Here is a 112595-nt window from a genome sequence, read left to right as displayed (position 1 = left end):
TTGCCGGAATACACCGGATCAATCAATAAGCCTTCGGTCCGAGCCATCAGGCGCACGGCTTCCTGCATGGCTGAGGTTGGCAGGCCGTAACCATCGCCTAGCTGACTGCCATCCACCACGATCTCGCTGGCCTGCACCGAGCCGCCACCCAGCAGTGCCAGTGCGTCCTGGGTCAGTTGCAATGTTCGGGCGGCGCAGGTGTCACGGTCTGCCAGCACCGAGTACGACTTGACCGTCGCTGCGCCTCGCCCCAGTAGCTGGAAACCGGCGGCTAGACCGGCGTGGGTGCCAGCGCTGCCGTTAGGCACGATCACCTTCTTGAACGCTACGCCCAGTAGCGCCTCCTGCTGAACGATCTCCGCCGCGCAACGGGTATAACCCAGAGCTCCCAGCGGGGTCGATCCGCCGGTTGGAATGACTAGCACCTTGCGTCCCGATTCCCGTAGCTGTGTCGCGCGAATCTGCGCCATGTCCAGAGAGTCGCTGCCGCCAGCGAGCACTTGGATCTGCGCGCCGAACAACTGGTCCAGCAGCACGTTGCCATTGAGTTCGTAGTCGACTTCGGGTTTCGGCACTGAGCGGGTCAGAATCAGTTCGCAGGCCAGGTCCAGGCGCGCGCACACCGCAGCGGTCAGTCGGGCATGGTTGGATTGCAATCCACCGATGGTGATGACGGTGTCGACCCCGGCCTTGAGCGCGGCGCCGAGATGGAATTCCAGCTTGCGCAGTTTGTTGCCACCACCGCCAATCAGCATATGATCGTCACGCTTGAGGTAAATCCCGACACCTTCAATACCGAGCACTCGCTCAAGGCGTTCGGCGCGCTGAATGGGCGTCGGACCCTGCAACAGATCTGCACGTGCAAAATGCTCCATTGCCTTTTCCAATACGGATTGCATCACTACGACCTCGTTGGTCACTGTTATATAAAGTGACTCTAGGGGCAAAGTCCCCGGCAATAAACCCATCGGCGGTTCGGACTTATAGAACTTTAAGTTTGTAATAAGCAAAATACAGCGGTTATCCGTTTTCTTTTCTCAAGGGCAGTGCGGTTTTATAGCGGACCTGCTTCAACGACAGACTGGAACGAATTTTTTCTACTTCCTGCATAGGCGACAGTCGCTCGATTATGAAATGCTCCAACGCCTGCATGTCTGCCATCACCACGCGAATCAAATAGTCGGCATCACCGGTCATCAGATAGCACTCCATTACCTCGTCGCATTCGCAGATCTTGCGCTCGAAATTCTGCAAAGACTGCCGGCCTTGCTGCTTGAGGCTGATGGAGATGAAAACATTCAAACGCAGACCCAGTGCCTCGGGCGCCAGCAGTGCCACGTACTCGCGAATGCAACCGGATGCCTCCAGCGCCTTGACCCGAGCCAGGCACGGGGAGGGCGAGAGATGAACCCGCTTGGCCAGCTCCACATTTGACAGGCTGCTGTCCGTTTGCAGCTCTCTAAGGATCTTCAGGTCAATACTGTCGAAGTTCATTGTGCTTCTACTTTTAGTATAGAAAGTGTTTTATGCCGCCAATGATCGAAGTTGGTCTGTATAACGGTCAAAAAAGCTGCGGGTCTCGGCATAGACTATTAAAAAAGCGAGGAGGTGCCAATGAGCCGTTTCGATTCCAGTCATCCCGATACAACCCCTGCCCCCCTGACTCAGAATGATCTCGATGAGCTGCGCGAATGGCGTGAAGCCCTGGAGTCGCTGGTGGCCACCCGCGGCCCCGAGCATGCGCGCCGGTTGCTCGACCAATTGGCTGAGGCGGCCCGTGATCCGGCCGTTGGTTGGCAGCCGAGCCGAGGCACGTCTTATGTCAACAGCATCCCTCTGACGCAGCAACCACTGTTCCCCGGTGATCTCGCCACGGAAGAACGCCTTGCTTCGATCATGCGCTGGAATGCTTTGGTCATGGTAGTCCGGGCTAACCGGGCCTATGGCGAACTCGGCGGCCATATCGCCAGTTACACCAGCGCGGCGGATCTGTTCGAGGTCGGCTTTAACCATTTTTTCCGGGCGCGTAACGACGTCTTTGACGGTGATCTGGTGTTCTTCCAGCCGCATTCGGCACCGGGCATCTATGCTCGCGCCTTCCTCGAAGGGCGATTGAGCGAAACCGATCTCGAGCACTATCGCCAGGAAATCACCGCGCGAAAAACCGGTGCCCAAGGGCTGTCGAGCTATCCGCACCCATGGTTGATGCCGGACTTCTGGCAGTTCCCCACCGGTTCGATGGGCATCGGCCCGATCAGCTCGATTTTCCAGGCGCGCTTCATGCGCTATTTGCAGCACCGTGGCCTGCAAGACACAACTGACCGGCACGTCTGGGGGGTGTTCGGCGATGGCGAGATGGACGAGCCGGAAAGCATGTCGGCGCTGACCCTGGCCGCCCGCGAAGGACTGGATAATCTGACGTGGGTGGTCAACTGTAACTTGCAGCGGCTTGACGGTCCGGTGCGCGGCAACGGGCGGATCATCGACGAACTGGAAGCGTTGTTCAGCGGTGCCGGATGGAACGTGATCAAAGTGGTCTGGGGTTCGGACTGGGACGCGCTGCTGGCCAAGGACGAGGATGGCGCGCTGGTGCGCACCTTGTCGCAGACCGTCGACGGTCAATTCCAGACTTTCGCCGCCAAGGATGGCGCCTATAACCGCGAGCATTTCTTCGGCCAAAGCGCATCACTGGCGCGGCTGGCCCACGGCTTGAGCGATGAGCAGATCGACCGCCTCAAACGTGGCGGCCACGACATTATCAAAATCTACGCCGCCTACCTTGCAGCCAGCCTGAAAGAGGGCAAGCCGACGGTGATCCTTGCCCAGACCAAAAAGGGTTTCGGTATGGGCGAAGCCGGGCAGGGCAAGATGACCACGCATCAGCAGAAGAAGCTCGACCGCGAAGCGTTGATCGCTTTCCGCAATCGCTTTCAGTTGCCGCTGTCGGATGAGCAGGTCGAGTCGTTGAGCTTTTTCAAACCGGCTGACGACAGCCTCGAAATGCGCTACCTGCATCAGCGGCGTCAGTCTCTTGGTGGTTACATGCCGGTGCGCAACCGCACGGCCGCCACGGTGCCGGTGCCTCCGATTGCAAGCTATGCCAGCTTCGCCACTCAGGCCGAGGGCAAGGAAATGTCCACCACCATGGCCTTCGTGCGGATGCTCAGCAACCTGCTGAAGGACAAGCAATTGGGCCCGCGCATTGTGCCGATTGTCGCCGACGAAGCACGCACCTTTGGTATGGCCAACCTGTTCAAGCAGATCGGCATCTACTCCAGCGTCGGCCAGCGTTACGAGCCCGAAGACATCGGCTCGATCCTCAGCTACCGCGAAGCCACCGACGGGCAAATTCTCGAAGAAGGCATTAGCGAAGCCAGCGCCATCAGTTCCTGGGTTGCCGCCGCCACCAGCTATTCGGCCCACGGCCTGCGTATGTTGCCGTTCTACATCTACTATTCGATGTTCGGCTTCCAGCGGGTCGGCGACCTGATCTGGGCCGCTGCTGACCAACGCTCCCGTGGCTTCCTGCTGGGCGCCACGGCTGGGCGTACCACTCTCGGCGGTGAAGGCTTGCAGCATCAGGACGGCACCAGTCACCTGATCGCCGCCACTGTACCCAACTGTCGCGCCTACGATCCGGCGTTCGCCGGCGAGTTCGCGGTGATTCTCGACCACGGCATGCGCCAGATGCTCGAACAGGAAGTCGACGAGTTCTACTACGTGACCCTGATGAATGAAAACTACCCGCAACCGACCCTGTCTGAAGGGGTTGAGCAGGCGATCATTCGCGGCATGTACTGCTTCGTTAAGCAGCAACCGGCTACTCCGAAAGGCAAGGTGCGCTTGCTCGGCTCGGGCACTATCCTGCGCGAAGCCCTGGCCGCCGCCGAGTTGCTGGCCAACGATTGGCAGATTGCGAGCGAGGTGTGGAGCGTCACCAGTTTCAGCGAACTGGCTCGCGATGCGCGGGAGGTCGAGCGCTGGAACCGGTTGCATCCGCAAGCCGACGTCCGCGCCAGCTATCTTGGCGAATGCCTGCCCAGCGGCGCGCCGGTGGTGGCAGTGTCTGACTACGTGCGCGCGTTGCCGCAACTGATCGGCTCGTACCTTCAATCACGCTATACCGTACTCGGCACCGATGGGTTTGGGCGAAGCGATACCCGTGCGGCCCTGCGCGACTTTTTCGAAGTCGATCGCCATCACATTGTGTTGGCAGCCCTCGCTACCCTTGCCGACGAAGGCACGATTGATCGACAACTATGCGCCGAGGCGATCAAGCGCTATGGCCTGGACAGTGACAGCCAGGCCTCGTGGACCTGCTGACATGTACCTGCTTTTTTCGGCATCGCATCCTGCCCGATGATGTTTGCCACCGGGTCAGACAAGTCATGCAGGCGTACGCCCAGCCGGATATAGTCGAGCCCGACATTTTTAAGGTATCGACATGAGTAAACTCAGGCAAATGGAAGTGTTTATCGCCGTGGTGGAGGCGGGCAGCTTTGCCGATGCCGCGCATCAGGTCGGCATGTCGGCTGTGATGGTCGGGCGGCATATCCAGAGCCTGGAAAAAACCCTCAACACCAAACTGATCCAGCGCACCACCCGTCGCCAATCCATCACCGGGGAAGGGCGGTTGTTCTATCAAGAAGCCAAGCTGGCGATGGAACAGGTCAAGTACGCATTCAACCGGGTTGAGGCCTCCAGCTTCGAACCCGGCGGACTGCTGCGCATCACCGCGCCCATGACTCTGGGCGTGACGTTGGTGGGGCCGTTGGTGGCCGAGTTCATGCAGCGCTACCCGGCTGTGCAGGTGGAGCTGATCCTGAGGAATGAAGTGTTCGACCTGCCCTCTCGCAGTGGGGGAACGAGTTTATGTACGAACCCGGCGAAGTCGGCTCAGTGATGGTCGACGCAAGGGACCGTAAGCCAATACAGAAACTGGAGTTGGTTTCAGTAGATGGACGCAATCTCACGCCAGAAGATATCGCTACCAAGCTGGGCGTTCCACACTGAGTTTTCCGTGACTTCACGAGTCGCTCTGACTAGCGGAGTGATCTCTTCATAACCGCTCCTCAGCGTTGGCGGAGCTTAGTGGAAACGCGACCCAGGTCGGACCGACTCGCCGTCCTGTCTGAAGGACCCGCGTAACCCCTCGATGACCTGATTGATCGTGGGTCCTTGAGTTGCCGGTGGCTCCGGGTTCTCGCCAAATTCACGCCAGATGAACAGCGTCAGTTCCGCTCCATCAGTCAGCGACTGCGCGTTCTCGTTTGTTGCGAAGGTTTCCAGAATTCTGTATCTCCCATCCTTCCAGAACAGCTCTTCGACCCAGTGGTACACCGGAATGAAGTGAAAGTGGATGGGGTAGCCAGGGTCATGCCCGAATCGACTGATGTAGAGCCACTTCGGCTTTAACTGCGACTCAATGGTCTTCTGAATGGTGGCGAGCAGGCCACCCAGTTCTGCCAGTGCACCGTCGGATAGTTCAGCCAGCGAGTTGACGTGAGTCCTCGCTCCCAGCATCAGGTAGCCGGGGAGGGCAGACGACAGGTGATGATTGAGTATCCAGTGAGCGGTTTCATGGATGATGAAGTGTGGTGCCAATTCCATGCGCGGGTGTCCATGATCGATCGGTCATACAGACTATCAAGGCATCACAGCATCGTCAGTTTTTGGTCGTTCTCTGCCGTTCGCGCGACTCGCCTGCCCCTCGTGTGCGTCGTCATGCAAGTGCAGCAGGTGGTCGCTATCGCTGGTCGGATCAGCTCCTGGTGGTTTCTGGAAGCTTGGCGATCACCTTGATCTCGAACTCGAAGCCATAGAGCCACGTTACGCCGACGGCGGTTAACGTCGGGTGCGGCGAGTGTCCCCAGAATTCCGGGACAACCTTCCAGATCGTTTCGAACTTCGATTCGGGATCGACGATGAAGATGGTTATGTCAATCACGTCGTCGAATGTGCAGCCGGCCGCTACCAGGATCGCGTTCAGATTGTTGAACGCGAGCCGGACCTGTGCCTCCAGGTCGGGCTCGGGCGAGCCGTCTTCGTTGCTACCGACTTGCCCCGAAACGAACAAAAAACCATTGGAGCGGATCGCCGGCGAATAGCGATTGCGCTCATAAAGCGCCTGGCGTCCAGGCGGAAAAACCACATCACGCTTTGTCATATCTTGCCTCCATCAATGGGTCAAAACCGACCCTGAACTAACGATGGAAGGACTTTAAGGACTTGTGCTTGCCCGATAAACGAGCAACTGTAGCTATCACTGTTTGTAAAATCCAAACAATCCGATAGCTATCCGGGGCAGAAATGGACCGTTTCGATGCGATGCAGGCATTTGCTCGGGTGGTGGAAGTTGGCAGCTTCACCAAGGCGGCCGAAACCTTGCATATGAGCAAGACCAGCGTGACGCAACTGGTGCAGCAGTTGGAGGCACGGTTGCGCGTCAAATTGCTCAACCGCACGACGCGCAAGGTCAACGTAACTGCCGACGGCGCTGTCTATTACGAACGCGTGGTGCGGCTGCTGGCCGACCTGGACGATGCCGAGACTAGCCTGTCCAGTGCATCAGCGCTGCCCAGGGGCCGGTTGCGAGTGGATGTGCCCAGCCCGCTGGCCAGCCTGATTCTAGTGCCGGCATTACCTGCGTTTCACGCTCGATACCCCGATATCCAGATCGACATGGGCGTAAGTGATCGTATCGTGGATCTGATCGGTGAGAATGTGGATTGTGTCGTGCGCGGCGGCGAGCTGACCGATCAGTCGCTAATGGCACGGCGGGTCGGCGACCTCCAGCTTGGCGTTTATGCGGCGCCGAGCTACCTGGAACGCGTCGGTACGCCCTCGCATCCGCGAGAGCTGGAAGATTCCCATCATCGTATCGTCGGCTTCCTGTGGGCGCGCACCGGCAAGGCCCTGCCGTACGCCATGCGCCGCGAAGGCGAGAGTGTGCAGATCCAGGGTCGCTACGTGTTATCGGTCGACGATGGCAATGCCTATATCGCGGCTGGTCTGGCCGGCCTGGGAGTTCTTTGGCTTCCAGACTACATGTCCAAGGCCCACCTGGCTCGTGGCGAGTTGGTGCCCCTGTTCGAGGACTGGCGACTCGATCCGATGCCGATATACGTGGCATTTCCGCCGAACCGGCATATCAGCATCAAGGTGCGCGTGTTCATCGATTGGGTCGCTGACCTGATGGCACAACATGCGCCTGTCACACCCCTCTATGGTCGAGCTGAGACAACTGCTCATCACCGTTTTAGATAGGCTTGCGTAGCTTCTTCCATCAACGCTCTACCATCGATCAAGCTCAGGCCGGCGAAGTCTACTAACGCGGCGATGTAACCATCCGCAAAGCCCTTCTCATACAACCGATCGTCTTCATCGAGTTCTTCAATCATGGCGTCTATCAGCACGCGGGTGGCGAGTTTAAGCCTCTGCGTGTCCATTCTGATCCACCTCCGATCTACCTTTTCGAGCCGCGCTCGTTTCCACCTATTTTAGTGAGCGAGCTGGAAAAATATTGAGCCTTTTATCGGGGATCAATACCATAGCTGCGCACCACCACCTGCCCTCACACGGTCAGTATGCAAGTGTGAGGGCGAAATCCCTATTGCTGTTCTTGCGCGCTCACTCGGGCCGGCGCAGCCCTATTCGATGAGCTATGATTTTTGGCCGAACTCATGGAGCAGGTTACTAAAATGAAGACGTTCGGTAGGCGATTGAACGAGGAACGCACGGCTCTAGGCCTCTCCCAGCAAGAATTCGGCGCTCTGGGAGGTGTTTTGGCAAACGCCCAAAGCAAGTACGAGAAGGGCTCTCGGTTTCCCAGGGCCGACTACTTGACGGCCATCGCAATCGGGGGCGTTGACGTTCTCTACCTTTTGACGGGGAAGAAGTCCCGGTTTAAAGAAGATCTGTCCGATGAAGAAACCCAAGTCATCGAGAATTACCGCCGCCTTAACCAAGGCGATCGGAATGCCATTGCACGGCTTGTGTCATCGCTTGCTGGGTTCACGGCACCGGGCAACAGTGACTCCTGAGACTGTAGTACTACAGGCCTCACTTTCAGGACGGGCAAGAATCATTCGGGTGTTTGTCCCCAGGGCTGCCGAAAGGCGGTCCAACATTTCTGCTTCAACCTTGCCTTCATTGCAGCCTTCACCAAGGACGGCGCAGCTTGCTGTGTTGTCGCCTTCAGCGCTGCGGTAGACCGCCACTATACTGCCTGGCCCAGCGCCAGTATGTCCGCAAAGTGTCAGGCCACTATCCACCTCACCAATCATCAGGCCGAGGCCATAACCGGGAGAGGTCCAAGGCCGCCCGGGGATTGGTCCACCAAGGGTGATCGCCGTTTGCATCTCCCGCAGCAGCAAAGGGGGAAGGAGGTGCCCAGCCAGCAGCCGGTCCAGGAACAGGGTCGCTTCTGCAAGCGGACCTACCAGCAAACCGTGATAGACCCAGCCTGGGTCGTATGTTGACGCCGCTCCGAGACACACGTCAGCCAAATCCTCTCGCGTCCTTGCGAGGCGAACATGTGCCAAGCCGAGGGGCGCAAACACGCGTTGAATCAGCGCTTCCTCAAGAGCCAGACCCGTCACACGTTCAAGAAGCCTCGCCACGAACATGTAACCTACGTTGGAGTATTGCCAGTTGGCTCCAGGTTCATAGCGCAACCTGGAGGCATCGAGACGCTGCATCATTTCATCTGCTGACCAGGGGGCCTCACCATGGGTAACTGCAGCATGGTATTCAGCAAGCTCCCCGTAGTCCGCTAGCCCGGCCTCATGCCTCAGTAGTTGGCGCAAAGTGAATGGGCCTTCGAGAACAGTGTCGTCAAGTCCGATCAAACCGTCGCGCACCAATGACAGGGACGCAGCAGATAGCACCGTCTTGGTAAAGCTCCACCAGGGAACCACCACGTCGGGTCGCTCAGGCGTCAGCATATTACCGTTCGATACAAGGGAATAAAGCATTGTTTGACTGCTCTGGATTGAGGGGCAGACCGAGCGCTGAAGGCCTGCCTTTGCTCATTTTATAAAGGTAGATACTCTGTCAAGCCTTCTCTTCACAAGCCAGCGGCAGATTTTGCTGCTGCTATTCCTGCAGTGAGCTCACCCCCTTTCCTTCGCCAGGATCAATGAAGTAATGGCACCGGCCCACCCGGCCCACCCGGCGCCCAAAGCTGATACTTCGATACTGCAGTCATAAGCGTCTCCACCTCGAGGCGCAGACGTTCGACCTCATCGACAGACTTCACGCCTTTCGCTTCGTTATATCGCCGCAATGCCTGCAGAGCCGTAACCGTCTGGCAAATACACCTTCCTAGCCTCATCGCCAGACGTAGCCAAGGTGTCACCGGGAGAAGCGATTGTAGTGGTCAAGATTGAGCGGTTGGTAGGGGGTTAAAAGCCAATACGTCCGGGTTGAATCAGGAACTATATGAAGCGTGACGGCAGTCGCCGGATAAGCGTTTGAACTGGCTTATTCGGCTATGAGTTGGTGATCGGTGATTGCCTGATCGCGAAGCAGCGCCATAATCTAGCGTGTTTACACTCATAGGGAATTGTCATGCCCATCCGCCCTTTTACCTTGGCCGTCACCGATACTCAGCTGAGCGACCTTCATCAGCGGCTACGCAATTCACGTTTACCCGACGCCTTAAAGCCAGACAGCTGGGAGGATGGTACCAATTCGGCTTTTCTTCAGCGTCTCCTTGAACATTGGTGCAACCACTTTGATTGGCGAGATCAAGAGCGGCGGATCAATCAGTTGCCGCAGTTCATGACTGAGGTCAATGGCCAAGCCATTCATTTCCTGCACCAGCGCGGGAAGGGGCACAAACCCATGCCTCTGGTTATCACCCACGGCTGGCCAGGTTCATTCCTGGAAATGGAACAGTTGCTCCCGCTACTCACTGACCCTGCTGCCCACGGTGGCGATGCCGCTGACGCATTTGATGTGGTGGTGCCGTCTCTTCCAGGCTACGGCTGCTCGCCTGCACCGACCCAGGCCGGGATTAGCTCAAGACAGATTGCGGCCCTCTGGAAAGCGCTCATGGGGCAGCTGGGGTACGGCCGTTTTGGCGCCCAAGGAGGGGATATCGGCGCTGGAGTTTCAATGTGGCTCGCCCGTGATCACCAACCCCAAATTATCGGCGCTCATCTCAATTACATTCCAGGGAGCTATCGGCCGCCCCTAGGTGCCGACCAAGATGCTTTGAGCGAGAAAGAACAGGATTTCCTGGGTCGGAGCAGCCACTTTGCAGCCACTGAAGGGGCCTACGCTGCGTTGCAGAGCACGAAACCTCAGACACTTGCTTTCGCATTGGCGGACTCGCCACTAGGGCTTGCAGCGTGGATAGTCGAAAAGTTTCATGCGTGGGTTGATCATCCCGACGATCTGGAACAGGTATTGTCGTTCGACACGCTTCTAACCGATATTGCCCTGTACTGGTTTAGCGGGAACGTGCAGGCAAGCTTACGGCTATATAAGGAAAATCGGCAAAACCCACTGACGTTCAAGCCAGGGGAGCGGGTCGACCCGCCATTAGGCGTAACACTATTTCCTAAAGAGCTGCCTATGCCTCCGCGTAGTTGGGTCGCACGTGTATTCGACGTGCACCGCTGGGAGCATGCCGCCCATGGAGGTCATTTCGCAGCGCTGGAGCAACCTCAGATCCTGGCCGAGGAAGTCAGAGCATTCTTCAGGCCTTTGCGGGGATAGCGGGCTTTTAATACACCTTGCATAGTTATAAGGGCGCTTATCTGTGCGGCAGCAGTTCGGCAATTTCACTCGCCCGCTGCGTCGGCAGTCGCGTCAGCACATCTTTGAGATAGGCATACGGATCATGCCCATTCATGCGCGCCGACTGGATCAAGCTCATGATTGCTGCTGCCCGTTTGCCGCAGCGTAACGAGCCAGCGAACAGCCAGTTCGAGCGTCCAAGCGGCCACGGCCGGATCTGGTTTTCGACTGTGTTGTTATCTATGGGCACAGCGCCGTCCTCGATATATCGAGTCAGTGCCGTCCAGCGCTTGAGGCTGTAATCCAGAGATTTGGCGATAGCCGATCCTTCGGGCACAAGATCGCGCTGGGCCAGCATCCAGGTGTGCAGTGCGTTGAGAATGGGCGCCGCTTTTTCCTGGCGTATTTGCCAGCGATCTTCATCGCTCATATCCCGCGCTTGCCGTTCGACTTGGCCGGATTCAAAGAGGTCGGCGGGATGATCGGCACGCTGGTGTCGATGTCGTTTCTGTTCGCCATTGCGCTGATGAACCTGGTTATCCTGCATTCAGTCATTCGGGCTTTTCGCCTAGTTCGAAAGGGCGAGCCCTACGTCGAGGAAAACTTCGACCTGTTGATGGCCAATCGCGGATTCATGGCGCGGATCTTCCGTCCCCTGTTTCGGCTGATCACCAAAAGCTGGCACATGTACCCGCTCGGTGTGCTATTCGGCCTGGGGTTCGACACGGCGACAGAAGTCGGACTGTTGGGGATTTCCGCCGCCAGTGCGGCACAGGGCATGCCCATCTGGTCGATTCTGGTGTTCCCGGTGCTGTTCACCGCAGGCATGACGCTCATCGACACCACCGACAACATCCTGATGCTGGGCGCCTATTGCTGGGCCTTCGTCAAGCCGATCCGTAAACTGTATTACAACATCACCATCACCGCAGTCTCGGTGCTGGTGGCGCTGATCGTCGGCAGCATCGAAGGGCTTGGCTTGCTCGCCGACAAGTTTGGTTTCACCGGCGTGTTCTGGGACACGGTTGGCAACCTGAACGATAATTTTGGAATGATGGGTTACATCATTGTTGGCGTCTTCATTCTGAGTTGGCTGATCTCGGCGGCCATCTACAAATGGAAACGTTTCGAGCATATCGAAATTCAAACGTGATCTCTCAGTTTATGACGGTGCGGCTCACGTCGTTGGCGCCCTGAGTCTGCGTATGCTTATGAAGGGCTCCCTGCATGCTCCGGCGACTTTAGCTGGCAAAGTTCCAGGCAATGCTGTTGCATGGGAATCCAACGACGGAACACAAAATAAAGTTCACTTGAGAGTATGTGAATGGGCCGATTTCTGTCTGCCACAACTGGCCGAAATCGACCCATTCGACTTCCTCGATAACGGGCGTTTGCGACCTGAGTTATCAGGTCATATGCGGCCTTCCTGAGCGTTGGTTGAACGGTGAGCCAGTTGAGTCAGGTCATGGGATTATCACCGTTTCTCCTTGTGGGGAATAAATGGGTTACTCACAGTGGGCGACTTTCTGTGGCGGCCACGTGCACGTAGCAAGCGACGCCAACCGAGGACGACTCCAGTGACGCTGATGGCCAGGCCACCGAGGCTGAAAGCGATGATCAGCACCTCACGCCATGACGAGCGCTCCAACAGCGGCAACCAATCCCAGCTGTGCAGCAGGTTGAACAGCCAGCGACTGGCGCGACCGCGTTGGTCGAGTTGCTCGATCAGTGTGCCGCTATAAGGGTCGATGTGAACCCAAGTTCCAGCCGGGTCGTCGAAGCGAACGCGTAGCATCGGTAATCGCTTAATTTTGTTGCCGTACATGCTCTGCTCGGCGCGGGCGTAGTAGTAAAAGTCATAGGCAGTCAGCCATTGGAGTTCTACGTGCGCACCTGGAAACATCGCTTGCGCTGCTCGTTCCAGGGCAATTGAAGGCAGTCGGGCCTGTGGCTCGGCGTCGCCGCCGGTGAGCATTATCCGACTGTTGCCGACACCGTCGTAAGCCACCAGATAACCTTTGCCACCGATGACCTTCCATTCCAGCTCACGTGGCTGTATGCCGGCCTGGTCGAAATGCTTGATCGTCTCTGCAATCGGCAACGCCAACCCATCAGCGTGCAACTCTGCTCCGTAATAGGCGGCCGGTGGCAACACCGACTGGTTATCCAGCAGATGCCAGGGGCGCATCGACATCAGGCCACTGAAGATCCAGGCGATTAATACGAAGCCGAACAGCAGCCCGCCGATATGGTGCCAGCGGGCGAAGCGACCGGGGTAGGGCGAGCGCGAGCCGCTGCGATAGGGTTTGGCGAAGCGCCAGCGCAACAAGCCAACTACCTGGCCAAGTATTGCCAGTACAGTGCCAGCCAGCGACAGGTAGATGACGATGTCTGCCCAGGCTGACGCAACAGTTCTGCGCCGACAGCTGCGGCAGACGTGCAAGGTGTTCCGCAGGCGTCAGCTTTGGATAGCCGACATACAGCATTACTACACCGGACACGAACCACAGCGCCATAAACAGACACAGCGCAATGCCCAACCAGCGGTGCCAGAGGTACAGATAGCGTTTCATTGCTGTTCCTCGCTTAGAAGCGCGTATCCACTGCTACTTCAAAGGTTCGGGGTGCGCCCTGGTAATACATCGTGCCATAGGCCTGCTTGGCATAGATTTCATCAGTCAGGTTGCGCACGCGAGCGGTAACCGCCGTGTTCTTGTCCACTTTGAAGCGGGCGAAAGCGCCGTACAGCGAGTAAGACGGTGCTTTCAGGGTGTTGGCGTTGTTTGCGTAGACCGAGGCCACATAACGCGCGTCCATCCCGACGTGCCACGATGGCAGGATTTCGTAGGTCAGCCAGAAGTTGCCGACATGGTCGGGTACGTTGGTCGGCGTGTTGCCCTTACGAGATACGGCCTGGCCCCCGACGTTCTCGCTGAAGTCGTCGTACTGCGCATCGACGTAAGCGAAGTTGCCTTCGGCCATCAGCTTGCGCGTGACTTGCAGTTTGCCGGCTAGTTCGATGCCTTTTGAGGTTTGCTGGCCGGCCTGGATGGTGTTGTTGATGTTATTGGGGTCGGTGACCGAGAAATCCTTGCGCACGATCTGGTAAACGGCGAGCGTCGCCGAGCCACGACCATCGAGGAAGTCGAACTTGCTGCCGACCTCCATCTGCTCGCCGGTGGTCAGGTCGGCGTTCTGCGCCTGGGAAAAGGTCGCCGAGGCCAGTGAGCCTGCCGGTGGATCGGCCGCAGTACTGTATTGCACGTAGACGTTGGCGGCTGGAGTCAAGGCGTAGACCAAACCGATGCGACCGGTGACGGGTTCCCAGGTACGCTCGAAGAAGGCCGGACTGGTGGGCGTGACCGCGCCGTAGTTGGTCACTTCCATATGCAAGTGGTCGTAGCGCAGGCCCGTCAGCAATGCGAGTCGATCAGTCAATTCAAGGCGGTTTTCGAGGAACCCGGCCAAGGTGGTGACTTCATGCTTGCGTACTTTCTGTAACCCGCCATTGACGCCGGGGATATCGTAGAAACTGCCTGGATCGAAGTTGTCCGGGTCAATCGTGTCGTAGGGGGAGGTCGAGAACTTGCCGTTGGGGTGCAGCTTTTGCTGGTTGACCGAGTAGTCGAAACCGGCGGACCACTGGCTGGTCAGCCCGAACAAGGTATTGTCGTGGCGTAGCTCGAAGCGGTTGCCGTCGACCTGTTGATCATGCCGTTGCAGGTAGGCCGAGTAGCGGCTCACCAGGCTATTGTCGGCGTTGTAGCGATAGTTCTCCAGGTTACGGTAGTCGCGCTGGGCGTCGTAGTGATACAGGGTATTTTGCAGGCTGGTGCTGTCATTGACCTGATAGTCGATGATCGAGCGCACCCAGCGCACGCGCTGTTCGTAACGGCCATCCTCGACGTTGTAATTCTCGAAGCGCCGGCTTTTGTCGATCTTCATGGTATCGCCGACCGGGTTCAGAATCGGCGAACCCCAGTAGGGGCTGTCCTCTTTGTCTTCCTGGTATTCAAGGGCCAGGGTGTGGCTGAGCTGTGGCGTCAGATCGCTGAGGATAGAGAATGCAGTGCTCACTGACTCGCGCTCGTTGCGGTCCATGTAACCATTGCTGCCCGTACGGCTGACATCCAGACGAGCAAAATGGTGCGGGTCAGGGCCAGGACTCAGGGCATGGTTGACCCCAAGGGCCAATTCGGAGGTGTCGTAGCTGCCATAACGAACGCGGCCTTCTACTGCCTGCTCTTCGCGGCTGGCCAACTTGGTGATGTAGTTGATCGAACCGCCCACCGCCCCAGCGCCATAGAGGAAGGTGGACGGCCCGCCGATCAGCTCCACGCGGTCATAGATCCAGGCATCCACCGGGCGTGTGGCGCTGCTGTAGCTCATGCCAATGCCGTTATACAGCTGGGTGATCTGGTTGCTGGTGAAGCCGCGGTAGGCCACGAAACCGCCATAGCCAGGGTTGGCCGAGGCGTTGATCCCAGTCATGGAGTTGATGACGTCCTGGGTGTCTTTGGCGCCGCGCTCTTCAATGATCGCACGGTCGGCGACACTCACCGAGGCGGGTGTTTCGCGGGCGGTCAGACCAAGGCGTGAACCGGTTTTGATCGGTTGATCGAGGATCAGGCCCGAGGGCTGTTCCTGGCGGGCGGAGATAGTAGTGCTCGGCAGGTTGAGGGCATTGTCATCGGCCCAGGCCAGATTGCAGGCACCGATCATCAGCACCAACGAAGTGTTTCTTGTATTCATCGACAGCTTCCACGCAAAAATGTGAGGGCCGCACCTGAAAGTCCCTGCGGCTGCGCAAATGCGCAGGCAGGCAACGTCAGGCCGAGAGAGTCACTGCGAGTGAAGCGTCGGGGGAAGCGCGGGGGTTGAGAGCAGGCCACACATAGCGGGGTGGCGGCTGCGCCAGGCTGCGTACGATGATGGGGTTTACGGTGTCGCCCGGCACATAGTCCAGCGCCCAGGCCAAGGTATTGATGGCTACCGCCACGGCAAAGGAGGAGCACATGGGACAGGACAGCTGCGTCGCCAGGTGTGGCGCAGGATCATCTGAATCGCTGGCATCTATGTAGGGGCCATGCTCGCTACTGACAGAGCAAAAACCGCCGTTCAGCCCGGCTAAGCTTAGAGCGCTCATCTGCCCGTGATGAATTCCGCAGGCGAACAGACTGAACAGGACGCTGGCGTACAGCACCCATGCAATCGGCGATCGGTCATTGCGGGCTACTTTCATGGGCGGCGACTCTAGCACTGAATTTCTTCCAGGGAACAGATGTTGCAAGTGACCGATTGTCGCAGCGCATTAATTTGTTAAGCAGGGAAACGAGCAGCCGCAGCGGGCCTGAGTAAACAGGCCCCGAACATCATCAACACAATAGAAAAATTCAGAAGTCGGCAGAGAACTATTGCGTTGTGCATGAACTCAGTTGCCTACCTTGAAGGTGTATTGACCTTCGCTTTTGTGGGTGTCTACCGAGAGGGCATGCCATTTGACCTGGTACTGGCCAGCGGCAAGCGGCTTGCCCGGTGTGACGATAAGGATTTTCTTGTCGCTTGGATCGGTCGCAATACTTTTGACCGGGACTGCTGCGCCATCGGTTGTGATGTCGACCTTGGTGAATTTTTCTTCGACCCCCTCCGAGAACATCAGTCGCAGCTCTTTGGGCGCCGTGACAGTGCTATCGGCGGCCGGTGTTGAGCTGGTCAGGTTTGCGTGAGCGAAAACGGACGTGGCAGCGGCCATGCAGGCAAGCAAAGCGGCGGTCGTCAGGATTTTTTTTTGCGAGATGTGCAGACATTGGTCGGTTCCTTTAGTGGATAGAGGCACGACTAAACCAGCATAGATCTAATTTTGGTGACGGGTCTTATGTAGTTTTGTTGATCTGGCATCAGAAACGCAGGGCAATGCCTATGGACAGCTCATGACCACCGCTAAGTTGTAGGGCTCGCGCAGGGCCAGGCAGTAAAGTGGAACTGTCACGAATGTCCACTTCTGACCGATTTGCCTGTCGCGACCGGTGGAAAACGACCCAAACCGGTCATTCGTGACGGGCAGAAAACGGCCAAAATCTTCCCGTCACAACAGACCGGAAATGGCCCAAAGCTCTCATCGTAAATCCACAAAAGGAGGGCATGGTTTTCGCTGTTTTCAGCGTCGCGCAGACAGCTGTTGCGGCGCCAAAAATGCATCGTGGAAATAGTTACGAAACGCCTGCATCGCCGGGCTGAATTCGCGCTCGCGATGCCACGCCAGTCCGACACTCATCGGCGTCACCTTGTCGGTGACTGTCAGGGTTTCGATGCGTTTTCCTTCCAGTGACCAGGGGCGGTGCACCAAGTCCGAGAGGATTGCCACGCCGCTGCCATTGGCGACCATGCTGCGCACCGCTTCGACTGAACTGGTGCGCACCCGCACGTTTGGCTGCTGTCGCGCGTGTTCCCAGTAGCGCATGGCACTTTGTTCGGCTTCGTCGACGGTCAGCAGAATGTAAGGTTCCTTCGCAACGTCGGCGAGGCTGACTGCCGAACGCTCGCACAGGGGATGGCGGCTGGGCAGCCATAACCGGCGCTCGGAGTTGAAGAGAATCTCCGAGACGATGTCCGGGTGGGTGAGGTTCGCGGTGAGCACCACTGCCATGTCGAATCGACCTTCCAGCAGACCCTGCTCGATGGCCGTCCGTTCTTGTTCGTGGACTTCGATGGCCACGTCCGGATGCCAGTGTTCAAGCCGTTGCAGGTGGTGCGGCAGGAAGTAACCGATAACCGTGTAGCTCGCCGCCAAGCGCAATACACCACTGGCGCGGATGTCCGGCAACGGGCTGTTCAACGCGTCATCGACGCTGCGCAAAATCACGTAGGCCCGATTCAAAAAGTGCCGCCCGGCGTCGGTCAGGCTCATGCCCTGGGCCGAGCGCTGGAACAACAGCGTGCCGAGGATGCTTTCCAGTTCCTTGATCGCCGTGGTCACCGCCGACTGGGAAATATTCAAATGAATCGCGGCTTGAGAGATTTGCCCGATCTCGGCGGTGGCGACGAAATAACGGACTTGGCGCAGGGTCAGGGACATGAGCACTCCGGGTGACGAGGTATCTGTTTTTCAGAAGATACCCAATCTGATAATAGATCTTCCCAAGGGGTTAACAGGAATCTAACTTGGCCTGCATGAAGTCACAAGCGTCGGGAGCAAGCGTCATGCAGGCAGTAGATTTCAACTCGGACATGGGCGAAGGCTTCGGCCCATGGACCATCGGCGATGGCGTCGACAATGAACTGATGGGCTTCATCAGCTCGGCCAATATCGCCACCGGTTTTCATGCCGGCGACCCCAGCACCATGCGCCGCACGGTCGAGCAGGCCAAGCGCCTGGGCGTGGCCATCGGCGCGCATCCGGGGTTTCGCGATCTGGTCGGTTTCGGCCGCCGGCACATCAACGCGCCGGCCCAGGAACTGGTCGACGACATGCTGTACCAGTTGGGCGCCCTGCGTGAACTCGCTCGGGTTCAAGGCGTGGCGCTGCAACACATCAAGCCCCACGGCGCGCTCTACATGCACCTGGCCCGAGACGAGGAAGCCGCCCGTTTGCTGGTGGAAAACCTGCAACGCTTGGAGCCTGAGTTGCTGCTGTATTGCATGCCCGATTCAGTGATCTGGCGCGTCGCCAAGGAGCTTGGCCAACCGGTCATCCGCGAGTTCTACGCCGACCGCGAATACGACCTCACGGGCTCCATCGTCTTCACCCGCAACGTCCGTGCCTACGATCCGGCCCAGGTGGCCGCGCGGGTGCTGCGTGCCTGTCAGGAAGGCGTGGTGCGCACGGTCGAGGGTGAAGACCTGGCGATTGAATTCGATTCCATCTGTTTGCACAGCGACACGCCGGGCGCCCTGACGTTGGTCGAAGCCACGCGCAGTGCGCTCGACAACGCCGGAATCAAGGTTCGCGCACCGCGCTAAATCAGGACGAAACACCTGGCACACAGACGCCAGGGTTTGAACACCGATTCATTTTTGCCTGCCTTTCTACAACTATTCCAAGAGGAACAGACATGGCCGAACACACTGTAATCACCCCGTTGCCCGGGACCTTCTACCGCAAAGCCACGCCCGAATCGGCGAACTTCGTCGAGGTGGGCGCGCAGGTCAGTGCCGACACGGTGATTGGCCTGATCGAGGTCATGAAGCAGTTTTCCGAACTGACCGCCGGGACGGCCGGTCGCCTCAGCGCATTCCTGGTAGAAGACGGCGATCCGGTGGAACCGGGTCAGGTCGTCGCAACACTCGACGACGAGTGAGGGCGCGATAATGACTCAAGGCATTCGTAAATTATTGATCGCCAATCGTGGCGAGATCGGGGTGCGGATTATCCGCGCTGCCAAAGCGCTGGGGATTCCCACCGTTGCGGCGTGCAGCGAGGCAGACGTCGATTCCCAGGCCGCGCGCATGGCCGATGAAGTCCACGTTCTCGGCCCGGCCCGTGCCGACAAAAGTTACCTGAACGTCGAGGCCTTGCTCGGCGCCTTGAAAGCCACGGGCGCCAACGCAGTGCATCCCGGTTACGGCTTTCTGTCGGAGAACGCCGATTTCGCCGAAGCAGTGGTGGCTGCCGGCGCCATTTTCGTCGGCCCGAGCGCGGAGACGATCCGGCGCATGGGCGATAAAGCCGAGGCGCGGCGCACGGCGCAAGCCGCTGGCGTGCCGGCGGTGCCGGGTTCGCCGGGTGAACTGTTCGACGTTGAATCGGCGCTCAAGGCTGCCGAATCCGTTGGCTTCCCGCTGTTGATCAAAGCTTCGGCCGGTGGCGGCGGGCGCGGTATTCGGCTGGCGGAAAACGCCGAGCAACTGAGCGAAGAATTCCCCCGTTCCCAGCGCGAAGCCCAGGCGGCGTTTGGCAATGGCGCGGTGTACCTGGAGCGGTTTATCAGCCGGGCCCGGCATATTGAAGTGCAGGTGCTGGGCGACGGTCAGCACGCCGTGCATTTGTTTGAGCGCGAGTGTTCGCTGCAACGGCGCCGGCAGAAAATCTTCGAAGAAGCGCCGTCGCCAGTCCTCAGCCAGCAGCAACGGGAAACGCTGTGCGCCAGCGCCGTGCGCCTGACCGAATCCCTGGGCTACAAGGGCGCCGGCACCCTGGAATACCTGTATGACGATGCTACCGGTGAGTTCTTCTTTATCGAGATGAACACGCGGATTCAGGTGGAGCACCCGGTCAGCGAACTGATCACGGGCATCGACCTGGTCCAGGCCATGTTGCGCATCGCTGGCGGCGAGCCGCTGGGCTTCAAGCAAAGCGACATCCGACTCAACGGCGCCGCCCTGCAAATGCGCCTGAACGCTGAAGACCCGGCGCGGGATTTCTTCCCGAGTCCAGGCCTGGTCGAGGAACTGATCTGGCCGAACGGCGAGGGCATTCGCGTCGATACGCATCTGTATCAAGGCTACCGCGTGCCGCCGTACTATGACTCGCTGCTGGCCAAACTGATTGTTCACGGTGCGGATCGCGCCGAAGCCCTGGCCCGAGCGCGAATGGCGGTGGCGCACACCACACTCACCGGCATGGCCAACACCTTGGCGTTGCACGGTGAATTGCTGGAACAACCGTGGCTGCACAGCGCCGACTTTCACACCGGCACCCTGGAAACCTGGCTGGCCGAGCGCCGCAGCGGAGGTGAAGCATGAGTACTCCCATCCGCTACAGCTTTGGCGCCGATGAGCATTTGTTTGCCGAAGTCAGCGACAGCATGTCCCTGGACGCGTTCTTCAAAGGCCTGGCCGTCACCCGCGCCGTGGAACGGCTGGCGCTGGATGGCGTGCTCGATATCTGCCTGGCTAACGCGTCATTCCAGATTCGTTTCGACCCGGATCGCATCGCCCCTCACACCCTGCTCGAAGCGGTAAAAATCGCCGAGGCCGGGGCCGTCGCCGAGCGCACGTTGCACACGCGGATCATCGAGATTCCGGTGCTCTACAACGACCCCTGGACCCACGAAACCCTGATGCGTTTTCGCGACCGCCATCAAGACCCGAGCGCCACGGACCTGGAATACGCCGCACGAATCAACGGTCTGGCCGACGTCGATGCATTCATCGCGGCCCACAGTGGCGCGCCGTGGTTTGTCTCGATGGTCGGCTTCGTTGCCGGGTTGCCATTCATGTTCCAGATGGTCGAGCGCGAGCGTCAGTTGCAGGTGCCCAAGTACCTGCGCCCGCGCACCGACACACCGAAATTGACCCTTGGTCACGGCGGTTGCTTTGGTTGCATTTACTCAGTGCGCGGCGCCGGCGGTTATCAGATGTTTGGCGTCACGCCCGCGCCGATCTACGACCCGCAACAGAACCTCGCGTACCTGAAAGAACACATGGTGTTTTTCCGTCCAGGCGACATCGTGCAGTTCAAACCGATGGACCGTGAAGCCTACGACCACGCGGTGGCCGAAGTGGAAGCCGGTTGCTTTGATCTGCGGATTCGGCCGGTGGAGTTTTCGCTGGACGCGTTCCTCGCCGATCCCGTTGGCTATCCCAAGTCGTTGCAGGAGGTGTTGGCATGATCAAGGTCCTCAAACCCGGCCTCGCCACTTCGGTACAAGACCTGGGCCGCGAAGGGTATTACCACTTGGGCATTCCGCCGTCCGGCGCGCTTGATCAATACGCCTTGAGCGCGGCCAATCAATTGGTCGGCAACCCGGCAGGTTTGGCGGCGCTGGAATGCACGCTGCTCGGGCCTGAGTTGGAGTTTCAGCAGGATGCATTGGTGGCGGTCAGCGGCGCGCACATGACGCCACGGGTCGATGGCGTGGAAATGCACCACGACACCGCGTTCACTGTGAAGGCCGGGCAAGTGCTGCGCTTTGACTTTCCCAAGGCTGGTGCCCGCGCTTATGTGGCGGTGGCCGGCGGCATTGATGTGCCGGTGGTGCTCGGCAGTCGCTCCACCTATGCGCTGGGCGCGCTCGGCGGTTTTCAGGGGCGACGCCTGATTGCAGGCGACGAATTGCCGGTGGGCATCGCCAGTGGCAAGAGCCGCGCCGGGGCCAGTTTGCCCATGGCGTTACGGCAATCATTGGGTGGCGAAATCACCCTGCGGGTGGTGCCCGGTTTGTACTACCACCGCTTGACCGAATCGGCGGCGAAGAGCTTTTTCGCCGAGCCGTGGACGGTCGGTTCGGAAGCCGACCGCATCGGCTATCGCTTCAAGGGCGGCAGCGCGCTGAGCTTTCAGCCCCGGGAGCAGCCGTTCGGCGCCGGCTCCGATCCGTCGAACATCGTCGACAGTTGCTACCCGATCGGCTCGATCCAGGTGCCCGCCGGGCTCGAACCCATCGTGCTGCACCGTGATGCGGTGTCCGGTGGCGGCTACGCGATGATTGGCACGGTGATCAGCGCCGACCTCGATTTGATCGGCCAGATGCAACCCAACCAGAAGGCCCGCTTTGTCGCGGTAACCCTCGAAGAGGCGCTGGAAGCGCGACGTTCCTATAAGAAAAAACTCAGCTGCCTGAGCAAGCTGTTCCCTTCCTGATTCTGCCCGCCGTCTAGCGCGGGCCATGCCAAACGGTACGCCAACGCCGCACTTCGGTGCGGTGACGGCTGCCCGCGCTTCAACCTTTGACTGGTTTTGGAGTTCACGCATATGGCTGCTTTATCGCAATCGAGTCAAACCGGGCAAGACCCGGCGCATCATCCTGTTCCCACCGAAGCGCGCATGGGTCGACTGTCCCTGACCATGGCCTGGTGGGCGGTGTGCAGTGCTATGTTTTACATCGTGGTGGGTGCTTCATTGGCGTTGTCGTTCGGTGCGCGCAATGCGCTGATCGGCATGGTCCTGTCGGTGATCAGTTATGGACTGGTCAACAGCGTGCTCAGCCGCTTTGCGATTCGCAGCGGTTTGTCGGTGGCGTTGTTTTCACGGCTGTTGTTCGGCAGCACCGGGGCGTGCCTGGCGACGTTGATTTTCTTCTCGACCGCGATCTATTACGCGGTGTTCGAAGGTTCGGTGATCGCCGTCGCGCTCAATCACCTGTACCCGGAACTGGTCTATCCGCTGGCGGCATTGGCGGTGGTGCTCTACAGCGTGCCGATGATCCTGGGCAGCGTGCAGCACTGGCTGGACAAGCTCAACGGCGTGTTGCTGCCGGTGTACCTCGGTGGTTTGCTGGTGGCGGTGGGGCTATCGATCAGCCGTTATGGCTACCAGCCGCAATGGCTGGATTTCGGCCCGGCAACGCCTAGTGCATTCGGCTGGTGGGATTGTTTTGTCGCCTACATGGGCGTCTGGGTGTTGATGCTGTTCACCTTCGACTATGCGCGTTTCGGCAAGCCTGAAGACGCCGAGTACCACGGTCGCTGGAACTTCGGCATGCCGTTCTACGCGGTGACGTTTCTGCTCAACGGCGCGGCGGGCATTTACCTGGTCAGCAGCATTCCCCACGAAGGCGCGCTGAACGAAGTCTCGGTGGTGATGGCGATTTTGCAGTTGATGGGCCTGTGGGGATTGCTGTTTGTCTGGGCCACGCAAACCCGGATCAACACCGCCAACTATTACTTGGCGACCCTGAACATGCAGGCGTTCTTTGGTCGATTTGGCCTTCGCGGTTCGTACCTGATGTGGGCAGTGGCGGTGGGGGTGATCGTCTACGGCTTGATGCTCGCGGACGTGTTTGCCTACATCCTCAAGGCGTTGGCCTATCAGGGGATTTTCGTGGTGGCCTGGGTGGGTGTGGCGTTGGCGCAGATTGTCTACGGACGCAGTGACGTGGCAGCGCTCGAACGGGTGGTCGCGTTTAACCCGGTGGGCTTGACGGCCTGGTTTGGCGCCACCGCATTGGGTCTTGCGTTGATGTTTTCCGGCGGCGGCCTGAGCAGCTTTTCCGCGCCATCTACCGTGATAGTTGCATTTGCCTTGCAAGCAGGCTTATCCCATCGAAGCCGGTTGCGGTTACGGTTGGCAGAGTAGAGTTTTGCAGTCACTCATCCCGTACCCGCCTGCTCTAACAAGGTAGAGCGGGCAATGGGAAGCTCATTACGAATTCGCTGATGGGTTTCCAGTGACTGCTTCTGGCCGATTCTGTTGAAAAAGTCGGATTTTCAGCTCGCCTGAACTCAGGCACGATCACCGCCAGAGAGCCTACTCACCACATTGAGTGGTTTCTCAGCTCTTCGTTGACCTTTGCTGCTCGGTATTGGGTTAGTTTGAGGTTTTTTGCTTAGTGCAGGCGCACCTATCCCGTGACCGGTGGCCCTTGAGATGTAAATTTGGCCAGCCGTCGCAGGTTCTGCACCGTGGCGGCCAGCGTGAACTCATCGGTCGCGCCACTCATGCCCCGTAGTCGCAAGCGATCCAATTTCAGGATGCGCTTGAGGTGGGCAAACAACATTTCGACCTTTTTACGTTCGTGGCGAGAGCGCTGATACGCCGGCGTTGCTGCAATGCGCCGAGCCACATCACGAGCGGCTTCATGGACGCTGCGAGCGATCTTGCGAAACGCAGTGTTCGGGCAGCACTTGGCTTTCATCGGACACGCTACGCAGTCGGTCTGCCTGGATCGGAAGATGATGGTATTGGCTTTGGTGACGTGCGAACGCTCGTTCTTGAAGGCTCGCCATTCGCTGCGCAATGGGTTGCCGGCCGGGCAGCGGTATTCCTCAGCCTCTTCATTCCAGTGGAAATCGTTGCTCGAGAAACTGTCGTTCTTGCGCTCGGTTTTGTCCCACACCGGCACATGCGGCTCGATGTCTTTTTCCTCCACCATCCAGGCCAGCATCGGCGCGGTACCATAAGCGGTATCGCCGATGAGGCGCTCCGGTTTGATGTCGAACTGCGCTTCGACGCGATCGATCATCGTCTTGGTGCTCTCGACCTCGGCCGTGCGATGAGCCGGTGTTGGCTCCACATCCATGATCACGCCGTGCTTGGTATCGATCAGATAATTCGTGGAGTAAGCGAAGAATGCTGGGCCGCCTGGAGCAGCTGTCCAGCGGGCCTGAGGATCAGTCAGTGATAAACGCTTCGGCAGCGTTTCGGCCAAAGCCTCTTCATCAAGTGCTGCAAGGTATTCACGTACAGCGCGGGTACTCAGGGACGGATCGCTCCAGTTGACCTGTTCATCACCCGGTACGCCGCGCTGCCGACTCGCATCCGCTTTGATGATGCTGGCGTCCACGGCAAATCCTTCGCCTTTGACCAGGCCTGCGTCCATGCAGCGACGCAGCACTTCATTGAACAACCAGCGAAACAGATCACTGTCCCGAAAACGGCCGTGTCGATTTTTGGAAAACGTCGAGTGATTGGGTACTTCATCTTCAAGGCTCAACCGGCAAAACCAGCGATATGCCAGGTTCAAATGGGCCTCTTCGCACAACCGCCGCTCTGAGCGAATGCCATAGCAATAGCCCACGATCAGCATGCGGATCATCAGTTCAGGATCAATCGACGGACGCCCAATCGGGCTGTAGAAATCGGCGAGGTAATGGCGCAGATCGCTCAGATCGAGACATTGATCAATGCTGCGCAGAAGGTGATTGGCTGGGATGTGATCTTCAAGGTTGAACGAATAAAACAGTCGCTCCTGCCCACTCGATAACTGTCCCATCATGCTGTGTGATCCCCCGCCGGCCAATGAAGCGATTTTGCCGCAGGCCAGACAGGGGAGCTACTTTTTCAACAGAATCGGCCGAAAGTCGCCTGTCAGACACACATCTGTGCCGAGCTGCTTGCAAATTAGGTGGTGCGTGGAGGCGAAGAATCAGGATTGGGAGATGCATTGCGCTTCGGCTTCAGGACTATCGCGCCATCAATCACCTCGATTGTCAGCTCGTCACCAAGGACTAAGCCCAAGCTCGAGAGTAGTTCTGGTGGCAAGTCGACGATCACGTCGCCACTTCCATCTGCCGTGTCTTGGCACCTGGCTGTCCAGCTTTGGGTTTCGTTCATGATCCGACTCATGATGCATCATTGGAGATGCCTCATTGTGCCCGCGATCTGTTACGACGGTTGGATGAACTCATTAATCGCTTCTGGCCGATTGCAGTCCGTAACACTCACTCTGGCGACATGAGGACGGCTAAGGTTAGCTTCATGAATTCCTCATTCTTGTCGATCGTATCGAGGGCACCACGCACATTATCGGCAACGTCGCCTGCTCCTCGTTGCTCAACCCAGTTAGATAGTTCGAGGATGGCCGCTTCAAGGGCGAGCTGATTTTCGTTGATCTTGAACAGCAGTGAAGGGAGTGTGCTGCCGGACTTGGTCGATTTCCGGGTGGATATCTGGATCGCCATGCACCATGACCTGCGGCGAGTACGACGCATCGCGCTGGTGTTCGATGCATTGGCGCTATCACTGTCGCGCTTTCTAGCGGATGTCTGATTAAAGATAAATGTGTAGTTCTATCGGAGGATGACTATCCGTTTCATGAGACCAGCACAAAATCTCATGAACGAAAGGAAGGGCATACAGCTGAAAAAATTGTCTAAAGAGTCACAATAATTCAGCTTTGTTTCGGAGTAGATCGATAAAAAGTTTTAGCTCCCGACTGATGTGCTCGCCCTTGCGCAGTAGCAATCCGAACGGCGCCAGTTGCACGTCCAGCGCCACCGGCAATGCCACCACCAGGCCCATTTTCAGGTAGTCGCGCAACGCGGTTTCCGACAGCACCATGATCGCGTCGGTCAGCTGAATCAGTTGCTGCATGGAATACACCGAGCTGCATTCAATGATGTCGGCCGGCAGCGGCAAGGCCAGGCGTTGCAAGGCCTGATCGAGGCCAATCCGTGCCGGGCTGGTTTCCGGTTGCAGGATCCACGGCCAGCCACTGACCAGTTCCGACAGTTCGAGCGTTTCGCGCCGGGCCAGGGGGTGACCGGCGTGAACCACCACCAACAGGCGTTCGTTGCCCAATTGCTCGAACGCGTAATGCTCGCTGTCGGTGGCGGCATTGCGCCGGGCGATGGCGAGGTCGATGCGGCCCTGCTCCAGCAACTGGATCACCTGGTCGCTGGTGTCGCCCATGATGCGAATGCGCAGTTGCGGGTTGAGCGCTTTGATTTCGGCAATCGAATCCATGACCAGATCAGGCGCGGCGCCCATGATGGTGCCGATGGAGAGATAGCCATACCCGCCCTGCTGCCGCGCGATCAAGTCTTCGGCGCAGCGATCGAGGCCGCTGATGGCGGACTCGGCAAAACGGATCAGCTCCTGGCCCAGCGCCGTCGGCCGCATGCCACGCGGCAGGCGCTCGAACAGGTCGCAGCCGAACATGTCTTCGATCTCATGCAACATGCGGGTGGCGGCCGGTTGCGACATGTTCAGGCTTTGCGAGGCGCGGTGCAGGTTCTGGCTGGTGCTCAGCGCCACCAGCATGTGCAAATGCTTGTAGCGCAGGCGATTGAGCAGGCTGCGGGAGAGGATCGGCGTGGTCATGGCGGGCCTTTTTTATCGATACCCTGAAGGTATCAGTTGTTAGCTAGATTCGATTTGTAACGCATCGATCAGCGGCCGTACAGTCCTTCCCATAAGAACAAATGTCCTAACAAAGGAACACTGCGATGAAGACTCTACCCGCGCCCCTGCTCGCCAAGATTTCCTGGCGACTGCTGCCCTTCCTGCTGCTGATGTACATCATGGCCTTTCTCGACCGCGCCAACGTCGGGTTCGCCAAGCAAGCCTTCCAAGCTGACACCAACATCAGCGACGCCGCGTTCGCCTTCGGCGCCGGGGTGTTCTTCGTCGGTTACGCGCTGCTCGAAGTCCCGAGCAATCTGATCCTGCACCGCGTCGGCGCCCGTCTGTGGATGTGCCGGATCATGGTCACCTGGGGCCTGGTCTCCGCCGCCATGGTCTTCGCCCACAACGAAACCACTTTCTACGTCCTGCGCTTTTTGCTGGGCGTGGCCGAAGCCGGTTTCTTCCCCGGGGTCATCCTCTACCTCACCTACTGGTTCCCCAGCGCCGCTCGCGGCAAAGCCATGGGCTTCTTTTACTTCGGCGCGCCGCTGGCGTTCATTTTCGGCAGCCCATTGTCCGGCCTACTGCTGGAAATGGATGGCTTTGCCGGTTTCCACGGCTGGCAGTGGCTGTTTGCGGTGGAAGGCTTGATGGCGACGGTGGTGGGCGTCTGGGCCTATTGGTACCTGGACAATCGCCCGGCCGACGCAAAGTGGCTGACCGTTGAAGAACGCCAGCAAGTGCAAGGCATCATCGATCAAGAAGACAGCCACAAACAGAATCACGGCCGCAGCCTGCTCAACGTTATCTGCCAGCCTTCGGTGCTGTACTTGTGCCTGATCTATCTGCTGATCCAGGCCAGCGTCTATGGCGTGGTGTTCTATCTGCCGACTCAGGTGGGCGGGTTGCTGGGCACCAAGGTCGGGCTGATGGTCGGGCTGGTCACGGCGATCCCGTGGATCTGCGCGCTGGTGGCTGCTTATTTGATTCCCGGCTACAGCGACCGCACTGGCGAACGTCGCCGCACCGCATGCCTGACCTTGCTGATGGCCGCGGCCGGGATCGCCTGCTCGGTGACCTTCAGCAGTCCGTTCCTCGGCATCGTCGCCCTGTGCTTCGCCGCGTCCGGCTTCATTGCCGTGCAACCGGTGTTCTGGACCTTCCCTTCCAGCTACCTGGCCGGCAGCGCTGCGGCGGCCGGGATTGCCCTGATCAATTCGTTCGGCGCCCTCGGCGGCTTTATCGCTCCGGTGCTGAAAAACTGGGCCGAAGGCGCCTTCCATTCCCCGGCCGCCGGTTTGTACGTGCTCGCCGCGACCACTGTCATTGCCGCGTTTCTGGTCCTGGGCATCCGCTCGCCCGTCCAGAAGTCTTCAAACAAACCGGCCACCGTTTAACCTGAGGAGTCACACCATGGGCATTCCAACCATCAAACACGTCCGCGCTTTCACGTTGCGCGGCGGCGGCGCGGATTATCACGATCAGGCGGACGGCCACTGGATCGACGATCACATTGCCACGCCAATGAGCAAATACCCCGAATACCGCCAGAGCCGCCGCACCTTCGGCATCAACGTGCTCGGCACGCTGGTGGTGGAGATCGAAGCCAGCGACGGCACCGTCGGTTTTGCCGTGACCACCGGTGGCGAGCCTGCCGCGTACATCGTCGAGAAACACCTGGCGCGCTTCCTTGAAGGCGCACGGGTGACCGACATCGAGAAAATCTGGGATCAGATGTACCAATCGACCCTGTATTACGGGCGCAAAGGGATCGTCATCAACACGATCTCCGGCGTTGACCTGGCGCTCTGGGACTTGCTCGGCAAGATCCGCAAAGAGCCGGTGCATCAACTGCTCGGCGGTGCGGTGCGCGACGAGTTGCAGTTCTACGCCACCGGCGCCCGTCCGGACCTGGCGCAGAAAATGGGTTTCATCGGCGGCAAGATGCCGTTGCACCACGGCCCCGCCGAAGGTGAAGAAGGCCTGCGCAAAAACCTCGAAGAACTGGCGACCATGCGCGGACGGGTCGGCCCGGACTTCTGGCTGATGCTCGATTGCTGGATGAGCCTGGACCTCAATTACGCGACCAAACTGGCGGTCGGCGCCCACGAATATGGGTTGAAGTGGATCGAAGAAGCGCTTCCGCCGGACGATTACTGGGGCTACGCCACCCTGCGCAACAACGTGCCCAAAGGCATGCTGGTGACCACCGGCGAACACGAAGCGACCCGTTGGGGTTTCCGCATGCTGCTGGAGATGGGCTGCTGCGACATCATCCAGCCGGATGTCGGCTGGTGCGGCGGGATCACCGAACTGGTGAAGATTTCCGCCTTGGCCGACGCCCACAACGCGCTGGTCATTCCCCACGGGTCTTCGGTGTACAGCTATCACTTCGTCGCCACCCGACATAACAGCCCGTTCGCCGAGTTCCTGATGATGTCGCCCAAAGCCGACGAAGTGGTGCCGATGTTCCATCCGCAATTGCTCGGCGAACCCGTACCGGTGAACGGCCGCATGCGCCTGTCGGCCCTCGACCAGCCAGGCTTCGGCGTGACCCTTAACCCGGAATGCCAACTGCATCGGCCGTACAACCGCTGAGAAAGGACCCCGTCATGAACATGCCGAAAAACGCTTTCAAAGCGGCGCTGAACAACAGCGCCACCCAATACGGAATCTGGGCCGGATTCGCCACCGGCTACGCCGCCGAGATCGTCGCCACCACCGGTTACGACTGGATGCTGATCGACGGTGAACATGCACCGAACACCGTGCCCGGCGTGTTGGCACAATTGCAGGCTGTCGCCCCCTACGCCACCGCGCCGGTGGTGCGTGCGGTGACGGGTGACGCCAACCTGATCAAGCAACTGCTGGATATCGGCGCGCAGACGCTGATGATCCCGATGGTCGAAACCGCCGAACAAGCCGCCGCGCTGGTGCGCGCCATGCGTTACCCGCCGCACGGCATTCGCGGCGTCGGCGGCGGCCTGACCCGCGCCACTCGCTGGGACAGTGTGCCGGATTACCTGACCACCGCCCATGAGCAGTTGTGCCTGATCGTGCAGGTGGAATCGCGGATTGGCGTGGAAAACGTCGAGGCGATTGCCGCCGTCGAAGGCGTGGATGCGGTGTTTATCGGCCCGGCGGATTTGTCCATCGGCCTCGGCCATGCCGGCAACCCTGGTCATCCCGAGGTTCAGCAAAGCATTCAGCACGCGGTGAAAGCCACGCTCGCGGCCGGCAAGGCTTGCGGCATCCTCGCACCGAACGAAGAAGACACGCGGCGCTATCAGAGTTGGGGCTGTCAGTTCATTGCGGTGGCCATCGATATCAGCCTGTTGCGTCAGAGCGCCACGGCCACCCTCGCGCGCTATCGGACACCGGCCACCGCTCAAACGCCGTCGCGCACCTACTGATTCTGGAGTCGTCTCATGTCGTCCACGCCTGTTTACGAAAACTTCATCAACGGCCAGTTTGTGGCCAGCGCTGCCCACCTCGATGTGATCAACCCGGCCACCGGCGCCGCGCTGTCGAAGGTCCCGGCTTCGACGGCCGAAGACGTCGATCACGCCCTCGCCGCCGCTCGCGCCGCGCAGAAGGACTGGTCGCGCAAACCGGCGATCGAACGCGCTGGGCACCTGCGCCGGATCGCCGCCAAGCTGCGGGAAAACGTCGCCCACCTGGCGCGCACCATTACGATGGAGCAAGGCAAGGTCAGCGGCCTGGCGGAAGTCGAAGTCAATTTCACCGCTGACTACCTCGACTACATGGCCGAGTGGGCCCGACGCATCGAGGGCGAGATCATCACCAGTGATCGCCAGAACGAAAACATCTTCCTGTTCCGCAAACCGCTGGGCGTGGTGGCCGGGATTCTGCCGTGGAATTTTCCGTTCTTCCTGATCGCCCGCAAGATGGCGCCAGCACTGCTGACCGGCAACACCATCGTGATCAAGCCCAGCGAAGAAACCCCGAACAACTGCTTCGAATTCGCCCGGCTGGTGGCCGAAACCGATCTGCCGGCCGGGGTGTTCAACGTGGTCTGTGGCGATGGCCGAGTCGGTGCGGCACTGAGTGCGCACAAAGGCGTGGACATGATCAGCTTCACCGGCAGCGTCGACACCGGCTCGCGGATCATGGCCGCTGCGGCGCCGAACATCACCAAGCTCAATCTGGAACTGGGTGGCAAGGCGCCGGCCATCGTGCTGGCAGATGCGGACCTGGAGCTGGCGGTGAAAGCCATCCGCGACTCGCGCATCATCAACAGCGGTCAGGTGTGCAATTGCGCCGAGCGGGTGTACGTGGAGCGCAAGGTCGCCGACCAGTTTATCGAGCGCATCGCCGCGGCCATGAGCGCGACCCGTTACGGCGACCCGATCGCTCAACCGGATGTGGAAATGGGCCCGTTGATCAACCGTCAGGGGCTGGACAGCGTCAACCGTAAAGTCCGCACGGCGTTGAGCCAGGGCGCGAGTCTGATCAGTGGCGGGCACATCGCTGATCTGCCCAATGGCTTCCACTTCCAGCCGACCGTGCTGGCCGGGTGTCGCGCGGAGATGGAGATCATGCGCGAAGAGATTTTCGGCCCGGTGCTGCCGATCCAGATCGTCGATGACCTCGACGAAGCCATTGCCCTGGCCAACGACTGCGACTATGGCCTGACCTCGTCGATCTACACCCGCGACCTGAGCAAAACCATGCAGGCGATGCGCGAGCTGGATTTCGGTGAGACCTACGTCAATCGGGAGAACTTCGAAGCCATGCAAGGCTTCCATGCCGGCGTGCGTAAATCCGGCATCGGCGGCGCGGACGGCAAGCATGGGCTGTATGAATACACCCATACCCATGCTGTGTACCTACAAAGCTAAAAGCCTGGGGCAGTACCTGCACCCGTGTGTGGGTATCCTCCCAAACTCCGAAACGCGAGCGGTCGTAGTTCTTCTGACCGCTGGCGTCATTGGTGGCGGCCGCGATGGCTCGACGACTTTTATCAGCAGTAATCCATCCGGATTCACTTTGGATGGACAAACCAAGCGGCAGGAAGACACATTAAATTCAAAGCCGTCAATAATCGCGACCGCAACTTCACTCAGGGCAAGGTGAAGGCACGCAAGCAGCAGATCGAGCAGGGCATTGTTCGATATCTGGCGGCGATGGATTCGGCGGATAGGGCAACGCCCGAAGTGGCCCAGGCCAAAACAGAGCGGCTTAAGCTCAGTTGGTCCGTGTCGCCGCACCTCAACCGATGACGCTGGCAGTGTCGCGGCAGGGATGGGCCATTCCCGGCTCAAAAAGAATTTTAATGTCAGTGATAATTGGCTTATTTTTCAATGGCTCTACCTTACGTATCACAAGGTCCTTTTTGATAATTAAATATTCCGTGCTACTCAGCTTGTTGATTTTTTCGTCAGTTGATAAGAAGTATGTTTTTTGGGAGGTTATAACTGTCTGCTCACCACGGCCTCTCGGTTCTTTTATTTCTTTAGTCTTTTCAATAACGATATACGTCTCTTTTGATTTGCAGGTGGCTTTGAAACGGTTGGTCTCGATAGCAGCTGTCATTTTTGTCTTCGTATTTTGGATGGGCTTGAGTGATGTCTCATTGACATTACAGGCGCCGCATTTGCCGTATGCATACTGCAATCCCCAGCATCTATTCAGATTCCTCACATCATTAGGTGCTCCAGTTCCTATTGGGTTTGCGTTGTCGGCAGACCTCTCCTCACTGACTCCCCCTTTTTAGGGAGAACTCCGGATGGTTAAGCAAAGGGCACCTTCGACATGAGGCTCTGCGCTGAAGTCGAGCATGGAAATGAAGCTGTCCATCAGCGGTGATTCGTTGTGGGTATTCCAGCTCATGTACAGCCCGATGGCGGGGTTGGGCGACTCTTTCACCGGGAAGATTCTGCGAAACAGGACCTTGTCGCGCATGATCGAGTTGGCGATGGATTCGGGCACCAGGGCCACGCCGAAGCCGCAGGCCACCAGGCCAATCAAGGTGTGGATCTGCGCGGCTTCCTGTACCACCTTCGGGTAAAAACCGGCGGCTTCGCACAAGGCAATGAGCTGGCTGTGATAACCGGTGCCCAGGGCTTCGGGTGTGAACACGAAGTCTTCGCCGGCGAAATCCCGCAGGTCGATTTTCCCGGCCTGTGCTTTTGGATGATGGGTGGGGAGTGCCATGACGATTTCTTCGTCGAGTAACAAGCGCGATTCGATGTTGTCCGCCGAAATGGGCAGTTTGCGCATGAAGGCGATATCTGCGTCTCCAGACAGAATCGCCTTGGCCTGGCTGGAAGATGGCATTTCCTTGATGATCAGCTGGACCTTGGGAAAGGTTTCGCGAAACTGCCTGAGGGTGTTGAGCAACGATTCGTAGTAAGCAATGGACACCGCAGTGACCGTGAGTTTGCCGGCGATGCCTTCGGACACTTGGCGGGCGTGTTCCACCCCCAGTTCCAGTTCCTTGAGTGTGCTGTAGGCCGCGTCCAGAAAGGCACTGCCGGCGGGTGTCAGTTTTACCCCGCGCTTATTACGCGTGAACAGACTGAAACCCAATTTGTCTTCCAGGCGATTGATGGCCTGACTCAGAGGCGGCTGGGCCATGTGCAGGCGAATCGCGGCTTTGTGAAAATGCAATTCTTCAGCCACGGCGATGAACTGCCTGAGCAGTCGGGTTTCGATCATTCTTCCGTTCCTTCATTTGAATTGATCAGTACTGCGAGGTGGGTCTGGCGTCATCCCTCCGGGAACATCGGTGAGCACAAGATGCTGTCATTGTCGTCCCGGGTAGAAACCGTGCAGGCCCGCATACGAGACTCGACCCCCGGGGTTAAGTTCACGAGTGGGGGTTTCCGGGCTTGCTCCAGACATTGATTTGATATGAGCCAGGTATCAACTTCGCCCCTCATTAGTATTAAACAAGCCAGTTGTTCATTGTTAAGGTGAGGTGGCAATCAAGAGGGGAAAGCAATGAACTTTACAGGAAAGACTGCGATTGTAACCGGCGCTGGTCGAGGTCTGGGTTTCATCTACGCACGGGAATTGGCAAGGCTGGGCGCCAATGTCGTAATCAGTGATATCGGTGCGGACAATATCGGCGATGGTGCGGATACATCCATTGCCCTCGATGCCGCCCGGACGCTTCAGTCCGAGGGTTACAGCGTTATCGGCCACCACGGTGACCTGGCTGGCGAGCACGGTTGTCGGCAACTGATCGAGACGGCCATCGAGGCATTCGGGCAACTCGATATCGTGATTCACAACGCCGGTTGGGTCGGTTATCAATCGATTGAAGAGGCCGAGTTGTCATTTGTCGAGCGCGCGGTGGATATCAATATCCATACGCCCATCTGGCTGTGCAAGCATGCCTGGAAACACCTCAGGCAATCTGCGGCTGCGCGCGTGGTGCTGACCTCTTCGGATCGGGCGATGTATCAACAATATGCTCAGCCAGGCCTGGTGGCTTATGCGGCCGGCAAGATGGCGCAACTGGGCATCATGAACGCGCTGAGCATGGAAGGCGCGACCGATGGCATCCTGGTCAATGCGGTATCGCCCGTCGCCAAAACCAGAATGTGGGGCGTGACCGGGGAACCGGACAATCTGAAGCCTGAGTGGGTGGCGCCCGGTGTGATTTTCCTGGCTTCGGAACTGTGTCAGGACACCGGCTACATTCTGCGAGCCAGCAATGGCCAATTCACTGCTACACGGTTTGCCGAGAACAAGGGCGTCGACTATCCCGTCGACCTGGCGCGGGTCAGGGCATCCAGCGCCGAGCAAATTGCTCAATTGTGGGACCACATCAAGGAGTGTTGATATGCCTGCTCAGGAAGAGCTGCGTCTTTTTTCACCGTGTCAGTCTGATCTGGGCGAAAGCCCGGTTTGGGACGAAACCTGCAACGCGCTGTTGTTCGTGGACATTTCAGGAGGACAGATCAACGTCCTGGACGAACAGGCCAACCTTGCGCGGCTTTACGAGTCGCCATCACGGATTGGTGCGTTGGCATTGACCAATGCCGGTAACCTGATTTTTACCCAGAATGCCTGCGTCGCCATTCTCAATCGCACCAGCCTGCGCGTGAGCCATAAATCGAAACTGGCCATTACGCTCTCGTCCTTTCGTTTCAATGACGGTGCTTGCGACCCCCAGGGGCGCTTTATCACCGGATTGATGGACGAAGCCCACAGCAAAAATACCGGCAAACTGTATCGATATGATGCCGGGCTGAACGCCTCGGTGATGCTGGACCATATTTGCCTGCCCAATGGCCTGGTGTGGTCGATCGACGGCAGCGAACTGTTTTTTGTCGATTCGGTAGCGCGCACTATTTATCGCGCCCGCTATCCGGCCGCTGGCAAATACCTGGAGCAGGTATCGGTGTTTGCCCATACACCGCCGGACCTCGGCCGCCCGGATGGGTTGGCGATGGACGCGGAAGGGGGCATCTGGGTGTGCCAGTTCAATGGCGGCTGTCTGCTCAGGTACGATCGTCACGGCGAACTGACCCAGACCCTTGAGATGCCGGTCCCGCGTCCCACCAGTTGCTGCTTCGGCGGGGCGGACATGCGCACGCTATTCATCACCAGCGCCAAATTCGGTATGTCGCCTGCCGAGCAAGCGGACCTCCCCGAATCCGGAAATATCTACTGTATCCGACAGCCGATCCCCGGCGTTCCCCGGCATCGGTTCAAGGAGCTTTGAGGCCTTTAAGACTCAGGGCCCTGAGTGGGCGGTCTGGACCAGGAAATATGCGGTCAGCTTCATGATTTCTACTGAATCGCGCCCACCATCGCGCAGTATTCCGAGGAGCTTTGATCTTTGATGGCCACCGCCCCTCCAAAGTCGAGCTGTCGCCAGTCTTGGCTTTGGGGCGAAAGCTGCCGAGGTGAGGAGGAGTCCATCCCATTGCTTTTGGCCGAAAGCAGCCAGACAGCGTGCCCACCGTCTGTTCCCGCACGCGGCACCCGTTTACCTGGTCTGTCGAGGATCATTCCGGAGTCATCAACACTGCAAGCGTCAGCTTGATGAACTCCTCGTTCTTGTCGATGGTGCCCAGGGCGCCGCACACGTTGTCGGCGATATCGGCTGAGCCGGGCGCCTCAACCCGGTTCGACAGCTCCATGATGGCGGCTTCAATGGCGAACTGGTTCTTGTTGGTGGGATAGCCAGCCGCCTATGTCGATAACCTCAATCGGAAAGTTGCTTCGTTCTCCAGCGCATCAAATCGACTTTGCAGGAACTTAAAATATCTCCAGAGCCCGAGCCCCCCATCACGGAGTCACCTTCCCATTGACACTGTGCATCCTTGAACTTCTCGAAAGCCTTCTGAGAGGCGAGCAGCGAGGTAAGGGCTTTGGCCGTCGCACTCGAATCGATTTCCTTTGTCTGAGCTTCCAATTTTTTGTAGGCGATATTCATTTGTGACGTGACTTCGCGAGTCTTACCCTCAAGGCAAGGCTGCAACGCTGTCCGGGGCTGATCGCCAATGGTGTTGTAGCATTCGTTCAATGCTCCAGCATGAGCATCGCTGGTCACTGCAATTTTTGCTGCGGTGGTAGTAGGCGTAACTGCCGTATTGATCGCGCCATTTGTGATTGGATTCACATCAGGTTCCGCGGGTGCTTGAGCGAATGCAGTACCCATGGCAAATGAAGTCGCTACAGCGACCACAGAAATGAGTTTTCTCATTTTTATCTGTCCTTTGGAAGGCGTTTTTCGAGGGAAATAAACAACTTTGGATGCTAGGGCGATTGTGTACTACGTACGCAGGACTATGCTTGGTGAGGTCTAATAGCGCTCACAGTCCAAGACCTGTTTGACTGCATCCTGGGCAAGCTGTTCAATGCCGCTAAGAATGTGGTTGGTGCTGATCTCTGTGTCGTCTCATACCCTGTTAAAAGACGGTGAGATAAGCCTATGCCTTCGAAGCTGAATGTCTGCTTCTGGGCCGATTTCTGCCTGTCGCGACCGGCTTAAAACGACCCAAAGCGGACAGTTATGCAGGGCATCTATCGGTATGCGTCCAGGCAAGGCGTATCGTTTGATCCGCTCTGCCTCTCCCGGATAATCCTCAAAAAACGGAATATCTACATGGATGTTCGAATGGCGCTTGAAATCGAGACCGACCCCATAAGCTCATCGATAAATGGGGCCTTCTGTACCAGGTATTCACCTATGCCGCCGGTGTTGCTTGCTTCCAGTTCAAGTTTCAAGTCTTGATACCGCTGGCGAATCACAGGGTCGCCCCTGAGCAGATCACGAAAGCGGAGCATTCTTTCGATTTGACCGTGGCCGGTGATACAAACGTGGGCCTTATGTGTTCGCACACCATCAACATCGCGACGATAAAAATGGTGTCCTGGCGACAGATCGCTTCCCCGTGCGTACCCTAGTCCACGCATGACATTGTCTCGGGAGGATTCGTTTCGATGCTCCGCAACCTCGACTAGGAGGTCGATCTCTGGCTTGGCTGCGAGCTCGGGCACGCCGGTGCTTCCGACATGATGGATGGCAACAAGCTCAGTGCCAAACGCCTTCGCGATCCGCTCTTTGGCGCTAAGGAATAGCGCGGGCCATCTACTGTCATAGGGGGAAATCTTGCTAGTTAGCGCCATGGTGCTTCTTCCTAGTATCCGCAGGCTTGGCAATATGGAAACTCTAAGACTGTGCGTGCGCGCTCCACACGCTGCCAATCAGCATCCATGCGAGGCCGGGATGTTAGCGCTTCCAATGCGGAGCAGCTACTGGAGTTGGGAGACCAGGGACTTGGCCGCTTATGGCCGATTGCTGCACATCGCGAAAGGCAGCAATCGATCCAAATTCGCCGGTGGACCGCTGCTACCTGTTGAGCCGTGTGCGCCCTCAGATCAGCCAACGAAACCAGGGGCGGCTCATCTACCTAAAAGCATGGCCACTAGAGATTTGCATCATCACCCGCAGCTCCCCCAATAACCCCGTGGCCAGATTCGCCGTAGGCGGCTAGGGAAACTCTGAAAAAGACTTCCATCTCTGGTGAAATACCCATCTCACACGAATCGAACGGTTGAGCCCCGATGAAACAGATGTCCTTCGCCGATGCCGAGTATGCCGGTAAACGTAAGCAGACCCGCCGCGAGCGCTTCCTGATCGAGATGGATCAAGTCGTGCCCTGGAAGGGTTTGATTGCCTTGATCGAACCGCATTATCCGAAGGGTGAAGGTGGTCGTCCGGCGTATCCGTTGCTGGCCATGTTGCGGGTTCATCTGATGCAGAACTGGTTCGGCTACAGCGATCCGGCGATGGAAGAATCGCTGTATGAAACGACGATCCTGCGCCAGTTTGCAGGGCTGCATCTGGATCGAATTCCTGACGAAACCACGATTCTCAACTTCCGCCGCTTGCTGGAGAAACATGAGCTGGCGGGTGGGATTTTGCAGGTTATCAACGGTTATCTGGGTGACCGTGGATTGATGTTGCGTCACGGAACGATCGTGGATGCGACGATCATTCATGCACCCAGCTCAACCAAGAATAAAGACAAGAAACGCGACCCCGAGATGCATCAGACCAAGAAAGGAAATCAGTACTATTTTGGAATGAAATCCCACATTGGCGTTGATGCGGATTCGGGCTTGGTTCATAGCGTTGTCGGTACTCCCGCCAACGTGGCGGACGTGACACAAGTGGATCAATTGCTTCACGGAGAAGAAGTTCACGTCTGTGGCGATGCCGGTTACACCGGGGTGCAGAAACGCCCAGAACATCAGGATCGCAAGATGATTTGGTCGATTTCTGCCCGGCCCAGTTCGTACAAAGAGCATGGCAAAGACACGGTGATCGGTAGCGTGCTACGCGGGATTGAGTATGCGAAAGCGCAAGTCAGAGCCAAGGTTGAGCATCCGTTTCGAGTGATCAAGCGCCAGTTTGGCTATACGAAAGTGCGCTTTCGTGGTCTGGCGAAAAACATCGCTCAGCAGACGACGTTGTTCGCCTTGTCGAACCTGTGGATGGTGCGAAAACGATTGTTGAATGCAGGAGAGGTGCGCCTGTAATGCGGGCTAATCGCCCTGAAACAGCGCGATTAGAGGAAAAATCATGAATTAAAGAGTGGAAAGGTCCGATTTTCGACCGAATCAGCGTTTTTTGAACCTCTCACAGAGAGGGCATCAAAAATCGGTGGGTACTTCAGACCTTCCCTAGGGCGTGACGGTGCCGAAATCAAAGTTAAAAAATGGAACGTTGCGCCCAGGCAGCGTTATTGGTTAAAACTCGTAGGTAAATCATTGGAGGGTAATGACTTGACGATCCCGCTCCGGGTGAGTCAGATAGTCGATGGCGAAGAGCGCGAGAAAGGAGTGTGCTGCTTAGTGCCAACAGAGGAATTTGAGAAGTTTAAGCCGTTTTCTACCGTCGAGGTTATTTTTAAAGTCACCTATAACGGCAGTAGTGACGAGGGTGACGCGACCGAGTTCCCTAAGCTGGTGCTTATAGTCTACAAAAATGCTGTTGATATTGCCTGGTTCCCTACCCATCATCGGTATGGTTGGGAGTCAGGAAAAACGATAGTGGAGGGTGATATCAGCTATACAGTGGACGAATGGGGCAACAGTGCATTGCGTTATTTCAGGTCGCCGGGAGTTCCCTCTAAGAAACTTTCCCCTGAGACCATTCTAAAAAAAGATCTCCGGAATCTTGTGGTGGGCCTGCATTACGAGTTTAGAGTTAATGTGCGAAAAGTAACCGATGATTTGGAGTCGCCTCGTATTTCTTTCGAAACAAGCGCCGGTGATGTGCGGGAAGCAGCAGTATTTGATAGCTTGAATTGGGTGGCCGCTAAACTTAATTTCCGTGCAACACAACCTGAAATCCAAATCCGTATCGTCAGTCATCGAGACTCGGCTAATTTTGATGTTGATAATCTAGCGTTGTTCCTGGAAGACTAAATCGACTCTCTCGCTTGAAAATGCAACGGCCCACCAGAAGGCGGGCCGTTGTTTAAGCAAAATCGCGGATTGATCAGTCCTGACGGCTGGTCACTTCCAGCAGGTGATAACCGAACTGGGTCTTGACCGGGCCTTGCACGGTGTTGATCGGTGCGCTGAAGACCACGGCGTCGAATTCCTTGACCATCTGGCCTGGACCGAAGGAACCGAGATCGCCACCCTGACGGCTGGACGGGCAGGTGGAGTTGGCTTTGGCGACTTCAGCAAAGTCGGCGCCGGCTTCGATCTGGGCTTTCAGTTCGTTGCACTTGTCTTCAGTGGCAACCAGGATGTGGCGGGCAGTGGCTTTGGCCATGGGAAATACTCCATTCAACTTGCATTAAAGTGCTGAGCCTACCGGATTCTGTGGGCTATTTCTCGGCAAAGTTCCCTGACAGTGCCTGCTTTCGATGCGCCCTGATCACGGCAGCGGTCGGCACGGCATCACAATCCAAGGTTTTTCAGGCGTTCGGCATGCTGGACATAGAGTTCGACCGGGTCAATCTCATTGCGCGCCCGGCCGGCCGGTTGATTAATGGTTTCCATATGGTTCAACGGGTAGTCGGAGCGGATGACCGTGCCCAGGTGTGAGCTGTAGCGGCCGACCAGGCCGTCGTTGGCTTCAGGTTCGGTATTGAAGTGCTCGGAAAAAGCCCGGCATAGGCCGTGAAGCGGATCGAGCAGGTTCGGCCCTTTACCGAGAAGGTTGCCGGTGAGGATCCCGCTCCAGGAGAAATAGCGCACACCGTTGACCAGTTCCTTGCCGCTGGCGCCCCAGGTTTGCGGCAGGCCTTGCGGGTATTTGGTGTTGAAGGCGGCTACGCCTTCGGTGGTCAGGGCGGTGAGTGCTGCTATCGCATTATGGGGGGGCTGCGGGGTGCTACTGAGCAAGCTCAGGAACTTGGCAAACAAGGTTATCAAGGACGCGGCCACAAACTCTGGCAGACGACCGGGAGTCAATGCCTTGCGCAGGTAGTCGGCGAGTTCGGAGCCATGATTGGGGCCGCTGACCGAGGTCACCGATGCGACCTGTTTCGGTTGTTTCGCGGCCGCATAACGTGCGGCCAGCGCACCCTGGCTATGGCCGACCAGATTGACTTTGGTGGCACCTGTTTCGAGCAGCAGCCGATCGATTTGCGCGAGCAACTGTTCGCCGCGCAGTTCGTTGCTGTTAACCGCGGACAGGTAAGGTACGAATACTCTTGCGCCAGCGTGTCGCAGGGCAGGCTTGATGCTATGGAAGACTTCGAGCTTGCCTATGCGCTCAAAGCCAAACAGTCCGTGGACCAGAAGGATGGGGTATTGAGTCTCTGCATTCCGTTGCATGTTCGTTCCTTTCTTCAGTGAAGGGGGGTGGATCTCCCCCTCACTCTAGTGCAGACGGATAGGATCAATGGGTGGGAAAAAGCCGCTGTGTTCTGGAGAAAATGGAATAGAAATGGTCAGGTTATTCTCCACGCAACTGCCGGGCTGCCTGGCGCAAGAGCTGCTCGGTGGAATCCCAGCCCAGGCAACCATCAGTGACGGATACGCCGTAATCCAGGCTATTGCCCAGCGGCTGGCAGCCTTCGAACAGGTGACTCTCAAGCATCATGCCGATCAGCGAATGGTCGCCTTGCAAGCGTTGCTCGAGCACATCGGCGAACACCGCAGGCTGACGTAACGGGTCTTTGCCGCTGTTGGCGTGGCTGCAATCCACCATGATCCGCGTCGGGATCGCCAGTTTTCTCAGGTCGTTGTGCACCTGGCTGACGCTTTGCCGGTCGTAGTTCGGCCCGCGATGGCCGCCGCGCAACACCAGATGGGTGTCCGGGTTGCCCGCCGTCTGGATGATCGCCGGATGCCCCTGGGTGTCGACACCGAAATGCCGATGGGGATGAGCCGCCGAGCGCATGGCGTCGCAGGCGATGGCGACGCCGCCATCGGTGCCGTTCTTGAAACCGACCGGCATGTTCAGACCGCTGGCCATTTCCCGGTGGATCTGCGACTCGGTGGTGCGCGCGCCGATGGCGACCCAGCTCAGCAGGTCATCGAAGTAGCCCGCGGCCATGGGCTGTAGCAATTCGGTGGCAATCGGCAACCCCAGGCGCAGCATTTCGCGCATCAGCTCGCGGGACAAGGTCAAGCCGCCGGCCATGTCATCGCTGCCATCGAGCTGCGGATCGTAGGCCAGGCCTTTCCAGCCGATGGTGGTACGGGGTTTTTCGACGTAGGCGCGCATCACCAGCAGCATTTGATCGCTGACCTCGGTCGCCAGGCGCGCGAGGTTGCTGGCGTACTCGAGTGCCGATTGCGGGTCATGGATAGAGCAGGGGCCGACGATGACCAGCAGACGGGAGTCTTCACCGTTGAGGATCGCGCGCACCGCTTGACGATGGGTGGCGACTTGCTGGGTCAGGGCCGTGGTGAGCGGCAATTGCTGCTTGAGCGCCAGTGAGCCGGGCAGACGCAGGGTCAGCGCTTCATTGGCAGAGGTCAGACTGGACAGCGGCAGAGCAGAGACGGACGAGTTCATATTCGGGCTTCCTGGGCTGGCGGCGGGTTCGTTCCCGCGCGCTCGGCCCTACTGGGGTGTTCGACAATTGGCCGGATTGGCTACGTGTGAGTGCTTGCCACCAGTGGGTGACCGATCGGAGGCGGCAGGCTGTCCCGAACGGCGGCTGGTAAATCGCCAGGTGGTGCAAGTGTCGTAGCGGTAATAAGTGGCGTAGGTCATGGGGTAATTCCTCGATTCGTTGTGTAGTGACGCTGAAAATCTGTGGGGTTGAAAAATAGGGCGCTGAAAAATAGGGCGTAAAAAACAAAACCCCCGATCGGGAAGCCGACCGGGGGTTGAGAATTCTCAAGTGGCGACCCGTAGAAGTGGGCGCCGTGTGGGTATCAGGCGCGCCAGTGGCTAAACCAATACCCAAAATAAAAGCTGACCGGAGCACAGGCCTTGCTCACTCGCGCAGCCGCAACCGAGCGCAGGGCGCTGGCGGTATTACGAGGCAGTGAGAGGATTGGCAACATGCTGTTTCTCCGATGAATGCGCCGAGCTTACTAGAGGCGGGTGCCGGGGTTCAATCAGAAATTGCTATCGGCGCCTGGGGCGATTGCTATGACTTAAGTGGCCCACTGCTTTATGCCACACTTGCTGCACTTCAAGACGATCTGTTACCAGGGACGCAACATGACCATATTGACCGTCGCCGCCGCTCAATCGATCTCCATTGCCGGTGATCTTCAAGCCAATATCAAACGGCACTGGCGCTTCATCGAGATCGCCGCCGAGCAGGGTGTGCAGCTGCTGGTGTTTCCCGAGTTATCGCTGACTGGCTATGAACGCAGCCTGGCCGCCGAATTGGCGATCATCCCGGATGACCCGGTTCTGCAGCCGCTGCGCGACCTTGCCCGGGAGCTCCGGGTGACCACGGTCGTTGGCATGCCGATCAAATTGTCCGGCGAATCTGATGTACTGATCGGCGCACTGGTGCTGGCCGCCGATGGCTCACTGGCGGTCTACAGCAAACAGCATCTGCATCCGGGCGAGGAGGAGGCGTTTGCTCCAGGTTCGGGTGGCTCGATGCTGACCATCGGCAATGCCCAGGTCGCCCTGGCGGTCTGCGCGGATTTTTCCCATGCCAGTCATGCCCGGCAAGCAGCTGATTCAGGTGCGGACCTTTATGCGGCGGGCGTGTTGATCACCGAGAACGGTTATGCCGCAGATACCGCCTTGTTGCAGGGCTACGCTGGCGAGCATTCGATGCCGGTGTTGATGGCTAATCACGGCGGTGCGACCGGGGGCTGGGAGTCGGCAGGGCGCAGTGCTGTCTGGGCGCCGGACGGCGAACTGATTATCGCCATGGCGGGTGTCGGCGATGCGCTGGTGATCGCTCGCCGCGACGCTGCTGGCTGGAGTGGCCAGGTCGTGGCTGTCGAGCAAAACCGCGAGGAGTAGTGATGGTCTTTGAACTACGTCCGGCCTCGTCAGCAGACCTGCGCTTCGCCCGGGAGCTGACCCACGAAGCGATGTTGCGCTATTACATTCGCTACGACTTGCGCTGGCACGACGAAGCTTTTGATGTGGCGTGGGCCGGTCGCCAGAACTGGCTTATTTGCCGGGGCGAATCAGTGCTGGGTTTTCTCAGCCTGAGTCGCGATGAGCAGGCTTTGTATATCCGCGAACTGCATGTGATCGAGGCCAGTCGTGGCCAGGGAGCTGGAAGCTGGGCGATCGAGCAGACGTTTTCGATGGCCAGCAAAGAGCGGCGACCTGCGCTGCGGCTTACCGTATTCAAAGGCAATCCGGCACAGCAGCTCTATGAGCGGATGGGCTTGCTGGTGGTTGGCGACGACGATTGCTTTCTGCGGATGGAGCGACTGTGCGGTACTGAGCCAAAGCCATTGAGGTAGAGCGGTTGATGTCCGCTATACTGATAAGACCTTGTGGTATCGGGCAGGACAGCATTTCGAGTAAATCGAGTACTACTAGCGCATACTGATACTTCAAGCCTGACCCTGCTCCTGACCCTGCTGCCCTGTGTCCGCCAGGATGACACCATCTTTCATGCCCAACAGGACCGCCACCTTGTGGGCCTCCCCACGCCGTCCCTTCTTTCGCCCAGCGAGCACTTGATAAGTGGTAGCCGGATCAACGCCGTGCTCGCGAGCAAATTGTTGAACGGATTTTCCTTGATGTTCCAGCCAAGCCTTGGCTTGTGCGGCAGTGCGAATACCGGGCATAGTTCAAAACCGTTCAAAAGTGTTCAATGGACAGCAGGTGTGGCACCTCAAGGGGTGCAATTAAATAGGATCATACATCCAAATGAGTGGAATCGGTTCGCGCTTAAGGCAGGAAAGAGAGCGACTTGGTTTGTCGCAGAAAATTTTTGGCGAAATCGGAGGCGTTGAAGCTAACGCGCAAGGCAAATATGAAAATGGCGGACGCGCGCCTAAGGCAGACTATTTGTCCAGAGTGGCAGAGCGTGGCGTGGATGTCTTGTTTGTATTGACGGGGAACCGGACCCCGACGCTGATCGAGAATCTCAGCCAGGTGGAAGAAACGGTACTGGGTTGTTATCGGGCGCTGTTCAAGGAGGATCAGGATGCGATTCGCCGATTGACCACCACCCTGGCAGAGTTTTCCGTTGCCCACGGTTTGAAGCGCAAGACTGAGCCAGCCGACTCCTGATCGATCAGACCAAGTCGTTTACGCCTGTCATTTGGCAGACGCGCGTTGTGCATGGGTACGTTTTATATAACGCGGCAGCTAGGTCTGCCCGCCGGTTTTTGCTAAGGTGTCCGGCAACCCATATGACCATATCGCGAGGTGTCTGCTTGATTAGGGTGCTAGTGGTCGACGATCATGATCTGGTTCGTACAGGCATTACACGAATGCTGTCTGATATAGATGGATTGCAAGTGGTCGGCCAGGCCGAGTCGGGGGAGGAATCCTTGATCAAGGCCCGGGAATTGAAGCCCGATGTGGTACTGATGGACGTCAAGATGCCCGGAATCGGCGGTCTTGAAGCTACGCGCAAAATGCTGCGCAGTCACCCGGAAATCAAGGTTGTCGCTGTTACGGTATGTGAAGAGGATCCGTTCCCCACGCGGCTGTTGCAGGCGGGTGCCGCAGGTTATCTGACCAAAGGTGCGGCCTTGGCGGAAATGGTTCAGGCCATTCGCCTGGTGTTTGCAGGGCAGCGCTACATCAGCCCGCAAATTGCCCAGCAACTGGCGATCAAGTCTTTTCAACCGACCAGTGATACGCCGTTCGATGCCCTGTCGGAGCGGGAAATCCAGATTGCGTTGATGATTGTCGGCTGTCAGAAAGTCCAGATTATTTCCGACAAGCTGTGCCTGTCGCCGAAAACCGTGAATACCTACCGTTACCGCATTTTCGAGAAGCTCTCGATCAGCAGCGATGTCGAGTTGACGTTGTTGGCGGTCCGCCACGGCATGGTTGATGCCAGTCTCTGAAAATGACCGACCTGTTTGATCCAAGTGCATTTCTCTCCACCTGCAGTGGGCACCCTGGCGTGTATCGCATGTTCGACCGCGATGCGCGCCTGCTCTACGTCGGTAAAGCCAAAAACCTGAAAAAACGCCTGGCGAGTTATTTTCGCAAGACTGGCCTCGCGCCGAAAACCGCCGCGCTGGTCGGGCATATCGCGCAGGTCGAAACGACGATCACCGCCAATGAAACCGAGGCGTTGTTGCTTGAGCAGACGCTGATCAAGGAGTGGCGTCCGCCCTACAACATCCTGCTGCGCGACGATAAATCCTATCCCTATGTTTTTCTCTCGGATAGCGAGTTCCCGCGCTTGAGCATCCATCGCGGGGCGAAAAAGCAGAAGGGCAAGTACTTCGGACCTTATCCGAGTGCGGGGGCGATTCGCGAGAGCCTGAGCCTGCTGCAGAAGACCTTCCTGGTCCGCCAGTGCGAAGACAGTTACTTCAAGAACCGCACGCGGCCCTGCCTGCAATACCAGATCAAGCGCTGCAAGGCGCCCTGTGTCGGGCTGGTCGAACCTCAAGTCTATGCCGAGGACGTACGCCATTCGGTGATGTTCCTCGAAGGCCGCAGCAATGCCCTGACTGACGAATTGTCCAGCGGCATGGAGCAGGCCGCGAGCACCCTTGATTTCGAGCGCGCCGCCGAACTGCGTGACCAGATCTCCCTGCTGCGTCGGGTTCAGGACCAGCAGAGCATGGAAGGCGGTACCGGCGATGTCGATGTGGTCGCGGCGTTCATCAACCCTGGCGGTGCCTGCGTGCACCTGATCAGCGTGCGAGGCGGGCGGGTACTGGGCAGCAAGAACTTCTTTCCGCAAGTCGGTATTGAAGAGGAGGTGGCCGAGGTCATGGCGGCATTCCTCGGTCAGTACTACATCAGCAGCCCCGAACGGGACTTGCCGAGCGAATTGATCGTCAACGTCGTCCATGAAGACTTCCCGGTGATCATCGCCGCTATTGAAGAGTTGCGTGGCCGCGAGCTGAGCATCAGCCATAGGGTTCGTGGAACCCGCGCTCGCTGGCAGCAACTGGCGGTGACCAATGCCGAGCAGGCGCTGGGTGCGCGTTTAGCCAACCGCCAGCATGTTGCCGCGCGGTTCGAGGCGCTGGCTGAAGTGCTGAACCTGGATGAGCCGCCACAACGCCTCGAGTGTTATGACATCAGCCACTCCAGTGGCGAGGCGACGGTGGCCTCCTGCGTGGTCTTTGGTCCTGAGGGTCCGATCAAGTCCGACTATCGTCGCTACAACATCGAAGGCGTGACCCCGGGCGATGACTACGCGGCGATGCATCAGGCCCTGACTCGACGGTTCAGCAAACTCAAGGACGGCGAGGGCAAGCTGCCGGATATTCTTCTGGTGGACGGCGGTAAAGGCCAGCTGTCCATGGCCCGTGACGTGCTCAATGAACTGGCGGTGCCTGACCTGATTTTGCTCGGTGTCGCCAAGGGGGCCACGCGCAAGGCCGGGTTCGAAACCCTTTACCTGAATGACGCTGCCCATGAATTCACCCTGCGCGGCGACTCCCCGGCCCTGCATTTGATCCAGCAGATACGCGATGAGGCACACCGATTCGCCATTACCGGGCACCGCGCGCGACGCGGCAAAACCCGGCGTACCTCAACGCTGGAAGGGGTCGCAGGAGTTGGCCCGAAACGCCGCCGCGAACTGCTCAAACATTTTGGTGGATTGCAGGAGCTGTCTCGTGCCAGCATTGAAGAAATCGCCAAAGCACCGGGGATCAGTAAAAAGCTCGCGGAGTTGATTTATGCAAACCTGCACAGCGAGTAGAATGCCCGACTCACCTCGTAGCCAGTTGTGCCGATGAATATCCCTAATCTGATCACCGTCTTACGCGTCCTGCTCATTCCGATCTTCATTCTGTTGTTTTACCTGCCCTACCACTGGAGCTACATGGCGGCCAGTTCAGTCTTTGCGTTCGCTGCTGCCACCGATTGGCTGGACGGTTACCTGGCTCGCCGGCTGGAACAAAGCACACCGTTCGGGGCCTTCCTCGACCCGGTGGCCGACAAGCTGATGGTGGCAGTGGCGCTGGTGCTGCTGGTGCAAGAACATGCCAACTTGTGGCTGACACTACCGGCAGCCGTGATCATCGGCCGCGAAATCGTGGTCTCCGCCTTGCGCGAGTGGATGGCGGAAATCGGCGCCCGTGCGCATGTTGCGGTCTCGAACATGGGCAAATGGAAAACCGCCGCGCAGATGTTGGCGCTGGTTATTCTGCTGGCCAACCCCTCGGACTTCAGCTTCTGGGTCCTGGTGGGTTACGCACTGCTGATGTTCGCGGCAGGGCTGACGTTGTGGTCGATGCTGCAATATTTGCGAGCAGCCTGGCCGCACCTGAAGCCCGATCAGGAAAAGAAATAAACTTTTTTGAATCAAGGGGTTGACTGGGCATCTGGAATCTATAGAATGGCGCTCAGTTACCAAGACGCGGGAATAGCTCAGTTGGTAGAGCACGACCTTGCCAAGGTCGGGGTCGCGAGTTCGAGTCTCGTTTCCCGCTCCAAATATAGATTTACAGAGTTCCATTGAATTCGGTAAATCGTTGAAATAAGGACCTTCGGGTCCTTTTTTCGTTCCGGTGGGAACCACACCCTTGCTGGAAATCGTGAATGCAAATTTCGTTCGGTACAGTAGCAACTTCCCACCGGCGAACATCCCGACGGTGCTGGTCAGTAACGAGCAGGCCCCCATTGGGCTCAACCAATCGCCTACTCACCACTTCCACGTCAACATGCTGATCATCCAGCTTGTTGGGAAAGCGCCACTGAGAGTCTCCCGTCAGGGTCTTCAGCTCTTGCGAAGGGGGGAGGAAGATATCTTCGGCATCCAAGTATTCCTTGCGGCGATCAAGGCATGAAGCAACCCGCCTAATCGTCAGCTTACGGCTGACCGGGAGCCCCTGGTCGGCACGGAACCGAATCTGCGACTCGCCTCATCTAGACTGCTTCGCGCAATGCATTGGCAACAAGAGAAAACGCCAGAGAGGGTTGCCGACGGCTGGGGTAATACAAATAGTATCCAGAGAACGGTGGGCACCAGTCGTCCAGTACACGCATCAGCCTGCCTTCCTGAAGGTGTGGTTCGAATTCCTCCTCGGGCAGGTACGCAATTCCCAGTCCCGCCAATGCCGCATCCACTATGTGGACAGACGTGTTGAAAGTGAGCTGGCCGTTTACGCGCACGTTCAACTGTTTACCACGCCGCTCAAAGTCCCATACATAAAGCCCGCCTGATGTCTGCATGCGCTGGTTGATACAGCTATGGCCCATCAAGTCACGCGGGGTTTTGGGAATGGCACGGGTGGCAAAATACGCCGCAGAGGCGACGACAGCCATCCGTAGTGGGGGCCCTATGGATACCGCAATCATGTCTTTATCGATGGTGTCACCCAGACGCACGCCCGCATCAAAACGATCAGCCACGATGTCCCTAAATCCGTAATTGACGTCGAACTCGACCTTGATATCCGGATACTCATGTAACAACGAAGTGAGCTTGGGCAGCAACGTTGTCCGCAGAACATGATCGCCACATGTGATTCGTACTGTGCCGGCAGGCTTATCGCGCATTTCCGTCAGTACATCCAGTTCCGCTTCGATTTCATCGAAGCGATGGCCGATCGCGTGCATCAGGCGCTCGCCAGCTACCGTCGGCGAGACGCTGCGCGTGGTGCGTGTCAGTAACCTGATCTGGAGGCGCGCTTCCAGACCGCTGATTGCCTGACTTAGCGCAGATTGGGTAACACCCAACACTGCGGCGGCGCGTGTGAAGCTGCCTTCGCGCGCCACTGTCACGAAGGACAGCAGATCGTTGAGGTTCCTTCTGACCATTATGCAACGCCTTTTCATCCAATTTATTAGCTGTGCTTATATACCTATTAAGTATTCATTAGCTAGTCGTGTGGGTGTTTGTTCGTCACCATTGCAGCCATGAATATGAATGAAGGTGAGGCCCCAATGGGCACTGTTTTCCCCAAAAACGAGGCACCCGCTTACTGGAGCGGTGTCTTTGCAATGACGCTTTGCGTCTTCGCTCTGATCGCGTCGGAGTTCATGCCCGTCAGCCTGCTGACGCCGATGGCCGTCGATCTTCACGTCACCGAAGGGCTGGCAGGGCAAGGCATCGCGATCTCCGGGGCATTCGCGGTAATGACCAGCCTGTCGATCTCGTGGCTTGCCGGAACCATCAACCGCAAGACGCTATTGCTGGCGCTAACCGGGTTGATGGCCGTCTCCGGTGTGGTTGTCGGGCTGGCGCCAAACTATCTGACGTACATGATCGGCCGTGCTCTCATCGGTGTGGTCATTGGAGGTTTTTGGTCCATGTCCGCTGCGACGGCCATGCGGCTGGTACCTGCCAACCAGGTGCCCAAGGCTTTGGCCATCTTCAACGGTGGTAATGCGTTGGCTACCGTGATTGCCGCACCGCTGGGCAGCTATCTGGGTTCGGTGATTGGCTGGCGCGGCGCCTTCTTCTGCCTGGTGCCGGTCGCGGCGCTTGCTCTCTCCTGGCTATGGATCAGCCTGCCGGCCATGAAGGTGGATGAGCGCACGGCGGGTTCCGGCAATGTCTTCAAGCTGTTCCAGAACCCGTCCGTGGCGCTGGGCATGGCCGGCTGCGGCGCCTTCTTCATGGGGCAGTTCGCTTTGTTCACCTATCTGCGGCCTTTCCTCGAAACAGTGACGCAGGTTGACGTATCCACGCTGTCGCTGATCTTGCTCGTGATCGGCGTAGCAGGCTTCATCGGCACCATGATTATCGGCCCACTCCTTAGGCGCGGCCTGTTCCGGACACTGGTAACCATTCCGATACTGATGGCCGTGATCGCCTTGACACTGATCCCCTTTGGAACCTCGGCCGTTACCGTTGCAGCGCTGCTCGGCTTTTGGGGACTGATGGCTACCGCGGCCCCAGTGGGCTGGTGGAGTTGGGTCGCACAAGCCATACCAAAGAATGCCGAGGCCGGTGGCGGCTTGATGGTGGCCGTGATTCAGCTGGCCATTGCCCTAGGCTCCACCGTTGGCGGCCTGCTGTTCGATAGCCGCGGCTACCAGAGCACTTTCGTGGCGAGCGCAGCCGTGCTGCTGCTTGCGGCATTTATGACTGTTCTGACATCACGCTCGAAAACACCCCAGACCGCTTAAGCCACGCAAAGAGCAAGGAGACGGGCCATGACCATGAGCAGCCTCAGCGCCCCTACCGGTGGCCTGCGTACCTTCACCATGGCAATCGACCATCGCCGAGTCCAAAGCAAAAGAGGCCTGCATCGGCTGGGCTTGCTGCTTGGGATGCTCGTGCTCGGCAGTTGTGAAGCCGGCCAGCATCCTGCACCGGGCCTACACGCTGTAGCTGCTACGGATGCCGCACCGGCATCCATGAAACGGGAGAAATCACGCATGTGGATGACCGTCGGCGAACATCGCTTCGCCATCACCTTGATAGACAACGCAGCCGCTCGTGCGTTGGTCACGCTGCTGCCGCTGACGCTGGACATGAACGATCTCAACAGCAATGAGAAATACGCCAGTCTTCCTGAAGCCCTGCCTGCCAATGCGAGCGCACCAGGAACGATCCGCAATGGCGATCTCATGCTGTATGGCACGGACACCCTGGTCGTCTTCTATTTGAAATTCGACTCGTCGTACACCTACACGCGCCTTGGTCGCGTGAACGACCCCGCCGGTTTAGCTCAGGCGCTAGGTCGGCGGGGTGTGCAAGTCGTGTTCTCCAAAGACTAGTTTCTACGCATGAATAGAGGTTCCAATGAAAAAAGTCATTCTTCTTTTAACTCTTCTTGTCAGTTCACTCTCAGCAATAGGAGCAGATATGTCCAACGGCGCTGATAATTTTTATACGAGCGAAAAAGTGACCGTGCAGAAGGTCAATTTCAAAAACCAATATCAAATGAACGTGGCAGGGAATCTTTTCATTCCCAAAAACCTGGACGGCAAAGCGAAGAGTCCCGCTATCGTTGTTGGCCACCCAATGGGGGCGGTCAAGGAGCAGAGCGCGAACCTCTATGCCACGAAAATGGCGGAACAAGGGTTCGTGACACTGTCCCTGGATCTTTCGTTTTGGGGCGAAAGCGAGGGGCGGCCTCGCAATGCGGTCTCGCCGGATATCTATGCCGAGGACTTTAGTGCGGCGGTAGATTTTCTGGGTACCCAGCCTTTCATCGACAGAGAGCGGATTGGAGCAATCGGGATTTGTGGCAGCGGCAGCTTCGTTATCAGTGCGGCCAAGATCGACCCACGCATGAAAGCCATCGCAACGGTCAGCATGTACGACATGGGCGCAGCTAATCGCAATGGATTGAAGCATTCCCAGACGCTTGAGCAACGCAAGAGCATCGTTGCGCAAGCAGTGCAGCAACGCTATGTGGAGTTCGCTGGCGGTGAAACCCGCTACACCAGCGGTACAGTGCACCAGTTGGATGAGAACACTCATCCCATTCAGCGTGAGTTCTATGACTTCTACCGCACACCGCGAGGCGAGTACACGCCCTCCAACTCGTCTAAGGAGCTGACGACGCACCCGACTCTGACTAGCAACATCAAGTTCATGAACTTCTACCCGTTCAATGACATTGAGACGATTTCACCTCGTCCGATGTTGTTCATTGCAGGCGCAGATGCACACTCAAGGGAGTTCAGCGAAGAAGCATACAAGCTCGCCGGTCAACCCAAGGAGCTTGTCATCGTTCCCGGTGCCGGCCATGTCGACCTCTACGACCGTGTCAATCTCATTCCTTTTGGCAAGCTGACAACCTTCTTTCAGAGCAATCTGAAGTAAACCGATAGATCGGATGTCCCTCGTAAATGAGCCTCACATCGGTGAGGCTTTTCGCGAGAACCGGATAGTCACTCCTGCGGCGCAAATGTCTTCGTTTTTTGCCGCGTGATAGATGAAGGCATCGTTATTGAAACGCGCGTCCGCTTTGGCTCAGATGTCATTGGTTTGGGCACATAGGCGGTGATGTCTGCATCGCGACAAGCCAGGATTTATTCGCTTTTGAAGTAACCTCCAGTCTCAGACCGATGCGTGAGGAGGGACATTGCAATATTAGGTCTACGGGCGATTACTCGATAATCCCATTCAATTTGCAATACTCCTTCCAGTCCATTTCTACCATTTCTGCGACTTCTCGATGGAACTCCAGGGTCAGGTATTTCAGTTCTTCGGTAGACTCTGAAATCAGTGTAAGCGTTAGCTCCCACACCTCTATACCCAGGCGCATAGCCTCTTGCTCAAAGGCCGACTCAATGCACAATTTTTTTTCGTCCTGACTTAGTCCCTGGACAGCGTCATTGAGCGATGAGTCGCCGTTGAAGAAGCTGCCAGTGACAACTGGCCGGAATCGACCCGAAGCAAACGCTCGGCGATATCTACGAAACCATGAGGGATTCTGTAGGAAAGAATCCCTGCATCATGGTCGCTCCCGTACGGCGCAGGTCATGAGGTGTCCAGTCACCGTGCTGGCCGTCGGCAAGGACCAGGTTATCGTCGTGACGACGTTTTGAGAGGGCCTTGCGGTTTTTGAATCGGGCCTGGCGGTCACCCACCTGTTTGCTCACCACTTTCACATCAACATGCCCATCATCTAGCTTGCGCACTCTGGCCATGCAGTGATGTGCCAATCAATGCGTCACTTCAAGCCGAGTGGTCGATCCAGCGACATTGCACCTCCACCACGGGCGACGATGAGCAGTAGCAAGCCCGCCCAGGAAAGGTGCGTTGGCCAGGCGTCAGGGTAGATAAAAACCTGGATTACAAAAGTCATACCCAGTAACGCAAATGCTGATAGTCGTGAGAACAGGCCCAGCACAAGAAGCAGTGGAAACAAATGCTCACTGTAGGTAGCGAGATGCGCGGCCAGTTCCGGAGAGATAAATGGCAGTGAGTATTCTGTGCGGAACAGTTCATAGGTACTGGGTGTGATCGTCAGATAGTCACTGACTTTGGTGCGTCCTGACATAAAGAAAATGGCCGCGATGGATAGGCGAGCAACCAGCACCAATAGCGAGTCACCAATCATTAAGCCAAGTCGGTCTGCAATGCGGTTCCAAATACCACGCAAGGATTTGTCGGCTGTGGACGAAGTATTTCGTATCACGTCCATGATGTGCTCCGTTGGTTAAGTTGGTATTAAGTCTTCAGGAAGAGCGATGGATGTTTACAGCGCCGAACGCGTTGGCACTGAACAAGCGGGCAATGAGGTCTGCCAGATCCAAATCAGGCTGAACCTCAAGGGTTTTTTCTGCGGCCAGTTCAAGCGGCAGCTGTGCCGCGCAGGCGTCTAGAAACGTGCAATCCGCAGCACTGGCGGCCTCCCAATAAACCCGGCCTTGCTTGCGCGTCAGAAGCGCTCCTTCGCCGCACCAGTCGAGTTCGTCAGGCATGTCCCGCTGTTCGCGATTTAAGCGCCAGATGGTGCAGGCCGGGTAGTCTGGGAACCAGGCCCAACGGGAAGCAGCCCTCGGTGTGAGCCGGCTACGGGCCAAGTCCTTTTGGGACAGGCTCGCAAATGCGCTCGGATCAATGTCGGGCTCATCTTTAGCGCAATGGACTTCTGTCCAGAGCAGATCCAGGCGGGCGACGTCGCCCAGATAAGACATTTCTCGCGCATGCTCAAAAGCGTCGAGAAAATCCGGGAAATCAGCGCCGTAGTGCAGCAATCGGGAATCCGTCGGTGGCGACTGCCGGGCATAGATCGCTGCGGCGGACTTGAGCCACTCTGTACCGACCAAGCGCTCTATGGTGGGAAAGTTCGCGAGTAATGCGTCCGTCGCGCCTTTCAATACAGTATTGCGGTACACCAAAAAACCGGGCTGCTCGATTAGAGCGGTCATTCCAGTTGAATCTCGCCCATATAACGCATCGACGAATGCATCCTGAAAGCTTTCAAGTGATGTGTTCATATCGTCACTTCCGATGGTCGCTTCTTACCGACGTTCAACAGAATCTGTGCTCTGTCTCGTTCAGCCAGCAAGACGTCGAATCCTGGGATATGGTCGTCGCGCTCGATCAAGGTCGGGCGCATGCCGATCCGGTCTATAACGCGTTGATACAGCAACCAGACGTTGTCAGCGATGGGGGCATCGTGAGTGTCTATCAGCAACCGCGTATCTCCGGGATCCACTGCGTGACCTGCCAAATGGATTTCCACAATTGCCTTGGCCGGGAAGGCATCCAGATACGTTGCCGCATCGAAACCCAGGTTATGCGCGCTAATGTGCACGTTATTGACATCCAGCAGCAACCCACAGCCAGTTCTCACACTCAGTTCGGTCAAAAAGTCGAGTTCGCTGAATTCATGACCCTCCAGGCGTAGGTAATGGGTGGGATTTTCAATGGCAATAGGACGTCCTAACGCGTCTTGTGTACGTTGGATATTGCTTACGATGCGCTGCAATGCCTCGACTGTACGAGGGAATGGCAGTAGGTCAGGATGATACTGACCACGCCATGCTGACCAGGCCAGGTGTTCGGAAATCAATGCAGGCTGCACGTGATCGACCAGTGCTTTCAGGCGCTTGAGATGGTTTTCGTCCGGCGGACAATCGGCAGCAAGTGAAAGTGAAACGCCGTGCAGCGACAGCGGGTGTTGGCTTCCAATTGCCTCCAGCCATGCCAGACGGGGGCCACCACCTACCATGTAGTTTTCCGGATGAACTTCGAACCAGAGACCCTCAGCCGTGCAGTCAAGCGCATCTGAGTAATGATTCGGTTTCAGGCCGAGTCCGGCCCCCATCTGGCGTTCAGTTTTCATGGTTGATGTGCCCCCGTGGTATTACGATTACTTAGGTGCGAGAGTGCCCATGCCTTTTGGAGTCTTGATGGAGGTACAAGTACCCGCAGGAACGTTTTTCCAGGCATTAGGCTGGTAGTCCATTTTGGCGGTGCCTGCACAGGTGGTACCTGCACCCGCCTTGCAATCGTTCTGGCCGGCCAGGGCAACTCCGTAACATTTCTCCATGGCGCCTGCTGCGGCAGGAGTTTCTGCGGCCATAGCACCTGCAGCGAATGTAGAGAAGGCAACAGCGAGGGCGGCAAGTTTGAGATTGTTCATGGTTTTGTCTCCAGATGAGGGGGGTTGGTCGTCGCATCAGCGCTTGAGCACTGTGCTTGCGATCCAAAAGGTAGTTCGATGGTTTTTCATATACGGTTACAGCGACCGTAAAATATTTCTCAGACTTGCAAAGTCGATCCGCTTGTTACCTTATGGCGGTAACCGCATGTAAGATCCGCTGCCTGTCACTGACGCGGGCTTCATGCAGGAGCGAGATATTTTTGCCTTTCGTGTAACCAGAGCGAACGATGGAACGAACTACACATAACGACGTGTTGCGCAGCAGAGAGCTCCACCTTCAGGCTCTGTTTCTCGCAGGTCTGGACGGAGACGAACAGGCTTATCGAACGTTTTTATCGGAGTTAAGTGGTCATCTTCGCGGTTTTTTACGCTCGAGACTTCTGCAGCAACCTGGTGAAATCGAGGATTTGCTGCAAGAGGTTTTGCTGGCCGTTCATAATGCACGCCAGACTTATCGGACAGATCAACCGCTGACGGCGTGGGTTTTTGCCATTGCGCGCTACAAGCTCAGCGACTTTTTCCGAGGGAGGTCACGTCACGACGTGTTCAACGATTCCCTCGACGATGCGGCAGAGCTATTTGCCGAGCCACATCTTGAACCTGCACAGGCCAGTCGCGACCTCAGCAGGTTGCTTGAGCAGCTACCTGAACGTCAGCGTCTACCTATCGTGCACGTGAAACTAGAAGGACTGTCTGTTACTGAAACCGCTCGGGTGACGGGGCTATCCGAGTCTGCGGTCAAGATAGGCATACACCGTGGACTTAAAGCACTGGCGTTAAGAGTTAGAGGTGCACGATGAATACTGATGATTTTATTTCCATGCTTGCGTCGGGCGTGGCCCCGGTTGACCGCAGAACGCTCGCTAAGCGATTCAGCGGCGCGGTGCTGGCCGGCCTATTGGGCGCCACTTTGCTCGTTATGGTAATAATGGGCGTTCGACCAGATCTGGATCAGGTCATGGCAACACCGATCTTCTGGGCGAAAATTGCCTTTCCGTTTTGCCTGATGATTGGTGCGCTGAGCATGGTGATGCGGCTGGCTAGGCCGGGCATGGCTCCCGGCCCCGGGAAGCTGCTAATCGTCGCCGTAGTCGCAACGGTGTGGGTCGGCACCATCGTTGTTCTCATGATCGCCGCACCTGACGTCCGCGTCGCGATCATCCTGGGCAAAACATGGCAAGTATGCGCCATCAATATAACTTTGCTGTCGATTCCAGGATTCATTGCTGTGTTCTGGGCATTAAGCGGTCTTGCACCAACTCGCCTGAAGCTGGCGGGTGCCTGTGGCGGACTACTCGCCGGTGCAATGGCGACGATTGCGTACTGCCTGCACTGCCCTGAGATGGAAGTGCCATTTTGGGGAATATGGTACTCGTTGGGTATGCTGGTGCCGACTATGGTAGGTGCGATAATCGGACAGCTCTGCCTGCGTTGGTAGGCAGTCAAGAAAAATGTTCCTTCTGCAAATCATCCCGTACCAATTGAAATTTCTGGTACTTGGACAACCCAGCCGGGCCGTCGTAGGTCATGCTTTGTAATTTGCGCGGAGGGTACTGAACGTAGGTTTTCATCAGATTTTCTATCGCCGCGCTGATGGGAACCAGAGTCCATCAGCGGTACTGCGGTCCGACAAGCCAAAGCTCGTGCCAAGCACTACACCCTCCCTGACTACGACGGCCTCGCTCTTTTCGTTAAGGCGAAAGGTGCCAAGAGCTGACACTTCCGCTTTTCCTGGTCGGATAGGCAACCCCATATTTTTCTTGGTACCTATCCTGAAATTGGAGACAGCACTGCTACGGTGCTTGCGACTGCGATAAGGCTCAGTTTCATACGATTTTTCCTTGAATTGTGGTGGGTTCAACAGCGATGCGTCGGCGGCGCATCAAGCGGTAAGCTGCCGGAATGACGAACAAGGACAACAAGGGCGCGGTGATCATGCCGCCGACCATGGGCGCGGCGATGCGGCTCATCACTTCGCTACCGGTGCCGCTGCCCAAGAGGATGGGTAAGAGGCCTGCAATGATGACGGCCACCGTCATGGCCTTGGGTCTAACCCGCTGCACCGCGCCTTCGCGAATAGAGGCGATCAGCCCGCGCTCAGTACTGTCGCCGGCCTCTTCACGTTCGGCCCAGGCGTTCTTCAGGTACAGCAGCATGATCACGCCAAACTCGGCAGACACACCGGCCAGGGCGATAAAACCGACTCCGGTTGCCACCGATAAATTGAACCCCAGCAGATAGAGGAACCACGCCCCGCCAGTCAGGGCGAACGGCAGGGTAGCCATGATCAGCAAAGCCTCGTCGAAGCGAGCAAAGGTCAGGTAAAGCAGCACGAAAATGATCAGCAGAGTGGCCGGCACCACCAGCTTGAGTCGCGCGTTGGCCCGTTCGAGAAACTCGAACTGCCCCGAGTAACTCAGGCTCATGCCCGGCTGCAACTTGACTTGCTCACTGACGACCCGGCGCAGGTCGGCGACCACTGAGGCAATATCCCGGCCTCGCACGTCGATGTACACCCAGCCGGAAGGCCGTGCGTTCTCGCTCTTGAGCATGGGAGGGCCGTCGCTAACCTTGATCTTTGCCACGGTGCCGAGGGTGATCTGACTGCCCAAAGGGGTGTAGATCGGCAGCTGCTCCAAGGCGCCGAGCGAGTCACGCCACTCACGGGGATAACGCACGTTGATCGGGAAGCGTGCGAGCCCTTCAATAGTCTCCCCGACGTTTTCACCGCCAATAGCGCCGGCCACGATTGACTGCACATCGGCGATGTTCAGCCCGTAGCGGGCAGCAGCCTTACGGTCGATATCCACATCAATGTAACGGCCACCCGTTAATCGTTCAGCCAGAGCCGAACTGACCCCGGGCACGTTTTTGGCTACGCGCTCGACCGCCTGAGTCGCCGTGTCGATTTCCGTCAAGTTTGTGCCGGCAATTTTCACTCCGATCGGACTCTTGATCCCGGTGGCGAGCATGTCGATGCGGTTGCGGATCGGTGGTATCCAGATATTGGTCAGGCCAGGGACGCGTACCACTCGATCCAGCTCTTCCACCAGTTTTTCCTGGGTCATACCAGGACGCCACTGCTCGCTTGGTTTGAACTGGATCGTGGTCTCGAACATCTCCAGTGGCGCCGGGTCGGTGGCGGTTTCGGCGCGGCCCGCTTTACCGAAGACGTGTTCGACTTCGGGAATCGTCTTGATCAGGCGGTCGGTCTGTTGCAGCAGATGCGCCGCTTTCTGCGCCGACAAGCCCGGCAGAGCCGAAGGCATATAGAGCAGATCGCCCTCGTCCAGGGCTGGGAGGAACTCGCCACCCAAGCGGGATATCGGCCATAACGCGCTGAGAAAGACCAACAGCGCGATCAGCAGAGTAACTTTGGGGCGACGTAACACCGCATCCAGGGCTGGCTGATAGATCCTGATCAACCAGCGGTTCAGAGGGTTCTGTTCCTCTTTGGGGATCCGTCCACGAATCCAGTAGCCCATCAGCACCGGCACCAGGGTTACCGACAGTCCGGCCGCCGCAGCCATGGCATAGGTCTTGGTGAAGGCCAATGGACCAAACAGCCGTCCTTCTTGAGCTTCCAGGGTGAACACCGGAATAAACGACAGGGTGATGATCAGCAGGCAGAAGAATAGCGCAGGTCCCACCTCGGCTGCCGCTTCGGTTACCACCTGCCAGTGACGTTCGCCCTTCAACTCTTCCCCTGGATGGACCATATGCCAGGCCTCAACCTTCTTGTGGGCGTTCTCGATCATTACCACGGCGGCGTCGACCATGGCGCCGATGGCGATAGCGATCCCGCCCAACGACATGATGTTGGCGTTGATCCCTTGGTAACGCATAACGATGAAGGCAATCAGCACCCCCACCGGTAAGGAAATAATCGCCACCAGGGATGAACGCAGATGCCAGAGGAATACTCCACAGACCAACGCGACGACGATGAACTCCTCGAGCAGCTTGTAGCTGAGGTTTTCCACTGCGCGATCGATCAGTTTGCTGCGGTCATAGGTGGTGACGATTTCTACCCCGGCCGGCAGGCTGTTTTTCAGGTCGTCAAGTTTGGCTTTGACGGCGGCAATGGTTTCGCGAGCATTCTTGCCACTGCGCAGAATCACCACGCCGCCGACGGTCTCGCCTTCGCCGTCGAGTTCCGTGATGCCGCGGCGCATCTCCGGGCCCAACTGGATAGTCGCCACGTCGCCGAGGGACACCGGGACCCCGCCGGCACCGAGCTTGAGCGGAATCGAACGAAAGTCATTCAGCGTCTTCAGGTAACCGGAGGCGCGCACCATGAACTCGGTCTCCGCCATCTCCAGCACGGCGCCACCGGTTTCCTGATTGGCCTTGCCAATAGCCTCGGTCACCTCAGCCTGAGTGATACCGAGGCTGGCCAGTTTCAGTGGATCGAGCTGCACTTGATACTGCTTGACCATGCCGCCCACGGTGGCCACTTCTGCAACGTTGGGCAGAGTCTTGAGTTCGAACTTGAGGAACCAGTCCTGCAAGGCGCGCAGTTGCGCCAGGTCGTGTCCGCCACTGCGGTCCACCAGTGCGTACTGATAGATCCAGCCCACTCCCGTGGCGTCTGGCCCCAAGGACGGTTTGGCGGAAGCCGGCAGGCGGCTTTGGACCTGACTCAAATACTCCAGCACCCGCGAGCGAGCCCAATACAAATCGGTACCGTCTTCGAACAGCACATACACGAAGCTGTCGCCGAAAAAGGAATAACCGCGCACGGTCTTGGCCCCCGGCACCGAGAGCATGGTGGTGGCCAATGGGTAGGTCACCTGGTTCTCAACGATCTGCGGCGCTTGTCCCGGGTAAGGGGTACGGATGATCACCTGAACATCAGAGAGATCCGGAAGTGCATCGATCGGCGTGCTCTGAACCGACCAGACGCCCCAGACCGTGACGAAGATCGTCGCCAGCAACACCAGGAAGCGGTTGGCGACTGACCAGCGAATCAGGGCTGCGATCATGGCTGGCCCCCGGTTTTTTCCAGGCGTTCAACGCGCAACCCATCATCGGTTTGGCTCACCGAGACCCGAACCTTGTCCCCCGCCTTGAGCCCTTGCATGAGAGCAGGGTCAGCCAATGGGAAGGTCATGGTCATGCCAGGCATGCCCAGCGTCTTGAACGGCCCATGGGCGAGGGTCACGTCATTGCTATTGATTTCGACAACCTGCCCATCGGCCTCGTGAAAGGCTGCGGCTGCGGCGGGAGGTGGTATTTCCAGGGTTTTCGCAACAATGCCCTTGAGACTGGCCTCAGAGTCGAGCAGGAACTGTCCAGAGCTGACCACCTGCTGGCCTTCTTCCAGCCCCTTCAACACCACCGTCTTGCCATCGTTTTCCTGCCCGAGTTGCACTTCTACGGGGCGGTAGCGACCGGCGTCTTCGGCGAGCATCACCAGGACGCGTCGGCCGGTGCGAATGATGGCCTCGCTTGGCACCCACAGCACGCTTTGTTCGGTCGAACGATTGAGGTGCACCTGAGCCGTCATACCCGGCCTGAGCCGCCCATCAGGGTTGGGCAGTTCGACCCGCACACGCACAGTTCGGCTGTCGGGATTGGTTTCGGGCAGAATCGCGCTGACCGTGCCCTTGAGCACTGTTCCCGGGAAGGCGGGCAGACGTGCTTCGACCGCTTGCCCGACGATGATCGATCCAGTCTCCGACTCTGGAACGGCCACTGCCAGCCACACGCTGCTCAAGCCATTGACTCGAGCCAGCGTTTGGCCGGCCGCCACGGTCATACCCGTACGTACATCCAACGTTTGCAGCACACCGCCAATGGGGCTGGTGAGCGTCAGGACCGGCTGGCTCTTGCCGCTTCGCTCCACTAGAGCGATCAGCGTTGCTGGCATCCCGGTCAAGCGCAAGCGTTGACGTGCTGCCGCCAGCAAGTCGGCATCGCCACTGCGTTTGAGTGCGAGAAACTCTTCCTGAGCAGCGGCCCACTCCGGAACCAGGATATCGGCCAAAGGCGCATTGGCTTTGAGCACATCGCCTGGAGCACGGGCATACACTCGCTCCACAAAGCCGGCAGTACGCGATTGAATCACCGCGACATCCCGCTCGTTGAATGCCAGCACACCGACCACGTCCAGGCTGGAAGCAAGCACGCCGCGAGTGACGGTGGCCAGTCGCAAGCCGAGATTCTGGGTCAGGCTTGGGTCGATACTGATGGCCGCACTGTCTGGCGCAGCATCAGCGTATCGGGGCACCAACTCCATATCCATGAAGGGCGATTGGCCTGGTTTATCGAACTTCTGCTGCGGGGACATCGGGTCGTACCAATACAGTACTTTGCGTTCGTCTTGGGTTTTAGGGGCCGGTTCGGTGGTGGTCTCAGGCATTGCACTCATGCGCTGCTGAGCGAACCAGTAACCACCGGCAGCGCCCAGGGCAATCGAGAGGCCTGTCAGCAAAGCCCCTTTCCAGATTCGAGTGCTCATTGATTGGCGTCCCCATAAGCGAAATACAGGCGAGCACTGGTGAGGGCTCGCTGTTCTTCGAAGTCGACCTGTTTGAGGCGGGTCTCGATGAGTTCACGTCGGGCAGCGATGACAGCCGCCAAGTCGCTTTTACCGGCGCGGTAGCTGGCCATGGTCAGCCCGACTTTTTCCTTGGCCAGGGGTAACAGGCTGTCCTGGCTGCGGTGCACGGCACGGTTCAGACGCTCGTATTCGGCCAGATCGTCCTCCAGTTGCTGGGTATGTTCACGTACGAGCGCTTCGCGCTCGGCCTCCAACTGATTCAGTTCGGCATGCTTGGCGGCGATCTTCGGGTTTTGTCGGGAGTCGGGGAACAGTGGCAGGTCGAACGTGAACTGCACGCTGACCATGTCGCCGAACTGACGGCCGCGGCGCTGGTAATCAAGCTCCCAACTCCAGTCGGACTGCTTTTGCGCCTTGGCTTCACGGACCTTGGCCTGTGCTTCGCGAGTCATTGGCGCGAATGCCGCCAGTGCGGGGTGATGTTGCAGCTTATGGGAGTAACCCGAGGCGTCGATGGGCCATTCGGGCAAGCTGCCGACGGGCTGGTCATTGGCGGCCGGACCTATCCAGCGTCTGAGAGCCGCTCTGGCTTGTGCCCGCAAGCGGATCAGATCGTCCTGTTGTTCCGCCAACTGAGCCGCTTCCTGTTTCGGCGTTACCGCATCGGCAGGCTGAGCACGACCACCGGCGATCTGCGCCCGAACGGTATCGGCCAACAGACGGTTCTCCCGGTAAAAATCCTGAAACAGCGCCTCTTTACGCTCGACGGAGTAGCTGCTGATCCAGGCCAATGCCGTGGCCTGGCGAACGTTTAGACGCTCCACGCGGCTTTCGGCCGCGGCGCGATCTACGGATGCCTCGGCAACTTCGATGCGCGCCCTACGCTTGTCACGGTTGGGCACCTCCTGCATGACGCCGATCATCTGCATGGTCATGAAGTCCTGCTCGAGGCGCCAGCGGTCCGGACCGCCGATGGGATAGTTTTGGACGCCCAGCAGGAGCTTCGGGTCGGGTAGTTCGCCGGCTGGAATGGCGGCGCTGCTGGCGGCTTGCAGTTTGGCTGCTTGGGCGGTCAGCGATGGTGCATTGGTTTCGGCCAACCGCAAGGCTTCGTCGAGTGTCAGCGGCGCAGCAAGGCTTGGCAATGCCAGCACGCTTGCCGCCAGGGCAGCCACGAGGGGCCAACCGGTGCAGTAGCACTTGGGATTCATGCTCACGATTCCTGTGATGATCCACTGCGCGCCTCTTGGACTCGCGCGCAGATATGCCATCCCGCGCCAGGGCGGGATGAGGCTCGGTGTGGTACAGGAATCAAACCCGAGGCGGTCGCCAAACCCCGGAGGGGGCCTGAGTAGGGAGGAGGGCGCTGACGATTGTCAGCATCTGCGGGCTGGACAAACGGGTGACAGGTTTCCCCAACGACACTTGAAGCAGACTGGCGCTCCTGCATTCCTGGCCGGGTTTGCAGGGTTTGCCATGATCGGCGGAGCTGCTCATGTCAAGGCAGCAGTCCTGGTTCATATCATCCATCATGGTCATGCCGGTCGTTTGCATCGGGCAAGGTTCTGTCGGTGACTGAATGCCCGCCATCCCGCTCAGGGGAAGCGCCAGGCTGATCAGTAAAATGAGGCAATGCCGCAGATAGCGTTTCATGCAGGGAGTCTAGTCGCTGGTAACGAGCTATACCATTACGAATCTGTCAGGTAGAACCCGGCAGGATAGCCTCTGCAGATCCACTCTTTGGCTAATCGTTCGCGCAGATGGCTAATGACGATCAGATGGACTCAGTTCACCGGTGAACTTTACGCAAATTTTACGGGCAACCATGTTCAGTCAATTGATACTGTGCGGCGCTCATCAGCCAGGCGTTTTTTATGTCAATTGCAGTACTGCGGCTTATCGGATTTATCCTGGGTATTTTTTTGATCACGTTGGCCGTGAGCATGGTGATTCCCATGTTTACCCTGGTGGTTTATGACCGCAGTGATGATCTGTCGGCGTTTCTCTGGTCGAGCCTGATCACCTTCGTCTGTGGGCTGGCGCTGATTATTCGCGGGCGTCCAGAGGTTGCCCAACTTCGTCCACGAGATATGTACCTGTTGACCACGGCCAGTTGGGTTATCGTCTGCGTCTTTGCGGCTTTGCCGATGGTGCTCATCCATCACATCAGCTACACCGATGCGTTTTTTGAAACGATGTCCGGCATCACCACCACCGGTTCGACGATCTTGACGGGGCTGGATACCGCGTCTCCAGGATTACTGATTTGGCGCTCGATGCTGCACTGGCTCGGAGGAATTGGTTTTATCGGCATGGCCGTGGCGATTTTGCCTTTGTTGCGAGTCGGCGGCATGCGTTTGTTTCAGACTGAATCTTCAGACTGGTCAGAGAAAGTGACACCACGCTCTCACGTCGCGGCGAAATATATTCTGGTGCTCTACCTCGGGCTGACCGGGGTGTCCACTCTGGCGCTGTGGGTAGCGGGCATGACCCCTTTCGAAGCGATCAATCATGCGATGTCATTAGTTTCAACGGGCGGCTTTTCGACCTCGGATGCGTCCCTGGCGCACTGGCCTCAACCGGCTATTCATTGGGTGGCTGTTGTCATCATGATTCTCGGCAGCCTGCCTTTCACCTTGTATGTCGCCACACTACGGGGTAACAAACGTGTGTTATTAAAAGACCATCAGGTGCGAGGGTTCATCGGGTTTCTGGTGATTACCTGGCTGCTAATTGGTACGTGGTTATGCTTTCACAGTGATTACAGCTGGTGGGAAGCGTTTCGTATCGTGGCAGTCAATGTGACCTCGGTGGTCACCACCACGGGTGTCGCCCTTGGGGATTACACCTTATGGGGCAGTTTTGCCGTTCTACTGTTTTTCTATTTGACCTTCGTCGGCGGCTGCTCTGGGTCTACGGCGGGAGGGCTTAAAATATTCCGCTTTCAGGTTGCCTCTTCATTGCTGATGGGCAGCCTGAAACAACTGATTCATCCTCGTGCGGTGATTCGGAAAAAATACAACGGCCATCCCATTGACGAAGACATCACGCGCTCGCTATTGACCTTTTCATTTTTTTTCACCATCACCATCGGTGGCATTGCCCTGGGGTTGGCGCTGATCGGTCTTGATTGGACGACTGCTTTAAGCGGTGCTGCCACCGCAGTATGCAACGTGGGTCCCGGACTGGGCACGATCATTGGTCCTGCGGGCAACTTCTCGACCTTGCCGGATGCAGCAAAATGGTTGCTGACGGTCGGCATGCTCTTGGGAAGGCTGGAAATTTTGACCGTGCTGGTGCTGCTCACACCAGTCTTTTGGAGGTACTAATTGGGTTGGTAGGAGCGCGTTTTTTCGATGCCCGCGAAACACCTGGTATCGTATCCCGCTTGTTGAGCTGATAGCTCAATGTGATCTCGCCGCAACAGAACCACTGGACGCAGCAAATACACTTGCGGGCGACAGCCAAGGAAACTGGAATATGTCCCGGACGATAGCGACACGTAGCATCCCCCGTACGGTCTGGGCGTTAGGGTTCGTCAGCCTGTTCATGGACTTGTCTTCAGAAATGGTTCATAGCCTGCTGCCAATGTATTTGGTGGGTTCTCTAGGCGTCAGCATGATCACACTGGGGCTGATCGAGGGTATTGCGGAGGCGACGGCCCTGATCGTTAAAGTGTTTTCAGGCGCCATCAGCGATTATTTCGGACGACGCAAAAGCCTGCTGTTGCTCGGCTACGGACTGGCTGCACTCACCAAGCCGCTCTTTCCGCTGGCCCACTCCGCAGAAATGGTGTTCACCGCACGCTTTCTGGATCGGATTGGCAAAGGTATTCGCGGCGCTCCACGTGATGCCCTGGTCGCTGATGTATCGCCACCGGAGATCCGTGGCGCTTGCTTCGGCTTACGTCAATCCATGGATACGATAGGAGCCTTCCTCGGGCCAGCAGTAGCCATCGGCCTGATGTATGCCTTCAGTGAAAACATTCCACTAGTGTTATGGATCGCGGTGATACCGGCATTGGTCGCCGTCAGCCTGATTTTCGTTGGCGTCGATGAGCCCGAACATGAGCAGTCAGCTCAGCGCTTTCGTTCACCCATACGGCTACAACTGGTCTACAGCTTTTCGCCGGCTTATTGGTGGGTGGTGATAATCGGCGCATTGTTCACCTTGGCACGTTTTAGCGAGGCCTTTCTGGTCTTGCGCGCTCAGCAAACAGGACTGTCTGCAACCTGGGTGCCTATAGTGATGGTGGTGATGGCCTTGTTCTACACGCTCTCGGCCTACCCTGTGGGGAAGCTCTCTGACCGTGTAAGCCGCACTAGTCTTCTCGGGGTCGGGTTGATATTGCTGATCTTGTCCGATCTGGTTCTAGCCAGCGCCGAGTCCGTCTCAATGTTGGTGCTTGGCGTCGCCCTATGGGGACTTCATATGGGATTCAGTCAGGGGTTACTGGCTGCCCTTGTCGCTGACACGACACCAGCAGAATTAAAAGGAACCGCTTTCGGGATTTTCAATTTGGTGAGTGGTGTATCCATGTTGCTGGCAAGCGGGATTGCGGGGTTACTTTGGCAAACTTATGGTTCAGCAATGACATTTTATGCCGGAGCAATTTTTTCTGCGGTAGCGCTCATACTGCTAATAGCACAACGTAGTAAGAGCACACGTCGCTTGCATGATCACGGACCACGCAAAAATTATGGAAAGTTTGAAAACTAGTTTGCCGGGTACTCGGCAATCACTTGGTCGGTACCTGCTTTGCTCAGGCCGATGACCTGATAAGCATCCTGCTTCCCATCGACCTCCATACCAGGCGAGCCTGCCGGCATGCCCGGCACAGCAATCCCGATAAGGTCGTCGCGCTTGCTCAAAGCAACTATTTGCTCGGCAGGCACGTGACCTTCAACAAATTTTCCGTTGATCACCGCGGTGTGGCATGACGAGAGACGCGGAACAACACCCAGGTCCTGCTTGATCGCGCTCATGTTGGTTTCTACATGATCAACGACGGTGAAGCCGTTAGCTTCAAGGTGCTGCATCCACTTTTTGCAGCATCCACAGTTAGCGTCACGATGGACATCGATTGTCAGCGGTTCTGCTGCATGACCGGCGGAACTGATAAACAGAGCCGCGAATGCAGCGAGGCGAAGTGCCCGACCAGGACGAAGATAGTTATTTCGCATGGGTATGTTCCGTCCCATCAGCATGGGTATGAGTTTTTGGCTGAGTGGCCGGAGTTGCAGAAGCGTCATGTGAAGCTTCGGCACCCTGAGGATGGGCGTGTTTGGTACTTTCATCCTGAGAAGGCGCTGCGGCCTCCCCATGGGCATGGGCGCTGTTTCTCTCGCCATGATGGTCGCCTACTTCGGCTACCTCTTCGGCTGCACCTGCATAATGATGTCCAGAGGCAGCCCCTTTTTGACCCTCATGCTGACCTTCATGGTTATGCATTTTGCTCTCGCCGCCACCGTGTTGATGACCACCACTGCTGACTGCTAGAGCGGTGTATTGCTCTGCATTCAGGGTGGGAAGCTGCTTAAGAAAAGCGACCATTCCCCAGATGTAGGGATCAGCCATGCTTTTACCCCAGGCGGGCATGCCTGTGGATTTGATTCCATGCTTGATGATCCAGAACGCTGCGGCAGGGTTTCCATCAACGCCCAGTTTTGAAAGATTTGGAGGTGCAGGGTAAAGGCTATTACTTAACTCGGTTCCTGCGAGTCCCGGAGCAAGGTGGCAGCCAATGCACATTGAGTTGTAGTTACCAGCACCTGCACGAATGAGCGTTTCATCGCTCAGGTCGGGAACTTCAATATCGCGTGAGCGCACTGCTATCGAGCGATCCCGAGCAGTGGACAGAAGTGAGTAAACGGGTTCGGAATGCGGATCATCCGCCGCCAATACCCCATCAAAATGAGAATCGCACTGGGGGCCAGAAACTGGCCGATCTCGAGTGTTTCGTGTTGGTGGTCAGGAGTGGATCTACTGAGCATCTGGATTTGGGTTCGTTTTTTGCGGCCGTGAGGTGATTGATATAACCCCCCCTGGGGGATACGATGCCCAGCCTAATTCATTGAGGGCAGAGGCTCAAGTCATGAGTGAGCACAAGCACGAACACAGCCACCCGCATACTCACCAAAGCCACGAGGCGATCATCAAGCGCCTCAAGCGTGCGGACGGTCATCTGCGCAGCATCATCACCATGATCGAAGAGGGTCGTGAGTGCGTGGACATTGCTCAGCAGTTGCACGCGGTGGAGAAAGCGCTGTGTCAGGCCAAGCGAACGCTCATCCAGGATCACATCGATCACTGCCTGGAAGACACCGTCTCAGCGTTGAGTGGTGGCGAGCGAGCACCTCTGGAAGCGTTTAAACAAATCACCAAGTACCTCTAGGTCTGACATGCCCAATTTTGCTGAACTCTTGCAACAGGGTGGGTCTCAAGCCTGGTTGTACTTTCCAAGCGCCATTTTGCTCGGCGCATTGCATGGGCTGGAACCTGGCCATTCAAAAACCATGATGGCAGCCTTTATCGTGGCGATTCGTGGCTCGGTGAAACAGGCTGTCCTGTTAGGCTTGGCCGCTACGCTCTCACACACCTTGGTGGTGTGGTTGGTCGCCATCGGTGGCATGTACCTGGGTAAAGGTCTGGACGCGGAAACTACCGAACCTTACTTCCAGCTCGCATCCTCCGCTCTGATCATTGTGATCGCACTCTGGATGCTGTGGCGTACTTGGCGCGGCGAGCAGATGTTCAAGTTCGAGCAAGGGGGTGATCACCAGCACGGGGAGCATGACCATGGTCACCATGATGAAACTCATCGCATCGATACCGGCCATGGCCGTATTGAACTGTCGATCTTTGAAGAAGGCATGCCTCCACACTGGCGCCTGAAAGCCTTGAGCGGACATGCCTGGCCCGCTTCAGACGTTCGTCTGATCACTACCCGTCCAGACGGCAGCACTCAAGCGTTCTCATTTGTCGAGCGTGAAGGTTTCCTGGAATCGACCGTCAACATCCCTGAACCTCATGAGTTTAATACTCGCTTGAGCCTGGGACATGCTGGTCACTCCCATGATTACGACCTGGAGTATCAGGAGCATGATCATGGGCACGCGCATTCCGAGCTGGAAGGTTTGGAGCTGTCACTTGAGGGTTATCAGGATGCGCATGAGCGTGCGCATACCAACGACATTCGTAAGCGCTTTACCAACCGAGAGGTCACTACGGGGCAGATCATCGTGTTCGGGTTGACCGGCGGCCTGATTCCTTGCCCTGCAGCCATTACCGTCCTATTGCTCTGCCTTCAGGTTAAAGAAGTCGCATTGGGTGGCATGCTCGTCCTGTGCTTCAGCATTGGCTTGGCGATCACCTTGGTTACCATCGGTGCCGCTGCGGCCATCGGTGCAAGGCAAGCCTCCAATCGCTGGCCTTGGCTGGGCGCTGTTGTCCGCCGCGCACCTTACCTTTCCAGCCTGTTGATCATCGGTGTCGGCCTCTACGTGGGCATTCATGGCTGGATCGGCTTGAACGCTTAGGACGATGCTTGGGTGTTTGAACTCTCCCACTATTGGCAGCCGCCATCATTGGGAACGCACTCGGCTCTGCGCTGAACCAGCATTTCATGGTCGTCTGCGATAGTTAGTCAACTCGTGTTCTCTAGCGCAGCAGATGCACCGCCAAACCCAAGAGCGCACAGGCCATCAGCACCTGAATGACGCCCCGCTTGAAGCGGAACAAGGCAATCGCCGCTGCTATGGCGACTAGTGCAGAGGGCCAATCGAGACTGCCGCTGAAGCCGTTCGGCCAAAGCACGTGGTAGCCGAAGAAACATGCCAGATTGAGGATCACCCCCACTACCGCCGCGGTAATCGCGGTAAGTGGCGCAGTGAACTTGAGTTCGTTGTGGGTCGACTCCACCAGTGGACCACCCGCGAGGATGAACAGGAACGATGGCAGGAAGGTGAACCACGTCACCAGGGAGGCTGCGACAGCTCCAGCCAGAAACACATGATCGGCACCGAACACTTGCGAGACATAGGCCCCGACAAAGCCGACGAAGGCCACCACCATGATCAGTGGCCCTGGTGTGGTTTCCCTCAGCGCCAGGCCATCGATCATCTGGTTTGGAGTCAGCCAGCCATAGTGACCGACCGCGCCCTGGTAGACATATGGGAGCACGGCGTAGGCTCCGCCAAAGGTCAGCAATGCTGCCTTGGTAAAGAACCAACCCATCTGGGTCAAGGTGCCTTCCCAGCCAAAGAGGGCGGTCAGAATTCCCATCGGTAACGCCCATAACACGGCGCCAATGAGTGCGAGCAGCATCAGTTTCCGCCAACTGAAGCGGGCATGCTCTGGGGACGGGGTGTCGTCATCGATCAAGGCCGGGCCGAAGGATTTTTTGGCGGCGCTGTGGCCTCCGGTTCTGAATTTCTCTGGCGCCAAGCGCCCACCGACATAACCGATTAACGCCGCTGCCAGTACGATCAGCGGGAACGGGACATTGAACGCGAAGATCGCGGTGAACGAAGCGGCCGCTATCATCCACAACCAATTATTCTTCAAAGCCCGTGAGCCGATCCGATGAGCCGCCTGCACAACAATGGCCGTTACGGCGGGTTTGATCCCGTAGAAGAACCCTGCCACCACGGGGACTTCGCCGAAGGCGATATACAGCCAGGACAGTGCAATCAGGATGAACAGTGAGGGCAGCACAAACAGTGCTCCAGCGATCACACCTCCCCAGGTTCGATGCATCAGCCAGCCGATGTAGGTCGCCAATTGCTGAGCCTCGGGCCCAGGCAGCAACATGCAGTAGTTGAGAGCATGCAGAAACCGCCGTTCGGAAATCCAGCGCCGACGTTCTACCAGCTCCTGGTGCATGATCGAGATCTGTCCTGCTGGCCCGCCGAAGCTGATAAAACCCAATTTCAGCCAGAACCAAAACGACTCACGCAAACTGATTGCCTCAGGCCTCGGCAGATCCTCTTCAACTGCTAAGATGGAAACCTTACTTATTGGATTGTTCATCCACATAGGTAACAAATCAGTTCAAACACATAGCTAACAGTTTTTACTGGCAGGGTCGATTCCGAGGAGCTGGCCATGCCGTGGCGAGAGCTGAAACCTATGGATCTGAATAAAAGGTGCGCCCATTCCGGCGCACCCTGCCTTTTAAACGTTATCAGGCGATAGCGTTCCAGGGACGGTCGCCAGACTCATCCTTGATGCGGGTCGGCAGGCCCATCACATCCAGCGCCTTGAGGAACGGCTCAGCCGGCAGCTCCTCGACGTTGACCATGCGCTGCACGTCCCACTCGCCACGGGCTACCAGCAGGGCTGCAGCCACCGGCGGCACGCCAGCGGTATAGGAAATGCCCTGGCTGTCGGTTTCTGCGTAGGCTTCCTCGTGGTCGGCCACGTTGTAGATGAACACCTCGCGCGGCTGACCATCCTTGGTGCCCTTGACCAGATCGCCGATGCAGGTCTTGCCGGTGTAGCCGGGCGCCAGCGAGCCCGGATCAGGGAGCACGGCCTTGACCACTTTCAGCGGCACGACTTCCAGGCCTTCGGCGGTCTTGACCGGTTGCTCGGAGAGCAGGCCGAGGTTCTTGAGTACGGTGAACACATTGATGTAGTGCTCGCCGAAGCTCATCCAGAAACGCACGTTGGGCACGCCGAGGTTCTTCGACAGGGAGTGCACTTCATCATGGCCGGTCAGGTACAGGTTCTGCGCGCCTACGACCGGCAGGTCGTCGGTGCGTTTGACTTCGAACATCGAGTTGCTGGTCCACTGACTGTTCTGCCAGCTCCACACCTGTCCGGTGAACTCGCGGAAATTGATTTCCGGGTCGAAATTGGTGGCGAAATACTTGCCATGGGAACCGGCATTGACGTCGAGAATGTCGATCGAATCAATGCGGTCGAAATACTGTTGTTGCGCCAGTGCTGCATAGGCGTTGACCACACCCGGGTCGAAACCCACGCCGAGAATGGCGGTAATGTTCTTCTGCTGGCATTCCTCGAGGTGGTTCCACTCGTAGTTGCCATACCAGGGCGGCGTCTCGCAGATTTTGCCCGGTACTTCGTGAATGGCGGTGTCCAGGTAGGCTGCGCCGGTATCGATGCAGGCACGCAGCACCGACATGTTGAGGAAGGCGGAGCCGACGTTGATGACGATCTGCGATCCGGTTTCGCGGATCAGCGCCTTGGTCGCCTCGATATCCAGAGCGTCCAGCGAGAAGGCTTCGATGTCGGCGGGCTGCTTGAGGCTGCCCTTGGCCTTGACGCTTTCGATGATGGCCCGGCATTTGGAGATGCTGCGCGACGCGATAGCTATACGACCGAGTTCATCGTTGTGCTGCGCGCACTTGTGGGCCACCACCTTGGCGACACCTCCTGCGCCAATGATAAGTACGTTCTTCTTCAATTTATCTCTTTCTCCTTCTCTGCCAGCTTACGAAAGGCTGGACATGTAGTCGTTGTAACCAAACTCACGAACCACCTCGACACTGCCGTCGAGTTGTTTCACCACGATGGACGGCATTTTCAGGCCGTTGAACCAGTTCTTCTTGACCATGGTGTAACCCGCTGCGTCGATGAACGACAGCCGATCGCCGATGGCCAGCGGACGAGCAAATTGATACTCACCGAAAATGTCTCCGGCCAGGCAGGATTTGCCGCACACCATGTAGGTGTGCTCGCCCTCGCTGGGCGCCAGCTTGGCGTTCAGGCGATAGATCAGCAGATCGAGCATGTGTGCTTCGATAGAGCTGTCCACTACCGCCAGGTGCTTGCCGTTGTAGAGGGTGTCGAGCACGGTGACTTCCAGCGACGCGCTCTGAGTGATAGCGGCTTCGCCCGGCTCCAGGTAGACCTGCACGCCGTACTTCTGCGAGAACGCCTTGAGGCGCGCGCAAAATTCGTCCAGCGCGTAGCCTTCACCGGTGAAGTGAATGCCGCCACCGAGGCTGACCCACTCGACCTTGTGCAGCAGATGACCGAATCGCTCTTCAATGGAGCACAGCATCTGGTCGAACAGGCCGAAGTCGTCGTTCTCGCAGTTGTTGTGGAACATGAAGCCGGAGATCTGCCCGATGACCTGTTCGATCTTCACCGGGTCCCACTCGCCCAGACGGCTGAACGGTCGCGCCGGGTCGGCCAGCAGGTAATCCGAGCTGCTCACCTGCGGATTGACCCGCAGACCGCGCACCTTGCCTGCTGAAGCCTCGGTGTAGCGCTGCAACTGGCTGATGGAGTTGAAGATGATCTTGTCGCAGTTGGCGAGCATCTCCTCGATCTCGTCATCGGCCCAGGCCACGCTGTAGGCGTGGGTCTCGCCAGCGAACTTCTGTCGACCGAGCTTGAGCTCGTAGAGCGACGACGACGTGGTGCCGTCCATGTATTGCTGCATCAGATCGAACACCGACCAGGTGGCGAAGCACTTGAGTGCCAGCAGGGCCTTGGCCCCGGACTGTTCGCGCACATAGGCGATTTTCTGCAGATTGACCAGCAGCTTTTGTTTATCGATGAGGTAGTACGGCGTTTTGATCATTTCGAGGCCTCCGGCAAGGCCAGCCAAAAAGGGCGTGCATTGTGCCTTCACTTGATACATATCGAAAGGTGGGAAACGCATTTTCGCCGAGTCAGTGCCTGACATTGCTTCCCGGTCAAGCGTGTAGCCTACTCTGGATAATCGCTCTGCGGGCGCTGTGCCCCATGCGCTGTTGCACAATCTGCTGCGGCCTTTCATCTGTTTGAAATAAAACGGTAAGAAAGCTCTGTTGCAATGGCGAGTATCTTTGTTTGGTGAATCGAACTGAAGGGAGCAATGTTAGCCATGGCTGAAAAAATCCGGATTTTGTTCGTCTGTGCGAACAATGACGTTCGCTCCCTGATGGCCGAAGCACTGCTTCGGCATACCGATCCCGAACACTTCGAAGCCTTCAGTGCAGGTCTGGTGGCCAGTGAGGTCGACCCACGCACGCTTGATTCTCTCGATCACATCGGCATTGATGCCACTGGCCTGCGCAGTAAGGCCATCGATGAGTTTGAGGGACAGCAGTTCCATTATGTGATTACGCTCTGCGACAAATCGTCCGAGGAGGCCGCGCGGATGCCGTCATCCGGAGAGGTGATCGTATGGAACTTCGAGAATCCAGTGACCAGCGAACGGCATGATCCCTTCCGTCATGCGCTACAAGAAATTCATGACCGCATCAAAATGTTCATCACTGTGAAGACGAGGCAGTGAAGCTCCAATAGCGTAAAGCGCAACCACGCACGGTCACCTGTGAATGTGTGCTCGTAGATAACGAAGCGCGTCTCGGTGCGCGCCTGTCGAGCTTCGGCCAGCTCAGCCGATGTCATCGTAATGTCATGGTTCCAGTGGCAAGATTCATCACCCCTACTTTTTATGGTCTCGCGGACGAAGTGCTCTCGGCTCGTGAACTCAAAAGGAATTCTGCATGAAGGGTGACGCTTCGCTATTTGCCGCCGTTGATCTGGGTTCCAATGCGTTTCGGATGATGATTGGCCAACAGGTCAAGCGCAACCAACGGCTGGTTATTCAGGAAGTTAAAACCTTTCGCGAGCCCGTGCGTCTTGCAGAAGGGTTTCAAGGAAAAGCATTGGATGGTTTGGCGTTGGAGCGGGGGTGGCTGGCCCTGGAGCGATTCGGCAAGCAGCTACGCAATTTCGAGGCTGGCCGTGTTCGCGCGGTGGCCACCAGCGCAGTCCGTGAGGCCAATAATTGCGACATATTTCTCGCTGGCGCCGAACAACGCTTGGGCTTCCGCATCGATGTGATTTCCGGACGTGAGGAAGCCAAACTCGTCTATGCGGGTGTGGCCCACACAATGCCAAGTGCGCAAGTCGTTCGACTGGTCGTTGATATCGGTGGCGGGTCTACCGAACTCATTGTGGGGCAGGGTGATCGTCCGTTGCTGACTGAAAGCATAGCGATCGGCAGCGGCAGTTTCAGCAAGCGCTATTTTGTCGGCGGTTTTATTGACAGTCGCTCTCTCCAGGAGGCCGAACGAATCGCCAGCGATAAAATCGAAAAAGTTGCCTACCGTTATCGCAAATTAGGCTGGGAGCAAGCCATTGGCTCTTCCGGCACGGCAAGGATGCTGGCCAAGATACTCAAGGCCAATGGCCTGAATGCCTATGGTCAAGACGGCATTACCTATGCAGGCCTGTTGCGCTTGTCCATTTGTCTGCTGGAGGCCGGCCACGTCAAACAATTGAAACTGGCTGGCCTGCAAGCACAACGATTGAGTACTTTGCCGGGTGGGCTGGCGGTAATGCTCGCTGCTTTCAAAGTATTAGGCATCGAAGAGATGATCCCCTCCGAACCAGGTTTGAGAATGGGGGTACTCCACGGCCTGATGCGGATGCCTGGCTCATCGCTCATGTAGAGGCTAGGTCTTTGCAAGCAACCGAAGAAGCCGTGTCAGCTGTGCCTCTGCTTTCAATAGCGCCGCTGCGGCAGCTGCGTGCCATCCGTGTTCAAGGGGCTGAAGATCTTCTTCGTGCTCGGCCTTGAGGCACCACTGGAAATGATCGTGCCATGAGCCCAGGGCCGACTGCACAGCCTTGAGCGACGCAGCGGCCTCACCAGACAGGGGCGACAGCTGAGGAAAAGCCTCGTTGAGATAGCGCGTGCGCTTGACCAGGATTCTTAACTGGTGACGATCAAACTGCGGGTCTGCCAACGCAGCTTTCAGGCGCTCGATCTGCTTGTGCAAGCGTTTGCTGATGGTCTTTTCAATCCGGCCCAATTCACCCGCCCGCTCAGCCGCGCGGAAGACTGAAGGCCACTCATCCAGTTGCGAAAACAGCTGATTGATCGCTCGGGCTTTAACGATGCGGCCATAGCTGGCCTGTAAAGTCGCTTTCCTGACATGCGCGTGCTTTGGGAATCCTTGCGCCTCAAGCTCTTCTATCAACACCTCAAGGTCACGCGCAGGCGTGGTCAGCCTGCCCACCGCGGCGGCGGCCTCATTCAGTGGCGCGACACCCTCTGTCTCACGTAATGGCCGCAACAGGCTTCTGATGCGCCGCAGATTGATTCTGAGATCGTGCAGGGACTCAGTGTCCGTCCTGGCTTCCATTCGGGCGCGAGCATGATAGAGCCCGACTTCAAACCTCACGATTTGCCCAACAAACGAATCTACGAATGACATCAGGTTCCCCCCAGCTTCAGCGACGGTGGAACCAGACTAGCAGAGAAACCCCGGACTTCGAGAGCAACACTTTCTTTAGCGAAACACACTTGAGTCAGTACTCAGGAGCGCTCCTCCAACAAGCTGAAGAGTTCCGCGAACTGCCGGGATAGTTTGTGCTGCGGTTCCAGGTAGATCAGCGGTTTGCACGCCTGATGTGACTCACGCATCTTCACCGAACTCATCAGGTACACCGGCAGCACTGGCAGCTCCTCCGCAATCAGCTCATCCAGCAATCGTCGCGGCAGGGCGCTGCGAGCCTGGTATTGGTTGACGACGATGCCTTCAACTTCCAGCTTCTCGTTATGGTCACTTTTGATTTCCTCGATTTCTCGAAGCACGCCGTAAATCGCCTGACGGGAGAAACTGTCGCAATCGAACGGGATCAGGCAACGGTCAGCGGCAATCAGCGCCGAGACGCTGTAGAAGTTCAGGCCTGGCGGAGTATCCATGTAGATCCGCTCATAATCTTCATCGAGCCTGTCGAGCAGCTTGCTCAGCTTATGGATTTTGTAGCGTGCCTCAAGCTTGGATTGCAGGTCAGCCAGTTCCGAGGATGCTGCAATCAAATGCAGGTTGTCGAAGGGCGTTTCGTGGATGTGGGCCTGAGCTTTCTTTGAAATGGAACTGGGGAACAGCGCCTGCTTGAAGAAGTCCGCAATCCCAAGAGGGACATCATTACCACGCAGACCGGTCAGGTAATGGGTAGCGTTTGCCTGGACATCCAGATCTATCAGTAATGTACGGTACCCCTCAAAGGCACTGATGGCTGCAAGGTTGCAAGCGATACTGGATTTACCCACACCGCCTTTCTGATTGAACACCACACGCCTCATGACACATCCCAACGAGTACTTAGTACGGGAATTCTACTCTTGCGTGGCTACAGAGGTGTCTGTTTAGAGGATGTTCAGCTGCTGATGAGCCAAGCCACAAGGGCACGCTCAGCTCGGATCCGACTGTTCCTGGTCGAAACCTGACATATCTCCCCCTCCACCCGAGTCAGCTGCCAAATGCCGCACTTGTATGGCCGGTTGATTCAATCACCGCAACTTTGGATAGGCGGCAGCTTTTCGGATGGGAAGCGGGTGCGTGGATCTCGGGTCGGGTAGAGACTGTTAAAAAACAAAGGGGGTGCGCCCATGAACTGTCTCATTTGTGCAGGACCCGCCGAGCGCATTATGTGTGATGGTGATTGGGAGGAGCGAAACTGCCCCTCCTGTGGGCGCTATAGAGTTTCCGATGCCCTCGTGTTGACCCTGATGGAGCAGGGACAGATTTTCGATGTGAGCAAAATGAGGATCTGGCTTGCAGGCAAGCGCAGGGAGGGCGGGATACCTTGCATTGAGATCCATGAAGCGCTACTCGTGCCATAAGCCGGAGTTTCCTTGCTGTTCAAGCTCCGTTACCAGGAAACGGTCTCCAGCCATCCATTTTGTGTACATCAACAAATTCATCGAAGTCCGGTCCGGGGACGCCGCCGTTTCCTGGTAGATGACGCAATTGGTACAGGCGAACACTTTGGAGTCGATATTTAACACGTCCGGATGATCCCCGGCGCCGACAATCCGGTTAGTTCCTGACTAACCCGAAAGCGTCGCCCGGAGATCAACGATGGCTATCAGTGTTTTTGACTTGTTCAAAATTGGAGTGGGCCCCTCCAGTGCTGGCGAACGAGAGGGTGTGGCGCAGTGAAGAAGAGATCCGCCAGGGCCTGGCCAGGATCTGGCAAGCGATGCGCACCTGTGTGGCCAGCGGGCTCGAGCATGAAGGTGTTTTGCCCGGCGGCTTGAATGTACAGCGGCGTGCGGCGCGCCTGCATCGCAGCTTGCTGGAAATCGGCAAGCCGAATGTGATTGGCTCGACCTTGAGCGCCATGGAATGGGTGAACCTGTTCGCCCTGGCGGTCAATGAAGAAAACGCCGCGGGCGGGCGCATGGTTACCGCGCCCACCAACGGCGCGGCAGGGATTATTCCGGCGGTATTGCAGTACTACATGAAGTTCTGTCCCGAGGCCAAGGACAGCGACGTGGTGGACTATTTCCTCGCCGCGGCGGCCGTGGGCATTTTGTGTAAACGCAATGCCTCGATCTCCGGGGCAGAAGTCGGCTGTCAGGGTGAAGTCGGCTCGGCCTGCGCCATGGCCGCCGCCGGTCTGGCAGAGATCCTCGGCGCCAGCCCCGAGCAGGTGGAAAACGCGGCGGAAATCGGCCTGAAACATAACCTCGGGCTGACCTGCGATCCGGTCGGCGGTCTGGTGCAAGTGCCGTGCATCGAGCGCAACGCCATCGCGGCGGTGAAAGCGATCAATGCCGCGCAAATGGCCTTGCGCGGCGACGGCACCCATTTCATCTCTCTGGACCGAGTAATCCGCACCATGCGTGATACCGGTGCCGACATGCATGACAAATACAAAGAGACCTCCCGTGGCGGGCTGGCCGTCAGCTCCATCGAGTGCTGAGCAACGTGACCAACAGGAGAGCTGGACATGCTGCAATCGACTGAATCCTCCCGGCAACCACTGGCGGCACTGCGTATTGGTTTCTGGTTGACGCACGCCTTCGATTTGTATGCCTTGGCCAATGCGCTGGAGCCCTTGCGTCTGGCTAATCAGGTGGCTGGGCGCAGCGTCTGCCAGTGGCAGATTCTCAGCCTGGAAGGCCAGCAACTGAGCGCCAGTAACGGCATTGCTACCGACACCACACGGCTGGATCAGGCACAACCACTGGATGTGTTGATCCTCTGTGGTGGCGAGAACCTGCACACTCGAACGGATAATCCAGACCTTCGCCAGCAGTTGCAGCACTGGGCCATGCAGCCGATTGGGCTGGGCGCGTTGGGCAAGGCCGGTTGGCTACTGGCGCAGATAGGCGCGCTGGATGGTTACCGCTGCAGCCTGCCGGAACCCGATCCATTGGCGCAGCGGGGCGTATTCAATGATTTGACGCCGGTGGCCGCGCCGTTCTGCGTCGATCGTCAACGGTTGACCTGCGTCGGCCCGCAAGCCGTTCAGGGGTTGATCCATGAACTGCTGGCGCAGACCCATGGTCGCGCGCTGGTGATGCAGATGGAAAAATACGCTGCCCGCCAGGCCCGGCCGCTGCAGCCGATGCACAGCGCCCATCCCAAGCTGCAAGCGGCGCTGGCATTGATGAATGAACATCTGAGCAGGATGCTCGGCATCGACGAACTGGCCGAGGCCATGGGCATTTCCCGCCGGCACCTGGAACGGCTGTTCAAACGCAATCTGGGGTGTTCGCCATCACGGCACTATCTGGACTTGCGCCTGCAACAGGCACGTCAGCTGTTGCAGACCGGCAAACAGCCCATGACGGATATCGCTCACCAGTGCGGATTTGTTTCGCTGCAGCATTTTTTTCGTTGTTATCGCCAGTACTTCGGCGCGCACCCGCGTGAACAACTGAGCACTGCTTAAGATCCAATGAAATCCAGGATGGGAGCGGGCTCGCGATGGCGGCCTGACCGCCGGCCTGGCTTTTGCGGATGTACCCAGATCCAATGTGGGAGCGGGCTTGCTCGCGATGAGGCCCTGACAGTCGACTTATAGGTTGAATGTCAGACCGCTATCGCGGAGCAAGCCCACTCTCACATCTGACCAACTGAGACCTCACCCAATGCCCCCGCCAAGCGGCTTCATCACGCTTGCCGGGGGCATTGGCGTTTCTGTCGGATGGTCCTTGCAGCCAGTCCAGGCAAAGAGCGGATCTGACCAATTACAGGTCGGATACGCACAAAAAAACTCACTTTGCATCTGTTCGAATGATCTTCAGCGGCCCGCCAGAGTGGCGCCACCTGTTGCTCAATCACTGACAAGGATAAATGACATGCAAATGCCGAAAACCATCCAGATCAAGAACGGCGAAAAAGTGACACCTACGTTCTCGGCTCAGGAATATGCTAATCGCCAAGCCAAATTACGGGCGTACCTGGCGCAGAACAATATCGACGCGGCAGTCTTCACGTCCTATCACAACATCAACTACTACAGCGATTTTCTGTATTGCTCCTTCGGTCGTCAGTACGCGTTGGTCGTGACCCAGGACAGCGCCGTGACCATCAGCGCCAACATCGATGGCGGTCAGCCTTGGCGCCGCACCATGGGCACTGAAAACATCGTTTACACCGACTGGCAGCGTGACAACTATTTCGTCGCGATCCAACAAGCCTTGCCCAAGGCCGGGCGTATTGGCATTGAGTTCGACCATCTGAATTTGCTCAACCGCGACAAGCTTGCCAGTCGTTATCCGCAGGCCGAACTGGTGGACATCGGCGCACCCTGCATGCGTATGCGCATGATCAAGTCCGCCGAAGAACACGCGATCATTCGTCATGGCGCCCGGGTGGCTGACATCGGTGGTGCTGCCATCGTGGAAGCCTTGCGTGATCAGGTTCCGGAATATGAAGTGGCCCTGCACGCCACCCAGGCGATGGTGCGCGAAATTGCCCGTACCTTCCCGGACTCAGAACTGATGGACACCTGGACCTGGTTCCAGTCGGGCATCAACACCGACGGTGCCCACAACCCGGTGACCAGCCGCAAGGTCAACAAGGGCGACATCCTTAGCCTCAATTGCTTCCCGATGATCGCCGGCTACTACACCGCGCTGGAACGCACCTTGTTCCTCGACCACTGTTCCGACGAGCACCTGCGGCTGTGGGAAGTTAACGTCAAAGTGCACGAGGCCGGGCTGAAGCTGATCAAGCCGGGCATGCGCTGCTGCGACATCGCCCTGCAACTGAACGAGATCTTCCTCGAGCACGATCTGCTGCAGTACCGCACCTTCGGTTACGGTCACTCCTTCGGCACGCTGAGCCATTACTACGGTCGTGAAGCCGGCCTGGAACTGCGCGAAGACATCGACACCGTACTGGAGCCGGGCATGGTGGTTTCCATTGAACCGATGATCATGCTGCCTGAAGGCCTTCCGGGTGCTGGCGGTTATCGTGAACACGACATCCTGATTGTCAACGAACAAGGCGGGGAAAACATCACCAAATTCCCGTATGGCCCGGAACACAACATCATCAAAAAGTAAGCCCGCACGCCGCACAGTGAACCTGTGCGGCGTTTCTCTTTGGTGAGTGGCAAAGATGTAGAAAAAACCGTTCCGGCGGCTGAGTTCAACCGATAAAAAAACCAACGCATGCGTGCCGAGAACGCGCAGCATCTACTGACCCTTAACCCTGCCAAGTAAAACAATAGAGGGTATTTGTCATGTCACACATCTCGACTCCGGCCACTGGTCCGCAGCAGTCTCACCTCACTCCTGCTTCCGGCAGCGATAAAGCATTGTTTCCTCATCCTGATAACAGCACCTCTACCTTAGGAGGTGCCCAATGAGCACCCAAAGCGCAAGTCTGACCCCGACCCTGGAACAGCAGCTTGAACAGACGTCCGAGCGCAAGGCGTTGCGCCGTGCCGCCAGTGCCAGTTTCATGGGCAACTTCGTCGAGTGGTTCGACTATGCGGCCTACGGTTATCTGGCAACGGTTATCGCGCTGACGTTTTTTCCACAGACCGACAAGGCGACCGGCCTGCTGGCGACCTTCGCGGTGTTCGCGCTGTCGTTTATCGTCCGTCCGCTGGGTGGTCTGGTCTGGGGGCATTTCGGTGACAAATACGGGCGGCGCAGCGCGTTGTCCTTGTCGATTCTGATCATGTCGATATCGACTTTCTGCATCGGCATTTTGCCGACTTACAATCATATTGGCCTGTGGGCGCCGGCCTTGTTGTTGCTGATCCGCTTGTTCCAGGGCTTTTCCGCTTCCGGCGAATATGCCGGAGCATCGGCTTTCCTGGCCGAGTATGCGCCTGAGGGTAAACGCGGTTTGTACACCAGCATCGTCCCGGCGAGTACGGCTGCAGGGTTGCTGTTCGGCGCGGTGTTCGTCGCCGGCCTTCATTCATGGATGAGCGTCGAGGATCTGCATAGTTGGGGTTGGCGCTTGCCCTTTCTGCTGGCGGCACCCTTCGGTCTGGTCGGGCGCTATATCCGCATGAGTTTGCAAGACACGCCCAAGTTCCTGGAGATGGAAAAACGCCTCGAAGCCAAGGAATGCGCGAGCCACGCTCCAGTTCGCGAATTGCTGACCGTACACCGGCGCAGCGTGATGATCGGGATCGGCGTGACCTGCCTGAATGCAGTGGCGTTCTACCTGTTGCTCAGCTACATGCCGACCTACCTGTCCACCGAAATGGGCATGAGCGAGAGCGATTCGTTCCTGGCTTCGACGGTGTCGCTGGCGACCTATATCGGGCTGATTTTTCTGATGGGCAAGCTGTCGGACCGGTTCGGCCGCAAGACCATGTTGCTGACCGCGTCGGTACTGTTCCTGGCGCTGACATTGCCGCTGTTCGGCATGTTGGAGAATCAGCCGCTGATCGTGATTCTGATGATCCAGATTGCCTTCGGCGCGATCCTGGCGATGAACGACGGCACCTTGCCGTGCTTCCTCGCCGAGATATTCCCGACCCGCGTACGCTTCAGTGGCTTTGCCTTCAGCTTCAATATCGCCAATGCGGTGTTCGGCGGCACCGCGCCGTTTATCGCGACCTGGCTGATTCAACTGACCGGCAACAAAATGGCTCCAGCCTGGTATCTGCTGGCGGCAGCTGCGGTGGCGTTGATTGCCATGCTGGCGAGCCGGGAAACCGCGCATAAAGCCTTGCAGGACTGAACAACTGTAGGAGCACGGCTTGCCTGCGATGACGATCTCACTGACGCCATCGCGAGCAAGCTCGGCTCCCACATTTGATCTGTATGAACACAGATTGCGTGTCCACTGAAGATCCACTGTGGGAGCGAGCTTGCTCGCGATGAGGCCATTTCAGCCGGCATCAATGTTGAATGTCAGTCCGCCATCCTGAGCAAGCTCCTACACATTAATGCACGGCAGCCACTTGTTTGCGTTCACCGATGGGCGATACACCGAAGAAGCGGCTGTAGCATTTGGAGAAATGCGCAGGTGAAACAAAGCCGCAGGCGAGGGCGATATCGCGTACCTGCGACTCGCTGCGCAGCAGCAATTGCCGCGCCCGCGAAAGGCGCAATTCCAGGTAGTACTGACTCGGCGTGCGTTGCAGGTGTTTGTGAAACAAGCGTTCCAGTTGCCGCACCGACACTTCGTTCAACCGCGCAAGTTCCTCAAGGCCCACCGGCTCCTCGAGATTGGCTTCCATGATCGCCACCATCTGACTGAGCTTGGGCTGGGACGTGCCCAGTTTTTGCCGCAATGGCACACGCTGTTGCTCCTGCCCGCCACGTACCCGATCACACAGTAGCAACTCGGCCGCATGGGCCGCGATGTCCCGACCACCTGGTTCGCGGGCAATCAATTGCAGCGTCATGTCCATGGATGCCACGCCACCGGAGCAGGTATAGCGATCCCGATCCAGCTCGAACAACTGGTTGGAAATGATGATCCCTGGAAAACGCTCCTTCAATGCTTCGATGTCTTCCCAGTGAATCGTGCAGCGATAACCCTTGAGCAAATCAGCGCGAGCCAACAAGTGGCTACCGGTGCAAATCCCGCCCAGTGTCACCCGATCATGGGCCAGCTTACGTAGCCAATTGAGTAACGGTCGGCTGCTGTGATTGGAGACGATCGGGTTTGATCCGACAACGAACAAAATATCCAGTTTTGGTGCATCGGCGATGGAGTAGTCGGGCAGGATGCGCATGCCGTTGCTGGCCGTGACCGGCTCCATGTTGGCGGCGATGATAACCGTGCGGAACATCGGTTGGCGCGCCGCCATATTGGCCATGCGCAAGGTTTCCACGGCAGAGGCGAAGCCGATAGTGGTGAAGTTTGGTATGACCAGAAAACCCACGACTTTCACTGGCCGATGTTCATTAGCCGAACGTCCCGCAGCGGGGTTCGCCGCCTGGAGTTTCGCCATCATTACCGCTCCTCGACTGCATAAGTGACGCGCCCTCGGCAAGCTGCCGAGATGGGCAACATCATCTCGTTTTTATGATTGTTAACCCTGCTTTCGGGTTACTGGATATTACACCGAGTGTCCAATCAATAGGCATATCGAGACGAGCTCGCACGCAAAATGTGCTGAGCCTTTCCCGTCAACCCCTGATGTAACCCAGATCCAATACGGGAGCGGACTTGCCCGCGAAATCCTCACCTTGAGGAAGTCCCATAATCACATGTTTCATGGCTCTATTTTCCTTGTTGGATCTGCTGGTTTGTTTTGCTCGCCCAGTGCCTGGCATTCGGTGTGCGTGGCGCCTAATGCCCTTCGGGCAGGTCGAGGCATGCCGAATCTATGAGTGGCTACCAATGAACAGCGTCAGCCCTTCTATCGCAGACGCACCAAGCACTCCAACGATAAGCTTTGCTTGCTCTGCCGTTAGCTCTGACTCGCCACCTAAACCATCCTCAAGAGAAGACCAGCCCATTATTTCTAATACCGATGGCTCTAAGTCCTTCTGTATGACTTGTTTGTATTGCAATGAGTCATCTTCATCCGGCTCTGGAAAAAAGCCAGTTATGCGTAAGTACATGATTGGTTTCTCAATGTAAGCGGCCAGCCATCACACCTTGCTGAGCGGTTCCCGGTTATGTGGCAGTAGCTAGGCAATCGCGCTTATCTTCTGTGTCGGCAACCTTTCCAGCACGTCCTTCAAATACTCATACGGATCATGCCCGCCAGAATTGTAGTCGCAGATATAGCAGCGACCGGTGAGCTTGCCTGGAACAGGTGACGGACGATGTACTTATGCTCCAGGTTCAGGCAGGTCGAGGTATGACAAGTCAGGCGTTACACGTAAGAAAAAGCTCCAAATCCTTGGGCAGCTCCAGCGAGCAAAGCTGTTCTATAGCGCTAATTTGCTCCGCAGTAAGCCGATAGTCGTACACACAATCTTCATCCTTTACCCAGCCCATTATCGGCTTCAAATCTGCGACAGAAACCGGAATTTCCTTTTCAAAGGAAGCGAAATCCTCACCTTGAGGAACTCCCATAATCACATGTTTCATGGCTCTACTTTCCTTGTTGGATCTGCAGGTTTGTTTTGATTGCCAGTTTCGTGGTCGAACTCGCCGAGGTGCTTGCCGCGCTTGTTGTATTTCTCAACCGCACCATGCTGAAAATCCCAATCGTAAATCGTGCCGTCCCTGCTCTTTCACCGTGGACGTAAACCACCTCCGCCTTGAACTGACGTTTTCGACTTGGCCCATTTGGCATCTGAAAATGCGGGCAAGAAGTCAGGTTTAGGATGATAGCCAGATCCCGGCGCGCTTAATACGATGTACAGCGGTTTGATGCCCGAGTCAGCCGGGAAAACGAGGATGTAATCAGGTGGATAGATCGGGTTGACGATGACGTTATCCGCTTGCTCGGTCGGCGGATAAATTCAGATTTGTGGGGCTTGTGGTGCGCTTTCTAATGGGGGAATCCCTGAGGTACTGGACGGGTCAACCGCTGGTGTCCAGATCAAGGTTACCCCGTCACCGAAATCGGCCACTTGCTGAGGGCCTTGTGCCTTGAACTGCACGACTGGAATCATTTCCCAATCGCTGCGTTTCTGCGTGTTGTACCCGTAGCCCTTCAAGGTGCCGTCGGCTTGTTGCTCGACCTGCAACCGAACACGGGTACGGCCTTCCTTGAGCGACTGAAGCTGTTCATCGGTGTACAGGCTGCTGTCACCAAGACTCGACGGCCAGAGCAAGGCCACCAAGCCCATCAAGGCACCCGTGGCCACAGCCGGCGTGACCAAACGCGTACCATTCGTAGCGCCGATGGATACCGTACCCGTGGCCACCTCTGCAATAGCCGCTGTTCTACCTAATAGCAGTGTTCCGAGTGAACGGCGGACGCTGCTGGCGGCGAATCGAGTTGAGCCTGCAAACGCCCACCGAGTCGGGCGACTCCACGCTCTTGTTCTGGAGCAACTTGCCCGAGACCATCACGGCTCAACAGATCGCTGACTTATACCGTCGTCGCTGGAGTATCGAGGGGATGTTCCAGCGCCTGGAATCGGTACTGGAGAGTGAAATCGAAAGCCTTGGCAACCCCAGGGCCGCCTTGCTGGGCTTCGCTTCGGCGGTGCTGGCCTACAACGTTTTGTCGGTCCTTAAGCGCAGCGTCGAACAGGCTCATCGTGAAACCCAGCCAGAGGGTTGGGAAGCCTCGACCTACCACCTGGCGGTGCAAGTGCGCAGTGGTTATGAGGGCATGCAGATTGCCTTGCCGTCAGAACACATGCCCGTCAACACACTGCCAGAAGGGCTTGCTCAGCGCTTGTTGGCGCTGGCCAGAAATATCCAGCCCAGACAGGTCGCTAAAAGCAAACGCGGCCCCAAAGTGGATAAACCCAAGGAATGGCTGGAGGGCAAGGCTGCGCGCGCTCATGTGTCGACGGACCGGGTGCTCAAGGCGGCAAAAACGGAAAGACCTTGAAAGGGCTGGCTCTTACAGCGAGTCCCTTTTTCAAACACAAACGCCAAAAAGGAACCAAAAGGCTTTGCCCCTCCTTTCGGTGCCTCGCCTAGGCTCGGCATGCCGTAACGAAGGCATTGCTCCGGGGGCCCGCCGCGATCGGCCATCCATGGCCGGGCGCGGCTAGCTCGGCATCCATGCCGAGGTGCCCCCTGCGCAATACCTGCGTTCGGCCTCTGGGAAAGGGGCGGCAGATCTGAAGCCGAAGCAAAGCAACGGCAACGGCAAGATCAAAAGATCGCAGCCTGCGGCAGCTCCTACAGGGGATTGGTGTACACCCGCTTCTCACCACTCAACAGGCCGAGCGTTAGCTCGCCTGCAGCTTTTGATCTTGATGCACCGCCCCCTCGAGCGAGGGCACCCTGAGCCTAGGCGAAGGGCCGAACGAAAGGGGCAAGAGCCCTTTGGTTACTTTGGGGCTCTTCCAAAGTGACCCGCCGTAAGGGCGGAACCATTGGTGGCCGTCACCGCAGAAACGGATATGTACACGATCAAACTACCCGTTCAACGGAAAGCCGCCCTCACCATAACTTCCACGTGTAATCGACATTCACCCGCAGTTCATTGTCATCCCGATGGCTGGCCCGGGCGCTGAAATCGTTGCGGTACCAGGCGTTGCGCGCCCGCAGGGCCAGGCCTTTAAGGGTGCCGCCCTGCAGCACGTAGGACAGCTCGATATCCTTTTCGCTCTCCGTCAGGTTGGAGCCTCCCAGCTTGGCCAGTTCGATATTGTCGCCACTCACGTAGCGCAGCATGCCATTGAGTCCCGGCACGCCCAGGCCGGCAAAATTGTAGTCATAGCGCACCTGCCAACTGCGCTCCTTGGGGTTCAGAAACTCGGAGCTCATAGTGCCTTCGGTGATCACCAGCGGCTCGGTGCCGAACAGATACGGCATGGCTGTCTTGCCGCTCAGTTGCATGTAGCCGGCACCGAACTTGTGGGACCCCAGGGCATACGTCAGCATCAGCGCCGCGTTGCGGTTGTCCACCGGACCGGCCTTGGCCGCGCCGTCCTCGCCAGTGACGAACAGGCGGAAATCGCTTTTCAGGCTGCCGGGGCCCAGCGGGCGATTGTCGACAAAGCCGTAGTAGTCCTTGCGGTACAGGTCGGCGAGTTCTGCGTGGTAGTACTTGAGGGTCAGTTGTGGAGACCAGGCATAGTCGCCGCCGACGAAGAGGAAGCGATCTGACTCGGCTGCGCCATTGAAGCGCCCGTTGGGCGAGCCCACCGACATTTTCTGGTAGTCGGTGGAGTCGCGCAGGTTGATGCGATCCAGCCAGCCGACGTGCAGGGTCAGGCGCTCGAGTTCCTGGGACTTGAGGTACGCGCCGCGGAAGGTCTGTGGCAGCAGGCGGGTAGGGCTGGCGAAGGCGATCGGCAGGAAAGTGCTGATGGTGCCCAGTTGCAGCTCGCTTTTCGACGCCCTGACTTTGGCCGTCAGGCCCAGCTCCGAATACTCATCGGCTGGCTCCCGGGTGGTGGGGTTGTACGGTAACAGGCCGGTACCCGTGTGAGCGCGGGAGGAATCCAGACGCACACCCAGCAGGCCTTGGGCGTCCAGGCCGAACCCCACCGGCCCTTCGGTATAGCCTGAGCGCAGGTTGAGGATGAAACCCTGGGCCCACTCGCGGGCGGCGGCCTGGGGCGTTGCGTTCAGGTAATTGCGATCGAAGTAATAGTTGCGCATCACCAGATCGGCGTGGCTGTCATCGATAAAACCGCCGGCGCAAACCTGGCCAATGGATAAAACGCAGGTGCAGGCGCTGAGCGCCCGAAGAGAAGTCTTGAGCATGCCAGTGTTCACTTTTATTGTTGTTGGGGTGAGCCCGCGCCGTTCCGGCGCGGGGTATTGCGGGTGGGTGTCAGTCAGACTGAGAACCGTTGCGCCGCACCGACAGGTAAAACATGGCCACCGCAGCGATGACGATTCCCGGCGCCGAGACCAGCATCACTCCTGCGGTGCCGGTGCCCAGGGCGAGCATCTTGCCGGCCACCAGGGGGCCGCTCATGGCACCCAGTCTGCCGATGGCCACCGCGCTGCCTACACCCGTGGCGCGCACAGAGGGGCGATAGAAATGCGGCGCCAGGGCGTACAGCACGCACTGCCCACCGGTGGCGAAAAAGCCGGCGACGAAGCCAGCCACCAGCATGCTTTCCAGACGGCTGGCCAGACCCAGGGCAGTCAGCGAGGCGAGGATGCCTAAATAGATCAGTGCTGACAGTGCCCAAGCGGGCAGGCGGTCCATCACCCAGCCCAGCATCAGGGTACCGACCGCTGCGCCAATCTGTAGGGCGAGCATTACCCAGCTGGCCTGGCGGCCACTGAAACCCTGGCCGATCAGCAAGCTGGGCAGCCAGTTGATCAGGATGTAGATCACCATGAGGGTAAAGAAATAGCTGACCCAGATCAGTGCGGTCGGCAGGGCCGCGCCCTCGCGGAACAGGCCCTGGACCACGCCGATGGGTGCCACGTCCTGGGCGCTGCGAAACTGCAGCGACTCCGGCAGGTAGAACCCCAGCAAAGGCACGATCAACAGCGGCACCAGGCCGCCGACGTAGAACACCACCTGCCAGCCACCGGCCAACTCGGCGATGCCGATGCTTGCTGCCAGTGCGGCTCCCAGCGGCACGCCGCAATACATCAGGCTCACTGCTGTACCACGCAGGCGCGGGCCGGCCACTTCACTGGTCAGGGCAATCAGGTTGGGCAGGGCTGCGCCAAGTCCTACACCGGTCAGGCAACGGGCGACGAGCAGGCTGTTGAAATCCCAGGCCAGGGCGGTGACAAGGGAGAACAGCCCGAACAGCGCCACCGACGCCATCAGCACGCGTTTGCGACCTATGCGGTCGGCCAGCCAGCCGCCCACGAACGCGCCAGGCAGCAGGCCGAAAATCCCGGCACTGAACACCCAGCTCATGTGCAATTTATCCAGGTCGAAAGCCGCCGCCATGCCTTGGGCAGAGATCCCGGAGGCCTGCAGGTCAAGGCCTTCCATCAGGGCCACGAGGAAACACAGACCGATGGTCCGCGTCAGGTGCAGCGGTGTTGTCAGGGTGAGCGAAGTCATGGGTAGTACCCGTTTTATTGTTGTGATGTCAGTCAAGGTGCGAAACCCGTGGGAGCGAGCTTGCTCGCGATTGCGGTGGGTCAGTCAGCGGTGATGTTGAATGCCATGACCTCATCGCGAGCAAGCTCGCTCCCACAGGTTGTGTGGTGCTAACGCTTGAGCAGGTCCAGCGCGACGTCGACGATCATGTCTTCCTGACCGCCAACCATGCGCCGTTTGCCCAGTTCGACGAGAATGTCCAGAGTCTTGAGGCCGTACTTGGCAGCGGCGACTTCGGCGTGGCGCAGGAAGCTCGAATAGACCCCGGCGTAACCCAGCGCCAGGGTCTCGCGATCGACTCGCACCGGACGGTCCTGTAGCGGACGGACGATGTCGTCGGCGGCGTCCATCAGCGTGTAGAGGTCGGTACCGTGGTTCCAGCCCAGGCGTTCGGCGGCGGCGATAAACACTTCCAGCGGCGCGTTGCCAGCACCGGCGCCCATGCCCGCGAGGCTGGCGTCGATGCGGTCGCAACCTTCTTCGACGGCGGTAATGGAGTTGGCCACGCCCAGGCTCAGGTTGTGGTGAGCGTGCATGCCGGTTTCGGTTTCTGGCTTGAGCACGGCCTTGAATGCGCGGAAGCGCTCACGCACATCCTGCATGTTCATCGCGCCGCCGGAGTCGGCCATGTAGACGCAGGTGGCGCCGTAGCTTTCCATCAGTTTGGCCTGAGCGGCCAGCTGCTCGGCCGGAATCATATGGCTCATCATCAGGAAACCGACGGTGTCCATGCCCAGCTCGCGGGCGTACTCGATGTGCTGTTTCGAGACGTCCGCTTCGGTGCAATGGGTGGCGATGCGCACCACCCGGGCACCGGCGTTGTAGGCCGCTTTCAGGTCATGCACCGTGCCGATGCCGGGCAACAACAGGGTGGTGATCTTGGCGTGACTGATGACATCGGCCGCCGCTTCGATCCACTCAAGGTCAGTGTGCGAGGCGAAGCCATAGTTGAAGCTCGAGCCTTGCAGGCCATCGCCGTGAGCGACTTCGATCGAGTCGACTTTCGCCTTGTCCAGGGCGCGGGCAATGTCCTGCACATTCTGGATCGAATACTGGTGACGGACGGCATGGCTGCCGTCGCGCAGGGTCACGTCGGAGATGTAGAGTTTTTTGCCGGGGTTAAAAGTCATGTCGGTCTCCTCAGGCGTTCAGCATCGACTGCGCCATGCGCTCGGCGGTGGCCAAGGCAGCGGAGGTCATGATGTCGAGGTTGCCGGCGTAGGCCGGCAGGTAATGGGCGGCACCTTCGACTTCGAGGAACACCGAAGTCTTGAGGCCGGAGAATTGGCCCAGGCCGGGGATGTTCAGCGGGGCGTCTTCAGGGATGACGTCGAACTGGACTTTTTGCTTCAGGCGATAGCCCGGCACATAGGCCTGCACGGCGGCAGCCATCTCGACGATGGAGGCCTCGACCAGCGCCTGGTCAGCCGCTTCGGATAACACAAACACCGTGTCGCGCATCATCAGCGGCGGCTCGGCCGGGTTCATCACGATGATCGCCTTGCCTTTGGCTGCGCCCCCGATCACTTCGATGGCTTTGGAGGTGGTCTCGGTGAACTCGTCGATGTTGGCGCGAGTGCCGGGACCGGCCGATTTGCTGGCGATCGAGGCGACGATTTCCGCGTAGTGCACCTTGGCCACGCGCGACACGGCTGCGACCATCGGGATGGTCGCCTGGCCACCGCAGGTGACCATGTTGACGTTGAGCTGGTCGAGGTTCTGCTCCAGATTGACCACCGGCACGCAGTACGGACCGATGGCCGCGGGGGTCAGGTCGATCAGGCGGATGCCGGGTTTGATCGAGCGCAGGAACGCATCGTTCTTGACGTGGGCGCCAGCCGAGGTGGCGTCGAAGACGAAGTCGATGTCCTTGAACACGTCCATGCGGGTCAGGCCTTCAACCCCTTCGTGGGTGATAGCCACGCCCATGCGCTGGGCGCGAGCCAAGCCATCGGAGGCCGGGTCGATGCCGACCATGACCGCCATTTCCAGGTGTTTGGCGTTGCGCAGGATCTTGATCATCAGGTCGGTGCCGATGTTGCCGGAACCGACGATGGCGACTTTGAGCTTGTTCATTGTTATTGCCTCTTTTGCACGCAAGTCGCCGATCACTCGGCGCTACTCTCTACGAAGTCCACACCGACACGACCGATACCTTCGATCTCGGCCTCGAAACGATCACCGGCGGCTACCGGCACCATCGGCCCGAGTGCCCCGGTAAGAATGATGTCGCCCGCCCGCAGCGGATCGCCCAGGCGGGCCATGGTGCAAGCCAGCCAGACGGCCGCATTGAGTGGATGGCCGAGGCATTCGGCGCCACTGCCGCTGGAGACCTCTTCGCCATTGCGGGTCATGCGCATGCTGGCCTGGCGCAGGTCGAGCCCATCGATACGGCGAGCCGGGCCACCCAATACAAAGCAGCCACTGGAGGCGTTGTCCGCCACGGTATCGACGAAGCGGATGTTCCAGCCCTGCACCCGACTGCCAACGATTTCCAGTGCCGGGACGACCCAGCCGGTGGCCGCCATGACGTCGGCAAACGTGCTGTCGGCGCTGGGCAGATCGCGTTCGAGGATCAAGGCGATTTCGGCCTCGATCTTCGGTTGCAGCACGCGAGTGATGGGCACGCTTTCGTTGTCGCCGTAGCACATGTCGGCGAACAGCGTGCCGAAGTCCGGCTGGTCCACGCCCAACTGCGCCTGGACCTTGGGATTGGTCAGGCCGATCTTGCGCCCGACCAAGCGGCGTCCGTTGGCCACGCCGTGGGCGACGTTGAGCCGCTGGATGGTGTAAGCGGCCTCGGCGTTGTCTTCGCCGATCCGCTCGCGCAGTGGTGCGATGGCCTCGCTGTGGGCTTCGGCATGGCGCAGGTCAGCGGCTAGCTGTACCAGAGTGTCTTGAGTAAGGGTCATGTCGGCCTCTGTAATCAGTGGGTCAGGAAGTCCAGCACCATGCGGTTGAAAGTCTCGGCATGTTCCCACTGAGCCCAGTGGCCGCAGCGATTGAATACATGCAGTTGCGCATGGGGCAGGCCGGCCAGCAGGCGCAGGCCGGTGTCCATGGGCACGAAGCGATCTTCGCGGCCCCAGACGATTAGCGTCTGGGCGGTGATTTCGTGCAGGCGGTGGCTGAAATCCGGGAATTGCTTGGGATTGAGGGCACTGCTCTTGACGAAGTTTTCCAGGTGATCGCGGCGCGCAAGAATGTTGTCCAGGCGGGTCTGGAACAATTCGTCGGTCATGCTGCTGGCGTCGAAGACAAAGACGTTCATCATCTTCTTCAGATTTTCAATGGTCGGTTCGCGGTACAGCGCGCCGATCAGTTTGATGCCTTCGGTGGGTTGCGGCACGAAGGCGCTTGGGCCACCGGTGCCGCCGCCCATCAGGATCAGTTTGCCGATTCGCTCGGGGTTTGCCAGGGCGAAGGCGACGGTACTGTGGCCGCCCATGGAGTTGCCGATGATGTGTACCCGGCCCAGGTCCAGCACATCGAGCAGCCCCTTGAGCGCTCGTGCGTTGAGGTCCGAACGCGAGCCGTCGCAAACTATCGGGTCGCTTTTACTCCAGCCCGGGCAGTCCATCAGGATCACTCGGTAACCGGCGGCCACCAAAGGTTCGATGTTGCGATTGAAGTTGGCCCAGCCGCTGGCGCCAGGTCCGGAGCCGTGAAGCATGACCACGGTTTCGGCGGCCTGGTGTTCAGGGCTTGGGCCGACATCGTTGTAATGCAGTTGCAGGCTCAGGTCGCCTTCCTTGATGTGTGCAAAGCGGCTAGTGGAGGCTTCGGTGAATGCGGGTTCAGTGGCAGTCATGGCAGTATTCCTTGGATTCAGTGGTTGTTGTTCAGCGGCTGGGCGCCAAGGGCGGCAAAGCCTGCGATCCATTCGGGAATCGGACGGTAGTAGCGGCCTTCGGTCTGATAAGGGCCGAAGGCAGACAGCGCGGCGAAGGCTGCAACCCAGGTTTTCACTTCGTGAGTGGATTTGCCGGCCAGTGCCGACAGCTCGTCATTGCCCAAGGCATCGAGGTCGCTCAGGCGGCCCTGTTCGAGGGTGTCGAGAAACTGCTGATCCCACGTTGGGTTGAGCGGGTGCAGGCTGTGTTGGTCTTCGACGAAGTCCCGGGCGGCCTGGATGACTCGTTGCTGGCGCGCCTGGCGCTCATCGGCCGGCAGCTGGCGACCGCTGCCCATCAGACGATCGGCCATGCGCGCATCGACCTTGGCCAGTTCCGGCACCGGTGGCTGGTGAGACAGGCCACCGGAAGCCAGGAACAGCACGCGCTTGTTCAGCGACTGCGCCCATTGGCCGATCGCTTCACCGAGCAGACGGGCACGCTTGAAGCCGGGCAGGGGAACCGCCACCGAGTTGATGAACACCGGAATCACCGGGCAGCCTTGCAAACCGCCAAGCAACAGTTCCAGGGGTTGGGCAAAGGCGTGGTCGACCTGCATGCGATAGGACACGGCGGCATCGACGCCGGCATCGAGGACTGCCTGAGCGCAGGATTCGGCCAGCGCTTTGGGCACATCCAGGGGGCCGGCGGCCGTGTCGAAATCGCCGATGGCATGGGCCGCCATGCCGATGCAGAAGGCCGGCATCAGGTCATAGAAAAAGCCGTTGTAGTGGTCGGGGCCGAACAGCACGATCAGCTCCGGGTCGAAGCGGGCGATGCGCTCCCGTGCATCAGCGATCATGCCATCGACCTCGGCCAGCACCTCGGGCGTCGGGTCGACGTAGCCCACCAGTGGTGTATGAGACAAACAGTGCAGATAGGCGCTCATGTCAGGCTACCTTGCTGGCGAGGATCGCCACTTCAGGTTGCGGCAGTGCCTTGAGCGCCAGGGCCAATTCATCACAGGCCTGGCCGACGGTTTGCGGAATGGCCAAGCCGGCAAGGAAGCGGTCCGGGCGCACCAGGGCGATAGATGCCGAGCCGCGAGCGAACCATTCCTTGAGGCGGCCGGTGCTGTCACCGATGCGGATCACACCTTGGCTGACGTCACTGGCAGCTTTGAGCTGGACGTCCGGCAGTACCTGGATAAAGCGCGTGCCCAGTGCTTGCCACTGATCGATCTGCGCGGCCGTCAGGCCCCAGGTCGGGTCGCAGCCCCAGGCGATAATCGCGAAATTCTCGCCGATCACCTCATCCAGCAAAACGGTTTCGCCGGCTTCGGTCAGTACCCGCGGCTGAATGAACATCTTGCCCACTGGCGAGCATTTTTCGTTTGGTACGATCAAGGCGCCCTGGGTGTATTGGGGCATTGGCTTGAAGCGCATTTCCACGAAGTAGCGTTTGACTGGCGGCACATAGTTGAGCAGCCACGACACACCATCACGTAAGGTGCCTTGCCAGCGTTTGGGCGGTGCCAACACGTGGCCGGCCAGCACAGAAAGGTCGATCATCGCCTTGGCGTGGTCACGGCGTTCTTGTTCATAGCTGTCGAGCAGACTGTCGGCGGCCAGGCCTTTGATCACCAGTGAGAGTTTCCAGGCCAGGTTGGAGGCGTCGCGCATGCCGCTGTTGTAACCCTGGCCCTGCCAGACCGGCATGATGTGCGCGGCATCGCCGGCCAGCAGCACCCGGCCCTCACGGAACCGCCCGGCCAGGCGGGCGTTGTGGGTATAGACGCGGCTGCGGATCAACTCGATGCGGTCGGGATTTGGCAGAACCTTGGCCAGCAGCTTGCGCATGTTCTCTGGCTTGCTCAGCTCGGCTTCGGTCTCGCCGGGCATTACCATGAATTCGAAACGGCGCACGCTGTGGGGCAGGGCGGCTGAAACGTACGGGCGCACCGGGTCGCAGCACAGGTAAACATGGGGCGTGCTCAGCGGGTCGTTGGCGATGTCGACGACGATCCACTGATTAGGCGCGGTCTTGCCTTCGAAACTGATGTTCAGGCTGCGTCGCACCAGGCTGTTGCCACCGTCGCAACCGATCAGATAACGGGCCTGCAGGCGTTCGCCGCGGCCGTTCTGATCCTTGAGGTTGAGCACCACACCGCTGTCGCTTTGCTCGAAGCCTTCGAGCTCACGGCCGAACAGCACCTTGACGTTGTCAAAACGCTGCAAGCCTTCGAACAGTACTCGGTCGGCCAAGGGCTGGATGAAGGCGTTGCGTCGAGACCAGCCGAACTCATCGGTCTTGGGCTGGATATCGGCAAAGCAGCGACCCTTGGGAGTCAGGAAACGCATGGCGTGCCAGGGTGTGGTGTGCGGCAGCACGTTGTCGGCCAGACCGACAGCCTGGAAAGTACGCAGGCTTTCGTCGTCCAGGCCGATGGCGCGGGGGTAGTCGATCAGGCTGTCGAGCTTTTCCACCAAGGTGACGTTCACACCACATTGGCCCAGGTAATTGGCGATCATCAAGCCGACAGGGCCGGCGCCGACGATGGCGATGTCGGTGGTCAGGTCCAATGTGGAAGGAGTGGGTGCAGAACTCATGGTCATCTCCGTACAGCGCTTTTGGATTTCTTGTTGGGCGCAGTATGGAAATCACAGGGCTGGTCGACAACGACAACCCTTGTTAGTGTGCACTGAGTGCACATGATTGATTTACAAGAATAAAGGGCCTATCTATGAACGAGACCGAATACAAAGCCGTGCGCGGTCTGATGCGGGGTCTGGCACTGATCAATGGCTTGAACCGCTTCGATGGCGGAGCCAGCACTGCGCAACTGGCTGAGCAGAGCGGGCTGCACCGCACCACCGTGCGCAGGCTGTTGGAGACCTTGCAGGCTGAAGGTTATGTCCGGCGCAGCGAGTCGGATGACAGCTATCGACTGACGTTGAAAGTACGCGAACTCAGTGAAGGGTTTCGCGATGAACAATGGATCTCCTCAATCGCCGCACCCTTGCTCGGCGAGTTGCTGCAGGAAGTTGTCTGGCCCACCGACCTGTGCACGCTGGACGGTGACGCCATGGTCATTCGTGAGACCACCCATCGTTTCAGTCGCCTGTCGTTTCACCGCTCCATGGTCGGTCGGCGCCTGCCCTTGCTCATGACCGCGACCGGGCGCGCGTACTTTGCATTCTGCCCACCTGCGGAACGAGAAGAGCTGATTGAGTTGATGATCAGCCGCGAAGACGAACAATCGGCGCTGGCTGCGGATCGCCGATTTGTCGACCGGCTGGTGGAGCACACCCTCGGCAAAGGTTATGGAGAAAATAATGCCCATTGGGGTCAAGAACGTAAAATCGCCGCCATTGCGATCCCGGTTACCCACGAAAAGCGGGTGATGGGCTGCCTGAATCTGGTCTACATCGCCAAGGCGATGTCCGTCGAGGAAGCGGCTCGCCGCTACCTGCCGGCGATGCGCGGCGTGGTGGAAAAGATCCAGGCTCAATTGGGGTAGATTGCCTGTGGCTAATGCCCTGTAGGAGCCGCCGGGCGGCGTTCCGTTTGCTCGCGATTGCGGCCTGGCAGCCAGCCTGGCTCTCGCGGATGTACACCGACCCACTGTAGGAGCGAGCTTGCTCGCAATGGTTGATAACGATAACGCGTGTTGTTTGAATAAACGCGCCGCACTTGAGTCCATCGCGAGCAAGCTCGCTCCTACAACAACAGAGACCTCATGCCCTTAACTGATTGGCTCTTGGCCGTTGGGGGCAGCCAACCATCCGAAATGCGAGTTCCGAGTATTGGCTGACCACCTGTTCAATGCCGAGCTTGCCATCGGGGCGGAACCAGGAGCAGACATGGGTGAGCATGTTGAAGAGTATATGGCTGAGCAGCTTGCCGCTGGCTTGCTGGGGCGCAAGACCGGGCAGGGCTTCTATCGCTACCCGGACGGCCGCGTGGTCGAGGAAACGTTTTTTGCATCGCTCAATGGCTCATGTGTCGAGTCACGGCGAATCGATTGAGAAATCCATGGATGAGAAAAATCAGTATCAGGGTCAGGACTACCGAGATCGACACCGAGGTAAATCTATAAAAGATATCGAACATGATGTCGTGGGAGGGCGTCAGGTATTGTCCGAATAGAATGGCCAGTGTGGTGATGGCGCCAAAGCCTATTCCCGGCACACCTTTTTCCATTGAATGCCAACGGGCGCACAGCATCAAGGCCACCCAGAACATCAATAAAACCAGCGGCAAAATGTCATGATGGTTGTAGAGCAACAACTGCATGATAAAGCCCACTGCACAACCTATCAGCGTGCCTATGGCACGAATGCGTCCGGCGAAATGCGCGCCTTTCCAGTGCATGGGAAACAGGATCAGGATGCTTGCCACTTGCGCGGACAATGAGTCTTTCAAGTCCATGGATTGAAAGGCGACAAACGACACGGTTGCGACCGTTGCGCCAAGCAGGGCTTCATGGCGCTGGCTGGGCAGGTCTTTTTCCAGCGGTTGTCTGGGGCTGCGGGGAGTGACATCCGGAAACAGGTAAAACATCAGGCCGGCAATCGCCGCAGAGAGCCAGATCGCTGCGCCGTTACACCAGAGCAGATCGATGACATCGGTTTGCGGATAGCTGGAAAAGTGCAGCAGAATCGAGAGAAACACCGCGCTCAGAGCGCCGAAGAAAAACAGCGGCCCTTTCGCCATCAGCGCGAAGCGGTACAGGAACAACAGGAACACCACAGGCACCGCCAACACCGGCCGGTCACCAAAGAGCCCATAAAGCAGCCCGACCTCCAGGCTGACCACCACGCCCTGAGCCAGGAACTGGCGGACCAGATGGGCATTCAAGGTTGGAACCAGGCCAAGGATCAACATCGGGTAAACGCAAAAGAAAGCGCCGTATTCCAGATTGAAAACCTTGCAGATCAACAGTCCCAGCGAACCACCGCCGGCAATGCGCAGGCATTGACGCAGGTCGTTTTCGCTCAGGCGATGGGGGCCGCCATGCTCAGTAGACATAATGGATGATGCTGACGAGGCGGATTTGCAGTGCACCCAGCAGGCGCGCCACAAGGTTGTCGCTGGAAAACAGCTGCACCGTTGCCTTCGCTCCAGAGGGTAGCGAGGGCGGAAGATCGGTACTGAACACCAGATGGATGCGTTGGCGCTGCGCATCCCTTACCCAGCGATCCGATTGCGCAGGTGCGGCCAGATCGCCGTTTGCCTCGATCTGGCCTTCTTTCACCCCCGACTCCAGGTTGCTGACTTTCGCAGAGAAAATTTCCCCTGGCCGGGCATCGAACACCACTGAGGCGGTTGTGCCGGGTTGCGCATAGCGCAAGGCTTTTTCTCTGAAGTCGGCAGTGACATCGGCATTGTCCTCCACCAGCGCCATGACGGATGCACCGGCCTGGAGGTACGCACCGGGACTGAGCTGCAGATTGCCAACCACGCCGGCACGTTCGGCCCGGACTTCGCTGTATTCCAGTTGCAGTCGGGCCTGTTCCAGCGTGTTGTGCGCCTGACGGACGTGAACATTGTTGTCACCAGGGCCACCCCGGCGTGCCTTGATTTCATCAATGGTGCTGGACGCAGCCCGTACTTGCGCCTGGGCAATAATCAGGTTGGCGTTGATCTGATCCCGCAGTTGGGTGGAGACGAAGTGTTTGTCATGCAAGGTTCGCATGCGCGCCGCCTGGGCTGCCAACTCCTGAACCTTCGCCTTTGCTGCTGACCAGTCAGCCTGGGCGGCGCCAAGATTTGCATCACGCTCCGAGTAATCCTGGCGGGCGCGCTCGATCATCAACTGCGCTTCCTTGACCTTTAAAGCAAAAGGGCGGGGATCCAGCCGGAACAGCAACTGCCCGGCCTCGACATGCTGATTATTGACCACCGTCACTTCTATGACTTGTCCCGATACGCGAGGCGCGATACGCACAACGGAACGGGTTAATTGCGCTTGGGGGGTGAGCGGCATGTAGAGGTCTGCTACCAGGAAGTAGATGAACAGACCGGTCAATATCAAAATGGCGGAGCGGACATGGCAAGCAAATCGTTGGTCAGGGGTCATGGCAATTTACATAAAGCGTTCATGTGCGATCCGTTAGAAAATTATTTGTCCAGGTTTGTTTAATCGTTGTCTTGGTTGGGCTTGGCGACAGAGTTTACCCAGTGCAGGCAAAACAGGACTATTTAAAATTGTGATAACCCCAATTCATGCAAGAAATAGTTTGCGTCGCGTACGAACCGATATTCTGGCGATCGCTGTGTTGCGGTGACAGAAGAGTGCGCGAGTTGATTCTTGCGCTGGCAGAGTTCCTTAGTTGCGTCAGCTATCGTTAAGTTCGTCTGATATTAGTGTCTTGCGATCTATGTATTCAAGTTCAGGTAGATGGCCTTTGAGTCATAGGTATCTACACATCTCGTCGCAGTACACACCGAACTTCGGCAGCCCTTAAAAGAGTAGTCAGGTTGCTCTCACTCCGTGAGCTTCGACATAGGTGAAGTCGAAATAAATATCGGTGCATTGGACAAGCGATCGACTTCCCATCATTGCGTCTATTCATATCGGTATTAACGATACCTGTGTCCCCTGCATCAACGATGCGCGCGTCTTCTATCTGTCAGTTCATCACGTCATCTTCGACATCATAGAACCACTGCAGCGAACGGGGGCAGGGCTGGATACTTTGCGGATGCCAGACGCTCAAAAACCTGTCGCACTCAACTGTACTTTCGGCTTTACGTGGGTCTGGAAAAGTGATGATCATAGACTGCGCCAATCGTGAATTCCGATGTGTCCCCGAACATGAGGTCCGTAATGATTCAGTTGCACGACGTCGACCTGAAACTGCTCAGAGTGTTCAGTGCTATCGTCAAAAGCGGTGGTTTTTCCGCTGCTCAGGCTGCATTGAACGTCGCTCAGTCCACTATTAGCGAGCAAATGGCACATCTCGAGACCCGGCTTGGGGTCAAACTGTGCGAGCGTGGTCGCAGCGGTTTTCGCCTGACCGAGCAGGGAGAGGCAATATACGAAGCTACCCAGCGTCTGCTGGGTGCAGTGGAGGACTTTTGTGTGGATGCCGACGTACTGAAACGTCAGGTCAGTGGCACCCTCAAATTCGGAGTAATTGACAGCACCATTACCGACCCCGGTTGCCCGCTGAAGCAGACCACCCAGCGTTTTGTGCAACGCGGCCACGAGGTGCACTTGCATGTATCCATCGGTACGCCCGCGGAGCTGGAGGAGAAGGTACTCGATGGCCGCCTGCATCTGGCGATCGGGCATTTCCCTTTTCGCGTATCAGGGCTGTCCTATTCGCCCTTGTATCAGGAAAGTCATGGTTTTTTCTGTGGACGCAACCATGGGTTGTTCAGCGCAGAGGGGCCAAAGGTCAACCTGCTTGAGCGCATCGCCGTCAGCCGGGTGGTCGCACGCGGTTACCTGCAACAGCGCGATCTACAGGCGCTGGGTGTGGAAAAGGCAGACGCCACGGTAGACAACGTCGAGGCTCAGGCGATGTTGATTCTATCCGGGGCTTACGCCGGTTTCTTACCAGAGCACTATGCCCGACAGTGGGTTGACTCCGGCGACCTGAGACACCTGGAGCCGGGGCGCCTGCGCTTGCTCTCGAGCTTCGAGATCATTACCCGGCGCGGGGTCACGCCACCATTGATTTTGAGAGCATTCCTGGACGAGCTGATGCAGTCCACCCGCGCGCTGACGCAAACCCATTGAACCCACTGTTATTGCTCAGGAGTCGCTATGCGAATCCACGTTATGTTCATCGATCGCGTTGGTATTACCCAGGAAGTCCTGGCGTTGCTCGGTGCACGCAAGCTGAATCTGGACGCAGTGGAAATGATTCCGCCGAATGTCTACATCGATGTTCCAGACCTTAGACAGACGGTGCTGGACGAACTCAACGACGCGTTATTGCAAATTGAGGGAGTCAAGTCGGTAAATTTGGTGGACATGCTGCCTGGCCAGCGTCGCCGCCTGCAACTCGATGCATTGCTGGCTGCCATGAGCGATCCGGTGCTGGCGGTGGATCCCCAGGGCTATGTGCTACTGGCCAACCCCAAGCTGATCGCCCTTTACGGTAGCGATCCGACCGGTGAGCCACTGTCGAATCTGTTCGCTGAGCCGGATCTGGCAAGCACCCTGGTCGGCAAGGCTTTTCGCATGCCAATGTGCGAGGTCAACTTCAAGGGGCAGCAATTGCTGCTCGATGCCACCCCAATCGATGGTTCAGACCCGAATTTAAAGCTACTCGCGGGTGGGTTGCTGACCCTTTACCCTCCCAGCCGTATCGGCGAACGCTTGGCCTCCCTGCACCACGATCACGCTAATGGCCTTGACGCGTTGCTGGGACAATCATCGGCACTTGAACAACTCAAAACACGCCTGTGCAAGGTTGCCGGGCTGGATGCACCTTTGTTGATTCAGGGCGAGACAGGCACAGGCAAAGAGTTGGTGGCGCGTGCCTGCCATGCCATGAGTGCGCGGCGCGATGCGCCTTTTCTTGCTCTGAACTGTGCCGCGCTGCCAGAAAGCCTGGCTGAGAGTGAGCTGTTCGGCTACAGCGCCGGCGCCTTTACCGGCGCACAGCGCGGTGGCAAGCCGGGGCTGCTGGAACTGGCAGATCGCGGTACGGTTTTCCTCGATGAAGTGGGCGAGATGTCGCCCTATCTGCAGGCCAAGTTGCTGCGTTTTTTGAGCGATGGATGTTTCCGCCGAGTGGGCGGCGATCGTGAGGTGCATGTCAACGTGCGTGTGCTCAGCGCAACTCACCGCAATCTGGAGCGAATGGTCGCAGAGGGTAGTTTTCGTGAGGATCTCTACTACCGGCTCAACGTACTCAATTTGATGGTCCCGGCGCTTCGTGAACGCGGGCTGGACATCATCTTGCTGGCCGAACACTTTCTGCACCAGGCCTGCACACAGATCCAGCGCTCGTCATGTCGGCTTTCACCTGCGACCCATCCTCTGCTGCTTGGCAATCGCTGGTCGGGCAATGTACGCCAACTGCAGAATGTGATTTTCCGTGCAGCGGCGATCTGCGAAGGCGAGGTGATCGATTGTGACGGACTGGAGTTGGCTGGCACGGCGCTGAACACTCAGCAGACTGATTGCGCAGAGGTGATCAGCCTGGAAGCGGCGATGCAGGGGTTCGAGAAGTCCTTGCTGGAACGGTATTACACGGCTTACCCCTCAACCCGTCAACTGGCCCTGCGACTGCAGACCTCGCACACTGCCATCGGTCAGCGACTGCGCAAGTATGGGATATCTTCCCGCTCTTCAGAGTGACTGCCAGGGTTTATGGGCGGTTCGATTGTGTTCCGCTGGAGCGATTACGCTCCACAGGCACGCGAGCCCCGCCCGCCGTGGATCGAGGCTGCCCGGTAGCGCTGAAAGTCTTCCATGGGCTGGATCGATATCGTTCCGAATTCTTCGACAGATTATTCGGTTGTTATTCTAACTATATGATTTATAGGTAAATTATTAAATTGGCATAGCCCTTGCTCTTGTTCAATAAGCCGAGTCGTCCTCGCGGACGCTCCAGGACATATTGATAACAAGAGGAAAATCCATGAGCACTCTGCGTTTTACTCCCGAGCATGAATGGCTGCGTTTAGAGTCGTCCGGTGAGCTGACTGTCGGCATCACCAGCTTCGCCCAAGAAGCGCTGGGCGATGTGGTTTTTGTGCAGTTGCCGGATCTGGGGCAGTTCAGCGAAGGCCACGAAGTCGCGGTGCTGGAGTCGGTGAAAGCCGCCAGCAACATCAGCATGCCGCTGACTGGCGAAGTAGTCGCAGTCAATCAAGCACTGGCCGACGACCCCGAACTGGTCAATACCTCACCGATGGATGATGGCTGGTTCTTCCGCATTCGCATCGACGCCCTCGACGTCCTCGACGATCTGCTGGACCAGGAAGGCTATGACCGCTTCCTGGCCGCCAACGCCTGAGCCGGGGTGCCGACATGAGCAAAGCACCTATCCCGCTGGGGATCGAAAACGAGTTCATTGCCCGTCACATTGGTCCTCGCGACGCTGATATCAGCGCCATGCTGGAGTTGACCGGACACGACTCTCTCCAGGCGCTGATCGACAGCGTCATCCCGCAAGGCATCAAGGGCACCTCTGTGCTCGAATTGTCCGCGGGGCAGGGCGAGGCGCAGGCTTTGGCCGCGATCAAGGCCATCGCCGGGAAAAATCAGCTATTTCGTAACCACATTGGCCAGGGCTATTACCCTTGCCATACCCCGACACCGATCCTGCGCAACCTGCTGGAGAACCCGGCCTGGTACACCGCTTATACGCCTTACCAGCCCGAGATTTCCCAAGGGCGTCTTGAGGCACTGCTCAACTTTCAAACACTGATCAGCGATCTGACCGGCATGGAGATCGCCAACGCCTCGCTGCTCGACGAAGCCAGCGCGGCAGCCGAGGCCATGACCTTCTGTAAGCGTTTGGCGAAGAACAAGGCCCCGGCCTTTTTCGTCTCTCGTCACTGCCATCCGCAGACCCTCGATGTGCTGCGCACCCGCGCTGAACCCCTGGGGATCGAAGTGGTGATTGGCGAGGAGTCGGAGCTGGACGATCTCAACGGGTACTTCGGTCTGCTGCTGCAATACCCGGCCAGCACGGGCGCCATTGCGGATCATCGCTCCCTGGTGCAGCGCGCTCATGAGGCTGGCGCACTGGTTGCCGTGGCGGCCGATCTACTGGCCCTGACCTTGTTGGCAGCGCCCGGCGAGTTCGGTGTCGATGTGGTGTTGGGCAGTGCTCAGCGCTTCGGCGTGCCGCTGGGCTTCGGCGGCCCGCATGCAGCTTTCTTTGCGACCCGCGACAGGTTCAAGCGTGACATGCCTGGCCGTCTGGTCGGTGTTTCCATCGACCGTCACGGCCAGCCGGCCCTGCGGTTGGCCATGCAGACCCGCGAACAGCACATTCGTCGAGAGAAGGCTACCAGCAACATCTGCACTGCTCAGGTATTGCTGGCCAACATCGCCAGCATGTACGCCGTCTACCACGGCCCACAGGGTCTGGCCGGCATTGCCCGGCGTGTGCATCGCTTGACGTCGATCCTGGCGCAGGGGCTGCAGCAACTCGGGCACAAGGTCGAGCAGTATCACTATTTCGATACCTTCAGTGTCGTGACCGCGTGCCCGGTGGCGGACGTAATTGCCGCGGCGACGGCTGCGCGTATCAACCTGCGCCTGATCGACGACGTGCGAGTCGGCCTGTCGCTGGACGAAACCTGCCTGCAGGCCAGCGTTGAAGCGCTGTGGTCAGTGTTCGCCGCTCAGGGCCAGGCGTTGCCGGACTTCGTCGATCTGGCCGCTACCGCTGGCGACTGTCTGCCGCTGTCATTGATGCGTGAAACGCCGATCCTCCAGCATGAGGTATTCAACCGCTACCACTCGGAAACCGAGTTGATGCGTTACCTGCGCAAGCTGGCCGACAAGGACCTGGCGCTTGATCGCACCATGATCCCACTGGGCTCCTGCACTATGAAACTGAACGCCGCCAGCGAGATGATCCCCATCACTTGGCCCGAGTTCAGTGATTTGCATCCTTTTGCACCGACCGAACAGACGCTGGGTTATCAAGAACTGCTCAACGAGCTTGAGAACATGCTCTGTGCGGCGACTGGCTATGACGCCATGTCATTGCAGCCCAATGCCGGTTCTCAGGGCGAGTACGCCGGTCTGCTGGCGATACGTGCCTACCATGCCAGCCGTGGTGACGCGCATCGCGATGTCTGTCTGATTCCGTCCTCGGCCCACGGTACCAATCCGGCCACTGCGCAAATGGCCGGCATGCGGGTGGTGGTCGTCGATTGTGATGCGCGGGGCAACGTCGATGTCGCGGATCTGCTGAGCAAGGCTCAAATCCACCAGGAGAATCTGGCCGCGCTGATGATCACCTACCCATCGACGCACGGTGTATTTGAAGAGGGTATTCGCGAGATTTGCGCGATCATCCATGACTTCGGCGGCCAGGTATATCTGGATGGCGCGAACATGAACGCCATGGTCGGGCTCTGTGCGCCGGGCAAATTCGGTGGTGACGTCTCGCATTTGAACTTGCACAAGACGTTCTGCATTCCCCATGGCGGTGGTGGCCCGGGTGTCGGCCCCATCGGCGTCAAGGCGCACTTGGCAGAGTTCCTGCCGGGTCATGAAAAAATGTCCCGCAAGGACGGTGCGGTCTGCGCCGCGCCCTACGGTAGCGCGAGCATTCTGCCGATTACCTGGATGTACATCCGCATGATGGGCGGCGAAGGCCTCAGGCGTGCCTCGCAACTGGCGATCCTTGGCGCCAACTACATTGCCCGGCGTCTGGAGGACTACTACCCGGTGCTCTACACCGGCGAGAACGGTCTGGTGGCTCACGAATGCATTCTCGACTTGCGCCCGTTCAAGGAGGCCAGCGGGATCAGTGTGGATGACGTCGCCAAGCGTCTGATCGACTACGGTTTCCATGCGCCGACCATGTCCTTTCCGGTCGCCGGCACTTTGATGGTGGAGCCTACCGAGAGCGAATCCAGGGAAGAACTGGATCGTTTCTGCGACGCGATGATCCGCATCCGCGCAGAGATCCTGGCGGTGGAACGCGGCGAACTGGATCCTGTCGACAACCCGCTGAAGAACGCCCCGCACACTGCGGCAGAACTGGTCGGCGACTGGACCCACCCCTACAGCCGCGAGTTGGCGGTATACCCGCTGCAATCCTTGCGAGACGCCAAGTACTGGCCACCGGTCGGCCGCGTGGACAATGTCTACGGCGATCGCAACCTTGCCTGCGCCTGCCCGCCCATGTCGATTTATCAGGACGCCTGAGGCCGATGCCCGGGCCTTGCCTGAAGCGCCTCCTACCCGCCAAACAAGAAGGAAGTACAAACATGTTCCATAAAAGCCTGACCCTATCCGATTTCGACCCGGCACTTGCCGAAGCCATCGGTCGCGAAGCTCGACGCCAGGAAGACCACATCGAGTTGATCGCCTCGGAGAACTACACCAGCCCGCAAGTCATGCAGGCCCAGGGCACCGTGCTGACCAACAAGTACGCCGAGGGCTACCTGGGCAAGCGCTACTATGGTGGCTGCGAGCACGTCGATGTGATCGAGCAACTGGCCATCGACCGCGCCAAGCTGCTGTTCGGCGCGGGCTATGCCAACGTCCAGCCGCACTCCGGTTCCCAGGCCAATGCGGCCGTTTACCTGGCTTTGCTGGAGACTGGCGACACCCTCCTGGGCATGAGCCTGGCCCACGGCGGCCACCTGACCCACGGTGCGAAAGTCAGCTCGTCCGGCAAGCTGTACAACGCGGTGCAATACGGCATCGATGGTAATGGCCTGATCGACTACGACGAAGTCGAACGCCTGGCCCTGGAGCACAAGCCGAAGCTGGTCGTCGCCGGTTTCTCCGCCTACTCGAAGACCCTGGACTTCCCGCGTTTCCGAGCCATCGCCGACAAAGTCGGTGCCTACCTGTTCGTTGATATGGCCCATGTCGCCGGGCTGGTCGCCGCAGGTCTGTACCCGAACCCGCTGCCTTACGCCGATGTGGTCACCACCACCACCCACAAGACCTTGCGCGGTCCGCGTGGCGGCCTGATTTTGGCCAAGAGCGATCCGCAGCTGGAGAAGAAACTCAACTCGGCGGTATTCCCGGGTGGGCAGGGCGGGCCGCTGATGCATGTGATCGCGGCCAAGGCGGTGTGCTTCAAGGAAGCGCTGGAGCCTGGTTTCAAGGAATACCAGTTCCAGGTGATCAAGAACGCCCAGGCCATGGCCGAAGTCTTCAACCAGCGTGGTTACGACCTGGTGTCCGGCGGCACCGACAACCACTTGTTCCTGGTCAGTCTCATCCGCCAGGGCATTACCGGCAAGGACGCCGATGCCGCGCTGGGGCGTGCCCATATCACCGTGAACAAAAACGCCGTACCCAACGATCCTCAATCGCCTTTTGTGACCTCGGGCCTGCGTATTGGCACCCCGGCGGTGACCACTCGTGGCTTGCGGGTGCCTGAGTGTCGCGCCCTGGCGACCTGGATCTGCGACATCCTCGACCACCTGGGTGACGCCGATGTCGAGGCGCAGGTGGCGAAGCAGGTGGCGGAACTGTGCGCTTTGTTCCCGGTGTATCAGGCCTGATCGCGAAACGCGGGTAGAGGCGACACGCGCGCGCTCCACCGCGGAGCGCGACCTTTTGGAGCAGGGTTATGACAGACATCCAGATGATCGACAGACGGCCCCAACCGCTGCAGCCCGGAGTGAAACTACGGGGTGCCGAGAAAGTGGCCCGTATTCCGGTAAAAATTCTTCCCACCGAAGAGGTTCCGCGCAAACCCGATTGGATACGCGTGCCGCTAGCGGCGTCACCCGAGGTGGGGCGGATCAAGGCGTTGCTGCGCAAGCACAAGCTTCACAGTGTCTGTGAGGAAGCCTCCTGCCCGAACCTGGGTGAATGCTTTTCCAGCGGCACCGCGACCTTCATGATCATGGGTGATATCTGCACTCGCCGTTGCCCTTTTTGCGACGTTGGTCACGGTCGACCCAAGCCATTGGACCTGGATGAGCCGAAAAATCTGGCGACCGCTATCGCCGACCTGGGGCTGAAGTATGTGGTGATTACTTCGGTAGATCGCGACGACCTGCGCGATGGCGGTGCCCGGCACTTTGCTGACTGTTTACGGGAAATCCGCAAGTTGTCGCCGGAGGTCCTGCTGGAAACCCTGGTACCGGATTATCGTGGGCGCATGGAGGTGGCATTGGCGATCACCGAGCAGGAGCCACCCGATGTGTTCAACCACAACCTGGAAACCGTTCCGCGCCTGTACAAGGCTGCGCGTCCGGGCTCGGATTTCCAGTGGTCGCTGGCGTTGCTGGAGAACTTCAAAAACCGCGTTCCAAAGGTGCCGACCAAGTCCGGCCTGATGCTGGGATTGGGCGAAACCGACGACGAGGTGATCGAGGTGATGCAGCGCATGCGTGAACATCATGTCGACCTGCTGACACTCGGCCAGTACCTGCAACCGTCTCGCAGCCACTTGCCGGTGCAGCGCTTCGTTCATCCGGACACCTTCGCCTGGTTCGCCGAAACGGGGTTGCGTATGGGGTTCAAGAATGTCGCCTCCGGGCCCTTGGTGAGATCGTCCTACCATGCCGATCAGCAAGTGCACGACAGCCGCAGTCGCTGATCCTGGCCGTCGCAGCTACCCATAAACCGCTTACTTCGGTTACTCAGATACAAGCATCTGAGATTGGGGATGTTAGGTATTTTCGGTTCGTTCTTATAATGAATCACCGCCGGTCAGAGGCTTCATGAGCCGCAACTAACCACGCATGGATGGTTGAAGAAAACCCAAATAGAACTGATTGCTGGAGGGAGGGTTTGGGGGGAAAGCGTGATTAAAAAACAAGCCTTGATAAATAATTATAATCTGACTTGTTTTGGTTTCAATATTTGCATTCTGCTTAGCTGGATAATAAAAACGGCGCTTAAATAATTTAAAATTTTTGGGCGTTATAAGATCTTCTATAGCTCAGAGTCTGAAAAATGAACCTCTATGAGATAATCGGTTATGACCGTGATGGAACCGTTCGCGAGTTGGATACGGCGCTTAATAAAGCTACTCTCAATACCAGGGATGTAACTTTTTCGGCGCTTGGATTCAATGCGCCAGGCTGGATCGCTGCGTCTTCGATGTCGATTCTTTATTCGATATCAGGCCACCAGGCGCCGCTGGCCATTTTGATTGCGTACTTCTTTCCGATGTTGGTGATGGCTTTCTGCATGATCTCGCTCACTCGACAGGCGCCGTCAGCGGGTGGAATTTTCACCTTCACCACACGATTTTTGCATCCCGGTGTAGGCACCGTTCTCGGCTGGGCGTATGCGGTTGCGTGCACGGCGGTGATGGCAATGTGCGCAATCATCGGCACTGAATACATACAGGCACTGATCCCGGCAACGGGTGGATCGCTGAACTCCAAACTGATCGGGACGGGCCTGATCCTGATCTTCCTGGTCATTTCCTGCAAAGGAGTCAATGCCACCGCCAAAGTGGCCAGCGTCTTTCTGGTCTTCGAAATCGCCGTTGTAGCTGGACTCGGGTTGATGGGGCTGATCAATCCACAAGTTGAGGATTTATCAATCACCTCCATGTATTCGTTGGAGGGCGCAGGTGGCTGGTCCGCGATCGGACCGGGTGTGCTGTTCGGCGTATGGATGCTCGCCAACTTCGACTCGGCAATCAACTACATTGAAGAGTCGCGCATTCCGGTTCGCACTGTTCAACGCTCCATGCTGCTGGTGCTGACTTCAGCATTTCTCATCTACAGCCTCGCGGCTATCGGCTGGCAGTTCGCAGTGCCCGTAGAGACATTGGCGGCAATCATCGAAGACGGTAATGGTGGACCGATCGCCGCTGTCGCAAATGTCTACTTGCCGCCTGCCATGGCCTGGATTGCATTGTTCGTCGTCATCACCTCGGCCTGCGCCGGATTGCAAATTTCCTCGAGCGCAGCTGCTCGTACGCTCTACCGAATGAGCGAGGAAGGGCATCTGCCGGTAGCGCTGCGATCAGTCAACAAGTCGAGGTCTCCCTGGCTGGCCAGCCTTATCGTTTCGGCCGTAGCCATCGCGCTGCTCTGGTGGAAACCGCTGGACAAGATCTCCTGGTACTACGACGTAGTGACCATCACGCTGGTGATGTCCTACATGGCCGCAATCGCAGCCTTCATTGCGATGACCTGGCGCCGTCACAGTTTCGGGTTGTCCTTGGCCCTGTCGATCCCGGCGTCTCTGGCAATCCTTGTACTTGGATACATTGGTTATACCGCTGGGGCGAATCCGGTTTCACCGGAGGATCAGTACACCGCCTGGTACCTTGGAGCGCTGACGATCTTGTCTGGCGTATTGATCCTGATATGGCGCTCGTATGTTTCCAGGCGAACTGTACTTTCCCAGGTGCAGGATCAGTCGTGATGCCGAGGTCAAGACCGACCTTCAATCCCATGGCCTGCTTTAGCTGAACGTAACAGCGTTACCTGGATACCAACTCTTCACACATAACAGGTGGGCGCTTTAGTGATGGCCGCTATTCGCCGAGCCTGCATGTCACTCCAAGTAAAGATAAAGGTGAACTTATGAAGCGTGTTGTAGTTATCACTGGGGCCGGGAAGGGTATCGGGCTGGCAACCGCCAGGCGCTTTGCTGCAAGTGGGGATCATTTGGTACTGAACTACTTCGATACCAACGATCAACTGCAAGCGGTGATAGCTATCGCCGAAGAAAACGGTGGAGGTGGATTCACTGTTCAAGCCGATGTCAGTGATCCTGAAGCCGCAGCCGGAATCATCCGGGAGGCAGAGCATCGCTATGGGCGGGTCGACATCCTTGTGAATAATGCCGGGCGGCTGGTTTCGGCCACAGTTGCAGACACCACCTGGGCACAGTGGGAGCAGATGATCAGCACCAATCTCGGAGGTACCTGGGCCTGTATGCAGGCGGTGTTGCCGGGCATGCTGGCACGCGGTCAAGGGCGGATTATCAATATCAGTTCTGAGTTGGGGCTGATTGGATTTGCGACTTACGCCGCGTACTGCGCCTCCAAGGGCGGGGTGATTGCCCTGACCAAAGCGGTTGCAAAGGAAGTTGCTTCGTCAGGCGTGTTGGTGAACTCGGTCGCACCGGGCCCGATCGAGACGGATATGTTGATCAAGGACACCATCGAATACAACGATGAGACGCGCCAGACAATTCCATTGAAGCGCTTCGGAAAGCCGGAAGAAATTGCCGCCATGGTCGAAGCCCTGGCCGGACCCGCGGGAGATTACATGGTTGGGCAGGTGATCAGCCCTAATGGCGGAACCGCGATCTGATTGGCTGCACAGAGATCGAATTTCAGCGAGCCGAAAGTTCTCCATGTCAAATAAGTGACTCTCATACGATTATAATAAGAGGAATACAAAATGAGCGCTGTAATGATTACCGGTGGTCTGGGTTATGTGGGTCGGTACCTCACCAAGAAACTCAGTGAGCAGGGTGTTCAGGTGGTTAGTTACAATCGTGACTACTCGGAGGCCAAGTCAGAGTTCATGACGGCGGTACAGGGTGAGTTGTTCGATATTCCGAAAATTGTCAGAACCATCCAGGAGTTCGGGG

107 protein-coding genes, 1 tRNA gene and 9 pseudogenes (2 of these 117 cut by a window edge) are annotated in these 112595 nt (G+C 57.9%); 56 read left to right on the top strand and 61 right to left on the bottom strand.

The window, feature by feature from the left end:
* Window positions 1-899, bottom strand: a pseudogene (locus ACA064_RS18605) (D-cysteine desulfhydrase family protein); it reaches 126 nt to the left of the window's first position.
* A gap of 121 nt (window positions 900-1020) precedes the next feature.
* On the bottom strand, window positions 1021-1494 hold the full coding sequence (locus tag ACA064_RS18600; protein ID WP_497669438.1) for an Lrp/AsnC family transcriptional regulator: 474 nt from the start codon (window positions 1492-1494) through the stop codon (window positions 1021-1023).
* Window positions 1495-1614: 120 nt separating this feature from the next.
* Between ACA064_RS18600 and mdeB the strand changes: the two genes are divergently transcribed.
* Both mdeB and ACA064_RS18590 read left to right on the top strand, forming a co-directional pair.
* Window positions 1615-4323 (top strand): alpha-ketoglutarate dehydrogenase, encoded by a 2709-nt coding sequence (mdeB, locus tag ACA064_RS18595; protein ID WP_497669437.1) that lies wholly within the window; start codon window positions 1615-1617, stop codon window positions 4321-4323.
* Between the two features lie 121 nt (window positions 4324-4444).
* A complete protein-coding gene (locus ACA064_RS18590) occupies window positions 4445-4903 on the top strand; it encodes a LysR family transcriptional regulator (protein WP_497669436.1) in 459 nt (152 codons plus the stop codon).
* Window positions 4904-5088: 185 nt separating this feature from the next.
* On the opposite strand, the gene ACA064_RS18585 is transcribed toward ACA064_RS18590, so the two are convergent.
* Window positions 5089-5610 carry an HIT family protein gene (locus ACA064_RS18585; protein WP_497669435.1) on the bottom strand — a complete coding sequence of 174 codons (522 nt, stop codon included), beginning with the start codon at window positions 5608-5610 and terminating at the stop codon, window positions 5089-5091.
* A 151-nt stretch (window positions 5611-5761) separates the two neighbouring features.
* Complete coding sequence (locus tag ACA064_RS18580; protein WP_497669434.1) at window positions 5762-6166, bottom strand: RidA family protein; 405 nt, start codon at window positions 6164-6166, stop codon at window positions 5762-5764.
* Window positions 6167-6309: 143 nt separating this feature from the next.
* Between ACA064_RS18580 and ACA064_RS18575 the strand changes: the two genes are divergently transcribed.
* Window positions 6310-7266 (top strand): LysR family transcriptional regulator, encoded by a 957-nt coding sequence (locus ACA064_RS18575; protein ID WP_497669433.1) that lies wholly within the window; start codon window positions 6310-6312, stop codon window positions 7264-7266.
* Here ACA064_RS18575 and ACA064_RS18570 read toward each other — a convergent pair.
* Window positions 7251-7448, bottom strand: coding sequence for a hypothetical protein (locus ACA064_RS18570; RefSeq protein ID WP_497669432.1), 198 nt, complete (start codon window positions 7446-7448; stop codon window positions 7251-7253). The two genes, ACA064_RS18575 and ACA064_RS18570, sit on opposite strands and share 16 nt — an antisense overlap.
* Window positions 7449-7700: 252 nt before the next feature.
* On the opposite strand from ACA064_RS18570, the gene ACA064_RS18565 reads away from it, so the two are divergent.
* A complete protein-coding gene (locus ACA064_RS18565) occupies window positions 7701-8042 on the top strand; it encodes a helix-turn-helix domain-containing protein (protein ID WP_497674278.1) in 342 nt (113 codons plus the stop codon).
* Here the strand turns inward: ACA064_RS18565 and ACA064_RS18560 are convergent.
* A complete protein-coding gene (locus ACA064_RS18560; RefSeq protein WP_497669431.1) occupies window positions 7998-8975 on the bottom strand; it encodes a serine hydrolase domain-containing protein in 978 nt (325 codons plus the stop codon). The genes ACA064_RS18565 and ACA064_RS18560 overlap by 45 nt on opposite strands.
* A gap of 595 nt (window positions 8976-9570) precedes the next feature.
* On the opposite strand from ACA064_RS18560, the gene ACA064_RS18555 reads away from it, so the two are divergent.
* The gene (locus ACA064_RS18555) at window positions 9571-10725 is read left to right on the top strand and encodes an epoxide hydrolase family protein (protein ID WP_497669430.1); all 1155 of its coding nucleotides are present in this window, start codon (window positions 9571-9573) and stop codon (window positions 10723-10725) included.
* A 37-nt stretch (window positions 10726-10762) separates the two neighbouring features.
* On the opposite strand, the pseudogene ACA064_RS18550 reads toward ACA064_RS18555, so the two are convergent.
* A pseudogene (locus ACA064_RS18550) lies at window positions 10763-11200 on the bottom strand (IS66 family transposase); the annotation flags it as partial.
* On the opposite strand from ACA064_RS18550, the gene ACA064_RS18545 reads away from it, so the two are divergent.
* On the top strand, window positions 11111-11899 hold the full coding sequence (locus ACA064_RS18545) for a HoxN/HupN/NixA family nickel/cobalt transporter (protein WP_497669429.1): 789 nt from the start codon (window positions 11111-11113) through the stop codon (window positions 11897-11899). The pseudogene ACA064_RS18550 and the gene ACA064_RS18545 sit on opposite strands and share 90 nt — an antisense overlap.
* Window positions 11900-12220: 321 nt before the next feature.
* On the opposite strand, the pseudogene ACA064_RS18540 reads toward ACA064_RS18545, so the two are convergent.
* The 5 genes and pseudogenes from ACA064_RS18540 to ACA064_RS18520 all read right to left on the bottom strand — a co-directional run bounded on the left by ACA064_RS18540 (window position 12221) and on the right by ACA064_RS18520 (window position 17821).
* Window positions 12221-13319 (bottom strand): annotated as a pseudogene (locus tag ACA064_RS18540) (hypothetical protein).
* Window positions 13320-13332: 13 nt separating this feature from the next.
* Entirely contained in the window at window positions 13333-15498 is a 2166-nt protein-coding gene (locus ACA064_RS18535; protein ID WP_497669428.1) for a TonB-dependent receptor, read from the bottom strand.
* Between the two features lie 76 nt (window positions 15499-15574).
* Window positions 15575-15988 (bottom strand): DUF2946 family protein, encoded by a 414-nt coding sequence (locus ACA064_RS18530; protein ID WP_497669427.1) that lies wholly within the window; start codon window positions 15986-15988, stop codon window positions 15575-15577.
* Between the two features lie 189 nt (window positions 15989-16177).
* Complete coding sequence (gene copC, locus ACA064_RS18525) at window positions 16178-16498, bottom strand: copper homeostasis periplasmic binding protein CopC (protein WP_497674277.1); 321 nt, start codon at window positions 16496-16498, stop codon at window positions 16178-16180.
* Between the two features lie 405 nt (window positions 16499-16903).
* A complete protein-coding gene (locus ACA064_RS18520) occupies window positions 16904-17821 on the bottom strand; it encodes a LysR family transcriptional regulator (RefSeq protein ID WP_054598044.1) in 918 nt (305 codons plus the stop codon).
* A gap of 125 nt (window positions 17822-17946) precedes the next feature.
* On the opposite strand from ACA064_RS18520, the gene ACA064_RS18515 reads away from it, so the two are divergent.
* From ACA064_RS18515 to ACA064_RS18490, 6 genes are all read left to right on the top strand, one after another.
* Complete coding sequence (locus ACA064_RS18515; protein WP_497669426.1) at window positions 17947-18705, top strand: 5-oxoprolinase subunit PxpA; 759 nt, start codon at window positions 17947-17949, stop codon at window positions 18703-18705.
* 92 nt (window positions 18706-18797) lie between these two features.
* The gene (locus ACA064_RS18510) at window positions 18798-19043 is read left to right on the top strand and encodes an acetyl-CoA carboxylase (RefSeq protein WP_095079351.1); all 246 of its coding nucleotides are present in this window, start codon (window positions 18798-18800) and stop codon (window positions 19041-19043) included.
* 10 nt (window positions 19044-19053) lie between these two features.
* Window positions 19054-20427, top strand: a complete 1374-nt coding sequence (locus ACA064_RS18505; RefSeq protein ID WP_497669425.1) for an acetyl-CoA carboxylase biotin carboxylase subunit — start codon at window positions 19054-19056, stop codon at window positions 20425-20427.
* A complete protein-coding gene (locus ACA064_RS18500) occupies window positions 20424-21296 on the top strand; it encodes a 5-oxoprolinase subunit B family protein (RefSeq protein WP_201188123.1) in 873 nt (290 codons plus the stop codon). The genes ACA064_RS18505 and ACA064_RS18500 overlap by 4 nt, the downstream gene beginning before the upstream one ends.
* A complete protein-coding gene (locus tag ACA064_RS18495; RefSeq protein ID WP_103315990.1) occupies window positions 21293-22267 on the top strand; it encodes a 5-oxoprolinase subunit C family protein in 975 nt (324 codons plus the stop codon). Before ACA064_RS18500 ends, ACA064_RS18495 begins: the two co-directional genes overlap by 4 nt.
* Before the next feature lie 111 nt (window positions 22268-22378).
* Window positions 22379-23701, top strand: a complete 1323-nt coding sequence (locus ACA064_RS18490; protein ID WP_095079357.1) for a purine-cytosine permease family protein — start codon at window positions 22379-22381, stop codon at window positions 23699-23701.
* A 265-nt stretch (window positions 23702-23966) separates the two neighbouring features.
* Here the strand turns inward: ACA064_RS18490 and ACA064_RS18485 are convergent, their stop codons facing one another.
* The 4 genes from ACA064_RS18485 to ACA064_RS18470 all read right to left on the bottom strand — a co-directional run bounded on the left by ACA064_RS18485 (window position 23967) and on the right by ACA064_RS18470 (window position 27166).
* On the bottom strand, window positions 23967-25340 hold the full coding sequence (locus tag ACA064_RS18485; RefSeq protein ID WP_497669424.1) for a transposase: 1374 nt from the start codon (window positions 25338-25340) through the stop codon (window positions 23967-23969).
* Between the two features lie 125 nt (window positions 25341-25465).
* Entirely contained in the window at window positions 25466-25678 is a 213-nt protein-coding gene (locus tag ACA064_RS18480; protein WP_497669423.1) for an AbrB/MazE/SpoVT family DNA-binding domain-containing protein, read from the bottom strand.
* 107 nt (window positions 25679-25785) lie between these two features.
* Window positions 25786-26025, bottom strand: coding sequence for a hypothetical protein (locus ACA064_RS18475; protein ID WP_497669422.1), 240 nt, complete (start codon window positions 26023-26025; stop codon window positions 25786-25788).
* A gap of 199 nt (window positions 26026-26224) precedes the next feature.
* Window positions 26225-27166 (bottom strand): LysR family transcriptional regulator, encoded by a 942-nt coding sequence (locus ACA064_RS18470; RefSeq protein ID WP_497669421.1) that lies wholly within the window; start codon window positions 27164-27166, stop codon window positions 26225-26227.
* A 125-nt stretch (window positions 27167-27291) separates the two neighbouring features.
* On the opposite strand from ACA064_RS18470, the gene ACA064_RS18465 reads away from it, so the two are divergent.
* The 5 genes and pseudogenes from ACA064_RS18465 to ACA064_RS18445 all read left to right on the top strand — a co-directional run.
* A complete protein-coding gene (locus tag ACA064_RS18465; protein WP_497669420.1) occupies window positions 27292-28587 on the top strand; it encodes an MFS transporter in 1296 nt (431 codons plus the stop codon).
* A gap of 16 nt (window positions 28588-28603) precedes the next feature.
* Window positions 28604-29788 (top strand): L-rhamnonate dehydratase, encoded by a 1185-nt coding sequence (gene rhmD, locus ACA064_RS18460; protein ID WP_497669419.1) that lies wholly within the window; start codon window positions 28604-28606, stop codon window positions 29786-29788.
* 14 nt (window positions 29789-29802) lie between these two features.
* Complete coding sequence (locus tag ACA064_RS18455; RefSeq protein WP_497669418.1) at window positions 29803-30603, top strand: aldolase/citrate lyase family protein; 801 nt, start codon at window positions 29803-29805, stop codon at window positions 30601-30603.
* 15 nt (window positions 30604-30618) lie between these two features.
* On the top strand, window positions 30619-32052 hold the full coding sequence (gene aldA, locus ACA064_RS18450; RefSeq protein ID WP_497669417.1) for an aldehyde dehydrogenase: 1434 nt from the start codon (window positions 30619-30621) through the stop codon (window positions 32050-32052).
* A 183-nt stretch (window positions 32053-32235) separates the two neighbouring features.
* Window positions 32236-32394, top strand: a pseudogene (locus tag ACA064_RS18445) (IS5/IS1182 family transposase); the annotation flags it as partial.
* 28 nt (window positions 32395-32422) lie between these two features.
* Here ACA064_RS18445 and ACA064_RS18440 read toward each other — a convergent pair.
* Window positions 32423-32746, bottom strand: coding sequence for a hypothetical protein (locus tag ACA064_RS18440; protein ID WP_497669416.1), 324 nt, complete (start codon window positions 32744-32746; stop codon window positions 32423-32425).
* A gap of 177 nt (window positions 32747-32923) precedes the next feature.
* Entirely contained in the window at window positions 32924-33871 is a 948-nt protein-coding gene (locus ACA064_RS18435) for a LysR family transcriptional regulator (protein WP_497669415.1), read from the bottom strand.
* 285 nt (window positions 33872-34156) lie between these two features.
* On the opposite strand from ACA064_RS18435, the gene ACA064_RS18430 reads away from it, so the two are divergent.
* The gene (locus ACA064_RS18430; RefSeq protein ID WP_497669414.1) at window positions 34157-35002 is read left to right on the top strand and encodes an SDR family NAD(P)-dependent oxidoreductase; all 846 of its coding nucleotides are present in this window, start codon (window positions 34157-34159) and stop codon (window positions 35000-35002) included.
* A 1-nt stretch (window position 35003) separates the two neighbouring features.
* A complete protein-coding gene (locus ACA064_RS18425) occupies window positions 35004-35888 on the top strand; it encodes an SMP-30/gluconolactonase/LRE family protein (RefSeq protein ID WP_497669413.1) in 885 nt (294 codons plus the stop codon).
* A gap of 286 nt (window positions 35889-36174) precedes the next feature.
* Here the strand turns inward: ACA064_RS18425 and ACA064_RS18420 are convergent, their stop codons facing one another.
* From ACA064_RS18420 to ACA064_RS18410, 3 genes are all read right to left on the bottom strand, one after another.
* Window positions 36175-36309, bottom strand: a complete 135-nt coding sequence (locus tag ACA064_RS18420) for a hypothetical protein (protein ID WP_497669412.1) — start codon at window positions 36307-36309, stop codon at window positions 36175-36177.
* 65 nt (window positions 36310-36374) lie between these two features.
* Complete coding sequence (gene umoC, locus ACA064_RS18415) at window positions 36375-36875, bottom strand: UmoC family flagellar biogenesis regulator (RefSeq protein ID WP_497669411.1); 501 nt, start codon at window positions 36873-36875, stop codon at window positions 36375-36377.
* A 398-nt stretch (window positions 36876-37273) separates the two neighbouring features.
* Entirely contained in the window at window positions 37274-37801 is a 528-nt protein-coding gene (locus tag ACA064_RS18410) for a GrpB family protein (RefSeq protein ID WP_497669410.1), read from the bottom strand.
* Between the two features lie 438 nt (window positions 37802-38239).
* Here ACA064_RS18410 and ACA064_RS18405 point away from each other — a divergent pair, with 438 nt between their 5' ends.
* A complete protein-coding gene (locus ACA064_RS18405) occupies window positions 38240-39217 on the top strand; it encodes an IS5 family transposase (RefSeq protein WP_497669155.1) in 978 nt (325 codons plus the stop codon).
* 246 nt (window positions 39218-39463) lie between these two features.
* A complete protein-coding gene (locus ACA064_RS18400; RefSeq protein ID WP_497669409.1) occupies window positions 39464-40108 on the top strand; it encodes a hypothetical protein in 645 nt (214 codons plus the stop codon).
* A gap of 73 nt (window positions 40109-40181) precedes the next feature.
* On the opposite strand, the gene ACA064_RS18395 is transcribed toward ACA064_RS18400, so the two are convergent.
* From ACA064_RS18395 to ACA064_RS18385, 3 genes are all read right to left on the bottom strand, one after another.
* Window positions 40182-40463: a peptidylprolyl isomerase gene (locus tag ACA064_RS18395; protein WP_497669408.1), complete on the bottom strand. Its 282-nt coding sequence runs from the start codon at window positions 40461-40463 to the stop codon at window positions 40182-40184.
* A 128-nt stretch (window positions 40464-40591) separates the two neighbouring features.
* A complete protein-coding gene (locus ACA064_RS18390) occupies window positions 40592-41473 on the bottom strand; it encodes an esterase/lipase family protein (RefSeq protein WP_497669407.1) in 882 nt (293 codons plus the stop codon).
* 121 nt (window positions 41474-41594) lie between these two features.
* Window positions 41595-42662: a 3-deoxy-7-phosphoheptulonate synthase gene (locus ACA064_RS18385; RefSeq protein WP_497669406.1), complete on the bottom strand. Its 1068-nt coding sequence runs from the start codon at window positions 42660-42662 to the stop codon at window positions 41595-41597.
* A gap of 657 nt (window positions 42663-43319) precedes the next feature.
* Here ACA064_RS18385 and ACA064_RS18380 point away from each other — a divergent pair.
* Window positions 43320-44087, top strand: a complete 768-nt coding sequence (locus tag ACA064_RS18380; RefSeq protein WP_497669405.1) for a carbon-nitrogen hydrolase family protein — start codon at window positions 43320-43322, stop codon at window positions 44085-44087.
* Between the two features lie 2 nt (window positions 44088-44089).
* Window positions 44090-44542, top strand: coding sequence for a GNAT family N-acetyltransferase (locus ACA064_RS18375; protein ID WP_497669404.1), 453 nt, complete (start codon window positions 44090-44092; stop codon window positions 44540-44542).
* A gap of 93 nt (window positions 44543-44635) precedes the next feature.
* Here ACA064_RS18375 and ACA064_RS18370 read toward each other — a convergent pair whose 3' ends face one another.
* On the bottom strand, window positions 44636-44872 hold the full coding sequence (locus ACA064_RS18370; RefSeq protein ID WP_497669403.1) for a DNA-binding protein: 237 nt from the start codon (window positions 44870-44872) through the stop codon (window positions 44636-44638).
* 82 nt (window positions 44873-44954) lie between these two features.
* Between ACA064_RS18370 and ACA064_RS18365 the strand changes: the two genes are divergently transcribed.
* The 6 genes from ACA064_RS18365 (at window position 44955) to ACA064_RS18340 (ending at window position 49024) form a co-directional block, all read left to right on the top strand.
* Window positions 44955-45320, top strand: coding sequence for a helix-turn-helix domain-containing protein (locus ACA064_RS18365; RefSeq protein ID WP_497669402.1), 366 nt, complete (start codon window positions 44955-44957; stop codon window positions 45318-45320).
* A 146-nt stretch (window positions 45321-45466) separates the two neighbouring features.
* On the top strand, window positions 45467-46108 hold the full coding sequence (gacA, locus tag ACA064_RS18360) for a response regulator transcription factor GacA (RefSeq protein ID WP_497669401.1): 642 nt from the start codon (window positions 45467-45469) through the stop codon (window positions 46106-46108).
* A gap of 2 nt (window positions 46109-46110) precedes the next feature.
* Window positions 46111-47934 carry an excinuclease ABC subunit UvrC gene (gene uvrC / locus ACA064_RS18355; RefSeq protein ID WP_497669400.1) on the top strand — a complete coding sequence of 608 codons (1824 nt, stop codon included), beginning with the start codon at window positions 46111-46113 and terminating at the stop codon, window positions 47932-47934.
* Between the two features lie 33 nt (window positions 47935-47967).
* Complete coding sequence (gene pgsA / locus ACA064_RS18350) at window positions 47968-48528, top strand: CDP-diacylglycerol--glycerol-3-phosphate 3-phosphatidyltransferase (protein ID WP_497669399.1); 561 nt, start codon at window positions 47968-47970, stop codon at window positions 48526-48528.
* Window positions 48529-48594: 66 nt separating this feature from the next.
* Window positions 48595-48670 (top strand) — tRNA-Gly (locus tag ACA064_RS18345).
* A 90-nt stretch (window positions 48671-48760) separates the two neighbouring features.
* Entirely contained in the window at window positions 48761-49024 is a 264-nt protein-coding gene (locus tag ACA064_RS18340; protein WP_497669398.1) for a hypothetical protein, read from the top strand.
* Between the two features lie 79 nt (window positions 49025-49103).
* On the opposite strand, the gene ACA064_RS18335 is transcribed toward ACA064_RS18340, so the two are convergent.
* Window positions 49104-49997, bottom strand: coding sequence for a LysR family transcriptional regulator (locus tag ACA064_RS18335; protein ID WP_497669397.1), 894 nt, complete (start codon window positions 49995-49997; stop codon window positions 49104-49106).
* Window positions 49998-50123: 126 nt separating this feature from the next.
* On the opposite strand from ACA064_RS18335, the gene ACA064_RS18330 reads away from it, so the two are divergent.
* The 3 genes from ACA064_RS18330 to ACA064_RS18320 all read left to right on the top strand — a co-directional run bounded on the left by ACA064_RS18330 (window position 50124) and on the right by ACA064_RS18320 (window position 52959).
* On the top strand, window positions 50124-51311 hold the full coding sequence (locus ACA064_RS18330; RefSeq protein ID WP_497674276.1) for an MFS transporter: 1188 nt from the start codon (window positions 50124-50126) through the stop codon (window positions 51309-51311).
* Window positions 51312-51389: 78 nt separating this feature from the next.
* Window positions 51390-51905 carry a cyclophilin-like fold protein gene (locus ACA064_RS18325; protein WP_497674275.1) on the top strand — a complete coding sequence of 172 codons (516 nt, stop codon included), beginning with the start codon at window positions 51390-51392 and terminating at the stop codon, window positions 51903-51905.
* Window positions 51906-51930: 25 nt separating this feature from the next.
* Complete coding sequence (locus tag ACA064_RS18320; protein WP_497669396.1) at window positions 51931-52959, top strand: alpha/beta hydrolase; 1029 nt, start codon at window positions 51931-51933, stop codon at window positions 52957-52959.
* A 54-nt stretch (window positions 52960-53013) separates the two neighbouring features.
* Here ACA064_RS18320 and ACA064_RS18315 read toward each other — a convergent pair.
* From ACA064_RS18315 to ACA064_RS18285, 7 genes and pseudogenes are all read right to left on the bottom strand, one after another.
* Window positions 53014-53189 (bottom strand): annotated as a pseudogene (locus ACA064_RS18315) (IS5/IS1182 family transposase); the annotation flags it as partial.
* 56 nt (window positions 53190-53245) lie between these two features.
* Window positions 53246-53491, bottom strand: a pseudogene (locus tag ACA064_RS18310) (DUF6388 family protein); the annotation flags it as partial.
* 97 nt (window positions 53492-53588) lie between these two features.
* Window positions 53589-53774 (bottom strand): annotated as a pseudogene (locus ACA064_RS18305) (site-specific integrase); the annotation flags it as partial.
* 38 nt (window positions 53775-53812) lie between these two features.
* On the bottom strand, window positions 53813-54286 hold the full coding sequence (locus ACA064_RS18300; protein ID WP_497669395.1) for a DoxX family protein: 474 nt from the start codon (window positions 54284-54286) through the stop codon (window positions 53813-53815).
* A 34-nt stretch (window positions 54287-54320) separates the two neighbouring features.
* Entirely contained in the window at window positions 54321-55085 is a 765-nt protein-coding gene (locus ACA064_RS18295) for an HvfC/BufC family peptide modification chaperone (protein ID WP_497669394.1), read from the bottom strand.
* Window positions 55082-55936, bottom strand: a complete 855-nt coding sequence (gene bufB, locus ACA064_RS18290; RefSeq protein WP_497669393.1) for an MNIO family bufferin maturase — start codon at window positions 55934-55936, stop codon at window positions 55082-55084. The genes ACA064_RS18295 and bufB overlap by 4 nt, the downstream gene beginning before the upstream one ends.
* 27 nt (window positions 55937-55963) lie before the next feature.
* Window positions 55964-56236 carry a BufA1 family periplasmic bufferin-type metallophore gene (locus ACA064_RS18285; protein WP_497669392.1) on the bottom strand — a complete coding sequence of 91 codons (273 nt, stop codon included), beginning with the start codon at window positions 56234-56236 and terminating at the stop codon, window positions 55964-55966.
* Between the two features lie 248 nt (window positions 56237-56484).
* Between ACA064_RS18285 and ACA064_RS18280 the strand changes: the two genes are divergently transcribed.
* Window positions 56485-57057 (top strand): sigma-70 family RNA polymerase sigma factor, encoded by a 573-nt coding sequence (locus tag ACA064_RS18280; RefSeq protein ID WP_497669391.1) that lies wholly within the window; start codon window positions 56485-56487, stop codon window positions 57055-57057.
* Window positions 57054-57695 (top strand): DUF1109 domain-containing protein, encoded by a 642-nt coding sequence (locus ACA064_RS18275; protein WP_497669390.1) that lies wholly within the window; start codon window positions 57054-57056, stop codon window positions 57693-57695. Before ACA064_RS18280 ends, ACA064_RS18275 begins: the two co-directional genes overlap by 4 nt.
* 4 nt (window positions 57696-57699) lie before the next feature.
* On the opposite strand, the gene ACA064_RS18270 is transcribed toward ACA064_RS18275, so the two are convergent.
* From ACA064_RS18270 to ACA064_RS18250, 5 genes are all read right to left on the bottom strand, one after another.
* Window positions 57700-57828 carry a hypothetical protein gene (locus ACA064_RS18270; RefSeq protein ID WP_497669389.1) on the bottom strand — a complete coding sequence of 43 codons (129 nt, stop codon included), beginning with the start codon at window positions 57826-57828 and terminating at the stop codon, window positions 57700-57702.
* A 255-nt stretch (window positions 57829-58083) separates the two neighbouring features.
* Entirely contained in the window at window positions 58084-61242 is a 3159-nt protein-coding gene (locus ACA064_RS18265) for an efflux RND transporter permease subunit (RefSeq protein ID WP_497669388.1), read from the bottom strand.
* A complete protein-coding gene (locus ACA064_RS18260) occupies window positions 61239-62720 on the bottom strand; it encodes an efflux RND transporter periplasmic adaptor subunit (protein ID WP_497669387.1) in 1482 nt (493 codons plus the stop codon). The genes ACA064_RS18265 and ACA064_RS18260 overlap by 4 nt, the downstream gene beginning before the upstream one ends.
* A complete protein-coding gene (locus ACA064_RS18255; protein ID WP_497669386.1) occupies window positions 62717-63973 on the bottom strand; it encodes a TolC family protein in 1257 nt (418 codons plus the stop codon). The genes ACA064_RS18260 and ACA064_RS18255 overlap by 4 nt, the downstream gene beginning before the upstream one ends.
* 100 nt (window positions 63974-64073) lie before the next feature.
* Window positions 64074-64415, bottom strand: coding sequence for a hypothetical protein (locus tag ACA064_RS18250; protein WP_497669385.1), 342 nt, complete (start codon window positions 64413-64415; stop codon window positions 64074-64076).
* A gap of 221 nt (window positions 64416-64636) precedes the next feature.
* On the opposite strand from ACA064_RS18250, the gene ACA064_RS18245 reads away from it, so the two are divergent.
* On the top strand, window positions 64637-66091 hold the full coding sequence (locus tag ACA064_RS18245; protein ID WP_497669384.1) for a TrkH family potassium uptake protein: 1455 nt from the start codon (window positions 64637-64639) through the stop codon (window positions 66089-66091).
* Between the two features lie 151 nt (window positions 66092-66242).
* A complete protein-coding gene (locus tag ACA064_RS18240) occupies window positions 66243-67481 on the top strand; it encodes an MFS transporter (protein ID WP_497669383.1) in 1239 nt (412 codons plus the stop codon).
* Here ACA064_RS18240 and ACA064_RS18235 read toward each other — a convergent pair.
* Complete coding sequence (locus ACA064_RS18235) at window positions 67478-67945, bottom strand: DUF411 domain-containing protein (RefSeq protein ID WP_497669382.1); 468 nt, start codon at window positions 67943-67945, stop codon at window positions 67478-67480. The two genes, ACA064_RS18240 and ACA064_RS18235, sit on opposite strands and share 4 nt — an antisense overlap.
* A complete protein-coding gene (locus tag ACA064_RS18230) occupies window positions 67935-68663 on the bottom strand; it encodes a c-type cytochrome (RefSeq protein ID WP_497669381.1) in 729 nt (242 codons plus the stop codon). Before ACA064_RS18230 ends, ACA064_RS18235 begins: the two co-directional genes overlap by 11 nt.
* A gap of 193 nt (window positions 68664-68856) precedes the next feature.
* Here ACA064_RS18230 and ACA064_RS18225 point away from each other — a divergent pair, with 193 nt between their 5' ends.
* A complete protein-coding gene (locus tag ACA064_RS18225) occupies window positions 68857-69156 on the top strand; it encodes a metal-sensing transcriptional repressor (RefSeq protein ID WP_497669380.1) in 300 nt (99 codons plus the stop codon).
* Window positions 69157-69163: 7 nt separating this feature from the next.
* Window positions 69164-70300 carry a nickel/cobalt efflux transporter gene (locus ACA064_RS18220; protein ID WP_497669379.1) on the top strand — a complete coding sequence of 379 codons (1137 nt, stop codon included), beginning with the start codon at window positions 69164-69166 and terminating at the stop codon, window positions 70298-70300.
* A 121-nt stretch (window positions 70301-70421) separates the two neighbouring features.
* Here the strand turns inward: ACA064_RS18220 and chrA are convergent, their stop codons facing one another.
* From chrA to ACA064_RS18205, 3 genes are all read right to left on the bottom strand, one after another.
* Entirely contained in the window at window positions 70422-71792 is a 1371-nt protein-coding gene (gene chrA / locus ACA064_RS18215) for a chromate efflux transporter (RefSeq protein ID WP_497669378.1), read from the bottom strand.
* A 154-nt stretch (window positions 71793-71946) separates the two neighbouring features.
* Window positions 71947-73191, bottom strand: coding sequence for a saccharopine dehydrogenase family protein (locus tag ACA064_RS18210; RefSeq protein ID WP_497669377.1), 1245 nt, complete (start codon window positions 73189-73191; stop codon window positions 71947-71949).
* A gap of 27 nt (window positions 73192-73218) precedes the next feature.
* Window positions 73219-74316: a carboxynorspermidine decarboxylase gene (locus ACA064_RS18205; protein ID WP_497669376.1), complete on the bottom strand. Its 1098-nt coding sequence runs from the start codon at window positions 74314-74316 to the stop codon at window positions 73219-73221.
* 285 nt (window positions 74317-74601) lie between these two features.
* Between ACA064_RS18205 and ACA064_RS18200 the strand changes: the two genes are divergently transcribed.
* Together ACA064_RS18200 and ACA064_RS18195 are read left to right on the top strand one after the other, a co-directional pair.
* The gene (locus ACA064_RS18200) at window positions 74602-75015 is read left to right on the top strand and encodes an arsenate reductase ArsC (RefSeq protein ID WP_497669375.1); all 414 of its coding nucleotides are present in this window, start codon (window positions 74602-74604) and stop codon (window positions 75013-75015) included.
* Window positions 75016-75229: 214 nt separating this feature from the next.
* Window positions 75230-76180, top strand: a complete 951-nt coding sequence (locus ACA064_RS18195) for a Ppx/GppA phosphatase family protein (protein WP_497669374.1) — start codon at window positions 75230-75232, stop codon at window positions 76178-76180.
* A 3-nt stretch (window positions 76181-76183) separates the two neighbouring features.
* Here the strand turns inward: ACA064_RS18195 and ACA064_RS18190 are convergent, their stop codons facing one another.
* Together ACA064_RS18190 and ACA064_RS18185 are read right to left on the bottom strand one after the other, a co-directional pair.
* Window positions 76184-76948, bottom strand: a complete 765-nt coding sequence (locus ACA064_RS18190; protein ID WP_497669373.1) for a CHAD domain-containing protein — start codon at window positions 76946-76948, stop codon at window positions 76184-76186.
* A gap of 101 nt (window positions 76949-77049) precedes the next feature.
* Window positions 77050-77823: a ParA family protein gene (locus ACA064_RS18185; protein WP_497669372.1), complete on the bottom strand. Its 774-nt coding sequence runs from the start codon at window positions 77821-77823 to the stop codon at window positions 77050-77052.
* A gap of 788 nt (window positions 77824-78611) precedes the next feature.
* Here ACA064_RS18185 and ACA064_RS18180 point away from each other — a divergent pair.
* From ACA064_RS18180 to ACA064_RS18165, 4 genes are all read left to right on the top strand, one after another.
* On the top strand, window positions 78612-79448 hold the full coding sequence (locus ACA064_RS18180; RefSeq protein ID WP_497669371.1) for an L-serine ammonia-lyase: 837 nt from the start codon (window positions 78612-78614) through the stop codon (window positions 79446-79448).
* A gap of 27 nt (window positions 79449-79475) precedes the next feature.
* Entirely contained in the window at window positions 79476-80423 is a 948-nt protein-coding gene (locus tag ACA064_RS18175) for a GlxA family transcriptional regulator (RefSeq protein ID WP_497669370.1), read from the top strand.
* A 409-nt stretch (window positions 80424-80832) separates the two neighbouring features.
* Window positions 80833-82044: a creatinase gene (creA, locus tag ACA064_RS18170; protein WP_497669369.1), complete on the top strand. Its 1212-nt coding sequence runs from the start codon at window positions 80833-80835 to the stop codon at window positions 82042-82044.
* A gap of 301 nt (window positions 82045-82345) precedes the next feature.
* The gene (locus tag ACA064_RS18165; RefSeq protein WP_497669368.1) at window positions 82346-83686 is read left to right on the top strand and encodes an MFS transporter; all 1341 of its coding nucleotides are present in this window, start codon (window positions 82346-82348) and stop codon (window positions 83684-83686) included.
* 205 nt (window positions 83687-83891) lie between these two features.
* Here ACA064_RS18165 and cahR read toward each other — a convergent pair whose 3' ends face one another.
* The 5 genes and pseudogenes from cahR to ACA064_RS18140 all read right to left on the bottom strand — a co-directional run.
* Complete coding sequence (cahR, locus tag ACA064_RS18160; RefSeq protein WP_497674274.1) at window positions 83892-84908, bottom strand: transcriptional regulator CahA; 1017 nt, start codon at window positions 84906-84908, stop codon at window positions 83892-83894.
* A 376-nt stretch (window positions 84909-85284) separates the two neighbouring features.
* A complete protein-coding gene (locus ACA064_RS18155; protein WP_497669367.1) occupies window positions 85285-85524 on the bottom strand; it encodes a pyocin S6 family toxin immunity protein in 240 nt (79 codons plus the stop codon).
* Between the two features lie 69 nt (window positions 85525-85593).
* Window positions 85594-85689: a transposase domain-containing protein gene (locus tag ACA064_RS18150; RefSeq protein ID WP_497674273.1), complete on the bottom strand. Its 96-nt coding sequence runs from the start codon at window positions 85687-85689 to the stop codon at window positions 85594-85596.
* Window positions 85690-85774: 85 nt separating this feature from the next.
* The gene (locus tag ACA064_RS18145) at window positions 85775-85999 is read right to left on the bottom strand and encodes a DUF7683 domain-containing protein (protein WP_497669366.1); all 225 of its coding nucleotides are present in this window, start codon (window positions 85997-85999) and stop codon (window positions 85775-85777) included.
* Window positions 85996-86727 (bottom strand): annotated as a pseudogene (locus ACA064_RS18140) (colicin E3/pyocin S6 family cytotoxin); the annotation flags it as partial. The pseudogene ACA064_RS18140 and the gene ACA064_RS18145, both read right to left, overlap by 4 nt.
* A gap of 98 nt (window positions 86728-86825) precedes the next feature.
* Between ACA064_RS18140 and ACA064_RS18135 the strand changes: the two are divergent.
* Window positions 86826-87422 (top strand): annotated as a pseudogene (locus ACA064_RS18135) (transposase); the annotation flags it as partial.
* Window positions 87423-87982: 560 nt separating this feature from the next.
* Here ACA064_RS18135 and ACA064_RS18130 read toward each other — a convergent pair.
* From ACA064_RS18130 to ACA064_RS18095, 8 genes are all read right to left on the bottom strand, one after another.
* Complete coding sequence (locus tag ACA064_RS18130; protein ID WP_497669365.1) at window positions 87983-89254, bottom strand: OprD family porin; 1272 nt, start codon at window positions 89252-89254, stop codon at window positions 87983-87985.
* 70 nt (window positions 89255-89324) lie between these two features.
* Window positions 89325-90530, bottom strand: a complete 1206-nt coding sequence (gene mhpT, locus ACA064_RS18125) for a 3-(3-hydroxy-phenyl)propionate transporter MhpT (RefSeq protein WP_497669364.1) — start codon at window positions 90528-90530, stop codon at window positions 89325-89327.
* 149 nt (window positions 90531-90679) lie between these two features.
* Window positions 90680-91699: a 4-hydroxy-2-oxovalerate aldolase gene (gene dmpG, locus ACA064_RS18120; RefSeq protein ID WP_497669363.1), complete on the bottom strand. Its 1020-nt coding sequence runs from the start codon at window positions 91697-91699 to the stop codon at window positions 90680-90682.
* Window positions 91700-91709: 10 nt separating this feature from the next.
* Entirely contained in the window at window positions 91710-92645 is a 936-nt protein-coding gene (locus tag ACA064_RS18115; RefSeq protein WP_497669362.1) for an acetaldehyde dehydrogenase (acetylating), read from the bottom strand.
* A gap of 32 nt (window positions 92646-92677) precedes the next feature.
* The gene (gene mhpD / locus ACA064_RS18110) at window positions 92678-93481 is read right to left on the bottom strand and encodes a 2-keto-4-pentenoate hydratase (RefSeq protein WP_497669361.1); all 804 of its coding nucleotides are present in this window, start codon (window positions 93479-93481) and stop codon (window positions 92678-92680) included.
* A 14-nt stretch (window positions 93482-93495) separates the two neighbouring features.
* Window positions 93496-94380 (bottom strand): alpha/beta fold hydrolase, encoded by an 885-nt coding sequence (locus ACA064_RS18105; protein WP_497669360.1) that lies wholly within the window; start codon window positions 94378-94380, stop codon window positions 93496-93498.
* Window positions 94381-94397: 17 nt separating this feature from the next.
* Complete coding sequence (gene mhpB, locus ACA064_RS18100; protein ID WP_497669359.1) at window positions 94398-95351, bottom strand: 3-carboxyethylcatechol 2,3-dioxygenase; 954 nt, start codon at window positions 95349-95351, stop codon at window positions 94398-94400.
* Between the two features lies 1 nt (window position 95352).
* Window positions 95353-97011, bottom strand: coding sequence for a bifunctional 3-(3-hydroxy-phenyl)propionate/3-hydroxycinnamic acid hydroxylase (locus ACA064_RS18095; protein WP_497669358.1), 1659 nt, complete (start codon window positions 97009-97011; stop codon window positions 95353-95355).
* 134 nt (window positions 97012-97145) lie between these two features.
* Here ACA064_RS18095 and ACA064_RS18090 point away from each other — a divergent pair, with 134 nt between their 5' ends.
* On the top strand, window positions 97146-97922 hold the full coding sequence (locus tag ACA064_RS18090; protein WP_497669357.1) for a DNA-binding transcriptional regulator: 777 nt from the start codon (window positions 97146-97148) through the stop codon (window positions 97920-97922).
* Between the two features lie 217 nt (window positions 97923-98139).
* Here ACA064_RS18090 and ACA064_RS18085 read toward each other — a convergent pair whose 3' ends face one another.
* The gene (locus ACA064_RS18085; RefSeq protein ID WP_497669356.1) at window positions 98140-98277 is read right to left on the bottom strand and encodes a TetR-type transcription factor C-terminal domain-containing protein; all 138 of its coding nucleotides are present in this window, start codon (window positions 98275-98277) and stop codon (window positions 98140-98142) included.
* Here ACA064_RS18085 and ACA064_RS18080 point away from each other — a divergent pair.
* Window positions 98266-98430, top strand: a complete 165-nt coding sequence (locus tag ACA064_RS18080; RefSeq protein WP_497669355.1) for a hypothetical protein — start codon at window positions 98266-98268, stop codon at window positions 98428-98430. The genes ACA064_RS18085 and ACA064_RS18080 overlap by 12 nt on opposite strands.
* Here ACA064_RS18080 and ACA064_RS18075 read toward each other — a convergent pair.
* Both ACA064_RS18075 and ACA064_RS18070 read right to left on the bottom strand, forming a co-directional pair.
* The gene (locus tag ACA064_RS18075) at window positions 98393-99433 is read right to left on the bottom strand and encodes a DUF2955 domain-containing protein (protein WP_497669354.1); all 1041 of its coding nucleotides are present in this window, start codon (window positions 99431-99433) and stop codon (window positions 98393-98395) included. The genes ACA064_RS18080 and ACA064_RS18075 overlap by 38 nt on opposite strands.
* Window positions 99423-100484 carry an HlyD family secretion protein gene (locus ACA064_RS18070; protein ID WP_497669353.1) on the bottom strand — a complete coding sequence of 354 codons (1062 nt, stop codon included), beginning with the start codon at window positions 100482-100484 and terminating at the stop codon, window positions 99423-99425. Before ACA064_RS18070 ends, ACA064_RS18075 begins: the two co-directional genes overlap by 11 nt.
* 750 nt (window positions 100485-101234) lie before the next feature.
* On the opposite strand from ACA064_RS18070, the gene ACA064_RS18065 reads away from it, so the two are divergent.
* The 9 genes from ACA064_RS18065 to ACA064_RS18025 form a co-directional block, all read left to right on the top strand.
* Complete coding sequence (locus ACA064_RS18065) at window positions 101235-102152, top strand: LysR family transcriptional regulator (RefSeq protein ID WP_497669352.1); 918 nt, start codon at window positions 101235-101237, stop codon at window positions 102150-102152.
* A gap of 27 nt (window positions 102153-102179) precedes the next feature.
* Window positions 102180-103724 (top strand): transcriptional regulator GcsR, encoded by a 1545-nt coding sequence (gcsR, locus tag ACA064_RS18060; RefSeq protein WP_497669351.1) that lies wholly within the window; start codon window positions 102180-102182, stop codon window positions 103722-103724.
* Between the two features lie 283 nt (window positions 103725-104007).
* Window positions 104008-104385, top strand: a complete 378-nt coding sequence (gene gcvH / locus ACA064_RS18055) for a glycine cleavage system protein GcvH (protein ID WP_497669350.1) — start codon at window positions 104008-104010, stop codon at window positions 104383-104385.
* Window positions 104386-104399: 14 nt separating this feature from the next.
* Window positions 104400-107264 (top strand): aminomethyl-transferring glycine dehydrogenase, encoded by a 2865-nt coding sequence (gene gcvP, locus ACA064_RS18050; protein ID WP_497669349.1) that lies wholly within the window; start codon window positions 104400-104402, stop codon window positions 107262-107264.
* 62 nt (window positions 107265-107326) lie between these two features.
* Window positions 107327-108580 carry a serine hydroxymethyltransferase gene (glyA, locus tag ACA064_RS18045; protein WP_497669348.1) on the top strand — a complete coding sequence of 418 codons (1254 nt, stop codon included), beginning with the start codon at window positions 107327-107329 and terminating at the stop codon, window positions 108578-108580.
* 68 nt (window positions 108581-108648) lie between these two features.
* Window positions 108649-109626 carry a lipoyl synthase gene (gene lipA / locus ACA064_RS18040; protein WP_497669347.1) on the top strand — a complete coding sequence of 326 codons (978 nt, stop codon included), beginning with the start codon at window positions 108649-108651 and terminating at the stop codon, window positions 109624-109626.
* A 359-nt stretch (window positions 109627-109985) separates the two neighbouring features.
* Window positions 109986-111416, top strand: a complete 1431-nt coding sequence (locus ACA064_RS18035; RefSeq protein WP_497669346.1) for an APC family permease — start codon at window positions 109986-109988, stop codon at window positions 111414-111416.
* A 161-nt stretch (window positions 111417-111577) separates the two neighbouring features.
* Window positions 111578-112312: an SDR family NAD(P)-dependent oxidoreductase gene (locus ACA064_RS18030; protein ID WP_497669345.1), complete on the top strand. Its 735-nt coding sequence runs from the start codon at window positions 111578-111580 to the stop codon at window positions 112310-112312.
* Between the two features lie 90 nt (window positions 112313-112402).
* A protein-coding gene (locus tag ACA064_RS18025) for an NAD-dependent epimerase/dehydratase family protein (RefSeq protein ID WP_497669344.1) crosses the window boundary here: on the top strand, window positions 112403-112595 show its 5' end (the start). 716 nt of this gene lie beyond the right edge of the window; only the first 193 of its 909 coding nucleotides appear in the window; the start codon lies at window positions 112403-112405; the stop codon falls past the right edge of the window.

Source organism: Pseudomonas sp. LBUM1658, assembly GCF_059716055.1.
The sequence above is the reverse complement of the archived record's forward strand: the minus strand, read 5'-3'. Positions and strand labels throughout refer to the sequence as shown.

Excerpts from the sequence above, each read along its gene's own strand:
- ACA064_RS18600 (WP_497669438.1), bottom strand. The coding sequence starts at position 1,494 with ATGAACTTCGACAGTATTGACCTGAAGATCCTTAGAGAGCTGCAAACG.
- mdeB (WP_497669437.1), top strand. The coding sequence starts at position 1,615 with ATGAGCCGTTTCGATTCCAGTCATCCCGATACAACCCCTGCCCCCCTG.
- ACA064_RS18590 (WP_497669436.1), top strand. The coding sequence starts at position 4,445 with ATGAGTAAACTCAGGCAAATGGAAGTGTTTATCGCCGTGGTGGAGGCG.
- ACA064_RS18585 (WP_497669435.1), bottom strand. The coding sequence starts at position 5,610 with ATGGAATTGGCACCACACTTCATCATCCATGAAACCGCTCACTGGATA.
- ACA064_RS18580 (WP_497669434.1), bottom strand. The coding sequence starts at position 6,166 with ATGACAAAGCGTGATGTGGTTTTTCCGCCTGGACGCCAGGCGCTTTAT.
- ACA064_RS18575 (WP_497669433.1), top strand. The coding sequence starts at position 6,310 with ATGGACCGTTTCGATGCGATGCAGGCATTTGCTCGGGTGGTGGAAGTT.
- ACA064_RS18570 (WP_497669432.1), bottom strand. The coding sequence starts at position 7,448 with ATGGACACGCAGAGGCTTAAACTCGCCACCCGCGTGCTGATAGACGCC.
- ACA064_RS18565 (WP_497674278.1), top strand. The coding sequence starts at position 7,701 with ATGAAGACGTTCGGTAGGCGATTGAACGAGGAACGCACGGCTCTAGGC.
- ACA064_RS18560 (WP_497669431.1), bottom strand. The coding sequence starts at position 8,975 with ATGCTTTATTCCCTTGTATCGAACGGTAATATGCTGACGCCTGAGCGA.
- ACA064_RS18555 (WP_497669430.1), top strand. The coding sequence starts at position 9,571 with ATGCCCATCCGCCCTTTTACCTTGGCCGTCACCGATACTCAGCTGAGC.
- ACA064_RS18535 (WP_497669428.1), bottom strand. The coding sequence starts at position 15,498 with ATGAATACAAGAAACACTTCGTTGGTGCTGATGATCGGTGCCTGCAAT.
- ACA064_RS18530 (WP_497669427.1), bottom strand. The coding sequence starts at position 15,988 with ATGAAAGTAGCCCGCAATGACCGATCGCCGATTGCATGGGTGCTGTAC.
- copC (WP_497674277.1), bottom strand. The coding sequence starts at position 16,498 with ATGGCCGCTGCCACGTCCGTTTTCGCTCACGCAAACCTGACCAGCTCA.
- ACA064_RS18520 (WP_054598044.1), bottom strand. The coding sequence starts at position 17,821 with ATGTCCCTGACCCTGCGCCAAGTCCGTTATTTCGTCGCCACCGCCGAG.
- ACA064_RS18515 (WP_497669426.1), top strand. The coding sequence starts at position 17,947 with ATGCAGGCAGTAGATTTCAACTCGGACATGGGCGAAGGCTTCGGCCCA.
- ACA064_RS18510 (WP_095079351.1), top strand. The coding sequence starts at position 18,798 with ATGGCCGAACACACTGTAATCACCCCGTTGCCCGGGACCTTCTACCGC.
- ACA064_RS18505 (WP_497669425.1), top strand. The coding sequence starts at position 19,054 with ATGACTCAAGGCATTCGTAAATTATTGATCGCCAATCGTGGCGAGATC.
- ACA064_RS18500 (WP_201188123.1), top strand. The coding sequence starts at position 20,424 with ATGAGTACTCCCATCCGCTACAGCTTTGGCGCCGATGAGCATTTGTTT.
- ACA064_RS18495 (WP_103315990.1), top strand. The coding sequence starts at position 21,293 with ATGATCAAGGTCCTCAAACCCGGCCTCGCCACTTCGGTACAAGACCTG.
- ACA064_RS18490 (WP_095079357.1), top strand. The coding sequence starts at position 22,379 with ATGGCTGCTTTATCGCAATCGAGTCAAACCGGGCAAGACCCGGCGCAT.
- ACA064_RS18485 (WP_497669424.1), bottom strand. The coding sequence starts at position 25,340 with ATGATGGGACAGTTATCGAGTGGGCAGGAGCGACTGTTTTATTCGTTC.
- ACA064_RS18480 (WP_497669423.1), bottom strand. The coding sequence starts at position 25,678 with ATGAACGAAACCCAAAGCTGGACAGCCAGGTGCCAAGACACGGCAGAT.
- ACA064_RS18475 (WP_497669422.1), bottom strand. The coding sequence starts at position 26,025 with ATGGCGATCCAGATATCCACCCGGAAATCGACCAAGTCCGGCAGCACA.
- ACA064_RS18470 (WP_497669421.1), bottom strand. The coding sequence starts at position 27,166 with ATGACCACGCCGATCCTCTCCCGCAGCCTGCTCAATCGCCTGCGCTAC.
- ACA064_RS18465 (WP_497669420.1), top strand. The coding sequence starts at position 27,292 with ATGAAGACTCTACCCGCGCCCCTGCTCGCCAAGATTTCCTGGCGACTG.
- rhmD (WP_497669419.1), top strand. The coding sequence starts at position 28,604 with ATGGGCATTCCAACCATCAAACACGTCCGCGCTTTCACGTTGCGCGGC.
- ACA064_RS18455 (WP_497669418.1), top strand. The coding sequence starts at position 29,803 with ATGAACATGCCGAAAAACGCTTTCAAAGCGGCGCTGAACAACAGCGCC.
- aldA (WP_497669417.1), top strand. The coding sequence starts at position 30,619 with ATGTCGTCCACGCCTGTTTACGAAAACTTCATCAACGGCCAGTTTGTG.
- ACA064_RS18440 (WP_497669416.1), bottom strand. The coding sequence starts at position 32,746 with ATGACAGCTGCTATCGAGACCAACCGTTTCAAAGCCACCTGCAAATCA.
- ACA064_RS18435 (WP_497669415.1), bottom strand. The coding sequence starts at position 33,871 with ATGATCGAAACCCGACTGCTCAGGCAGTTCATCGCCGTGGCTGAAGAA.
- ACA064_RS18430 (WP_497669414.1), top strand. The coding sequence starts at position 34,157 with ATGAACTTTACAGGAAAGACTGCGATTGTAACCGGCGCTGGTCGAGGT.
- ACA064_RS18425 (WP_497669413.1), top strand. The coding sequence starts at position 35,004 with ATGCCTGCTCAGGAAGAGCTGCGTCTTTTTTCACCGTGTCAGTCTGAT.
- ACA064_RS18420 (WP_497669412.1), bottom strand. The coding sequence starts at position 36,309 with ATGGAGCTGTCGAACCGGGTTGAGGCGCCCGGCTCAGCCGATATCGCC.
- umoC (WP_497669411.1), bottom strand. The coding sequence starts at position 36,875 with ATGAGAAAACTCATTTCTGTGGTCGCTGTAGCGACTTCATTTGCCATG.
- ACA064_RS18410 (WP_497669410.1), bottom strand. The coding sequence starts at position 37,801 with ATGGCGCTAACTAGCAAGATTTCCCCCTATGACAGTAGATGGCCCGCG.
- ACA064_RS18405 (WP_497669155.1), top strand. The coding sequence starts at position 38,240 with ATGAAACAGATGTCCTTCGCCGATGCCGAGTATGCCGGTAAACGTAAG.
- ACA064_RS18395 (WP_497669408.1), bottom strand. The coding sequence starts at position 40,463 with ATGGCCAAAGCCACTGCCCGCCACATCCTGGTTGCCACTGAAGACAAG.
- ACA064_RS18390 (WP_497669407.1), bottom strand. The coding sequence starts at position 41,473 with ATGCAACGGAATGCAGAGACTCAATACCCCATCCTTCTGGTCCACGGA.
- ACA064_RS18385 (WP_497669406.1), bottom strand. The coding sequence starts at position 42,662 with ATGAACTCGTCCGTCTCTGCTCTGCCGCTGTCCAGTCTGACCTCTGCC.
- ACA064_RS18380 (WP_497669405.1), top strand. The coding sequence starts at position 43,320 with ATGACCATATTGACCGTCGCCGCCGCTCAATCGATCTCCATTGCCGGT.
- ACA064_RS18375 (WP_497669404.1), top strand. The coding sequence starts at position 44,090 with ATGGTCTTTGAACTACGTCCGGCCTCGTCAGCAGACCTGCGCTTCGCC.
- ACA064_RS18370 (WP_497669403.1), bottom strand. The coding sequence starts at position 44,872 with ATGCCCGGTATTCGCACTGCCGCACAAGCCAAGGCTTGGCTGGAACAT.
- ACA064_RS18365 (WP_497669402.1), top strand. The coding sequence starts at position 44,955 with ATGAGTGGAATCGGTTCGCGCTTAAGGCAGGAAAGAGAGCGACTTGGT.
- uvrC (WP_497669400.1), top strand. The coding sequence starts at position 46,111 with ATGACCGACCTGTTTGATCCAAGTGCATTTCTCTCCACCTGCAGTGGG.
- pgsA (WP_497669399.1), top strand. The coding sequence starts at position 47,968 with ATGAATATCCCTAATCTGATCACCGTCTTACGCGTCCTGCTCATTCCG.
- ACA064_RS18335 (WP_497669397.1), bottom strand. The coding sequence starts at position 49,997 with ATGGTCAGAAGGAACCTCAACGATCTGCTGTCCTTCGTGACAGTGGCG.
- ACA064_RS18330 (WP_497674276.1), top strand. The coding sequence starts at position 50,124 with ATGGGCACTGTTTTCCCCAAAAACGAGGCACCCGCTTACTGGAGCGGT.
- ACA064_RS18325 (WP_497674275.1), top strand. The coding sequence starts at position 51,390 with ATGGCAATCGACCATCGCCGAGTCCAAAGCAAAAGAGGCCTGCATCGG.
- ACA064_RS18320 (WP_497669396.1), top strand. The coding sequence starts at position 51,931 with ATGAAAAAAGTCATTCTTCTTTTAACTCTTCTTGTCAGTTCACTCTCA.
- ACA064_RS18300 (WP_497669395.1), bottom strand. The coding sequence starts at position 54,286 with ATGGACGTGATACGAAATACTTCGTCCACAGCCGACAAATCCTTGCGT.
- ACA064_RS18295 (WP_497669394.1), bottom strand. The coding sequence starts at position 55,085 with ATGAACACATCACTTGAAAGCTTTCAGGATGCATTCGTCGATGCGTTA.
- bufB (WP_497669393.1), bottom strand. The coding sequence starts at position 55,936 with ATGAAAACTGAACGCCAGATGGGGGCCGGACTCGGCCTGAAACCGAAT.
- ACA064_RS18285 (WP_497669392.1), bottom strand. The coding sequence starts at position 56,236 with ATGAACAATCTCAAACTTGCCGCCCTCGCTGTTGCCTTCTCTACATTC.
- ACA064_RS18280 (WP_497669391.1), top strand. The coding sequence starts at position 56,485 with ATGGAACGAACTACACATAACGACGTGTTGCGCAGCAGAGAGCTCCAC.
- ACA064_RS18275 (WP_497669390.1), top strand. The coding sequence starts at position 57,054 with ATGAATACTGATGATTTTATTTCCATGCTTGCGTCGGGCGTGGCCCCG.
- ACA064_RS18270 (WP_497669389.1), bottom strand. The coding sequence starts at position 57,828 with ATGAAAACCTACGTTCAGTACCCTCCGCGCAAATTACAAAGCATGACC.
- ACA064_RS18265 (WP_497669388.1), bottom strand. The coding sequence starts at position 61,242 with ATGATCGCAGCCCTGATTCGCTGGTCAGTCGCCAACCGCTTCCTGGTG.
- ACA064_RS18260 (WP_497669387.1), bottom strand. The coding sequence starts at position 62,720 with ATGAGCACTCGAATCTGGAAAGGGGCTTTGCTGACAGGCCTCTCGATT.
- ACA064_RS18255 (WP_497669386.1), bottom strand. The coding sequence starts at position 63,973 with ATGAATCCCAAGTGCTACTGCACCGGTTGGCCCCTCGTGGCTGCCCTG.
- ACA064_RS18250 (WP_497669385.1), bottom strand. The coding sequence starts at position 64,415 with ATGAAACGCTATCTGCGGCATTGCCTCATTTTACTGATCAGCCTGGCG.
- ACA064_RS18245 (WP_497669384.1), top strand. The coding sequence starts at position 64,637 with ATGTCAATTGCAGTACTGCGGCTTATCGGATTTATCCTGGGTATTTTT.
- ACA064_RS18240 (WP_497669383.1), top strand. The coding sequence starts at position 66,243 with ATGTCCCGGACGATAGCGACACGTAGCATCCCCCGTACGGTCTGGGCG.
- ACA064_RS18235 (WP_497669382.1), bottom strand. The coding sequence starts at position 67,945 with ATGCGAAATAACTATCTTCGTCCTGGTCGGGCACTTCGCCTCGCTGCA.
- ACA064_RS18225 (WP_497669380.1), top strand. The coding sequence starts at position 68,857 with ATGAGTGAGCACAAGCACGAACACAGCCACCCGCATACTCACCAAAGC.
- ACA064_RS18220 (WP_497669379.1), top strand. The coding sequence starts at position 69,164 with ATGCCCAATTTTGCTGAACTCTTGCAACAGGGTGGGTCTCAAGCCTGG.
- chrA (WP_497669378.1), bottom strand. The coding sequence starts at position 71,792 with ATGAACAATCCAATAAGTAAGGTTTCCATCTTAGCAGTTGAAGAGGAT.
- ACA064_RS18205 (WP_497669376.1), bottom strand. The coding sequence starts at position 74,316 with ATGATCAAAACGCCGTACTACCTCATCGATAAACAAAAGCTGCTGGTC.
- ACA064_RS18200 (WP_497669375.1), top strand. The coding sequence starts at position 74,602 with ATGGCTGAAAAAATCCGGATTTTGTTCGTCTGTGCGAACAATGACGTT.
- ACA064_RS18195 (WP_497669374.1), top strand. The coding sequence starts at position 75,230 with ATGAAGGGTGACGCTTCGCTATTTGCCGCCGTTGATCTGGGTTCCAAT.
- ACA064_RS18190 (WP_497669373.1), bottom strand. The coding sequence starts at position 76,948 with ATGTCATTCGTAGATTCGTTTGTTGGGCAAATCGTGAGGTTTGAAGTC.
- ACA064_RS18185 (WP_497669372.1), bottom strand. The coding sequence starts at position 77,823 with ATGAGGCGTGTGGTGTTCAATCAGAAAGGCGGTGTGGGTAAATCCAGT.
- ACA064_RS18175 (WP_497669370.1), top strand. The coding sequence starts at position 79,476 with ATGCTGCAATCGACTGAATCCTCCCGGCAACCACTGGCGGCACTGCGT.
- creA (WP_497669369.1), top strand. The coding sequence starts at position 80,833 with ATGCAAATGCCGAAAACCATCCAGATCAAGAACGGCGAAAAAGTGACA.
- ACA064_RS18165 (WP_497669368.1), top strand. The coding sequence starts at position 82,346 with ATGAGCACCCAAAGCGCAAGTCTGACCCCGACCCTGGAACAGCAGCTT.
- cahR (WP_497674274.1), bottom strand. The coding sequence starts at position 84,908 with ATGGCGAAACTCCAGGCGGCGAACCCCGCTGCGGGACGTTCGGCTAAT.
- ACA064_RS18155 (WP_497669367.1), bottom strand. The coding sequence starts at position 85,524 with ATGTACTTACGCATAACTGGCTTTTTTCCAGAGCCGGATGAAGATGAC.
- ACA064_RS18145 (WP_497669366.1), bottom strand. The coding sequence starts at position 85,999 with ATGAAACATGTGATTATGGGAGTTCCTCAAGGTGAGGATTTCGCTTCC.
- ACA064_RS18130 (WP_497669365.1), bottom strand. The coding sequence starts at position 89,254 with ATGCTCAAGACTTCTCTTCGGGCGCTCAGCGCCTGCACCTGCGTTTTA.
- mhpT (WP_497669364.1), bottom strand. The coding sequence starts at position 90,530 with ATGACTTCGCTCACCCTGACAACACCGCTGCACCTGACGCGGACCATC.
- dmpG (WP_497669363.1), bottom strand. The coding sequence starts at position 91,699 with ATGACTTTTAACCCCGGCAAAAAACTCTACATCTCCGACGTGACCCTG.
- ACA064_RS18115 (WP_497669362.1), bottom strand. The coding sequence starts at position 92,645 with ATGAACAAGCTCAAAGTCGCCATCGTCGGTTCCGGCAACATCGGCACC.
- mhpD (WP_497669361.1), bottom strand. The coding sequence starts at position 93,481 with ATGACCCTTACTCAAGACACTCTGGTACAGCTAGCCGCTGACCTGCGC.
- ACA064_RS18105 (WP_497669360.1), bottom strand. The coding sequence starts at position 94,380 with ATGACTGCCACTGAACCCGCATTCACCGAAGCCTCCACTAGCCGCTTT.
- mhpB (WP_497669359.1), bottom strand. The coding sequence starts at position 95,351 with ATGAGCGCCTATCTGCACTGTTTGTCTCATACACCACTGGTGGGCTAC.
- ACA064_RS18095 (WP_497669358.1), bottom strand. The coding sequence starts at position 97,011 with ATGAGTTCTGCACCCACTCCTTCCACATTGGACCTGACCACCGACATC.
- ACA064_RS18090 (WP_497669357.1), top strand. The coding sequence starts at position 97,146 with ATGAACGAGACCGAATACAAAGCCGTGCGCGGTCTGATGCGGGGTCTG.
- ACA064_RS18080 (WP_497669355.1), top strand. The coding sequence starts at position 98,266 with ATGGGTGAGCATGTTGAAGAGTATATGGCTGAGCAGCTTGCCGCTGGC.
- ACA064_RS18085 (WP_497669356.1), bottom strand. The coding sequence starts at position 98,277 with ATGCTCACCCATGTCTGCTCCTGGTTCCGCCCCGATGGCAAGCTCGGC.
- ACA064_RS18075 (WP_497669354.1), bottom strand. The coding sequence starts at position 99,433 with ATGTCTACTGAGCATGGCGGCCCCCATCGCCTGAGCGAAAACGACCTG.
- ACA064_RS18070 (WP_497669353.1), bottom strand. The coding sequence starts at position 100,484 with ATGACCCCTGACCAACGATTTGCTTGCCATGTCCGCTCCGCCATTTTG.
- ACA064_RS18065 (WP_497669352.1), top strand. The coding sequence starts at position 101,235 with ATGATTCAGTTGCACGACGTCGACCTGAAACTGCTCAGAGTGTTCAGT.
- gcsR (WP_497669351.1), top strand. The coding sequence starts at position 102,180 with ATGCGAATCCACGTTATGTTCATCGATCGCGTTGGTATTACCCAGGAA.
- gcvH (WP_497669350.1), top strand. The coding sequence starts at position 104,008 with ATGAGCACTCTGCGTTTTACTCCCGAGCATGAATGGCTGCGTTTAGAG.
- gcvP (WP_497669349.1), top strand. The coding sequence starts at position 104,400 with ATGAGCAAAGCACCTATCCCGCTGGGGATCGAAAACGAGTTCATTGCC.
- glyA (WP_497669348.1), top strand. The coding sequence starts at position 107,327 with ATGTTCCATAAAAGCCTGACCCTATCCGATTTCGACCCGGCACTTGCC.
- lipA (WP_497669347.1), top strand. The coding sequence starts at position 108,649 with ATGACAGACATCCAGATGATCGACAGACGGCCCCAACCGCTGCAGCCC.
- ACA064_RS18035 (WP_497669346.1), top strand. The coding sequence starts at position 109,986 with ATGAACCTCTATGAGATAATCGGTTATGACCGTGATGGAACCGTTCGC.
- ACA064_RS18030 (WP_497669345.1), top strand. The coding sequence starts at position 111,578 with ATGAAGCGTGTTGTAGTTATCACTGGGGCCGGGAAGGGTATCGGGCTG.